General features: G+C 47.6%; 108 protein-coding genes, 1 rRNA gene, 1 pseudogene, 3 riboswitches and 1 other annotated feature (1 of these 114 cut by a window edge). Of the genes and pseudogenes, 29 read left to right on the top strand and 81 right to left on the bottom strand.

The genetic code is table 11. The features are described 5' to 3' along the window. The 4 genes from BLU03_RS09635 to leuS form a co-directional block, all read right to left on the bottom strand. Positions 1 to 264 (bottom strand): 16S ribosomal RNA (locus BLU03_RS09635); the annotation flags it as partial. Between the two features lie 455 nt (positions 265 to 719). Continuing rightward, a complete protein-coding gene (locus tag BLU03_RS09630) occupies positions 720 to 1,055 on the bottom strand; it encodes a rhodanese-like domain-containing protein (RefSeq protein ID WP_076571088.1) in 336 nt (111 codons plus the stop codon). Positions 1,056 to 1,068: 13 nt separating this feature from the next. Beyond that, on the bottom strand, positions 1,069 to 1,383 hold the full coding sequence (locus BLU03_RS09625) for a rhodanese-like domain-containing protein (RefSeq protein WP_076571086.1): 315 nt from the start codon (positions 1,381 to 1,383) through the stop codon (positions 1,069 to 1,071). Between the two features lie 103 nt (positions 1,384 to 1,486). Next, positions 1,487 to 3,901 carry a leucine--tRNA ligase gene (leuS, locus tag BLU03_RS09620; protein ID WP_008587405.1) on the bottom strand — a complete coding sequence of 805 codons (2,415 nt, stop codon included), beginning with the start codon at positions 3,899 to 3,901 and terminating at the stop codon, positions 1,487 to 1,489. Positions 3,902 to 4,024: 123 nt separating this feature from the next. After that, positions 4,025 to 4,223: a binding site (T-box leader), on the bottom strand. Between the two features lie 101 nt (positions 4,224 to 4,324). Here leuS and BLU03_RS13830 point away from each other — a divergent pair. After that, entirely contained in the window at positions 4,325 to 4,456 is a 132-nt protein-coding gene (locus tag BLU03_RS13830; protein ID WP_008587403.1) for a hypothetical protein, read from the top strand. A gap of 67 nt (positions 4,457 to 4,523) precedes the next feature. Continuing rightward, the gene (locus BLU03_RS09615) at positions 4,524 to 5,096 is read left to right on the top strand and encodes a class I SAM-dependent methyltransferase (RefSeq protein WP_008587401.1); all 573 of its coding nucleotides are present in this window, start codon (positions 4,524 to 4,526) and stop codon (positions 5,094 to 5,096) included. A gap of 9 nt (positions 5,097 to 5,105) precedes the next feature. On the opposite strand, the gene BLU03_RS09610 is transcribed toward BLU03_RS09615, so the two are convergent. Together BLU03_RS09610 and BLU03_RS09605 are read right to left on the bottom strand one after the other, a co-directional pair. Then, positions 5,106 to 6,170: a tetraprenyl-beta-curcumene synthase family protein gene (locus BLU03_RS09610; RefSeq protein ID WP_008587400.1), complete on the bottom strand. Its 1,065-nt coding sequence runs from the start codon at positions 6,168 to 6,170 to the stop codon at positions 5,106 to 5,108. Between the two features lie 15 nt (positions 6,171 to 6,185). Continuing rightward, positions 6,186 to 6,959, bottom strand: coding sequence for an alpha/beta hydrolase (locus tag BLU03_RS09605; protein WP_084193872.1), 774 nt, complete (start codon positions 6,957 to 6,959; stop codon positions 6,186 to 6,188). A 62-nt stretch (positions 6,960 to 7,021) separates the two neighbouring features. Between BLU03_RS09605 and BLU03_RS09600 the strand changes: the two genes are divergently transcribed. After that, positions 7,022 to 7,537 carry a gamma carbonic anhydrase gene (locus BLU03_RS09600; protein ID WP_076571081.1) on the top strand — a complete coding sequence of 172 codons (516 nt, stop codon included), beginning with the start codon at positions 7,022 to 7,024 and terminating at the stop codon, positions 7,535 to 7,537. A 103-nt stretch (positions 7,538 to 7,640) separates the two neighbouring features. Here the strand turns inward: BLU03_RS09600 and metK are convergent, their stop codons facing one another. Together metK and BLU03_RS09590 are read right to left on the bottom strand one after the other, a co-directional pair. After that, positions 7,641 to 8,843, bottom strand: a complete 1,203-nt coding sequence (metK, locus tag BLU03_RS09595) for a methionine adenosyltransferase (RefSeq protein WP_076571079.1) — start codon at positions 8,841 to 8,843, stop codon at positions 7,641 to 7,643. A 261-nt stretch (positions 8,844 to 9,104) separates the two neighbouring features. Next, positions 9,105 to 9,207: riboswitch (SAM riboswitch) on the bottom strand. Positions 9,208 to 9,253: 46 nt separating this feature from the next. Further along, complete coding sequence (locus BLU03_RS09590; protein ID WP_076571077.1) at positions 9,254 to 9,631, bottom strand: thiol-disulfide oxidoreductase DCC family protein; 378 nt, start codon at positions 9,629 to 9,631, stop codon at positions 9,254 to 9,256. Between the two features lie 150 nt (positions 9,632 to 9,781). On the opposite strand from BLU03_RS09590, the gene pckA reads away from it, so the two are divergent. Continuing rightward, the gene (pckA, locus tag BLU03_RS09585) at positions 9,782 to 11,371 is read left to right on the top strand and encodes a phosphoenolpyruvate carboxykinase (ATP) (protein ID WP_233129715.1); all 1,590 of its coding nucleotides are present in this window, start codon (positions 9,782 to 9,784) and stop codon (positions 11,369 to 11,371) included. Positions 11,372 to 11,508: 137 nt separating this feature from the next. On the opposite strand, the gene ytkD is transcribed toward pckA, so the two are convergent. From ytkD to BLU03_RS09545, 8 genes are all read right to left on the bottom strand, one after another. After that, positions 11,509 to 11,973, bottom strand: coding sequence for an RNA deprotection pyrophosphohydrolase (gene ytkD, locus BLU03_RS09580; RefSeq protein WP_076571074.1), 465 nt, complete (start codon positions 11,971 to 11,973; stop codon positions 11,509 to 11,511). 139 nt (positions 11,974 to 12,112) lie between these two features. Continuing rightward, positions 12,113 to 12,889: an IucA/IucC family C-terminal-domain containing protein gene (locus BLU03_RS09575; protein WP_093107424.1), complete on the bottom strand. Its 777-nt coding sequence runs from the start codon at positions 12,887 to 12,889 to the stop codon at positions 12,113 to 12,115. Between the two features lie 74 nt (positions 12,890 to 12,963). Next, a complete protein-coding gene (gene menC, locus BLU03_RS09570) occupies positions 12,964 to 14,040 on the bottom strand; it encodes an o-succinylbenzoate synthase (RefSeq protein ID WP_245698794.1) in 1,077 nt (358 codons plus the stop codon). Next, complete coding sequence (locus BLU03_RS09565; RefSeq protein WP_093107422.1) at positions 14,027 to 15,478, bottom strand: o-succinylbenzoate--CoA ligase; 1,452 nt, start codon at positions 15,476 to 15,478, stop codon at positions 14,027 to 14,029. The genes menC and BLU03_RS09565 overlap by 14 nt, the downstream gene beginning before the upstream one ends. 68 nt (positions 15,479 to 15,546) lie before the next feature. Then, positions 15,547 to 16,365, bottom strand: a complete 819-nt coding sequence (gene menB / locus BLU03_RS09560; protein ID WP_093107420.1) for a 1,4-dihydroxy-2-naphthoyl-CoA synthase — start codon at positions 16,363 to 16,365, stop codon at positions 15,547 to 15,549. A gap of 54 nt (positions 16,366 to 16,419) precedes the next feature. Then, entirely contained in the window at positions 16,420 to 17,211 is a 792-nt protein-coding gene (gene menH / locus BLU03_RS09555; RefSeq protein WP_008587373.1) for a 2-succinyl-6-hydroxy-2,4-cyclohexadiene-1-carboxylate synthase, read from the bottom strand. Continuing rightward, positions 17,192 to 18,937, bottom strand: a complete 1,746-nt coding sequence (gene menD / locus BLU03_RS09550; protein ID WP_008587371.1) for a 2-succinyl-5-enolpyruvyl-6-hydroxy-3-cyclohexene-1-carboxylic-acid synthase — start codon at positions 18,935 to 18,937, stop codon at positions 17,192 to 17,194. The genes menH and menD overlap by 20 nt, the downstream gene beginning before the upstream one ends. After that, on the bottom strand, positions 18,934 to 20,334 hold the full coding sequence (locus BLU03_RS09545) for an isochorismate synthase (RefSeq protein ID WP_076571063.1): 1,401 nt from the start codon (positions 20,332 to 20,334) through the stop codon (positions 18,934 to 18,936). The genes menD and BLU03_RS09545 overlap by 4 nt, the downstream gene beginning before the upstream one ends. Before the next feature lie 227 nt (positions 20,335 to 20,561). Here BLU03_RS09545 and BLU03_RS09540 point away from each other — a divergent pair, with 227 nt between their 5' ends. The 3 genes from BLU03_RS09540 to BLU03_RS09530 all read left to right on the top strand — a co-directional run bounded on the left by BLU03_RS09540 (position 20,562) and on the right by BLU03_RS09530 (position 22,414). Further along, a complete protein-coding gene (locus BLU03_RS09540) occupies positions 20,562 to 21,500 on the top strand; it encodes a 1,4-dihydroxy-2-naphthoate polyprenyltransferase (protein ID WP_076571060.1) in 939 nt (312 codons plus the stop codon). A gap of 143 nt (positions 21,501 to 21,643) precedes the next feature. Then, entirely contained in the window at positions 21,644 to 22,030 is a 387-nt protein-coding gene (locus BLU03_RS09535) for a PaaI family thioesterase (protein WP_093107418.1), read from the top strand. Positions 22,031 to 22,051: 21 nt separating this feature from the next. Continuing rightward, positions 22,052 to 22,414 (top strand): TraR/DksA C4-type zinc finger protein, encoded by a 363-nt coding sequence (locus BLU03_RS09530; RefSeq protein ID WP_008587364.1) that lies wholly within the window; start codon positions 22,052 to 22,054, stop codon positions 22,412 to 22,414. Between the two features lie 68 nt (positions 22,415 to 22,482). Here BLU03_RS09530 and BLU03_RS09525 read toward each other — a convergent pair whose 3' ends face one another. Together BLU03_RS09525 and BLU03_RS09520 are read right to left on the bottom strand one after the other, a co-directional pair. Beyond that, a complete protein-coding gene (locus BLU03_RS09525) occupies positions 22,483 to 23,544 on the bottom strand; it encodes a M20/M25/M40 family metallo-hydrolase (protein WP_093107416.1) in 1,062 nt (353 codons plus the stop codon). Between the two features lie 59 nt (positions 23,545 to 23,603). Then, the gene (locus BLU03_RS09520) at positions 23,604 to 24,158 is read right to left on the bottom strand and encodes a CGNR zinc finger domain-containing protein (protein WP_093107414.1); all 555 of its coding nucleotides are present in this window, start codon (positions 24,156 to 24,158) and stop codon (positions 23,604 to 23,606) included. A gap of 115 nt (positions 24,159 to 24,273) precedes the next feature. Here BLU03_RS09520 and trxA point away from each other — a divergent pair, with 115 nt between their 5' ends. Further along, positions 24,274 to 24,585: a thioredoxin gene (gene trxA / locus BLU03_RS09515; RefSeq protein ID WP_008587357.1), complete on the top strand. Its 312-nt coding sequence runs from the start codon at positions 24,274 to 24,276 to the stop codon at positions 24,583 to 24,585. 300 nt (positions 24,586 to 24,885) lie between these two features. Here trxA and BLU03_RS09510 read toward each other — a convergent pair whose 3' ends face one another. The 6 genes from BLU03_RS09510 to yugI form a co-directional block, all read right to left on the bottom strand. Then, positions 24,886 to 26,226 (bottom strand): glucose-6-phosphate isomerase, encoded by a 1,341-nt coding sequence (locus BLU03_RS09510; protein ID WP_093107412.1) that lies wholly within the window; start codon positions 26,224 to 26,226, stop codon positions 24,886 to 24,888. An 89-nt stretch (positions 26,227 to 26,315) separates the two neighbouring features. Next, positions 26,316 to 26,510: a helix-turn-helix transcriptional regulator gene (locus BLU03_RS09505; protein WP_093107410.1), complete on the bottom strand. Its 195-nt coding sequence runs from the start codon at positions 26,508 to 26,510 to the stop codon at positions 26,316 to 26,318. Between the two features lie 2 nt (positions 26,511 to 26,512). After that, complete coding sequence (locus tag BLU03_RS09500) at positions 26,513 to 26,815, bottom strand: hypothetical protein (protein ID WP_093107408.1); 303 nt, start codon at positions 26,813 to 26,815, stop codon at positions 26,513 to 26,515. Between the two features lie 489 nt (positions 26,816 to 27,304). After that, on the bottom strand, positions 27,305 to 27,841 hold the full coding sequence (locus BLU03_RS09495) for a hypothetical protein (RefSeq protein ID WP_076571044.1): 537 nt from the start codon (positions 27,839 to 27,841) through the stop codon (positions 27,305 to 27,307). An 83-nt stretch (positions 27,842 to 27,924) separates the two neighbouring features. Beyond that, positions 27,925 to 29,091, bottom strand: coding sequence for an iron-containing alcohol dehydrogenase (locus BLU03_RS09490; protein ID WP_093107406.1), 1,167 nt, complete (start codon positions 29,089 to 29,091; stop codon positions 27,925 to 27,927). 105 nt (positions 29,092 to 29,196) lie between these two features. After that, entirely contained in the window at positions 29,197 to 29,583 is a 387-nt protein-coding gene (gene yugI, locus BLU03_RS09485; protein ID WP_008587344.1) for a S1 domain-containing post-transcriptional regulator GSP13, read from the bottom strand. A gap of 324 nt (positions 29,584 to 29,907) precedes the next feature. On the opposite strand from yugI, the gene BLU03_RS09480 reads away from it, so the two are divergent. After that, positions 29,908 to 31,083: a MalY/PatB family protein gene (locus BLU03_RS09480; protein ID WP_093107404.1), complete on the top strand. Its 1,176-nt coding sequence runs from the start codon at positions 29,908 to 29,910 to the stop codon at positions 31,081 to 31,083. A 52-nt stretch (positions 31,084 to 31,135) separates the two neighbouring features. Here BLU03_RS09480 and BLU03_RS09475 read toward each other — a convergent pair whose 3' ends face one another. Next, positions 31,136 to 31,324 (bottom strand): hypothetical protein, encoded by a 189-nt coding sequence (locus BLU03_RS09475; RefSeq protein WP_008587340.1) that lies wholly within the window; start codon positions 31,322 to 31,324, stop codon positions 31,136 to 31,138. 104 nt (positions 31,325 to 31,428) lie between these two features. On the opposite strand from BLU03_RS09475, the gene BLU03_RS09470 reads away from it, so the two are divergent. From BLU03_RS09470 to BLU03_RS09460, 3 genes are all read left to right on the top strand, one after another. After that, complete coding sequence (locus BLU03_RS09470; RefSeq protein ID WP_093107402.1) at positions 31,429 to 31,809, top strand: kinase-associated lipoprotein B; 381 nt, start codon at positions 31,429 to 31,431, stop codon at positions 31,807 to 31,809. Positions 31,810 to 31,917: 108 nt separating this feature from the next. Then, entirely contained in the window at positions 31,918 to 32,628 is a 711-nt protein-coding gene (gene deoD, locus BLU03_RS09465; RefSeq protein ID WP_076571036.1) for a purine-nucleoside phosphorylase, read from the top strand. Between the two features lie 93 nt (positions 32,629 to 32,721). Beyond that, positions 32,722 to 33,198 (top strand): divergent PAP2 family protein, encoded by a 477-nt coding sequence (locus BLU03_RS09460; RefSeq protein ID WP_076571033.1) that lies wholly within the window; start codon positions 32,722 to 32,724, stop codon positions 33,196 to 33,198. Positions 33,199 to 33,271: 73 nt separating this feature from the next. Here the strand turns inward: BLU03_RS09460 and BLU03_RS09455 are convergent, their stop codons facing one another. Continuing rightward, the gene (locus BLU03_RS09455) at positions 33,272 to 33,589 is read right to left on the bottom strand and encodes a YuiB family protein (protein ID WP_076571031.1); all 318 of its coding nucleotides are present in this window, start codon (positions 33,587 to 33,589) and stop codon (positions 33,272 to 33,274) included. A gap of 124 nt (positions 33,590 to 33,713) precedes the next feature. Next, complete coding sequence (locus tag BLU03_RS09450) at positions 33,714 to 34,934, bottom strand: NAD(P)/FAD-dependent oxidoreductase (RefSeq protein ID WP_008587331.1); 1,221 nt, start codon at positions 34,932 to 34,934, stop codon at positions 33,714 to 33,716. Positions 34,935 to 35,162: 228 nt separating this feature from the next. Here BLU03_RS09450 and BLU03_RS09445 point away from each other — a divergent pair, with 228 nt between their 5' ends. Continuing rightward, complete coding sequence (locus BLU03_RS09445; protein WP_093107400.1) at positions 35,163 to 36,149, top strand: NAD(P)/FAD-dependent oxidoreductase; 987 nt, start codon at positions 35,163 to 35,165, stop codon at positions 36,147 to 36,149. Positions 36,150 to 36,280: 131 nt separating this feature from the next. Continuing rightward, the gene (locus tag BLU03_RS09440; protein WP_076571029.1) at positions 36,281 to 37,036 is read left to right on the top strand and encodes an SDR family NAD(P)-dependent oxidoreductase; all 756 of its coding nucleotides are present in this window, start codon (positions 36,281 to 36,283) and stop codon (positions 37,034 to 37,036) included. A 106-nt stretch (positions 37,037 to 37,142) separates the two neighbouring features. Here BLU03_RS09440 and rpsN read toward each other — a convergent pair whose 3' ends face one another. Beyond that, positions 37,143 to 37,412 (bottom strand): 30S ribosomal protein S14, encoded by a 270-nt coding sequence (gene rpsN / locus BLU03_RS09435; RefSeq protein ID WP_093107397.1) that lies wholly within the window; start codon positions 37,410 to 37,412, stop codon positions 37,143 to 37,145. Positions 37,413 to 37,616: 204 nt separating this feature from the next. On the opposite strand from rpsN, the gene BLU03_RS09430 reads away from it, so the two are divergent. The 4 genes from BLU03_RS09430 to BLU03_RS09415 all read left to right on the top strand — a co-directional run bounded on the left by BLU03_RS09430 (position 37,617) and on the right by BLU03_RS09415 (position 41,438). Beyond that, positions 37,617 to 38,291 (top strand): response regulator transcription factor, encoded by a 675-nt coding sequence (locus BLU03_RS09430; RefSeq protein ID WP_093107395.1) that lies wholly within the window; start codon positions 37,617 to 37,619, stop codon positions 38,289 to 38,291. Next, positions 38,291 to 39,661 carry a sensor histidine kinase gene (locus tag BLU03_RS09425; RefSeq protein WP_093107393.1) on the top strand — a complete coding sequence of 457 codons (1,371 nt, stop codon included), beginning with the start codon at positions 38,291 to 38,293 and terminating at the stop codon, positions 39,659 to 39,661. Before BLU03_RS09430 ends, BLU03_RS09425 begins: the two co-directional genes overlap by 1 nt. 92 nt (positions 39,662 to 39,753) lie before the next feature. Next, entirely contained in the window at positions 39,754 to 40,770 is a 1,017-nt protein-coding gene (locus BLU03_RS09420) for an ABC transporter permease (protein ID WP_093107391.1), read from the top strand. A gap of 2 nt (positions 40,771 to 40,772) precedes the next feature. Next, on the top strand, positions 40,773 to 41,438 hold the full coding sequence (locus BLU03_RS09415; RefSeq protein ID WP_093107389.1) for an ABC transporter ATP-binding protein: 666 nt from the start codon (positions 40,773 to 40,775) through the stop codon (positions 41,436 to 41,438). A 120-nt stretch (positions 41,439 to 41,558) separates the two neighbouring features. Here BLU03_RS09415 and BLU03_RS09410 read toward each other — a convergent pair whose 3' ends face one another. Together BLU03_RS09410 and BLU03_RS09405 are read right to left on the bottom strand one after the other, a co-directional pair. Beyond that, a complete protein-coding gene (locus BLU03_RS09410) occupies positions 41,559 to 41,840 on the bottom strand; it encodes a hypothetical protein (RefSeq protein WP_093107387.1) in 282 nt (93 codons plus the stop codon). Between the two features lie 218 nt (positions 41,841 to 42,058). Then, positions 42,059 to 43,843: a DUF2339 domain-containing protein gene (locus tag BLU03_RS09405; protein ID WP_176765456.1), complete on the bottom strand. Its 1,785-nt coding sequence runs from the start codon at positions 43,841 to 43,843 to the stop codon at positions 42,059 to 42,061. Positions 43,844 to 44,134: 291 nt separating this feature from the next. Here BLU03_RS09405 and BLU03_RS09400 point away from each other — a divergent pair, with 291 nt between their 5' ends. Together BLU03_RS09400 and BLU03_RS09395 are read left to right on the top strand one after the other, a co-directional pair. Continuing rightward, positions 44,135 to 45,307 (top strand): iron-containing alcohol dehydrogenase, encoded by a 1,173-nt coding sequence (locus BLU03_RS09400; protein ID WP_008587311.1) that lies wholly within the window; start codon positions 44,135 to 44,137, stop codon positions 45,305 to 45,307. A 164-nt stretch (positions 45,308 to 45,471) separates the two neighbouring features. After that, entirely contained in the window at positions 45,472 to 45,885 is a 414-nt protein-coding gene (locus BLU03_RS09395; RefSeq protein ID WP_093107384.1) for a cupin domain-containing protein, read from the top strand. A gap of 92 nt (positions 45,886 to 45,977) precedes the next feature. On the opposite strand, the gene BLU03_RS09390 is transcribed toward BLU03_RS09395, so the two are convergent. The 8 genes from BLU03_RS09390 to BLU03_RS09355 all read right to left on the bottom strand — a co-directional run bounded on the left by BLU03_RS09390 (position 45,978) and on the right by BLU03_RS09355 (position 55,247). Next, entirely contained in the window at positions 45,978 to 47,309 is a 1,332-nt protein-coding gene (locus tag BLU03_RS09390; RefSeq protein ID WP_093107383.1) for an Ltp family lipoprotein, read from the bottom strand. A 349-nt stretch (positions 47,310 to 47,658) separates the two neighbouring features. Next, positions 47,659 to 48,795 (bottom strand): glycerate kinase, encoded by a 1,137-nt coding sequence (locus BLU03_RS09385; RefSeq protein ID WP_093107381.1) that lies wholly within the window; start codon positions 48,793 to 48,795, stop codon positions 47,659 to 47,661. 39 nt (positions 48,796 to 48,834) lie between these two features. Next, on the bottom strand, positions 48,835 to 50,094 hold the full coding sequence (locus BLU03_RS09380; RefSeq protein WP_093107379.1) for a GntP family permease: 1,260 nt from the start codon (positions 50,092 to 50,094) through the stop codon (positions 48,835 to 48,837). A gap of 94 nt (positions 50,095 to 50,188) precedes the next feature. Continuing rightward, positions 50,189 to 51,298, bottom strand: a complete 1,110-nt coding sequence (locus BLU03_RS09375; protein ID WP_093107377.1) for a CdaR family transcriptional regulator — start codon at positions 51,296 to 51,298, stop codon at positions 50,189 to 50,191. 265 nt (positions 51,299 to 51,563) lie between these two features. Beyond that, positions 51,564 to 52,556 (bottom strand): C40 family peptidase, encoded by a 993-nt coding sequence (locus BLU03_RS09370; protein ID WP_093107375.1) that lies wholly within the window; start codon positions 52,554 to 52,556, stop codon positions 51,564 to 51,566. Positions 52,557 to 52,575: 19 nt separating this feature from the next. Then, positions 52,576 to 53,640 carry a dipeptide epimerase gene (locus tag BLU03_RS09365; protein ID WP_093107373.1) on the bottom strand — a complete coding sequence of 355 codons (1,065 nt, stop codon included), beginning with the start codon at positions 53,638 to 53,640 and terminating at the stop codon, positions 52,576 to 52,578. Between the two features lie 12 nt (positions 53,641 to 53,652). Then, positions 53,653 to 54,816 (bottom strand): DUF819 family protein, encoded by a 1,164-nt coding sequence (locus BLU03_RS09360; RefSeq protein WP_076570996.1) that lies wholly within the window; start codon positions 54,814 to 54,816, stop codon positions 53,653 to 53,655. 113 nt (positions 54,817 to 54,929) lie between these two features. After that, positions 54,930 to 55,247: a DUF3870 domain-containing protein gene (locus BLU03_RS09355; protein WP_093107371.1), complete on the bottom strand. Its 318-nt coding sequence runs from the start codon at positions 55,245 to 55,247 to the stop codon at positions 54,930 to 54,932. 511 nt (positions 55,248 to 55,758) lie between these two features. Here BLU03_RS09355 and BLU03_RS09350 point away from each other — a divergent pair. Then, positions 55,759 to 56,100, top strand: a complete 342-nt coding sequence (locus tag BLU03_RS09350; RefSeq protein ID WP_093107369.1) for a hypothetical protein — start codon at positions 55,759 to 55,761, stop codon at positions 56,098 to 56,100. Continuing rightward, positions 56,087 to 56,560: a hypothetical protein gene (locus tag BLU03_RS09345; RefSeq protein WP_093107367.1), complete on the top strand. Its 474-nt coding sequence runs from the start codon at positions 56,087 to 56,089 to the stop codon at positions 56,558 to 56,560. Before BLU03_RS09350 ends, BLU03_RS09345 begins: the two co-directional genes overlap by 14 nt. 448 nt (positions 56,561 to 57,008) lie before the next feature. Here BLU03_RS09345 and BLU03_RS09340 read toward each other — a convergent pair whose 3' ends face one another. The 3 genes from BLU03_RS09340 to BLU03_RS09330 are packed head-to-tail and all read right to left on the bottom strand — an operon-like array spanning position 57,009 to position 57,988. After that, positions 57,009 to 57,371: a HesB/IscA family protein gene (locus tag BLU03_RS09340; RefSeq protein ID WP_008587281.1), complete on the bottom strand. Its 363-nt coding sequence runs from the start codon at positions 57,369 to 57,371 to the stop codon at positions 57,009 to 57,011. A gap of 58 nt (positions 57,372 to 57,429) precedes the next feature. Continuing rightward, positions 57,430 to 57,666: a YuzB family protein gene (locus BLU03_RS09335; RefSeq protein WP_008587279.1), complete on the bottom strand. Its 237-nt coding sequence runs from the start codon at positions 57,664 to 57,666 to the stop codon at positions 57,430 to 57,432. A gap of 1 nt (position 57,667) precedes the next feature. Further along, positions 57,668 to 57,988 (bottom strand): YuzD family protein, encoded by a 321-nt coding sequence (locus BLU03_RS09330; RefSeq protein WP_093107365.1) that lies wholly within the window; start codon positions 57,986 to 57,988, stop codon positions 57,668 to 57,670. Between the two features lie 144 nt (positions 57,989 to 58,132). Here BLU03_RS09330 and BLU03_RS09325 point away from each other — a divergent pair, with 144 nt between their 5' ends. Continuing rightward, positions 58,133 to 58,372, top strand: coding sequence for a NifU family protein (locus tag BLU03_RS09325; protein WP_040608998.1), 240 nt, complete (start codon positions 58,133 to 58,135; stop codon positions 58,370 to 58,372). A 49-nt stretch (positions 58,373 to 58,421) separates the two neighbouring features. On the opposite strand, the gene BLU03_RS09320 is transcribed toward BLU03_RS09325, so the two are convergent. After that, complete coding sequence (locus tag BLU03_RS09320; protein ID WP_093107363.1) at positions 58,422 to 59,381, bottom strand: 2-hydroxyacid dehydrogenase; 960 nt, start codon at positions 59,379 to 59,381, stop codon at positions 58,422 to 58,424. 125 nt (positions 59,382 to 59,506) lie between these two features. Between BLU03_RS09320 and BLU03_RS09315 the strand changes: the two genes are divergently transcribed. Beyond that, on the top strand, positions 59,507 to 60,007 hold the full coding sequence (locus BLU03_RS09315) for a phosphatidylglycerophosphatase A family protein (RefSeq protein WP_008587271.1): 501 nt from the start codon (positions 59,507 to 59,509) through the stop codon (positions 60,005 to 60,007). A 6-nt stretch (positions 60,008 to 60,013) separates the two neighbouring features. Here the strand turns inward: BLU03_RS09315 and BLU03_RS09310 are convergent, their stop codons facing one another. The 9 genes from BLU03_RS09310 to BLU03_RS09270 form a co-directional block, all read right to left on the bottom strand. Next, complete coding sequence (locus BLU03_RS09310) at positions 60,014 to 60,781, bottom strand: TIGR01457 family HAD-type hydrolase (protein ID WP_093107361.1); 768 nt, start codon at positions 60,779 to 60,781, stop codon at positions 60,014 to 60,016. 5 nt (positions 60,782 to 60,786) lie between these two features. Next, positions 60,787 to 61,224: a DUF86 domain-containing protein gene (locus tag BLU03_RS09305; RefSeq protein WP_008587265.1), complete on the bottom strand. Its 438-nt coding sequence runs from the start codon at positions 61,222 to 61,224 to the stop codon at positions 60,787 to 60,789. 67 nt (positions 61,225 to 61,291) lie between these two features. Beyond that, complete coding sequence (locus tag BLU03_RS09300) at positions 61,292 to 61,567, bottom strand: YutD family protein (protein ID WP_008587262.1); 276 nt, start codon at positions 61,565 to 61,567, stop codon at positions 61,292 to 61,294. Between the two features lie 126 nt (positions 61,568 to 61,693). Further along, positions 61,694 to 61,789 carry a methionine/alanine import family NSS transporter small subunit gene (locus tag BLU03_RS09295; RefSeq protein WP_008587259.1) on the bottom strand — a complete coding sequence of 32 codons (96 nt, stop codon included), beginning with the start codon at positions 61,787 to 61,789 and terminating at the stop codon, positions 61,694 to 61,696. 5 nt (positions 61,790 to 61,794) lie between these two features. Continuing rightward, the gene (locus tag BLU03_RS09290; RefSeq protein WP_076570980.1) at positions 61,795 to 63,321 is read right to left on the bottom strand and encodes a sodium-dependent transporter; all 1,527 of its coding nucleotides are present in this window, start codon (positions 63,319 to 63,321) and stop codon (positions 61,795 to 61,797) included. A gap of 181 nt (positions 63,322 to 63,502) precedes the next feature. Continuing rightward, positions 63,503 to 65,047, bottom strand: coding sequence for a Na+/H+ antiporter NhaC family protein (locus BLU03_RS09285; protein WP_093107359.1), 1,545 nt, complete (start codon positions 65,045 to 65,047; stop codon positions 63,503 to 63,505). A 134-nt stretch (positions 65,048 to 65,181) separates the two neighbouring features. Then, positions 65,182 to 65,358: riboswitch (Lysine riboswitch) on the bottom strand. A 158-nt stretch (positions 65,359 to 65,516) separates the two neighbouring features. Then, positions 65,517 to 66,920, bottom strand: a complete 1,404-nt coding sequence (locus tag BLU03_RS09280; protein WP_093107357.1) for a bifunctional metallophosphatase/5'-nucleotidase — start codon at positions 66,918 to 66,920, stop codon at positions 65,517 to 65,519. Positions 66,921 to 66,935: 15 nt separating this feature from the next. Beyond that, on the bottom strand, positions 66,936 to 67,751 hold the full coding sequence (locus BLU03_RS09275; protein ID WP_008587249.1) for a sulfite exporter TauE/SafE family protein: 816 nt from the start codon (positions 67,749 to 67,751) through the stop codon (positions 66,936 to 66,938). 166 nt (positions 67,752 to 67,917) lie between these two features. Further along, positions 67,918 to 69,558, bottom strand: a complete 1,641-nt coding sequence (locus tag BLU03_RS09270) for a DUF2207 domain-containing protein (protein WP_093107355.1) — start codon at positions 69,556 to 69,558, stop codon at positions 67,918 to 67,920. A gap of 242 nt (positions 69,559 to 69,800) precedes the next feature. On the opposite strand from BLU03_RS09270, the gene BLU03_RS09265 reads away from it, so the two are divergent. Next, positions 69,801 to 70,991, top strand: a complete 1,191-nt coding sequence (locus tag BLU03_RS09265; protein WP_093107353.1) for a S8 family peptidase — start codon at positions 69,801 to 69,803, stop codon at positions 70,989 to 70,991. A 61-nt stretch (positions 70,992 to 71,052) separates the two neighbouring features. Here the strand turns inward: BLU03_RS09265 and BLU03_RS13825 are convergent, their stop codons facing one another. The 4 genes from BLU03_RS13825 to BLU03_RS09250 form a co-directional block, all read right to left on the bottom strand. Continuing rightward, complete coding sequence (locus tag BLU03_RS13825) at positions 71,053 to 71,181, bottom strand: hypothetical protein (protein WP_281241180.1); 129 nt, start codon at positions 71,179 to 71,181, stop codon at positions 71,053 to 71,055. Next, the gene (locus BLU03_RS09260; protein WP_176765455.1) at positions 71,178 to 72,464 is read right to left on the bottom strand and encodes a helix-turn-helix domain-containing protein; all 1,287 of its coding nucleotides are present in this window, start codon (positions 72,462 to 72,464) and stop codon (positions 71,178 to 71,180) included. The genes BLU03_RS13825 and BLU03_RS09260 overlap by 4 nt, the downstream gene beginning before the upstream one ends. Positions 72,465 to 72,561: 97 nt before the next feature. Next, positions 72,562 to 73,578, bottom strand: coding sequence for an ABC transporter permease subunit (locus tag BLU03_RS09255; RefSeq protein ID WP_093107349.1), 1,017 nt, complete (start codon positions 73,576 to 73,578; stop codon positions 72,562 to 72,564). Continuing rightward, positions 73,575 to 74,447, bottom strand: a complete 873-nt coding sequence (locus tag BLU03_RS09250; protein ID WP_176765454.1) for an ABC transporter permease subunit — start codon at positions 74,445 to 74,447, stop codon at positions 73,575 to 73,577. Before BLU03_RS09250 ends, BLU03_RS09255 begins: the two co-directional genes overlap by 4 nt. Positions 74,448 to 74,635: 188 nt before the next feature. On the opposite strand from BLU03_RS09250, the gene BLU03_RS09245 reads away from it, so the two are divergent. Further along, positions 74,636 to 75,370, top strand: coding sequence for a MerR family transcriptional regulator (locus tag BLU03_RS09245; protein ID WP_093107345.1), 735 nt, complete (start codon positions 74,636 to 74,638; stop codon positions 75,368 to 75,370). Positions 75,371 to 75,501: 131 nt separating this feature from the next. Next, positions 75,502 to 76,167, top strand: coding sequence for a YesK family protein (locus tag BLU03_RS09240; protein ID WP_076570966.1), 666 nt, complete (start codon positions 75,502 to 75,504; stop codon positions 76,165 to 76,167). Between the two features lie 33 nt (positions 76,168 to 76,200). Here the strand turns inward: BLU03_RS09240 and BLU03_RS13700 are convergent, their stop codons facing one another. The 10 genes from BLU03_RS13700 to sufC all read right to left on the bottom strand — a co-directional run bounded on the left by BLU03_RS13700 (position 76,201) and on the right by sufC (position 84,267). After that, the gene (locus BLU03_RS13700; RefSeq protein ID WP_159435676.1) at positions 76,201 to 76,377 is read right to left on the bottom strand and encodes a hypothetical protein; all 177 of its coding nucleotides are present in this window, start codon (positions 76,375 to 76,377) and stop codon (positions 76,201 to 76,203) included. Between the two features lie 274 nt (positions 76,378 to 76,651). Beyond that, entirely contained in the window at positions 76,652 to 77,020 is a 369-nt protein-coding gene (locus BLU03_RS09235) for a hypothetical protein (RefSeq protein WP_245698791.1), read from the bottom strand. Positions 77,021 to 77,104: 84 nt separating this feature from the next. Next, a complete protein-coding gene (locus tag BLU03_RS09230; RefSeq protein ID WP_040609035.1) occupies positions 77,105 to 77,515 on the bottom strand; it encodes a hypothetical protein in 411 nt (136 codons plus the stop codon). Beyond that, positions 77,499 to 77,723, bottom strand: a complete 225-nt coding sequence (locus BLU03_RS09225; RefSeq protein ID WP_076570963.1) for a helix-turn-helix transcriptional regulator — start codon at positions 77,721 to 77,723, stop codon at positions 77,499 to 77,501. Before BLU03_RS09225 ends, BLU03_RS09230 begins: the two co-directional genes overlap by 17 nt. A gap of 195 nt (positions 77,724 to 77,918) precedes the next feature. Beyond that, positions 77,919 to 78,947: a DUF2332 domain-containing protein gene (locus tag BLU03_RS09220; protein WP_093107341.1), complete on the bottom strand. Its 1,029-nt coding sequence runs from the start codon at positions 78,945 to 78,947 to the stop codon at positions 77,919 to 77,921. A gap of 125 nt (positions 78,948 to 79,072) precedes the next feature. Continuing rightward, positions 79,073 to 80,470 (bottom strand): Fe-S cluster assembly protein SufB, encoded by a 1,398-nt coding sequence (sufB, locus tag BLU03_RS09215; RefSeq protein WP_093107339.1) that lies wholly within the window; start codon positions 80,468 to 80,470, stop codon positions 79,073 to 79,075. Positions 80,471 to 80,502: 32 nt separating this feature from the next. After that, positions 80,503 to 80,946, bottom strand: coding sequence for a Fe-S cluster assembly sulfur transfer protein SufU (gene sufU / locus BLU03_RS09210; protein ID WP_008587219.1), 444 nt, complete (start codon positions 80,944 to 80,946; stop codon positions 80,503 to 80,505). Continuing rightward, positions 80,936 to 82,156, bottom strand: a complete 1,221-nt coding sequence (locus BLU03_RS09205) for a cysteine desulfurase (protein ID WP_093107337.1) — start codon at positions 82,154 to 82,156, stop codon at positions 80,936 to 80,938. Before BLU03_RS09205 ends, sufU begins: the two co-directional genes overlap by 11 nt. Then, the gene (sufD, locus tag BLU03_RS09200; protein ID WP_008587214.1) at positions 82,156 to 83,463 is read right to left on the bottom strand and encodes a Fe-S cluster assembly protein SufD; all 1,308 of its coding nucleotides are present in this window, start codon (positions 83,461 to 83,463) and stop codon (positions 82,156 to 82,158) included. The genes BLU03_RS09205 and sufD overlap by 1 nt, the downstream gene beginning before the upstream one ends. Before the next feature lie 21 nt (positions 83,464 to 83,484). Then, positions 83,485 to 84,267 carry a Fe-S cluster assembly ATPase SufC gene (sufC, locus tag BLU03_RS09195; protein WP_093107335.1) on the bottom strand — a complete coding sequence of 261 codons (783 nt, stop codon included), beginning with the start codon at positions 84,265 to 84,267 and terminating at the stop codon, positions 83,485 to 83,487. Between the two features lie 858 nt (positions 84,268 to 85,125). On the opposite strand from sufC, the gene BLU03_RS09190 reads away from it, so the two are divergent. Beyond that, a complete protein-coding gene (locus BLU03_RS09190) occupies positions 85,126 to 85,401 on the top strand; it encodes a hypothetical protein (RefSeq protein ID WP_008587207.1) in 276 nt (91 codons plus the stop codon). Positions 85,402 to 85,451: 50 nt separating this feature from the next. Here BLU03_RS09190 and BLU03_RS09185 read toward each other — a convergent pair whose 3' ends face one another. The 3 genes from BLU03_RS09185 to BLU03_RS09175 are packed head-to-tail and all read right to left on the bottom strand — an operon-like array spanning position 85,452 to position 88,025. Further along, a complete protein-coding gene (locus tag BLU03_RS09185) occupies positions 85,452 to 86,309 on the bottom strand; it encodes a MetQ/NlpA family ABC transporter substrate-binding protein (RefSeq protein WP_008587205.1) in 858 nt (285 codons plus the stop codon). Between the two features lie 29 nt (positions 86,310 to 86,338). Next, entirely contained in the window at positions 86,339 to 87,007 is a 669-nt protein-coding gene (locus tag BLU03_RS09180; RefSeq protein ID WP_093107333.1) for a methionine ABC transporter permease, read from the bottom strand. After that, positions 87,000 to 88,025 carry a methionine ABC transporter ATP-binding protein gene (locus tag BLU03_RS09175; RefSeq protein ID WP_093107331.1) on the bottom strand — a complete coding sequence of 342 codons (1,026 nt, stop codon included), beginning with the start codon at positions 88,023 to 88,025 and terminating at the stop codon, positions 87,000 to 87,002. Before BLU03_RS09175 ends, BLU03_RS09180 begins: the two co-directional genes overlap by 8 nt. A gap of 110 nt (positions 88,026 to 88,135) precedes the next feature. Then, positions 88,136 to 88,246, bottom strand: a riboswitch (SAM riboswitch). A 137-nt stretch (positions 88,247 to 88,383) separates the two neighbouring features. Between BLU03_RS09175 and BLU03_RS09170 the strand changes: the two genes are divergently transcribed. Then, positions 88,384 to 88,800 (top strand): TlpA family protein disulfide reductase, encoded by a 417-nt coding sequence (locus BLU03_RS09170; RefSeq protein ID WP_093107329.1) that lies wholly within the window; start codon positions 88,384 to 88,386, stop codon positions 88,798 to 88,800. A 216-nt stretch (positions 88,801 to 89,016) separates the two neighbouring features. On the opposite strand, the gene BLU03_RS09165 is transcribed toward BLU03_RS09170, so the two are convergent. From BLU03_RS09165 to ilvD, 13 genes and pseudogenes are all read right to left on the bottom strand, one after another. Next, positions 89,017 to 89,322 (bottom strand): thioredoxin family protein, encoded by a 306-nt coding sequence (locus tag BLU03_RS09165; RefSeq protein WP_008587198.1) that lies wholly within the window; start codon positions 89,320 to 89,322, stop codon positions 89,017 to 89,019. A gap of 10 nt (positions 89,323 to 89,332) precedes the next feature. After that, on the bottom strand, positions 89,333 to 89,677 hold the full coding sequence (locus BLU03_RS09160; protein WP_008587195.1) for a toprim domain-containing protein: 345 nt from the start codon (positions 89,675 to 89,677) through the stop codon (positions 89,333 to 89,335). Between the two features lie 64 nt (positions 89,678 to 89,741). Further along, entirely contained in the window at positions 89,742 to 90,128 is a 387-nt protein-coding gene (gene gcvH / locus BLU03_RS09155; protein WP_008587193.1) for a glycine cleavage system protein GcvH, read from the bottom strand. Between the two features lie 21 nt (positions 90,129 to 90,149). Then, positions 90,150 to 90,503 (bottom strand): arsenate reductase family protein, encoded by a 354-nt coding sequence (locus BLU03_RS09150; RefSeq protein ID WP_076570952.1) that lies wholly within the window; start codon positions 90,501 to 90,503, stop codon positions 90,150 to 90,152. 108 nt (positions 90,504 to 90,611) lie between these two features. After that, positions 90,612 to 92,393 (bottom strand): acyl-CoA dehydrogenase family protein, encoded by a 1,782-nt coding sequence (locus tag BLU03_RS09145; RefSeq protein WP_008587188.1) that lies wholly within the window; start codon positions 92,391 to 92,393, stop codon positions 90,612 to 90,614. Between the two features lie 12 nt (positions 92,394 to 92,405). Then, on the bottom strand, positions 92,406 to 93,584 hold the full coding sequence (locus BLU03_RS09140) for an acetyl-CoA C-acetyltransferase (RefSeq protein ID WP_008587186.1): 1,179 nt from the start codon (positions 93,582 to 93,584) through the stop codon (positions 92,406 to 92,408). Positions 93,585 to 93,598: 14 nt separating this feature from the next. Further along, a pseudogene (locus BLU03_RS09135) lies at positions 93,599 to 95,999 on the bottom strand (3-hydroxyacyl-CoA dehydrogenase NAD-binding domain-containing protein). A gap of 168 nt (positions 96,000 to 96,167) precedes the next feature. Then, positions 96,168 to 96,959, bottom strand: coding sequence for an STAS domain-containing protein (locus tag BLU03_RS09130; protein ID WP_076570946.1), 792 nt, complete (start codon positions 96,957 to 96,959; stop codon positions 96,168 to 96,170). Next, entirely contained in the window at positions 96,956 to 97,591 is a 636-nt protein-coding gene (locus BLU03_RS09125) for a cobalamin B12-binding domain-containing protein (RefSeq protein WP_076570944.1), read from the bottom strand. The genes BLU03_RS09130 and BLU03_RS09125 overlap by 4 nt, the downstream gene beginning before the upstream one ends. Positions 97,592 to 97,598: 7 nt before the next feature. After that, positions 97,599 to 97,967, bottom strand: a complete 369-nt coding sequence (locus BLU03_RS09120) for a hypothetical protein (RefSeq protein WP_076570942.1) — start codon at positions 97,965 to 97,967, stop codon at positions 97,599 to 97,601. Beyond that, positions 97,964 to 98,269: an antibiotic biosynthesis monooxygenase family protein gene (locus BLU03_RS09115; RefSeq protein ID WP_076570940.1), complete on the bottom strand. Its 306-nt coding sequence runs from the start codon at positions 98,267 to 98,269 to the stop codon at positions 97,964 to 97,966. The genes BLU03_RS09120 and BLU03_RS09115 overlap by 4 nt, the downstream gene beginning before the upstream one ends. 137 nt (positions 98,270 to 98,406) lie before the next feature. Then, positions 98,407 to 99,219, bottom strand: coding sequence for a VLRF1 family aeRF1-type release factor (locus BLU03_RS09110; RefSeq protein WP_093107327.1), 813 nt, complete (start codon positions 99,217 to 99,219; stop codon positions 98,407 to 98,409). A gap of 397 nt (positions 99,220 to 99,616) precedes the next feature. Further along, on the bottom strand, positions 99,617 to 101,218 hold the 3' portion of the coding sequence (gene ilvD, locus BLU03_RS09105; protein ID WP_093107325.1) for a dihydroxy-acid dehydratase. 93 nt of this gene lie beyond the right edge of the window; the window shows 1,602 of its 1,695 coding nt (coding positions 94–1,695); the start codon falls outside the window, past its right edge; its stop codon occupies positions 99,617 to 99,619.

The following is a 101,218-nucleotide window of genomic DNA, read 5'->3' as shown; positions in this document are numbered from 1 at the left end:
GCCGCGGGCCCATCTGTAAGCGATAGCAAGAAGCCATCCTTTTACCATCGGTTCAGGAGAACCGTTGGGTTATCCGGCATTAGCCCCGGTTTCCCGGGGTTATTCCGGTCTTACAGGCAGGTTGCCCACGTGTTACTCACCCGTCCGCCGCTCGTTCCACGAGCGTCCGCCCCGAAGGGCTTCTGCTCGCTTCCCGCGCTCGACTTGCATGTATTAGGCACGCCGCCAGCGTTCGTCCTGAGCCAGGATCAAACTCTCCATAAAAGAGATTGATTAGCTCAATCATAATTCGTTCAAAAAATTGACGCATGGCATAAACATTGTTCAGTTTTCAAAGATCTACTTATTAATGTGAAGCAAAACTATTGTACCACTTTCAGTTACAGAAAGTCAACAATTAATTCACTCTGTTTTTTCTGCCTTTCAAAGCAGCAAAAACAATATTACACTCTACAGCTTCGAAGGTCAATGACTTTTTGAAATTTAATTTGTATTTTTTACCGATAATGATTTTGCGCTAATGAATATACCGGCAACACCCCGCATACACAGGGTATTACTGACCCGGATAAAGCATGTGAATGTTCACGGGTTCCTCTTTTCCTTGCCCTGCGCTTCATTACTTTCGGATACCATCATCCTCTTTTTCTCACGATACAAAAAGCACAAAAACCGAACGTCAGGTTTCGGTTTTTGTGCTTTTTCCTTTTTCACTTCTCTCAGGAAGCTTTCACATAATATACAGACTGATCTCTTTTCTTTCTCAACAGTCTGGCGGCTTTTACCGCTCCCCGTTCGTCATCTGTGACGAGAAGAATTTCTTTCGGGCAGTCGAATCTTTCCTTCAGTTCTCTCGGCAGATAACTGAGAGGGATGTTCTCTGCTCCCGGATAAGGAGAGCGGTGTGCAGAAATATAGTCTCTTATATCAATCACACAATAATCATTGTCGCTGATTTCATTATCATTTAAGGTCTGCAGCCCGTTCCTTCCTTTTGTACGCGTGGTAATAAACAAAAGCAGAGCGATAGCTGCTGTCCCACCCCAATAAATCATCTTTTCACCTTCTTTATTTTTTGCTGACGTCTCCGGGCCATCCCAGCATACCGCCTTCGAGATTGGTAACGGTTGTGAATCCGTTCTCTTTAAGAAATTCGGACGCTTTCATACTTCTTCTTCCGGAACGGCAGACGACTACGTGATTGTCCTCTTTATCCAGTTCGGTGTATCTATCCTGCAGATCTCCTAAACGGACGTGTTTAGCTCCCGGAATCATACCTTCTTCGACTTCTTCGTCTTCCCGCACATCTATAACTGTTATATTTTCTCCGTTTTTCAACTTCTGTTCGAGTGTTTCACCGTTCATTTCAGGAATAGTACTCATGTTGACCATCCTCCTTTTTTAGGTTTTGCAATTGTAATTCTATTAAATCTTCATTAGAAGTCAAGAAAAAAGCCTGCCCCCGGGCAAAGGGACAGGCGCATAATTAATCAGCTACAATATTAACCAGTTTTCCGGGTACGGCAATAACTTTTCTTACTGTTTTCCCTTCAAGCCACGGCTTGACTTCTTCATGTTCCAGGGCGGATTTTTCAAGATCTTCTTTAGAAGCTTCCTTGTTCACCATCATTTTGGCGCGGACTTTCCCCATCACCTGGACGACAATCTCAACTTCTTCCTCTATGAGTTTTTCAGGGTCGAACGTCGGCCATGGTTCGTACGCAATCGTTCCCTCGTGACCAAGATTCGACCACATTTCTTCACTGACGTGAGGCGCCACAGTGGAAAGCAGTTTAACGAATCCTTCCATAAAGGTTTTAGGGATCTCGTCTGCTTTATAAGCGTCATTAATGAACACCATCATTTGGGAAATACCCGTATTAAAACGCAGATCTTCGAAGTTCTCCGTCACTTTCATCACTGTTTCATGATACGTTTTTTCCAGAGCTTCTTTATCTGCATCTTCTTTTATGGCAGGGTTCAACTTCCCTTCAGGAGAAACGATTCTCCACACACGGTCAAGGAAACGCCGCGCTCCTTCAAGTCCGTTTTCAGACCACGCGATAGACGCCTCCAGCGGCCCCATAAACATCTCATAAAGACGAAGAGTATCCGCTCCGTGAGTATGAATGATATCGTCCGGGTTAACTACGTTCCCTTTCGATTTACTCATTTTTTCGTTGCCTTCACCAAGAATCATACCCTGGTTGAACAGCTGCTGGAAAGGTTCCTTCGTCGGTACTACTCCTGCATCGTAAAGCACTTTGTGCCAGAAACGTGCGTAGAGCAGATGCAGAACGGCATGTTCTGCGCCGCCGATGTAGATATCTACAGGGAGCCATTTTTTCAGCTTCTCGTAATCCGCGAACGTTTCGTCATTATCGGAATCGATAAACCGCAGGTAGTACCAGCAGCTGCCGGCCCACTGAGGCATCGTATTCGTTTCTCTCTTCCCTTTCATTCCCGTTTCAGGGTCCGTAACGTTCACCCAGTCACTGATATTCGCAAGCGGCGATTCTCCCGTACCGGACGGTTTGATCTCCGTCGTCTTCGGCAGTTCAATCGGAAGGTCTTCTTCTGGTACTGCGGTTACAGACCCGTCTTCCCAGTGGATAACAGGTATCGGTTCTCCCCAGTAACGCTGACGGCTGAACAGCCAGTCACGGAGACGGTAAGTCGTCTGTTTTTGGCCTTTGCCGTTTTCTTCAAGCCACTGGATCGCTTTATCTATTGCTTCCTCTTTATAAAGTCCATTCAGAAAATCGGAATTGATGTGGGGGCCTTCACCCGTATAAGCTTCCTCTTCCACATCTCCTCCTTCGACGACCGGAATGATTTCAAGATCGAATTTACGCGCGAATTCGTAGTCCCGTTCATCATGAGCCGGAACTGCCATGATTGCACCGCTCCCGTAGCTCATAAGGACATAATCGGCTACCCAGATCGGAAGTTTCTTTCCATTAACCGGGTTGACAGCATAAGCGCCCGTAAAAACGCCAGATTTTCCTTTGGCAAGATCCGTTCTTTCAAGATCGCTCTTATTCATTGCTTCGTTAACGTATTTCTGGACCGCTTCTTTCTGTTCTTCGGCGGTTATATTTTCAATGTAAGGATGTTCCGGGGCAAACACAGCATATGTAGCACCGAAAAGAGTGTCCGGCCGGGTGGTGAACGCTTTGAAAGATTCATTGAAACCTTCGATATCGAATTCCACTTCCGCACCTTCGGATTTCCCGATCCAGTTACGCTGCATATCCTTAATGCTCTCCGGCCAGTCCAGTTCTTCAAGATCATCCAGCAGTCTGTCCGCATAAGCAGTGATTTTGAGCATCCATTGTTTCATCGGCCGGCGTTCCACCGGATGGTCGCCCCGCTCACTCTTTCCATCGATCACTTCTTCATTGGCAAGAACCGTGCCGAGAGCCGGGCACCAGTTTACAGGAACTTCATCTATATAAGCGAGTCCCCTTTCGTACAATTTAAGGAAAATCCACTGCGTCCATTTATAATAGTCGGGATCCGTCGTGTTAATTTCCCTGTCCCAGTCGTAGGAGAAACCGAGTTCCTGGATCTGTCGACGGAACGTTTCGATGTTGTGCGCAGTGAATTCTTCCGGATCATTCCCGGTATCGAGAGCGTGCTGCTCAGCCGGTAGCCCGAAAGCGTCCCATCCCATCGGGTGAAGTACTTCATACCCCTGCATCCGCTTCATTCTCGAGAGGATATCCGTAGCTGTATACCCCTCCGGGTGCCCGACGTGAAGACCTGATCCGGACGGATAAGGGAACATATCCAGAGCATAGAACTTCTCTTTGTCTGTATCCGTTTCGGATTTGAACACCTTATTCTCGAGCCAGTAGGTCTGCCATTTCTTCTCTATGTTCTTATGATTAAAAGCCATTTACCTTCCTCCTGTTCAACTATGTACTGTGTCATTACTATATGGAATCATCAAACCTGAAACCTCAGATCGAGTTTTCTTCTATTTGTTCAAAACCAGAAAAAAAGCCTCCCCTCCCAATAATTATGGGACGAGAGGCTGTATCCCGCGGTACCACCCACATTAGCGAATTTTTCGCTCACTCGGTTCCGATAACGGTGGATAAGCCGGGATACGTGCTTTTAAGTACAGGGGCGAGTTCACAACGAATCAAAAACAGCTTTCACCGGCCGCTGTCTCTCTGTATTTTTTCGATTGCTACTATTCCCCTTATCACGCAGCCTCAATTATAACCGTATCTTAATGAATACAGCCCTCTTTGTCAACTGTTTCCTGTGTTTCAGAAACTCCTGCAGCGGGAAGGACTAAATATGAGGTGATAAAATGAAAAATTTAATCAGAAAAGCGGTATCCTACGCAAAACGCAATCCGGAAAAAACGAAAAGATACGCTCGCAAAGCTTATAATACAGTGTCCAAACGTGGATCTTCCAAAGGTAAAACATCGTCGAAATAAAAAGGCGATGTTTTTCTTTTTGATATGATACAATGATTTCTCCATTTTATTTTAAAGGAGGAGCATTATGAATCTCGACAGAGTCCTCCCCTTTTCACACGAACTGATGAAGAAAGCAGTAACCGAAGGGGATATAGCCATTGATGCTACTTGCGGAAACGGCCACGACACTCTTTTTCTGGCCAGTCTCACAAAAGAGTCCGGCCATGTGTACGGCTTTGATATCCAGAAGGACGCAATAGAAGCTACAGCTGCCAGACTGAAAGAGAATAACTCGGTTCATCAGGTGACTTTAAATGAAGCGTCTCACGCAGAAGCGCTGAAATACATACCGGAGGAGCGTCATCCGAATATCAGAGGGGCCATCTTTAACCTGGGGTTTCTGCCGGGAAGCGATAAAACCGTCGTTACTACCCCCGAGCACACCATTGAAGCCATCGATAATATCCTTTCAGTTATGGAAAAAGGCGGTCTCGTAGTCCTCGTCGTCTACCACGGTCATGAAGGTGGAAAAAAAGAGAAAGAAAAAGTGATGGAATACGCCGGAAATCTTGATCAGCGTTCGGTTCACGTACTCAAGTACGAATTTCTCAATCAGAAAAACAATGCACCTTTCATTGTAGCATTAGAAAAAGCCTGACCTTTGTGGTCAGGCTTTCAGTTTATGGTAAGCTTTAACATTCAGGTAGAAAAACCAGCTTCTTGTCCCGCTCTTATTCAGGAGGTATGGCACCATCGAAGAAGAGCCGGGAAGCTCCTTAACTTTCTCGTCGGCCAGATACATGCTCACGACACCTTCGCGGAGCATCTGATGAAAGTCGGCATCCGGAAGCTCCGCTATTTTACGGTCTGTCTCCTCCATGAATTCTCCTATACGTTTTTTCAGCGCTTCGTTGGAAGGGTAATATGTACAGAAGTTCATCTCACCATCCGCTTCGTCTTCTGCCTGGTCAATGTAGTAATCAAGCAGTATGTGCATCCCCTGCATGTAAGGGAAGTAACAGTTTCTGACACGCCGGACCAGCTCTCTGTTCACCCGTTTCCCCGCAGCATAGGCGACGAGCGTATATACTCCCATGGTAGAAGCGGTGCTGGCTGAAAAATCATACCACTGCATATCCGGTACCCTGGACATATTTCTCTGATGCCACTGTTGCATGCGCCCCACTCTCTCTTCTTCCTTCACGTGTTTATGCACCTGGAACTCTCCGTATAACGCACTGAGATCCGCCACGTCCAGCTGAACGAGGTGATAGAACGGAAAACGGCTCAGTACACCCTGGCAGGTGGAAACGAGTTCACTCAGGTATCCCCCGTCTTCCTTCTCTTCTCTGAATGCATAATAATCACGGTGTTCATAATCGGGATGAACCGCATCTTCCAGCGCAAAGTGGAGACTTTCGAAGTCTTTCGGGTCCAGGGATTCGCTCTGGTCACATAAATTATCCAGGTAATCACAGATGGTCTGGTATGCCACTACGAAAGTGACGGTTTCTTTCCACTGCGCTCCGGATAGCAGGGAGAAAAGCCCGCCTCCCTCACAGTGAAAAGCTTTTTTCTCTATACTGTCTGTTGCCTGAAATCTCAGTTCGGGATCCGGAATATCCGCCGCCCTCTCTTTCCAGGCCTCCAATTGACGGTAAACCTCCGGAAATATAAATCTGTACCCCTGATACATCAGGGCTATCGGTTGCTTCGGTGCCTGCTTTGCCAAAACTGGATCCTCCTCTTAACGGTGTATTTCTATAAAACTTAAAGCGTAACGGTAAACTTCTTCCCACTCCGGCTCATTGAACAGTTCATGATAAAGGCCCGGCCATTCTTTGTAAGCCTTCTCCGTCAAATTCTGTGCATCGAACCAGCGCTTCGTGTCTTCAGAGTTCACCATCTTGTCCTCTCCTGCCTGCATGAGGAGGAGGGGCACGTCGCTGAACGGTTTGTCGCGAGCGACTTTGATAGCTCTTTGAAATTCTTTGTACCATCTTACAGATACTTTCTGCAAAATTTTGTCGTCCTTCCTGTCCTGCTCCCACACATTTTCATTTCTCGTAACTGTTTCGGGACGGTAGGGATATGATACGAGCAGAGATGGTGAAAGCCTGTCCATCACCTTGGCCATCGCCTCAAGCGGTTTACTTGCTCCATTCTTTATGCCGAGTGCCGGAGAGGATAAAATCACACCCTGAACCGGTAGCGATTTTTCCTGCAGCGCCCGGATAACGGCAAGCCCTCCCATGCTGTGACCAAGGAGAAAAACAGGGACCTCCACTTCCTTCGCATACTCCACCCATCCTTCAATGGTATCCAGATACTGCCGGAAACTGCGGATATGGCCCCGATTGTCTATGTCGTCTCCCTGACCGGGGAGGTCTCCGACGACCACCGAGTATCCATCTGTCTGGAATTTCTCAGCCAGTGTCCTGTAGCGTCCCCCGTGCTCAAAAGCCCCGTGTACGACAACGATTACGGCTTTTGGCGTAACAGATATGTATTCTTTCAGCATCACTTGTACCTCCGTTTTCCTCTGATATACTTACTATAATATACAGTATAAGGAGGATGAAGATGATTTGCGAATATAAAGGTTACTATCCCGAAATTGCCGACACGGCTTACGTGGCTGAAGACACTGTCATAACCGGGGATGTGTCGATCGGGGAATATGCGAGTATCTGGTTCAAAACCGTAATCAGGGGCGACGTCGCTCCTGTCAGAATCGGAAATAATACAAATGTACAGGATCTCAGTCTCCTCCACCAGAGCCCGGGCATGCCGCTTACGCTGGAGGACGGAGTCACCATCGGGCATCAGGTTACGCTTCATTCCGCTACCATCAAAAAGAATGCCTTAGTCGGAATGGGATCGATTGTACTCGACGGCGCCGTCATCGGTGAAGAAGCTTTTCTCGGTGCCGGAAGTCTCGTTCCTCCGGGTAAAACGATACCTCCCCGCACTCTTGCCGTGGGACGCCCGGCTAAAGTAGTGAGAGATTTGACCGAGAAAGACTTCAAAGAACTGGATCGTATACGTAAGAGCTACGTGGAAAAAGGACAGTATTATAAAAACAGCGGAGAGAAATGATTCTTTGTTCTGGCCTCGGCCGTGTATTTTTCTTCTATTCTAATTTAACGGAATAAACAAAAATCCGAACGCTTTCGTTCGGATTTTTGTACGTGCGGCCTATCTATTCTTCTTTTATTTTAGCTCTCAGCAAATCCACTTTATCGACGTTTTCCCAGGGGAAATGATCCGCCGGGCGGCCGAAGTGACCGTACGCGGCCGTCTGTCGATAAATAGGACGTTTCAAATCGAGCATGCGGATAATCCCTGCCGGACGTAGATCGAAAAGTTCCCGCACAGCTTTCACGAGCCTGGCTTCCGTGACTTCCCCGGTACCGTCCGTATCGATGGAAATCGAGACCGGTTCGGCTACCCCGATGGCGTATGCGAGCTGGACTTCACACGTCTTCGCAAGACCGGCGGCAACAATATTTTTTGCAACGTAGCGGGCGGCGTAAGCAGCGGAGCGGTCCACTTTAGTGGAGTCCTTGCCGCTGAAGGCCCCTCCTCCGTGTCTGGCATAGCCGCCGTAAGTGTCAACGATGATTTTGCGTCCTGTCAACCCGGCGTCACCCTGAGGCCCGCCGATAACGAAACGGCCTGTAGGGTTAAGGATGTACTTCGTCTGGTCATCCATGAACTTCTCCGGGACGACCGGCACAATTACGTGCTTCATCAAATCTTCCTTAATCTGCCCAAGCGTAATCTCTTCGGCATGCTGCGTAGAGATGACCACCGTATCGACCCGGAGCGGGTTGTTGTTCTCGTCATATTCCACAGTCACCTGTGTCTTACCGTCCGGACGCAGGTAGGAGAGGGTCCCGTCTTTCCGCACGTCCGCCAGACGCTTGGACAACTGGTGAGCAAGCGAGATCGGCAAAGGCATCAGTTCATCCGTTTCATCTGTTGCGTATCCGAACATAAGACCCTGATCCCCGGCACCGATTGCGTCGATTTCCTCTTCGCTCATCTGTCCTTCTCTCGATTCCAGAGATTCATCCACTCCGCCCGCGATATCCGGGGACTGTTCATCAATAGCTGTAAGGACGGCACAGGTATCGGCATCGAATCCGAACTTCGCCCTCGTGTACCCGATATCTTTAATTGTCTGCCTTACGACCTGCGGGATATCCACATATGTCGTCGTACTGATTTCCCCGGAGACAAGTACAAGTCCTGTGGTAACCATTGTCTCACAGGCCACCCGGGCATTCGGGTCTTCCTTCAGTATTTCATCAAGAATTGCATCGGAAATTTGGTCACATATCTTATCGGGATGCCCTTCCGTAACCGATTCAGATGTGAACAACCGGCGATTTGCTGCCATGTTACATGATTCCTCCTTAAACTCTGATTACGGCACTCTTACCAGCATCATACTTTAATATACTGCATTCTGTTTCCGAATTCCGGCCCCTGTTTTCACGGGTTGAAAACCGGAATCAGTTACATTCCTTCATTAACCATGCATGGAAAACAGGAAGGTCCTTCAGGAAACGTTTATACTATTAAGAGAAATTTTGATTTCCTTCATTAAAAAAGAAAAACCTTTCCTTCATCGTATGAGGAAAGGGATGATTTCCTTCCGCTCTTATCGTCCAAGAGAGTACTCTTGCGTCAGGTTAGCACCATATCAAAAGAAGGTTGCCGGGTTTCCTCGGGCCTGTCCCTCCACCGACTCTGGATAAGAGAGTTACCGTTCGCATTTTATCATACCAAATCAGCTATGATTGTCAATTAGATGGAGCAGCTTCCGTCTTTACAATCGTGGATTCCCACTCTGTATCTGTTATTAGCGATAAATCGGTAAACCGGAACTCCGACCGCCCTCGCAGTCCGAAACTCCATCAGCTTTCCGGCGAAGCGAAGCAGCGGCGACTCCTTACATATATAGGTGATCGCGTCATACCCTACATGTTCGTTGCGCGAAGGATCATATAAATGTAATTGTTCACGAATTTGTCCTTCTTTTTCAGCGGGAAGAGAAGTATACTCGGTAAGCTTCTGCAGCGACAGCCAGAGCAGTCGATTTTCCCGGTCCAGGAGGCTCACCCACTTTTTCGTTTTAAGGCACAAAGGACATGCGGCATCGTACAGAACGATCGATTTCTTCAACCTTTTCACCTTCCTTTTCTCCAGATTATACAGCAGCTGCAGATGATTTTAAAAAAATGAATTGCAGTATGGACTATTAACGACAATGTGTTATACTATTTACAAATAATCGCTTACATGCGGAATTTCAGGGAAAGGCGGGTTTTTAAAATGATTCATGCCAGAAGCGACCGTTCAAGCATCGAGGAGCTGCTTGAGGAAGAAGGAACACAAGTACAGCTTTCTGTTCCGGACCTTACGAAAAACATACTCAACAGGAATGAAGGAACACTGACCGATACCGGAGCTGTAAAGGCAGAAACCGGAGCATATACAGGACGGTCCCCGAACGATAAATTCATTGTAAAAGACGATGAAACTGCCGAAAAGGTCGACTGGGGCAAAGTGAACCAGCCGATGCAGGAAGAAACATTCCTTCACCTTTACCACAAAGTGATCGGATATCTGAAAGACCTCCCTGAACGTTTCGTATTCCAGGGTTACGCAGGCGCCGATGAAGACTACCGTCTGCCAATCCGTGTGATTACAGAATACGCCTGGCACAATATGTTCGCAAGGCAGATGTTCATAAGACCCGGGAGTGAAGAGGAACCTCTTCACGAAAATGCGTTCACAGTGCTCTCTGCACCGGGGCTGAAAGCCGACCCGGAGACAGACGGAACCAATTCCGAAGTGTTCGTAACGGTATCATTCAAACATAGAATAGTACTGATCGGCGGCACGCAGTATGCCGGAGAGATCAAGAAGTCGATCTTCTCCGTGATGAACTATCTCCTGCCGAAACAGGACGTATTGCCGATGCACTGCTCCGCTAACGTGAACGCGGAGGGAGAAACCGCTCTCTTCTTCGGACTCTCCGGTACAGGAAAAACGACTCTTTCCGCCGACCCTTCCCGTTACCTTATCGGTGACGATGAACACGGCTGGTCCGATAGGGGCGTGTTCAATATGGAAGGCGGCTGTTATGCCAAAACTAAAGACCTTTCTATTGAAACGGAACCTGATATTTACAGAGCCATCAGATTCGGCGCGGTACTCGAAAACGTAGCTGTAAACCCGGGTACGGGGAAACCGGATTTCACCGACACTTCCCTGACGGAAAACACGCGTGTCGCTTATCCGCTTGATCATATCGACAATGCTCTTGAGGAAAGTAAATCCGGACATCCCGATAAAATAATCTTTTTGACAGCTGATGCTACCGGAGTTCTTCCGCCTATCAGCAAACTTACGAAAGAACAGGCGATGTATCACTTCCTGAGCGGGTATACGAGTAAACTCGCAGGGACAGAGCGGGGCGTCACCACGCCCGAAGCTACGTTTTCCGCCTGCTTCGGCGCACCGTTCCTCCCGTTACCGCCTTCCGTCTACGCGAAGATGCTGGGTGAGAAAATCGACGAGTTCAACACAGACGTCTACCTCGTCAACACCGGCTGGACCGGCGGAGCTTACGGGACAGGTAAGAGAATGAAACTGTCCTATACGAGACGTATGGTGGATGCTGCATTGAACGGAGAATTCAAAAACACGGAAATGTACCAGGACCCTGTCTTCGGCCTTAACATTCCTCTTCACTGTGACGGTGTTCCGGAGGAAGTCATGATTCCGCGTAATGCCTGGGAAGACAAAAGTGATTACGATACGCAGGCAGAGAGCCTGGCTGCCAAGTTCCATGAGAACTTCAAGAAATTCGCTTATGCTGACGAAACGATTGCAGCAGCCGGACCGGTCAAACGTTAATACTGTCATACAGACAACAAGCATGCAGAGAAACGCTCCATTTCTCTGCATGCTTATTTTTATCGGTCTTCTAACAAAAAAGCTGCCGAGAATTTCTCGACAGCCCGGGGAGTCCCCTGGTAGTTACACATCTTACGCTACACCGTTCCAATTCTTTCCAGGCAGCACGGGAGCACTTTATCTTTCATCATAAAACTGTACTCTTTCTGTCTCGGCAAAGCTTCCGGAAGCTGCTCGAGCAGTACCGGACCGTTCGTTTCGAAATAATGGGCTTCTTCCCGCAACTGTAAAACCTCTGCAAAATAAACGTTTTTGATGATCGTGCCACCTTTACCTTTGACGAAGTATTGACCGACGTAACGCAGCTGATCGACGATGCCTCCCGTTTCTTCTTTCACTTCCCTGACAGCAGCTTCCGAGGCGGTCTCCTCCTCTTCCACTTTCCCACCGGGGAACTCCAGACCACGTTCCTTGTGTTCGGTCAGCAGCCATTTTCCACGGTATTGGCAAATCACCCATACGTGCTTCGGTTCGCTTGAAAAAGGGTGGTCCTTAAAAGATAATTTCACAGGATTATTATAATAATCATAGAACTCTTGCATATGGTATCAACTGCCTTTTCCAAAACACTCTTTTTACTCTAATTAAATCGTACCATATGAAGGGAAAATTACAAATGTTTCATTTCTTCTTTTTTCCACCGGCCGTACCGGAAATCATTGCAGCATCTTCCGGAAGAAACTATTTCTTCATGTTCTCCATCTGTTTCAGATGGGGACATACTTTACAGAACGTACTGTCTTCGTGAAGCCGGTAGGAGAGGCAGCAGCATTTCCTTTCCCTAGCCCCTGAAGGCAATACGGGCTGAGACTCGAAGTAAGTGAAAGGGTTTTTCTGTTCACCGAACGGTTCTCCGTCCAGTTCATCGATGATATATCGAAAGTCTTTCCTTTTCTCTGCCAGTTCCTCTCCTTCATACCATTCAGGAAGTTTGCGTTCATAAAACCAGTACAGATAAATGGCTGTATTTTCCCATAATACTTTCTTTGAAATACGCGTAGTCTTATGAATGTGGAAAAGAACGGGCTGAAGGAAATCTCTGAATAAATGCCTCATATTTTCAACTATCCACTCTTCCCTGTCTTCTCCCGGGACGGATACCGTTTTATTCTTGAGATGGAATTTAGGGAACCATTTCGGGTTCTCATCGATCCGGATGTACTCCACATTCCCGGGGGAAACGTCAGGGAATTTATCAAACACCGTCATCATTACAATCGGCACCGTAACAGCGTAATATCCGAACCTTTTCCCGAGCAGGGAACCGGTAGTAAGAAACGACTGTGAATCAAGATACAGATGCAGGTCATTCAAAACATGTTCGATTCCTTCGCGGGATAACAAATCGGTTGCACGAACCGTTTCCAAAACCGGTTCCTGCAAATGTTGATCCGTAAAAAAGCGAAAATGCTCATTCAAAAACTGTTCTTCTTCTCTCGTAATCATTTCTTCACTCATATTCCTCACCTCTTCTATTCACTTACAAGTGTAGAAATTACTTACAGGTGTGTCAATGATTTTGATAATCATTTTCAGTATCGTTGAAACCATCTGTCTTTCGTAACACTTTCCATATACCCGAAATCCGGTTCGACTCCTATCCCGGGACCTTCGGGCACGCGTATGAAACCACCCTCAAGGCTTATGGGATCTTTTATAATATCTTTCTCAAAATATCGGTCGGATCCGGATAAGTCACCGGGCAGAGTGAAATTGGGCAGGGAAGCCAGCGCAAGACTATGGGCTTTCCCGATGCCGGTCTCCACCATACCTCCGCACCAGAGAGGCATGTCTTCGTTTACTGCCCGGTCATGAATTTGCAGGGCTTCGGACCATCCGCCCACCCGGCTCAGTTTTACGTTGAGTATCCGGCAGGCCTTGAATTCCATCGCCTGGACAGCATCTTCAAAGCTCCGGATCGACTCATCGAGACATATCGGCGTGTTCATTTTCTTCTGTAAATGACGATGCTTCCGGAAGTCTCCGGATCGAAACGGCTGTTCAATCATCAGAAGCTTGAATTCATCAAGAGGAAGCAGTTCGTCCGGGGACTCGTACGCACCATTCCCGTCAATCATAAGCGGAAACGAGGCGTCCTCTTCCCTCAGCGCCTGCAGCTGCTCTTTTTCCCGCCCCCGCTCGACTTTCACCTTTGCCCGTTGGAACCCTGCCTGCTTCAGAGTACGGAGCTCTTTTTTCGGGTCACCGGAGAGACTGATCACTCCCCCGGCGGCAACTTCCTTTCTCGTCCCCCCGATATACTCGGATAAACTCCTGCCTTCTCTTTTGGCTTTCAGATCGAACAGGGCCTGCTCGATACCGGCTTTCGCCATAGGGTGCCCCTGTACGGTCCTGAATATCCTGGTGGCGTCCTTCCCATTCAGGGAAGGGAGCAGGAAATCTTTCGCTATATGCCAGGCTGTCGTTACGGTCTCTTCCGTATAGAAGGGGCTCGGAAAAGCGGCAATTTCGCCATACCCTCTTTCCCCCTTGTCATCTTCCACTTCCACGATAATCACTTCACGCGAACCGATCGCTCCGTGTGCCGTAGTGAAAGGGGCTTTCATGGGTACCTCCACCCTGTGAAGGACGGCTTTATTCAATTTCATCGCACTCCCCCGCTTTCACCATTTCCGTAAGCTTATACTTCAGCACTTTATTCGAAGCGTTTCGAGGGAGCTCGGCCACCCGGTATACATATGCCGGATGCTTATAACGCGCCAGGTGTCTTTCGCAGTATTGCAGTATCTCATCCCTTTTTATATCTTTCCCGGTGAGAAAAGCCGCGGGAACCTCACCCCATTTCTCATCTTTCATGCCGGTGACAGCCGCCCCCGACACTCCGGGCACCTGCACGAGTACGTTCTCGATCTCTGCCGGATAAATATTCTCCCCGCCCGAGATGATCATTTCTTTTTTACGCCCGGCAAGATACAGGAAGCCTTCTTCGTCGAAGTAACCCATGTCTCCGGTGGCGAACAGGAGTCCTTCCTCCCGATCGCGTTTATAATACCCTCCGGACACCATCGGCCCCGCCACAAGAATCTCGCCGATCTCCCCCTCCGCTGCATTGATGTGAAGAGAAGCTGTAGCTAGGGCTTTCCCTGCAGAACCGAGCTTCCTTGTGGCATCAGCCGGAGCGAGCGTTGCAATCTGAGAAGTAGTTTCCGTCATCCCGTACGTCTGAAATACCGGAATCCCGAGCGAGGCCGCCCGGTTCAGCAATTTCTCTGTAGCAGGACCTCCGCCAAGCAGGAAACAGCGAAAAGAACCGGGGATATCGTCACGGTCGAACACTTCCACAAGCTCCTCGAGCATCACGGAAACACCGGAGACCATCGTGGCCCCTCTTTGTTTAATGCTCTCCACTACTTCCTGCGCATCAAAACGGGCATGGTGCTCTATGGTCATTCCGTAAATGACACCTTTCATCAGAGTGGAAAATCCGCTTACGTGGAACATCGGTAAATTCAAAATCCACTTATCCCCCCGTTCCATTCCGAGGTTCAGGGCGGAGCTGATGGCGCTGTGCCAGTGATTACCGTAGGTGTGAAGGACGGCTTTCGGAGCCCCGGTCGTCCCCGAAGTGTACATTAATGTGAAAACATCCTCCAGATCGATCCGCTCTTTCATCTCCGGCATCGTGTAATCGCCGGTGAGAGTGTGAAATGGCAGAGGCGATACATCCCCGGCGGTCAGCGCTTCCACTTTCTCTTCCTGAGCCGCCTCATAAATGATCGCCTTCACATCTCCATCGTGAATCTGATAATCCAGTTCCCTGATCGTGAGCCGGGTGTTCAAAAGAACAGCTCTTGCTCCCAGATAGCTGAGAGCAAATACCGACTCGATAAAGGAGACGCGGTTCGAAGAAAGAATCGCTATGTGGTCTTTTTCCTTCACTCCATGAAAAGAAAGAGCTGCCGCTTTACGTTTACACCTTTCCTCAAGCTCTGCAAATGTAATGCAGGAACCGTCCGGGAAGTCGACGGCAGGGTACTCCGGCTGCAGAAAAGCCTGTTTACTGAGCCAATGCGGCATCGTCGTCATACAACTCGCTCCTCTCAATAAATTCATACGCACAAAAGAGCGCCTGCAACAGACGCTCTTTCCTTTACTTATGGGAAACGCGGGAATTGATCGAAGTCAGGCTTGCGTTTTTCCTTGAACGCATCGCGTCCTTCTTTCGCTTCCTCGGTCGTATAGTACAATAGCGTTGCGTCTCCGCCCATTTGCTGAAGTCCGGCAAGACCGTCGGTGTCAGCATTGAAAGAGGCTTTGAGGAAACGAAGGGCTGTCGGAGATTTCTCAAGCATCTCTTTACACCACTGGAGCGTTTCTTCTTCCAGCTGTTCAAGCGGGACGACCGTATTTACGAGGCCCATTTTTTCTGCTTCCTCGGCCGAGTACTGACGGCACAGATACCAGATTTCGCGGGCTTTCTTATGACCGACGATGCGAGCCAGAAGTCCTGCCCCGTATCCTGCGTCAAAGCTTCCCACTTTCGGTCCTGTCTGACCGAAAACTGCGTTGTCAGCGGCAATCGTCAAGTCACATACGACATGCAGTACGTGCCCTCCACCGATTGCGTATCCCGACACCATAGCTACCACCGGTTTTGGAATGACACGGATCAGACGCTGAAGATCCAGTACGTTCAGACGAGGCACTTCATCGGTTCCGACATATCCGCCGTGGCCGCGTACGCTCTGGTCACCACCTGCACAGAAAGCGGCGCCTCCGGCTCCTGCAAGTACGATAACTCCCACGTTCGAATTGTCACGGGCCCGTGTGAATGCGTCAATCAGTTCCCGGACGGTAAGCGGGGTGAACGCGTTCCTCACTTCCGGACGGTTAATGGTGATTTTTGCGATTCCACCATATGTTTCATACAGAATTTCTTCATATTCATGTTCCTGAACCCAATTCACAGACATGAAAAGTCCTCCTTTTATTATGTAAATTGTATAGAATGTATTACCCAATTGGCATTATATCACGAATGAACGGGTGATTTCAGAGAAAATCTCCGGTTTTTCCAGGTGAGGGATGTGTCCGGCCCCTTCTATTACGCAGAGCTGTGCATCCGGGAAGCGACCGGCCATTCTTTCGTTGATTGCCACATACTTCTTATCTTCTCCTCCGGCAATAAGACATACCGGAAACATAAGAAAAGAGAGGGAGTCCCACATGGAAGGCTGAACTCCGGTGCCCATCCCTTCCAGAGAATGGACAAGTCCGTCGATATCGTTATCGAGACGTTCCTCTCTCAGCTTCTGCTGCCGGTGTCCGGGCAGGGAAGCTATCGTTTCGAAGAGAGGGAGGGATTCCCATTTATCGGTAAAGCCCTCGATTCCGCTGTTTTGCAAAAGCGCTATCACTTTTTTATCTTTACGGATGCGTTCTTCCCTTTCTTCCCGGGAGGAAAGTCCGGGAGAAGCACTTTCAAGAATCAGCCGGTCTATAAGATGAGGGAAGCGTTCCGCAAAACATAAAGCGGTTCTCCCTCCCATGGAATAGCCGAGCAGAGAGACCCTGGTCACTTCCAGTCTTTGAAAAATCATTTCCAGATCATGCACAGCCTTCTCCATGGAGACAGGACCGAGATCCCCCGTTTTTCCATGTCCCGGCAAATCGATCAGTACTAACCGGAACTCAGGAAAAAACTTTCTTACTTCTTTCCATATGGACGTGCTGCCCGTAAAACCGTGTAGAAAGCAGAGGACCGGTCCTGTTCCTTCATCTTCCACCCAGTAGGAACGCTCACGGACGGTGATGTACATATTCCTGCACCTTCCCGGCTATCTGTCTGTCGAGACTGCTCCACTTATTCCGGTGATTGGCAACGTGATCTTCCCGTGACACTGCGGCTTCCACGACTGAAAGACCTTTCTCGGCCTGAGCTTCCTGCACTGCCGCTATGAAGCCTTCCCTTTCTTCCACCCGCCGGTGAGAGCCGCCGTACATCCGGGTTGCCTCCTCAAGATTTATATCAAGCGGCGTACCGAAAAGCGCTTCATAATGTTCCGTCTGCCCGGCCTGAGGAAGATAGGAAAAGATTCCCCCGCCGTTGTTGTTGAACACTACAATCGTCAAATCGAGGTCATACTGTTTCACAGCGAGAAGCCCGTTCATATCATGGAAGAAGGAAACATCACCCGTCAGCAGGGTCACGGCACGACCGGAGGCAGCTGTGCCGGCCGCCGCCGATGTCACCCCGTCGATTCCGTTAGCTCCGCGGTTCGCAAGGATGGAGACGTTTGTATCCAAAGCGGGGAAAAACGTGTCGACATCCCTGATCGGCATACTGTTTCCGACGAACAAAACGGAATTTTTCCGGAGAAGAGGGGCCAGATCATGTACGGCATCCCCTTCGTACAATCCCTCCTCTTCTTTATGGAACATCGTCTCGGCTGCAAGTTCATCCAGACTTTTCAGAAACTCTCTCCAGCTATCTTCCGGTGTTTCGATGAAAGGAAGAATATCCTCACAGAACGCGATGGGGTCACTCCATATGAATTCACCCGCTACTCCGGATGGGTCGCGATACCCGGAGTCGCTGTCAACGACGAACATTTCTGTGTCCCCGGCACGCTGCACCCATTTCAAATACGCTTTTGAGACGGGCATCGCCCCGAATCTCACAACATAATCGGCTTCGAGCAGCAGGGCGTTGAACCTTTCCGAACGGAGGAGGGAATCATAATGCGTAATAATGTACTCTTCCGAAAACCCGGCAGTACGAAGCTGGGACAACGGATCGGCGAAGACAGGGACGTCCAGCGCTTTTGCGAGCTTTTCAATTGCCGGTACGAGCGAAGAGTCTGTCTGCGGGCCGCAGACGATTACTCCCTTACCGCGTTTTCGGAAGCGACCGGCAAGCCGTTGCAGTTCACCCTCCTCCACTCTCAATTTGCCCCGGGTGAACGGAGAGAAAGTCCGCTCTCCTCTCCACAGACCGGAGAGACTGAAATCAGGCATGAGCGGCTCTCTTAAAGGGAAGTTCAGCTGCACAGGACCTGGATGGTTTCTCAGAGATTCCTCTACAGACCGGGCCGCCTGTTTCCTGGCATACATTTCCATACCCGCTTCCGGAATCATCATGTCATGAAACCATTTCGTGTAGGACCCGTACATATTATTCTGGTCTATGGACTGCGGGGCACCTACATCCCTCAGTTCATGCGGACGGTCTGCCGTAAGCAGAATCAGCGGCACCCGGCTGTAGAAGGCTTCAATCACAGCCGGGTAATAGTTGGCAGCAGCTGTCCCGGAGGTACAAATAAGGGCTACAGGTTCCTGCTTCTCCTTTGCAAGTCCGACTGCAAAAAATCCAGCGGAACGTTCATCCAGCTGGATCCAGTGCTTCACACCTCCGGATTCGGCTGCCGTAATCGCGAGCGGTGTCGAACGCGACCCCGGTGATATTACGGCATGTTTCACTCCGGATAAAGTAAGTTGATCGATGAAATGGGTGATGTAACGTGAGAGATCCTCCGTATAACTCATTCTTCCCCTCCTAAAACTGCAAGCATCGGTTTCAGCTTCACTTTCGTCTCTTCATATTCTTCTTCCGGCTTCGAATCCTCTACTACGCCGCATCCGGCGAACAGAGAAGCTTTATCTCCCCGTATGAGAGCAGAACGGATAGCAACAGCGAATTCCCCATTCCTTCCGCCATCGATCCACCCGACCGGACTTGCATACCACCCGCGGTTCATCACTTCGTGGAGGCTGATATAGGTAACGGCTTCTTTTTGCGGGAGCCCCCCGAGAGCTGGAGTCGGATGAAGATCTTTCACTACATCAAGAAGGGAGTACCCTTCCTTCAGTTTCGCTTTCACCGGCGTATACAAGTGCTGCAGGTTTCTAAGTTTATATAATGACGGTGCTTCCGGAATCTCTACGTTTACGGAGTAATTCTCCACGGCACCCCGGATCATCTGAACGACATAGTCATGTTCCAGACGGTTCTTCTGGTCGTTGAGTAAAGCAAGACCGAGTGTCTCATCTTCCTCCTCGCTACTCCCGCGCTTCGTCGTGCCGGCCAGACAGGCCGAAAACAGCTCATCGTCCTCGACTTTCACCAGCCGCTCCGGTGTAGCCCCGACGAAATAGGAGCCGCCGTGTTCAAACGCGAACACGTAACTCGAGTTCTGCATGTCGGAAAGATCCTTCAGCACTTTCGTAATCGAGGCTTCGGAGTCGAACGTCAGGCGGACTTCCCGTGCCAGCACCACTTTCGAAAGAGTGCCTGCTTTCAGTTCAGCAGTGGCGTCGGCGATCGACTGCTTCCATTCTTTCGGACGCACCTCTTCGATTTTCTCAAGACGGACACCGGTTTCCGTGTCACCGGAAGAGTCGGAAGTCTGCAGTCTCTCCTTATCTTCTTCCATCCGGCATATAATCGTTTCGACGTCCTCCTCCGGCGAAACGAGATAATTCGTCGTCAGAAAAGAACCTTCCGCATCATTGGTCAAAAGGAACTCAGGAATCGTCATGCTGCTGTTCGGGAATTCCTGCCAGGGTTCTTCCCCGCCCGATTCAGGGCGGAAGCCGAATCCTCCGAGAGCTACCGTACCGGTTCCTTTCTTATTGTAAGGATTCCACTGCCGGACACTCTTTCGCCAGTCGAACAGCTCCTGCTCAGTCTCCTGAAAACGTCCTTCTCCTTCTTTCGATATCCGTACAGCGCTTCCGATACCGACAAGGGTGAAATCTTCTTCCGCACTTTTCCAGAAATGACGGTGCATATCCACCTGCTTTCCCTGTTCAAAAAAAGAAAAAGGGTCTAGCGGGTCTATTCTTTCTGTAATACTCATCAGGAGCGGCTCATCGTTCATCCGGGCCTCCTCATGCACATTGCGTAATTTATCCTCTGTTTGAAAAGTTTTCACTTGTAGCATTTTTCTCCTCCTATCCCGGGGGACAGCTTTCATATCTTTCTCTATTTTATTCTCTTTTTACTTAGGCTTCAAGAAATCTGTTGACAGCCGGTGGAAAAAAGAACTTTCGCAGCAGTTCATACACTATCCCCTCCCTCCATATGGCAGCGGGTTACAAAGATTGACACTACCTGCTGATTTGCCTAAACTTAGTATGTTATTACTAATGATTAAAGGAGAGAAGCTTCATGAGCACCGGAACCACAAATGACGTACGGGCTTCTCTGAATGAACGGAGCGGCTTCCATGTGTGGTGGCGTCTGCTGAGACCCCACACCCTGACTGCGTCTTTCGTTCCTGTATTTGTGGGAACGATGTTTGCCGTCATCCATAAAGAGGGCACGATCGCTCTCGGGCTGTTTGCAGCCATGCTGATCGCCTCTATACTCATTCAGGCTGCCACGAATATGTTCAATGAATACTATGACTACGTCCGCGGGCTTGACACGGAAGAGTCTGTCGGTATCGGAGGCACGATCGTACGCGATGGCATCCATCCCAAAACGGTATTATATCTCGCACTATCTTTCTTCGCCATCGCCGTACTTCTCGGTGTGTATATATGTATGCTCACCTCATGGTGGATCGCCCTTATAGGCTCTGCTTCCATGCTCGTCGGGTATTTGTATACCGGAGGCCCCCTCCCTATCGCTTATACCCCATTTGGTGAGCTGGTAGCCGGGTTTTTTATGGGTCCTGTCATCATAGGTATCGCTTATTACATCCAGACGGAAGTTGTCACCTGGGCCGTTTTCGGTATCTCCATTCCTGTTGCCATCTGCATTGGAGCGATTATGATGGCTAATAATATCCGGGACCGCGTCGGAGATGAAACGAACGGCAGACGTACACTCGCCATTCTCCTCGGACACGAGGGGGCAGTGACTTTTCTGGCAGCGAACTTTATCATCGTTTACCTGCTGACAATCATTTATATAATCACCGGATTATTGCCATGGTGGTCTCTTCTCACTCTTCTCAGTGCCGTTCACGCTCAAAAAGCGGTGAGAAGCTTCTCCGGGAAGAAGACACCGGTGGATATGATGCCGGCTATGAAAGGTACCGCCCAGACGAACACTTTCTACGGGGTGCTGCTCGGGCTGTCCTTACTCATTTCCCTGATTTAAAATAAGCAGAAAAAGAAGAGGGGGGGCACTACCGCACCCCCTCTTCTTCATATATAGTAATCAGTAAGGGTGCGCGGAAACACTGCTTTCACTCTTAAGTTTGAACGGAAAAATTACGGGAAAACTGGAAAGGAATGAGTGTCATGAAAGAAATGTTGAAAAACACTTTAATGGAAACGCTTGGAATAGAACTGATAGAAGCGGATAAGGAACAGGTGAAGATGTCGATGCCTGTGGATAACCGGACTCATCAGCCGATGGGTTTTCTTCACGGCGGCGCCAACGTTGCGCTGGCGGAATCGGCAGCAAGTATCGGAGGATTTCTGAACATCGACCCTGAACAGCAGCAGGTATTCGGCATCGAAATCAACGCTAACCACATCAGAAGTAAACGTGACGGAACGGTATATGCAAAGGCAGTACCGGTGCACCGGGGCGGTCGTACCATGGTGTGGTCGGTGGAGATCACCGACGAAGACGGTAATAACCTGTCCGTATCCCGCTGCACTCTCGGTGTCGTTCCTGCGTGAATCTATAAGGAGGATTATTTTATGCTATCCGAAGAACAACTGCAACACTTCAAACAGCGCCTTACCGAAATCAAAGAAGAAGCGGAAGAAGAAATGGAACGTCACCACGACGGATATGAAAACGGAGAATATTCGAAAGACAACACCGGTGATATCTCGTCTATCCAGGACCATCCGGCCGACTCCGGTACGGAAATGCACGAACAGTCCAAAGAGCAGACGCTTTTTGACACAGCACGCGAGCGTTACCTGGCTGCAGTGGACGGTCTTGAGAAGATTGAAAAAGGTACGTATGGAAAAAGCGAAATTTCCGGCAAAGACATTCCGGTGGAACGACTCGAAGCGATGCCTACTGCCCGTATCCGCGTGGATGAAGAAGAATGATTCATACGAAACAAAGACGAGACCCTGCATTCGGGTCTCGTCTTTGTTTTAATGAAAATCATCTGAATTCATACTAAGTCCAGCGGGTTAAGGCTCTCCTCGCCGTTCAAATTACTGATGAAGGTCACGAGAAGCTCAATGCACTCCTCTATATCTTCAAGACTGGCCGTTTCGACCGGCGAATGCATATATCTTAGCGGAAGGGAAACGAGACTTACAGGCACGCCTTTCCCGGTCAGCCTCATCCGATCGGCATCTGTACCGGTAGCTCGTGACGTAAGTTCATATTGAAGAGAAATATCCTTCTCTCCGGCAGCTTTTTCAAGCAATTGATTAATATTCCGGTTGATCGGTGCTCCTTTGGCGAGCACCGGGCCTTTCTCAAGCTCCACGTCCCCGTGTGTTTTTTTATCTACTCCCGGGTAATCGGTAGCGAACGTGACGTCGCAGGCGATAGCCATAGAAGGTTCCACTCCGGCTGCAGCGAAATAAGCTCCTCCCATATTCGTTTCTTCATTTACGGTGCTGGCTGCATATACTCCCACATTGATATTCGTCTGATGGAGTCTCCGCAACACTTCTCCCACGATATACTGGCCGGTTCTGTTATCAAGTCCCCGTCCGGTAACGTACCTGTCCATCATCACTTCCGGTGTCCGTCTATAAACGGCAAGATCCCCGATCTGTACATATTCAGTGACTTCCTCTCTTGATTTCGCCCCGCAGTCAATGAACAGATCGCTCAGGTCAAAATCTCCCTTGATGCCACCGTGATGCTGAGCGTTGACTCCGATCACGCCTGAGAGACGGCCGTGTGTGCCCAGGATATCCACTTTCATTCCTATGGCCGCTTTCGGGTTCACGCCGCCCATTTTATCGATATATACGTATCCGTCCTCATCGATTCTGTTTACTACAAGCGCTATTTCATCACAGTGACCGGCAAGCATCACTTTCATTTCGGCTTCCGGGTTCTTGACGGCGATCACGTTACCCGCATGATCCGTGCGGATTTCATCCGCGTAAGGTTTCATCGCCTCCATCCATTTTTTCTGAATCGGCATTTCATAGCTTGAAGGAGAGGCTGTGTTCAGCAGCTCCATAAGAAAGTCCGTATTTTTTTCACTCATATCATCGTCCCCTTTATTCTGTATTTCCGTTCTGTACTATGAATTCTCTGTACTTCGGATTATTCCTTTTTCTTTGCATAGTGCTTTCGCGCTTTTGTACGGTTGCCGCATATTTCCATGGAGCACCATTTCCTTCTCCCGCTGTAATCTACGAATAATGCATAACAGGCCGGGGAATGACATTTTTTTATTTTGGAAAAAATGTTGCCCTGGTATGCTTCGAGCATTTTATAAGAGAGGAGGGATAGAAGTCCACGGCTGCCGCCGCAACTCGGGACCGGATTTAAATGCTTATCAAAGTAGAGAGGTGCCTGCTTCACGTTCCCGGTCAGAGACGAGATGAATTCCGTATGTTTCCCTTCCAACACATACTCCCTGCCCCTGTTACGGAAATCGCGGATCGCACCATCATCAAAAGTTTCTTCCTTCAGCTTCCTGAATTGTTCAGAATTGAGCAGTTCCCGGCTGTACATCAACTCCAGCCACTTATCGGTCCCGGATTCCTGCATGAGAAGGTCCGTCACCTGGCTGTTTGCCCCATTGATCGTATTCAGGAAGTTCACGAAAAGATGATCACTGATATAAGAATATCCTGTTTCCGTTATCACAGTCATATACATTCTCCTTAAACTGAATGGTTGACTTTTATCCTATCATATTTTAAAGTGTAATTCTAACCATTTAGTTTGATTTTAACGGTTAGAAATAATAGCACGAAGGAGAGATATCATGGCTGTTAAAGATGTTACAGATTCCACATTCACCGAAGAGACGAAAGAAGGTCTCGTCGTAGCTGAATTCGGAGCTCCGTGGTGCGGTCCCTGCAAAATGATTGCTCCTGTACTTGAGGAGATCGATGAAGAGGATAATCAGATCAGCGTCGTACAATTGAACGTTGATGAAAATCCGGAAACTGCTCAGAAACACAGCGTGATGAGCATTCCTACCCTTCTTTTCCTTAAAGACGGGGAAGTTGTAGACCAGGCCGTCGGTTTCCAACCGAAAGAAGAAATCATGGCTACAGCACAAAAACACGTGTAATAGACGAATGTGAAGACTCCCCGCAGGAAGAAGCGGGGAGTTTTTTTGTTGTTTTATAGAAACGCGCCTTTTTTTCATGGAAATGCCGGTTTTCCTTCCCTTCACACGCTGAAAATCGTCCTGAAGGTAACGATTATCCCGTAATCGTTACCTTCGGCGCCGTTTTTTTCTCCCCAACGGCAGGAAAAGTGGTTTTGCCTTACCTTCAGTCCCCCCCTTGCCTTCTGAAGGGCACGAAAACAATAAACAAACACAAAAACCGGGCCCCTGGGGTCCGGTTTCATAAGTGCCATGCTATTTTTACAGACGTTTCTCCAGTTCTTCTTTCTCTTTTTCGAAGCCGGGTTTACCGAGGAGGGCAAACATATTCTTCTTATACGCTTCCACTCCCGGCTGATCGAACGGATTCACTCCGAGGATATAGCCGCTGATGGCACAGGCTTTCTCAAAGAAATATACGAGATAACCGAATGTGTAGGCATCCATCTCAGGCACATGGACGATCAGGTTCGGAACATCTCCGTCCGTATGCGCAAGCATCGTTCCCTGGTACGCTTTCTCGTTCACTTCGGAAATCGTTTTACCGGCGAGGTAGTTCAGCCCGTCCAGATCATTCTCTTCCGCTTCGAGCGTATAATCGGACTTCGGCTTCTCCACATGAAGAACCGTTTCGAACAGATCTTTGCGGCCGTCCTGTATGAACTGACCGAGAGAGTGAAGATCTGTCGAGAAGTTTGCCGATGCAGGGAAAATACCTTTCTGGTCCTTCCCTTCACTTTCTCCGAACAACTGCTTCCACCATTCGGAGAAGTACTGCAGTCCCGGTTCATAGTTCACGAGCATTTCAATCGATTTACCTTTATTGTAGAAAATATTGCGAACCGCTGCATACTGATACGCCGGGTTATCCTCAAGCGAAGAACCGGAAAGTTCGTGCTGAGCTTTGCGGGCGCCTTTCATTATTTCCTGTATCGGAATACCGGAAGCAGCAATCGGCAGCAGGCCTACTGCTGTCAGAACGGAGTACCGTCCTCCGACATCATCCGGAACGACGAAACTTTCATATCCCTGTTCATCCGCCAGTGTTTTGAGCGCACCTTTTTTCTTATCAGTGGTGGCATAAATCCGTTTCGTCGCTTCTTCTTTGCCGTATTTCTCTTCAAGGAACTTACGGAAAATACGGAAGGCGATCGCCGGTTCCGTCGTCGTACCACTTTTCGAAATAACGTTGATGGATACGTCTTTATTCCTGATCAGTTCAAGCAGATCGTTAATGTAGGAAGAACTTATATTGTTACCTACGAAAAACACCTGGGGTGTGCTGCGGTCTTCGAGCTCATTGAAGAAACTGTGCTGCAGCATTTCAATCGCAGCCCGCGCTCCGAGGTAAGATCCTCCGATACCGATAACGAGCAATACGTCCGAATCGCCTTTAATCTTCTCCGCTGATTTCTCGATACGCCCGAATTCCTCCTGATCATAGTTTTCAGGCAGGTCCAGCCACCCGAGAAAATCACTTCCGGCCCCTGTTCCTTCGTGCAGGGCACGATGGGCGAGAGAAACAGCATCCTGCATATAGCCTACCTCATGTTCGTTCATAAACTTCAGTGCTTTATCATAATCAAAACGTACGTGCGTCATCCAAACTCCTCCCGATCCTTGTTGTATTTTCATTCATTAACTTTACAGAATCACCAAATGTAAATCAAGTAAACACGGGGGAAGACCGCCTACATCTTGGGGACGAACAGGTCATCCACAGTGGAGTCCAGTATAGAGGCAATATCAAATGCCAGCTGCAGGGTGGGATCATATTTATTGTTCTCGATTGCATTTATCGTCTGTCTGGAAACTTTACAGGCCCTGGCCAGTTCCTCCTGCGACAGTTTCGCCGTTTTTCTGAGTTCTTTGATCTGATTTTCCATAGTTAATTCCCATACTTATTTCTGTAAAATAGCAGCGTTCCCATATAAATGACTATAATTATAGTGAGGAACATGAGCGGTGAGATTCCTTCCCCGTAACTGGCGGGGTTCCCACGGACCGTCTGAAAAATCACATTGCCAATATCCAGAATCAGCGTTCCGAAGATCACTCCAAACGTATACGATTGAGCCTTACGATTGATGAATTTCTTCCTTTCGTCCCCTCTTGCGAAAAAAGTTACACTCAAAATGTATACAGCACATGCAAGCAAAACGAACGCATATACGACTTTGACCCAGTCCATCCAATACCTCCTGTTATAATGTAAAATGTTTTTGACATTTTCATTGTAGCATCGTTGCCTATTATGTCAAATACTTTTTACAAAAATGAGTGTAGTCGGTCCAGATCCTTATTCTGTGGAAAGGGTTACCTCATCTTTTAACCGAAAAAAACGGCACAACCCATTCGTAATGTGTGAATCCCGATTTTTCCTTCCCTTCGCGCTTTGACAATGGGACTGAAGGTAACGTTTCTTCCGTAATCGTGACCTTCACTACTATTTTCCTCTCCCCAACGGCAGGAAAAGCATCTAATCCTTCCCTTCGGCCTCTCTTACCTCTTCTGAAAGGAAGGATACCAGGATTCGAGTGGTACAAAAACAAAAAACCGAACCCGATGGGTCCGGTTTTGAGTGTGCTGGTGAAATGTAACGTACCCTGAAGCCAGGAATAATCTTATGTGATATGTACATTATCCCCTCCAGCATTTTAATTTGAGAAAATTTCTGTCTCTATTGCCTCGTTCGCGGCCAAATGAAGTAACTGATGGAAATTGCATTATCGACCAGCACTACTATCCCCCATGTCTGCAGCGTTCTCCACAGCACCCCGGTGTTACTGCTGTCTCTGATGTAGAAAATCATGATCAGTAAAAGTGCCCCACCAATAATGTACGCCAGGATATGTTGAAGCGAACCTTTCAAACTGTGTTTAGCGAAATCCATACCAATTTTCCGCTCAGGCCTTGGACCACTACGTTTCACGTAATACAAAAAGCGATCATCTGCCCACTGAATCATAGATTTTCCGTAGACGAGAGAAATGGCCAGGTAGATCGGCGCTATACTATGAGCCACAGTTATTTCTGCTTCCCTGTATATATCTATGCTGGTGAATACAATAAGAACAAGATCCACAATTGGAGTCATCGCCAGCAGAAAAAGACCCGCTTTTCTTTGACTGAATACATATCTTGTAACTAAGCCCGCAATGATGAAAATCCAAAACGCAATTTCACACGCTACAATCACCCACGCAATAAAGTTCACGTTACGTCCCTCCTCCTCTCTAATTATATAGAAAAAAGAGACTGAATCACACATGATTCAGTCTCCCATTTCTTACCTGTTATTTATTTGGAAAGCTCGAGAACGCGGTAGACGTCGTTTTCCTGAAGTTCGGAGAAGTTACCGAATGGTCCGCGTTTCATAGCACGGTCCACGATTGTATCGAATTTTTCGTCAGAAATGTCGTAATCGGCAAGCGTTTCCGGTGCGCCGAGAGAACTCCAGAATTTTCTAAGGGCTTTGATGCCCTCAAGGCCGACTTCTTTGTCCGTTTTGCCTTCCGTTTCGATACCGAACACTTTTTCACCAAGACGGGCGAAACGCTTCGTCTGAACGTCGATATTGTATTCCATCCAGTTCGGGAACAGGATAGCGAGACCGCCGGCATGCGGAATATCATAAACGGCCGAAACGGCATGCTCAATGTTGTGGGAGGCCCAGTCTCCTTTGTAACCCATCTGCATCATTCCGTTAAGGGCAAGCGTTCCGGCATACATAATCGTCTCGCGGTGCTCATAACTCGAGAGGTCTTCGAGTAGTTTCGGAGCGGTATCCTTCACAGCACGCATGACCCCTTCGATCATCTCATCCTGGACAGGAGACTGCGTTTCCTCGTGGAAATACTGTTCCATCAAGTGAGTCATCATATCAACGATGCCGTAGACGGTCTGATCTTTCGGAACCGTCACGGTGTTTTGGGGATCGAGAATAGAAAATTTCGGATTCGTATAAGGCGGATGTCCCCACCCGTATTTTTCATTTGTCTCCCAGTTCGTGATGACCGATCCGGCATTCATTTCACTGGCCGTCGCCGCCATTGTAAGTACGGTGCCGAACGGGAGAGCATCTACTGGAGCCGCTTTTTTCGTAACGAGGTCCCAGGCATCTCCTTCATATTTCGCAGCCGCGGCAATCGTCTTGACTGCATCAATGACACTGCCTCCGCCGACAGCGAGAATGAAATCTATATCGTGTTCACGGCACAACTCGACGCCTTCACGCACCGTTGTCAGTTTCGGATTCGGTTCCACACCGGACAGTTCCGTAACGGCAGCCCCCTCATTATTCAGCTGCTCCATTACGTCATCATATACACCGTTCTTCTTTATACTGCCTCCACCGTAGACGAGAAGTACGTTTTTCGTACCTGCAGGCAAATGGTCCGGGAGTGTTTTTACCTGATCTTTACCGAAGATCAGTTTGGTCGGATTGTAAAAAACAAATGATTTCATACTGAAAATTCCTCCTTATTTCGTTCCCGTTAAGTATGAAGAAATTTCGTTCACATCTCAAAAGATATGTTTGACCAAATAAAAAAGTCCGGGAAATCCCCGGACTTAGTTACGATATTTTTCGCGATCGTCGGACTGTTTAATCCAGTCTTCAAGCTTGTCTTTCAAAGTGTTGAACCCGGACTGGTCTTCTTTTGGAGCGGAAGACGCCTGTTGACGATTGTTCTGTTTAGGAGCACGCTTTGGAGCTTCCTGAGTAGCACGGATAGAAAGTGAATATTTGTTCTTCGCTTCATCAATATTCAAAATCTTAACCTGTACTTCGTCTCCTTCTGAAAGGTGTTCGTTAACATCTTTAACGAAACCGTGTGTCACTTCCGAAATGTGTACGAGACCCTGAACCTTATCATCAAGTGCAACGAACGCACCATACGGTTGGATTCCGGTTACTTTACCTTCTACGACTTGACCTTCTTGAAAATTCTCTGCCATACTATACAACTCCTGATTTATTTATTCGTTTCTTTACACAATTAGTTATTATAGCACAAGTGTTGTTATTATTCAAAAATAACTTTCCTGAAATTTTTACCGAAAATATGTTTAATCTCCGTGTCTCCCGGCTATATTATATAATGTAAGACTTTCTCGTATTCCCCCTGTGTAAGCAAAGCGGTATTATACCGCTTTGCTTTTTTTTTACTTCTGAGAAACGTGCCTTTCCTTATTTTTCTCCATAAACGTTCCCCTTTAGTTAACAAACCCCTGCGTTTTCCGTTAAGATGTATGTATACATTAATGAATGAGGTGAGGAATATGGCCAATTTTGATGAAGTAATTGATAGAAAGGGTACGCGTTCCGTGAAGTGGGACTTTGCTGAGAGTCTGTTCGAGAATAAAGAGATTCTCCCAATGTGGGTCGCAGATATGGACTTCCAGGTCCCGGATGCGGTAACGACTGCGTTGCAAGACAGAGTAGCCCACGGAATTTTCGGCTACACTCTCCCGGATGAAGAAGTAAAACAGACAATCCAGAACTGGGTGAAAAACCATTACAAATACGACATCGATAAAGACTGGATCACTTACAGCCCCGGCGTAGTTCCTAGCCTACATATGCTCGTGCAGGCACTGTCCGAAGTCGGCGACGATATACTGATCCAGACTCCTGTGTACCCTCCGTTTTACAACGTTGTAAAAACACATGGACGGCACATTGTCGAAAATGAGCTGAACTTCGACGGGAGCCGTTACACCATCGATTTTGAGGATTTCGAACAGAAAATCAAAGACAACAATGTTCCGCTGTTCATTCTATGCAGCCCTCATAACCCGGTGGGACGCGTATGGACGGAATCAGAATTGAAACAGATGGCCGACATATGTGTGAAACATAACGTTACCATTCTATCGGATGAGATCCACTCCGACCTGCTGCTCGGCGACAACAGCCATACGTCTATCGCCTCACTAAGCGATGAAATAGATGATGTCACCGTCACCTGCTACTCCCCGACCAAAACTTTCAACCTGGCCGGTCTGCAGGCATCTTATGTCGTGACGAAGGATGAGAAGAAACGCGAAAGACTGAATCGCCAGTTCCAGAGTCAGGGAGTCAACATGTTGAACACTCTCGGTCTCACCGCTCTTGAAGCTGCCTATCAACATGGAGAGGAATGGCTTGAAAATCTTCAGAAAACCCTTACTGAAAACTCAGAATACGCACGCGACCGCTTCCATACAGAGACGGATACCATTACAGTGATCGAACCGGAAGGCACATATCTGCTGTGGCTCGACTGCCGGAAGCTCGGTCTCGATCCCGACGAACTGAAAAAATTCATGAATGAAGAGGCGAAAGTCGGTCTCAACGATGGAGCTTCTTTCGGCAAAGAAGGTGAAGGATTCATGCGCATGAATATCGCTGCTCCGCGTCAGACCGTAGAAGAAGGCGTAGACAGAATCATTAAAGCCGTAAACTCGAAAGCGTAAAAAAACGCGTGAACCCCGGGGTGGTTGAACCTCAAGGGGTCACGCGCTTTTTCTATTTATTTTCTTCCCGCTCATAATAATGAGGATCGTCCTTCAGATGCTCCGGCACGTGGTCTTCTTCCCGTTTCGAAGCTTTCACGAAAATATAGACAGTTACAATTGCAGCCACCATGAACAATACCAGCATAATCATTGACGGAATGTATTCTGTTTTATCCTGTGGAAAATATAGAAAATCCATAGTGTCGTACCACGCTCCCTGCGTTCATTGTAACAAAGAACGGTCGGGTTCAGCAGTAAATATGTTATTATTCTCATAGAAATGTCATAGGAGGTGTCCAAATTATGGATGAAGTAAAAATCGATGATACGGTAAAAGCGTTTTATAAAACAGGGACGTACATAGGAAAAGTCAAAGAAGACCGCGGTTCCAAATTTCTTGTCGAGGTCCTTGGCGTACACACACACCCGGCCCAGGGCGACCTGCACAATCCGGGCCAGACCGAAGATGTGTTTTTCCATCAGCGAAAAGCCTTGGCCCACCATGAAAAAGCTAACGTCGACAAACAGGCAGTTCATCCTTACGACGATGAAATCCCTGATTACATGAAATCCCTGGAAGATTCCGTACAAAAATACAAAGAGAAACTGGAGCGACGGGATACAGAGTTCAATCAGAAAGCGCTGACCCGTCTTCAGGATCTAGAAAAGCAGTACTTCAAGTAAAAGCACTTTAGAAACGGGAAGAAGTCCACCCCTGTCAAACCGGGCATTTGTCTTAATGAAACCGTTATGATAATTTAGATAAGAAAGACGGTCAAAGGAGGAGCTATAATGACAACACATATTGGAGCTAATAAAGGTGATATCGCCGATAAAGTACTTCTTCCGGGAGACCCGCTCCGTGCCAAGTTTATTGCGGAGAATTTCCTTGAAGATGCAGTATGTTACAACGAAGTACGCGGGATGTACGGCTATACCGGTACGTATAAAGGAGAGAGAGTCTCCGTTCAGGGAACAGGGATGGGGGTTCCGTCCATTTCCATCTATGTGAACGAACTCATGGATGCTTATGATGTGCAGAAGCTTGTAAGAGTCGGTTCCTGCGGAGCTATCCAGGAAGATGTGAATGTCCGCGATGTCATCCTTGCGAATACGTCCTCTACCGATTCAAGCATGAACCGTGCCACTTTCGGAGAAGTCGATTTCGCCCCGAGCGCCGACTTCACCCTTCTCAAAAACGCCTACGATGCCGGAGTGAAAAAGGATCTTAACCTTCACGTCGGAAATGTGTTTACGAGTGATCAGTTCTACCGCGACAACGCAAAAGAGTTCAACCAGAAACTCGCTGACTATAACGTGCTGGCCATCGAAATGGAAACGAGTGCCCTTTATACGCTGGCGGCAAAATACAATCGTCAGGCACTCACCGTCCTCACCGTAAGTGATCACATCCTTACCGGAGAAGAGACGACTTCCGAAGAACGTCAGACCACTTTCACCGACATGATGGAAATCGCACTCGACGCTGTAATCCAGGATTAATCAGACAAGCCTCCTCATTGCGGGAGGCTTTTACTTTAACGTATAATATGCAATACATAATAAAGGTTTCATGCAGAAAGGCTGAAGATCGCTATGGATATCCTCCAGAACTTCCCTCTCTGGGCGGCAATTCTCGCTATTTTTCTCGCTCAGGGTATCAAAATTCCGATTTCATTTATAGCTTCACGAAAAATCGACGGCAAACTCGCCTTCTCCACGGGCGGCATGCCGTCCAGTCACTCCGCTGCCGTCACCGCACTTGCGACCGGTGTCGGAATCGAGCAGGGTTTCGACTCCGCCATCTTTTCCGTAGCCACCGTCTTCGCCATTATCGTGATGTTCGATTCCACCGGTGTTCGCAGGCAGTCCGGAGAGCAGGCGATTATGCTCAACATTCTTCTGAACGATTTCCAGCGGTTCGTCGAACAGGCGAGAGGCTGGGGAACGAAGGAAGGATTCGAAAAACGCGAAGAAATCAAGGAAATGCTCGGGCATCAGCCTGTGGAAGTGTTCGTAGGGGGAGTGTTCGGAGTTTTCCTCACGTTTTTTGTCCATTATCTTATATTTTAAGGAGGAAGGCGCCGGGCCTTCCTTTTTTTTATAATTTTTCATTAAAATAAGCATCCGAATAGCATTCAGATGCTTAAAACATTTGATAACCGTTTTTACGTAGCAGACGGATGACGATTCCTGCTGCAAGGGTGCCGAGGAACCCGCTCAGTAAGATGATGATATCAAAAACGCTTAAAGCGAGAATCGAGGACCATACATCACTGAGGGCGCCTACAGGTTCCCGGAAATAACGGTTTAAAGGAAAATCATCCACAATCAGAAGTACGATCAGCGGAAAAACGAAAAGCATGAACCATGACATCCGCAATACCATGTTCAATAAAAATGATATACCGAAAAACAACACGAAAAATAATAATATGGAAACCGCAAACTGTACAATATCCAATACTCTTCCCCCTACTCTCACTCCGATACAAGCTATATTGTAGTATTCCTGTCAGAAAAGCGCAAGCACCCGGTCCGTCACTTAAAAAAACAAAGGCCCGTTCCCGGACCTTTGTTCCTCTTTTTTATTTAAAGAAGTTGAGTTTCCCTTTTTTAAGAACGAGTGCGGCTCCGCCGACTTTCCACAAGTAGCGGTTATCGATGATTTTCTTCATGGCAGTGGCTGTCCACCCAAAAATCTTCTTATCATCGAAAATGACACCGATCGCGTCTTTGTTACCGAGAGAAGCTACCGTACCCTGAATGTTCGGCTCGAACGGTTCCAGGTTGTGGTTACCTTCCACGATACGTTTCAGGTTCCCGGCTGTATGTTCCGCTTCCTGAATAGCGATCTGTGCTGTCGGTGGATACGGGCGTTCTGTCTCTTCGTTCATGATGAGAGCACAGTCCCCGACGATGAACACATCATCGTAACCGTTCGGACGAAGGTCTTCACGTACCGGCGTACGGCCGCGGTTCGATTCGAATCCGGCTTCTTCCACAAGGCTGTTTCCGCGAACACCGGCAGCCCATACGACTGTGTTGGTAGGGATCTCTTCGATTTCATCACCCTGTTCGTAAACAAGCTTGTCCGCTGTAACTTCTTTGATCATCGCGCCGAGCTTGAACTCTACGCCGCGAGCTTCAAGGGAGTTCATTGCGTACTCTACGAGCTCCGGATCGAAACCGGGAAGTGCTGTCGGAGCAGCTTCGACGTTGATGATACGTACGTTTTCACGCGGTACGTCATACTCTTTACACAGTTCCGGAACACGGTTGGCAAGTTCACCTACGAACTCGATGCCCGTAAACCCTGCCCCGCCTACAACGAGGTTCAAACGTTCCTGTTTCTTATCTTTTTCATTATTGTATTTCGCAAAGTTATATTCGATATGTTGACGAATCAGACGGGCTTTATTGATACTTGAGATGGTAAAGGCGTTTTCAAGAAGTCCCTTGATTCCGAACGTCGCAGCCTCAAATCCGAGACCGATTACGAGATAATCATAGGAGATTTCCCCGTTCAGAAGGCTCACCTTTTTGTTATCGGGATCGATACCTGTTACAGTATCCTGCACGAAGTTGATCTTGTTCGTGTCGATAACATTGTCCACTTCCATTCTCGTACGATCATGATGCAGCGTCCCGGCTGCGTTTTCATGCAGCCACGTAGATTGATAATGGTAGCTGTGCATATTGACGAGGGTCATGTTTGCACTGTCGGCACTGACTTTCTTCTGAAGCTTGGAGGCAGTCATCATGCCACCGTAACCAGCGCCCAAAATAACAATATTTGGTCTGTTCATTCCAATCACATCCATTTTATATATTTGTGACACATTTCACACAGTTAGGCGAAAAAGTCGAAAGATTACTGCGAAAGTAACGCTTTCATAAATGTCTCAGCTATCATCTTAGCTTTTTTTGTTTTGTTTTTCAACCTTTTGCTTGCGAATCTTTCTATAATTATCTATTGTAATAATTGTGCTAAACTATAAATAAGAGATTTTTTGTATATACAGGAGGTTCCCTATATGAGTGAAAAAGTTCATGATATTACAATCATCGGTGGTGGACCTGTCGGCCTGTTTACTGCTTTTTACGGAGGTATGCGCCAGGCATCCGTCAACATAATCGAAAGCCTGCCCCATCTCGGCGGTCAGCTTACCGCCCTTTATCCGGAGAAATTCATCTACGATGTCGCCGGATTCCCGAAAGTAAGAGCACAGGAACTCGTGGACAGCCTCACTGAACAGGCGATGGCGTTCGATCCCGATGTTACACTGGAAGAAGCGGTGCAGACAGTAGAGCGTCAGGAAGACGGATCTTTCAAACTTACCACAAACAAAGATGTCCATTACACGAAAACGATTATCATCACTGCAGGGAACGGAGCTTTTGAACCCCGCAAACTGAAAATCAAGGATACGGAGCGTTTCGAGGAGACGAACCTCCACTATCACGTCAATAATATGGAACGTTTCCGCGATCACAATGTGATGATCTGCGGCGGCGGCGATTCGGCTGTAGACTGGTCTCTCATGCTGGAGCCGATTGCCAATGAAGTGACACTCGTACACCGCAGAGCCAACTTCCGGGCTCACGAGCACAGCGTAGAACAGCTGGAGAATTCAAGCGTCCGCACGCTCACCCCTTTCACTCCCGAAAAGCTCGTCGGAGACGAAACGATCGACCAGGTCGTACTGAAAGAAGTGAAGGGTGAGAAAGAAGAATCCATCAACATCGACGATCTTATCGTCAACTACGGATTCATCAGCTCTCTCGGTCCTATCAAGGAATGGGAACTGGATATCGACAAGAACAGTATCGTCGTCAATCAGAAGATGGAAACAAACATTGAAGGCATATACGCTGCCGGAGATATCTGTACGTATCCCGGGAAAGTGAAACTGATCGCTTCAGGCTTCGGCGAAGGGCCGACAGCCGTCAACAACGCCAAGAATTTCATCGACCCGAGCGCCCGGGTACAGCCGAAACATTCCACAAGTATGTTCGGCTGAGTCCGTCCCAGCCTGTTCATTGAACTCAATGAACAGGCTTTTTTATGTAGTGGGCCTTTTCCATAAAAGTGCTTTCGTTTCCCAAGACTGTCCCCAGTGATAAAATATAACTGTAAAAGGAGGAATTTCACATGAGTAAACTTAACGGAAAAACAGCTATTATCACAGGCGGAGCCGGAGGTATCGGCTTCGGTATCGCCAAAGCATTCGCCAAAGAGAAAGCGAACGTCGTACTCGTTGACGTTAATGAAGAAACCGGCCAGAAAGCCGCAGAACATCTGAAGAACAGTGGTGCGGACAGTCTGTTCATCCACGCAGATCTGACCGACCATGCCGCCCTGTCTTCCATCGTCGATAAAACGGTGGAAACATTCGGAGGTCTGGATGTCCTTGTGAACAATGCGCACGCATCAAAAATGGCTTCTTTCCTTGAAACGACGAAAGAAGATATGGATCTGTCTTTCAATACAGGATTCTACCCTACCTTCTATCTTATGCAGGCAGCCATACCTCATTTGAAGAAAACGGAAGGGTCGATCATCAACTTCGCCTCGGGCGCAGGAATCAATGGAGACGCCAATCAATTATCTTACGCCGCTGCAAAAGAAGCGATCCGCGGCATGACGCGCGTAGCTGCGAATGAGCTCGGGCAATTCGGAATAAATGTCAACCTCATCTCCCCTATAGCCAATTCCGAAGGTGTCCAGGAGTGGGCAGCAAACAATCCTGAATACTATAAAAAAGTGCTCGGAAACATTCCGATGCAGCGCTTCGGTGATCCGGAAGAAGATATCGGAAAAGCGGCCGTCTTCCTCGCATCGGATGACTCCAACTACATGACGGGACAGACGCTTATGCTCGACGGAGGTTCCACTAAGCTGAGGTAAACCGTCATCACTTATAAAGGCACAAAACTAAAAAGCCGCAACAACGCCGGACCTCTGCCTCCGGTTGTTATTGCGGCTTTTACTTTTAGCACAATATCACAAAGGGTTACCAGCTGGCTTTACTTACCCCCGGTATCTGTCCCTTGTGTGCATAATCCCTGAAAGCGATCCTGGACATTTTGAATTTCCTCATATAACCGCGCGGACGCCCCGTCACTTCACATCTGCCGGTGAGACGGGTCGGAGATGAGTCACGTGGAAGCTTCCGAAGTGCTTCGTAATCCCCTTTTTCTTTCAGTTCTTTACGTAAGTCGGCGTACTGCATGACCATCCGCTGACGCTTTTGTTCTTTCGCGATCTTCGACTTTTTAGCCATTCTATATGAACCTCCCTGTAAATATAACTTTGTATTTAATTAATAATAATAAATAATGTAACGTAAATCGTAATCATTACGATTTACGTTACTTTTTGAATATATCATCTGCCTGGAATTTATTCAAATTCAGTGCCTGTTCACCTTCCGTTCACCTTCTTTTGTTATTCTAAAAGAAGGAATGTACAGGAAAGGATGAAACGCATGACTTCTATACTAATTACAGATGATGACCCCTATATCAGAAAACTCGTCTCCCGGACACTTGAATCATCAGGATACGAGACATACAGAGCTTCCAATGCAGACGAAGCTGTATCCGTGCTGGATAAGTCAGGTATCGATCTGGCTGTCGTCGATGTCATGATGCCCGGCACGGACGGATACGCCTTAACGAAAATAGTCACGGAAGAGTATGGTCTTCCCGTCATACTTCTCACGGCTAAAGGCGAATTGCACGACAAAGAACAGGGATACCGGGCCGGGACGGACGATTACATCGTGAAGCCGTTTGAACCGAAAGAACTGCTATTCCGGATCGAAGCCGTTCTCAGAAGATACGACAAGCCGAATGTCCAGTCGTTAGCTGCGGGAGAACTCGTCATCGACCGGAATAATTACGACGTCCGGATCGGTACCAGTCACCTCATGCTTCCGCTGAAGGAATTCGACCTTCTCGCTCTCCTCGCCTCCACTCCCAACCGTGTGCTCAGCAGAGACCATCTGATTGAACAGGTGTGGGGTCTTGAATTCGAGGGAGATGAGCGTACGCTTAACGTCCACATAAAAAGATTAAGAGAGCGTCTCGCACCGCTTACCCACAGTGTTACCATACAGACGGTACGCGGCGTCGGGTACAGGCTTGAGGTGAACGGGTAGTGAGATCCCTATATACAAAATTTCTACTGTACACTCTAATCATTATGAGCGCCAGTTTTCTCATCGGTTTTCTTCTGGCGAATGCTTACTATCAGAACAACCTGAAGCCTGAAACCGACAGAAAGAACATGCAAATCGCAAAACAGATAGCTTCTTACGCCGAGTCGGCCGACAATCCGGAGGCCTACCTGTCCACTACGGCCGCTACCGGTTATCAGCTGTTTCTGAAGGGACCGGAGAAGTCCAGTTTTTTCGGAAATCCTTTTGATGGAAAAGATCTTCCGGAAGAAGACGTCCAGCGCGTCATCGATGGAAAAACGTATCACGGCATGAGGGATTTTTCGGGAGGAATTTTCGTAACCGGATTTTTCGCGAACGAACTGCGGAACTCTGTCGGTGTGCCTGTAACGATAGAAGGTGAGCCTCATGCACTGTTCCTGCGTCCGGATATTAAACTTCTTTTTAACGAAGTTCACATTCTCTTCGGTCAGATGACAGCTGTCATCATCATTTTGAGTCTTCTGGCGATGCTTCTTTTCTCCGGGATTCTCGTCCACCCGATCCGCAAGCTTTCCCGGACGACCGACGTCATTAAAAAAGGGGACTTCACTGTGCATCCGGACATTCACCGGAAAGATGAAATCGGAACGCTCGCACGAAACTTCTCTTCCATGATCGATCGGCTCGGGGAAGTCGATCGGCTCCGGCGTAACTTCGTCTCAAACGTCAGCCACGATATTCAGACGCCCCTGCTGAACATACGCGGGTACAGTCACCTGCTGGAAAACCCCAAATTATCCGAAGAGGAGAAAACGGAATATATCAATATTATTCAGGATGAAACAGAGCGACTGTCTACATTATCGAGGCAGCTCCTCCTTCTTTCCTCCATCGAAGACAGCGGAAAGCTTATCGAACGGCAAAGTTTCGATATCAAACGCCAGCTGGAAGAGACTCTCCGGCGCTACCACTGGAGAATCAGCTCGGAAGGACTGGCGTTGACGTACTCTTTTGATGAAGTGACATACAGCGGGAATGCGGAACTTCTCCAGGCGGTATGGGACAATCTCATTACCAACGCCATCAAATACTCAAAACCCGATTCTTCCATCCACGTGTCATTACAGAATATGGATAAAGAAATCACGGTATCCGTCCGGGATGAAGGGATAGGGATGAGTGAAGCGGAAATAAGCCGTGCGTTCGACCGCTTCTACCGGGCGGATGAAGCACGGTCACGCACGACAGACGGCACCGGACTCGGCCTTTCCATAGTCAAAGAAGTCACCGAAATTCACGGAGGAACGGCGAGCGTCTCGAGCATTCCTGGAGAAGGCACGGTATTCACAATTACTCTTCCTCAGCTGTAACACCCCGTTAACCTTTCGTTCACCTTGCTGATTTACCATAGTCAGTAGAAGGAACGAAAGGTTTTTATTATACAGAAAGGGTTGAAGAACAGATGAATATGGCATTAAAAGAAATGAAAAAAAATAAAACGAGGTTTCTTATCATAGGAGCCGTAGTTTTCCTGATCAGCCTGCTGACTTTTCTATTATCCGGACTCGCGAACGGTCTTTCGGAGGACAATATGGCGTCCATCCGGAATCTGCCCGAGGGGAATTTTCATTTAACGGAGGATGCAGAAGGTTCGTACACCCGTTCCAATCTGGATGAAGCCACTGTACAGAGTGCCACCGGTCAGAACAATTACGCTTTTTCCGTGCAGATGGGAGGGCTGGAGAAATCGGAACGCAAGTACTCGCTCGCTTTCTTCAATTCCACCTCGGCCTCCCCATTCCCGCAGCCCGATAAAGGAGAGGTTGTACTCGATTCGTCTGTTAAAGAAGAAGGGGTCTCTGTGGGTGATACGCTCACACACCCACAGACGGGCGAAGAACTGGAAGTGACCGGGTTCGCGGATAATGAACGATTCAGCCACTCCCCGGCCGCTTTCGTAAATCAGGAAGAGTTTTCTTCTATGTTCCGTATCGAAGATTTCCAAGTTCTTTATACAGAGAATGAAAAAGATATAAGCGGACTGGAGACGTTTTCGAAGAGCGAATTCCTGTCCTCTATCCCGAGTTATCAGGCGGAACAGATGACTCTGTCGATGATTCTCTGGTTTCTCGTCCTGATCAGCGGCATGTTATTTGCGATCTTTTTCTATATGATGAACGTACAGAAAACGGGCATGTTCGGTATTCTGAAAGCGATCGGTGTTCGTACGAGACGCCTGTTTTATATGATGTGGGTCCAGATGCTGACGATTACAAGCCTGGCTGTACTGCTCTCCGGCCTCGCAGGTCAGACCGCAGGAGTTCTCCTGCCGGAAGCGATGCCTTATGATCTTCCTATTTCGACGACTCTGGCTCTTGCAGTCGTATTTCTCGTCGTCGGTTTTATCGGTTCCACATTTTCCGGATTGCGCATTCGTCAAATTAAACCGCTGGAAGCGATCCAGCAGGGAGAGGGGTAACTATGGAAACATTTCATTTAAAGAATATCAGAAAAACATTCAAAAACGGAGAAGTCGAAGAGGAAGTACTGAAAGGCGTGAACCTCTCCCTGCGCCCGGGAGAAATCACTGCTTTGACCGGGGCTTCCGGTTCAGGGAAAAGTACGCTGCTCACCATAGCCGCAGGTCTGCAGGAAACTTCCGAGGGTGAAATCAGTTTTAAAGGAAAAAACCTGGCTGATGTGAAGGAGGAAAAGTTACGTAAAGTGCGGGCAGAGGAATTCGGATTCATTTTCCAGTCGTCCCATTTAGTCCCTTTCCTTACCGTGGAGGAACAACTCTTCATGATGCTTGAGGTGGCCGGGAAAAAGAAAGAGGAAGAAGAAGTAACAGCTATTCTGAGTAAGGTAGGGCTTTCTCATCGCAGGAAGGCCTACCCTTCTTCCCTGTCCGGAGGAGAAAAACAGCGTGCCGCCATCGCCCGCTCCGTTATCCACCGCCCTTCCGTTCTGTTCGCCGACGAACCGACGGCAAGTCTCGATTCGAAAAAGTCGGAAGAAGTGATGCAGCTGCTCGAAGACATGACGAAAGAGCGTGGCATGGCCACCCTCCTCGTCACCCACGAAACGGAGATGCTTTCTTACGCAGACCGGGTCGTTCATATGGAAGACGGGAAGATATTAGTGTGATATAAGAACAGTCCAGGTACTAGAGCTCAACTTGAACTATATACCCGATTAGCGGGACACTTGTTATAAGTGTCCCGCTAATCGGGGTGTAGTTTAGTAAACCACCGGCATTTTTTTGAATTAAGCGGACGCCATTTGAGACATCAATAACCCAGTACCAAAAACGAATAAATTTACTGCTCCTATAATAAATGAAATAACCGCTAAATAATTTTTTTCTCCATCTTTAAAACAAGCCATTATACCTAATACGAACGTAGCCAAAATCATGACACCCATTACTACAATACCTAAACGGAAATTCACCGGGATAAAATCGTATATAAGTAAATAAAAAAAGGGCATGGTAAAGAGACTACTAATAAAAGAACCATAACTATAAAAAGTTAACTTTTTATTCAACCTAAAACCACCTTTATGAGTTTGATTACATTTAACAAAGAAGGGCGAACACATAAAAGTAAAATAAATTTAGACAGGTTGACTCATTCTTGAAACGACGATCACTGTATAAAGGAGAAATGAGCCACTCCCACCTCTTTACTGACAAAAACAGCGACAAGGTCAGTTATATTCTTAAAGAATCTTGATTTACTAATAACTCATCTGTCTAACTTATTTCAACGTTTTTTGCTGCTATTTTGTTTATTCGAACGATAGAAAAACCTTGATACCAGCACTCCCACAACACCAAGCCCTATAAACAGCAGACCGCGTACGATAGCATCGATATAGGAAATATCGACCAGAAAGGCTTTTCCGAGCGTAATGAAAATCCATATCATCGCGAAAACACGGAGCGGTCTCTTGTCTTTTAAAATTCCCGCTGTCAACGCAGCCACTGCGAATAGGATCCAGCTTATTGATACCCCTATGTCCCGGTAGTCATAAAAGCTCTCCTCTCCAATCTGGAAGGCTACCTGCGTCAAGGTAAGAAGTGCAAAACCTAGCCCTGCTCCAGCAAATACGTAAATGCACGTACGCCGGACGATACCCGTCATCACTTTATTACCCGTATAGGAACGGAACAGCAAATAAGCGAGCCCTGCTACGATGGCGGCGGTGATCCCCTCAAATACCGGTACGTCCACTGCGGATTCAATATACTCGAGATTGCTGAGTGTTAAGGAGGCACCGATGATAAAGAAGATGGATGCTAGAACGGTTTGCACCCGGCTGTTGATGCCGAAGCCGAGACGATAAAGAGCGATCGCTTCCACAAGGTATAGAATCGCGTACCCTTCGTAATCGAAAATACGGAATATCTCGAACGTACCAAGCACCACTGCGAACAGTGTATATAAGTGAAAAAGCATACCCCGGTTGTTTCGGCTCCGGTAAGCAATCCCTCCGTAAAGAAGAGTGCCTGTGACGAGAAAAGCGTCGAGTACGGAAACAATCAGAGTCACCCACCCGTATTCATATATAGAAGCAGGAGAAAGAGGAGTTACAAACAGCCAGATCAGTGCAGCTATAAACGTAAGAGACAGAAGCACCCCCTTCGCCCTGGATAGAGCATCCGAATAGAACAGGAGTGCGGAAAGGCCTATGTGTATCGCTACGACGGTGTAGGCGAATATCTCATACTGATCAATAGGGCCGATACTGTTCACTTGTGAATCTGCCAGCGCAGATGCTATCACATAAACGAAAAACGTAACGGAAGGAAGCAGCGTTCCCGCGTACAACAGAACCATATACCTCCATTTCCATGCATATAAACCGAGCGTCACAACGAGCAGCATTTCATAAAAAAAGAATACGAAAAAGTTCCCCTCTTCTCCTCCAACGAGAAATGGCACGAAAAAACCGGCTATAGTCAAAAAGACGGCGAGAGCCTGGGATTTGTATATATGTGACAGGTATAATCCCGTAAAAATACCGAAAACGTACAGAACAAAAGCGATCGGCGTTTGAACCAGCCCGTACAGAACGGTACCTGCAAAGGTGGAAAATATCCATATACCTGCTCCGCCACCGATCAGACTTACCCCGAGTCCTCTCCGCTCTTTCTTCGTCTGGTACACCCCGGTAATGGCGAGTACTACGGAAGATACAAAGCCGATAAGTACCCGGACCGGTTCCGTAATCCAGTTGTTCTCGACGGCAGACTGGAAGGCCCATACCACACCGATCAGCAGGACAACGATGAACACACGCGGCAGCCACACCTGCCCGATCCATGCTTCCCAGTCTCTCTTTGCAGGCTTCGTTTCCCCCAAACCTTTTTCCGTTTCTTCGGACGAGTAGGAATCATGCTTTTCCGGTTGAGAAAAAAACGGTTGTTTTATCCCCTTTTTCTCTTCCGGTTCTCTGTCTTTAAGCATAGATTTTATTTCTTCCATTTCTCTTTCCAGCTTATCCAGACGCTCCTCCAGACGACGGTCCGATTCATTTTTATTCATCCCCGGTTTCCCCTCCTTCTGCTTATGCGTGAACTCCTGCATTTACCTTCTACATATATCATTCGTCTAAAATCCCGGTAAACCTTTTATAATATTTATGTTTAATGTAGTGAACACGGGGAACACTCCCCAAGCGACAGTAATCGTTCCCTTAAATAACCATAACTAGAATTTTTTTGTTTAATGAAGTTCAGAGAGGGAACACTGCTCAAGCGTTGCCGTTTCATTAATACGGCAACTGTCATCAGGAAGAGACTAATCAACGAAGCCAACTGAAGGAGGCTATTATTTATGAGTCGTTTTACGATTCCGCGCGATATTTATTTTGAAGAGAACGCACTGGAAGTACTGGAATCCTTTGAAGGGAAGAAAGCCGCACTGGTCATCGGCGGCGGTTCCGTAAAACAAAACGGAAACCTTACGAAGATCCAGGAACACCTGGCAGCTGCGAATATAGAAACAGAAGTATTTGAAGGCTACGATACAGAACCGACATTCGAAGCGGTGAAAAAAGGTGCAAAAGACTTTGATCAGTTCCAGCCGGACTGGATTATCGGTATCGGCGGCGGATCTGCGATGGACTCCGCCAAAGCGATCTGGCTTTTCCACGAATATCCGGATCTCTCTTTTGAAGATGCTGTAAAACCGTTCGAACTGCCGCGTCTTCGCCAGAAAGCGAAATTCGCCGGCATTCCGACGACAAGCGGAAGTGGTTCCGAAGTATCCAACCTGTCCGTCGTCGCCGATGAAACGACGAACGTGAAATATCCGCTGGCAGACTTTGAACTGACACCGGATGTCGCTATCATCGACCCTGTCATGGTTGAGGAACTTCCTAAGCATATCGCTGCTTATACAGGCATGGACGCCTTCACCCATACGATTGAAGCGTACGTAGCGAAACCACGCACGCTGTATACAGATATCCTTTCCCTCGGGGGAGCTGAAGTGATTAAAGATAACCTGCTCGCTTCCTACAAAGGGGATCAGGAAGCTGCAAAACAGATGCACACCATTCAGGCGATGGCAGGAATGGCTTTTGCGAACGCCGTACTCGGTAACGTGCACAGCCTGGCCCACAAAAGTGGTCCGACATTCGGCATTCCGCACGGCTATGCTAACGCGATCTATCTTCCTTACGTCATCCAGTTCAACCGTGAAGTAGTGGAAGATCGTTTCGCCGAAGTTGCCCGCCGTCTTAACCTGAAAGGGAACAGTGATGCTGAACTGACCGATTCTCTTGTAGAATACATCTATCAGCTCAACAAAGACCTCGGTCTTGCAACGACTCTTCAGGACTTCGGTGTACCCGAAGAAGACTTCAACAAGCACCTGGACACGATGGCCGAGAACGCTCTCGAAGATCCATGCACAGGCACCAACCCGCGCGAAACATCTTTCGAACAGATGAAAGAACTATTCAAAGCTTCTTACTACGGCAAAGAAGCTCTCGTAAAAGCATAAGTTTCAGCACGGTTTTATAACAGAGTTCCATGGGGGGGTTCCTCCCCGTGGACTCTGTTTTTAATAACTGCAGAATGCATTAAGCTCTGTGCTCCACGTTTAATTTCTGTAAGAAACAGGTACATAGTAAGAAGCTCATATTACTACTTCAGGAGGGATAGACGATGGAATTGAAAGATTACGGCGCGGAGCCGTTTGTAACGAACATTGAAGAAGCAACTAAAGAGAACACGAACTACCGCACAGCTTTATGGACCGGAAAGAATCTTCAGGTCACTTTGATGAGTATCGATGTGGGAGAAGATATCGGTCTTGAAGTCCATCACGAACTGGACCAGTTTCTCCGGGTGGAAGAAGGAGAAGGTCTTGCACAGATGGGAGACAGTGAGAATAACCTGGATTTCGAAAAGAAAGTAGGCGACGATGATGTAGTACTCGTTCCGGCAGGAAAATGGCACAACATAACAAACAAAGGCGACAAGCCGCTCAAAATCTACTCTATTTATGCGCCTCCGGAACACGACCACGGAACCGTACACAAGACGAGAGCCGAAGGAATGGAAGATCACGACCATTAATTTCGACCTCAAAAAATGCTTTCCATATCACTAATGGAAAGCATTTTTTATTTTCACCCTATTGTTTCAATTATAACTACGTATTAACGAATCTATAAACCGACCTGATCGGCTGCGTATTCCGCCTGTTCCCGCGTAAAACCGCCTCCATACTCCGAAGACAGCTGATCAATCAGTCCGGATCTGGAGAAAGACATCGTATCCAGGTAACTCTCCGCACTTTTCACTGCCTGTTCGTTCCAGTCCACGTCCAGCTGATTCACCGCAAACTCAGCATCTTCGCGTGGATAGCCGCTCCCGTATTCAGAAGACAGCTGGTCAATCAGACCTTTTTTCGAGAAAGCACTGAACTCCAAATAACTTTCCGCCTGGGCCACCGCGTTCTGCTGAGATTTCGTCATAGAACCATCTGAACTGCCGTCCTCATCAGAGGACTCATCCGTAGTACTTTCGTTTCCTCCGAAATCCATCTGTTCGACTGCGTGTTGAGCCTGCTCTTCGGTAAATTGGGCTCCTGCATCCGAAGAAAGCTGCTGTTTCAATCCGCTTTCCGAAAACGAACTGTACTCCAAATAGCTCTCTGCACTTCTGACTGCCTGCTCGTTCCAGTCCACATCCAGCTGATTCACCGCAAACTCGGCGTCCTCCAATGGGTAACCGCCTCCATATTCAGAAGACAGCTGGTCAATCAGTCCCTGTTTGGAAAAAGCCGTGAACTCCAGATAATTCTCCGCTTCCTGCAGGGCATTCTTTTGTGAAGTGGTTATTTCACCTTCTGCTCCCCCACTTTCTTCGGACGGCTCTTCAGAAGGTTCTCCTTCTACAGGTTCCTCGGAAGGCTCTTCTTCCACAGCTTCCTCTTTACCGAAATCAATTTGACCGATGGCGTATTGTGCCTCTTCCTCCGTGAACCCTTCTCCAGCATCCGATGTGAGCTGCTCTTTCAACTCCTGTTCGGAAAAAGTGCTCACACTCATATAATTCTCGGCGCTTTTTAGTGCCTGTTCATTCCAGTCCACATCTAACTGATGCACCGCATATTCAGCATCTTCCCGTGGATAGTCACCTCCGGCTTTGGAAGCCAGCTGATTAACGAGCCCCTTTTGGGAGAAAGGTGAGGCTTTCAGATAGCTCTCGGCTTCCTGAACTGCATTTTCCCGGGACGTTGTTACTGCCTCATTTTCATCTTCTTTCTCCGCAGATGTGTCGTCGCTTTTTGTTTCACTTGTTTCTTTTACTTCCTTATCTTTCGTACTTGCTTCTACCTCATCATCATTATCACTTTCTTCACTGTTCGAAGCGTTTTCTGTCTGTTCCGGTTCGACTTCCCCTCCAAGGTTTCCCATGACCAGCACTACTGCGAGTAAAATCGTCCAGAACCAGAATCGTTTATACACCGGTTTTGCCGGTTCGATACCTGCCATAATGACCCCTCCCGTATGTGTGGAATACCTTTAGTGCTGACCGACCCTCGCCTTCTGCAACATTCCGAGTGTCATCGTCGTCCCGGGGTACCGACAAAATACGGAAAACTTCTTCTCTCGTCACTCGCCCCGGAAGAGTTAAGTATGGATGAATGATGAGAGCTACTGAACAATGACTTCTTTAAATAAACTTTACCACGACCTGCATTGAATTAGGCATAAATTCCTAATGTTTTTATAACACGAACAAATTTTTGTTAACCTTTGTTTTTTTGAAAGGTGGGAGTCTTCCCAAAACAAAAAAGGGAAGACAAAAGTCCTCCCAGGGTAATCCAATAATATGATATTGCTATCGCTGCAGTTTCATCAGTCTGGCCACATTTTCTGCGGTTTGCGTCACGTTCTGAAAGGAGACCCTCTTCAACTCTTCCAGATCGGCGGGTCCGGCAACTGTGCTGAACACGGCGTCGATTCCTGCATCAAACACTGTTTCGTACCCTTCTTCGACACTGCCGCATAAGGCGATTACAGGTAACGGAGGAGTATTTTCCTTCGCCATTTTCGCTACGTACACGGGCGTTTTTCCAAACACCGTCTGGTGGTTGATGCCGCCTTCTCCCGTGATGACAATATCAGCGTCCTCCATATGCTTTTTCAACTGGGTTACGTCTGCCACAATCGCAGCCCCTTTTTCAAGTGAACAGGGGAAATATCCAAGAAAGGCAGCCCCCATCCCCCCAGCTGCACCGGCGCCTGGGGTGTGAACGATGTCCCGCTCCACCTGCCCCCCGGCGACAGTTGCAAAATTCGCAAGGGCACGGTCGAGTAGAGCAATGTCTTCCCGGGACGCTCCTTTTTGCGGACCGTATATGGCTGAGGCACCATCGTCCCCGATTAAAGGGTTATCGACATCACAGGCGATACGGAAGTGGGACTGTTTGATTCTCGGATCCATCCCGCTCGTATCTATTTGTGCCAGGTGGGAGAGAGAAGCTCCGCCCGGCGCCAATTCCTCCCCGTTTTCATCTGTGAAGGAAACGCCCAGTGCCTGAAGCATCCCTGCACCCGCATCATTCGTCGCACTTCCGCCGAGTCCGATAATAAAAGATCGTACGCCCTGCCGGAGAGCGTGACTGATCAACTGCCCTGTACCGAAAGTGGAAGTGATCGTCGGGTCCCTCGTCTCGGCTGTCGTGTGCTGAATACCGGAAGCGGCCGCCATCTCGATCACTGCCGTGCTGCCATCTCCGGAAATGCCATAAGGAGCTTCCAAGAAGTTTCCGAAAGGATCGGACACGTTGGCGGTAACTACTTCTCCTCCGGAAGCATCCACTAACGCACGCATCGTCCCTTCTCCTCCGTCGGCCATGGGGCACACAATAATTTCTGCATCCAGCACGCGTCCGAGCCCCTCTTTGGCAGCCTCCCCCACCTGTCGCGAGGTAAGGGTCTCTTTATAAGAATCAGAAGCGATAACGATTTTCATCTTTCATCCTCCTCATAGTTGCTGTTATAGCTGTACCCGTTAAAATAATTGAAACACCCCGAAAATCAGTGTAGATACGACAGCGAGCGTCAAACCTACGACAGTCTCATAAGGTATCAGCTTCACGCGTTCCTGGATACTCATCAGTACACTGCCGGCGGTGGCGTGGAAGAAGCTTCCGTGAGGCATATGGTCGATTACTGTCGCCCCGGCGTGGATCATCGCTGCACCTGCCAGGCCGCTGACGCCCATTTCAAGCAGTGTCCCGCTGAAGACTTCTGCTGCAACAATGGATCCTGCCGTCGTGGAAGCGGTCGCTCCCCCCATGAAAATTCCGGAAACAGGAGCTAATGCGTAGCTCGGCAGCCCTAAATATTCGATGGTATCTATCAGCAGATACTGCAGTGTGGAATTCGAAATAATCCCCGCGATGGCTCCGGTACCGAGAAGGAGTACGGCGACTGCTGACATTTTGCTGAGGCCGGTAATGATAAACGAATTGATCGACCTCCATTTGCCCATAGCGATCGCCCCGACCAGCCCTCCTGCGGGAAGCGCGATCATAGGGTCGACTTCAATACCGGCAATTGGCCTGAGAACGAGTAAGGAAATTGCAATTAATGGCGCGATCAGGGCGAGTGTGACCGGAGGAAGCCTCTTATCCTCTCCTTCTTCCAGATCTCTCTCAGCGACGAAACTACCTTTTTGTACAAGGCGCTGCGCCATAATATATGTAACGAAAATACCGAAGACGGCAGGTACGATTCCTGCAGCCATTACAGAAGTCAATGGAACGTTGAAAGCTTCCGAAACGGCAATGGTATTCGGGTTCGGGGACATAATATTCCCTGCTTTTCCCCCGCCCACCATAGCAAGTAATATGGCCGTTTTGGACAAACCCGCTTTGTAGGCAATCGCCAATGCAATCGACGCCACCGTGATTACCGCTATATCCACGAACACACCCGCGGCGGTCAGCGCCATCGTCGCTAAAATAAGGGAGAGGAGAGCTTTCTTCTCACCGAGTTTCTCCACAACAGCATTCGCGATGGAGTTTGCCGCTCCCGACTCGATCAGAACACCGGCCAGAACCCCGGCTGCAAGGATCCGCAGCACGGCAGGGATGATCCCTTCTGCTCCTTCCACCATCAGCTCCACTGTCTGCGTGAGACCGGCCCCGCCGACAATTCCTCCAACCAGAGCTCCGGTGATAAGCGCATACACGGGCGGTACTCTTCTTAAAATCATTACGATGGCTAAAACCAGACCACCGATTGCTCCAACAGTTGTTACAGGCACTTTAAACACTCCTCACTTAAAAACTCCCCTCTCATTGTAAGCGCCTTCCGAAAAGAAATCATCAGTCGTTTGCACAAATTAAACCGCTACCATTTTACTGTATTAAGTCCTCCTGTTCTTTGAAGCTGTGTAAAAGGACACGGGTTGCATATAAATAAAACAAATCCCTCACGTTCCGTGGCTCCCTGCCGGTGATATTTAGGATGTTTGCAAAACGATACTGAAGTGTATTTCGATGTATGTATAATTCGTCAGCCGTTTTTGCAGATTTTCCGTCACATTCTACATACGTCTTTAAAGTGGCGATCAGTACTTCCGGGAGCGGTTCATCGGATTGATGTACCGAAAACCCGTCGTTTTGGTACAAGTCATAAAGCAGCACCTCCAGGGACAGCTGCCCGTAAAATATAACATCATCTTTCATTGATGTTGCTGCAGCAGTCTTCCTCGTCATCTGGCTTCTTTGATAGGAACGGGCAACTTCCGACGCGTCAGAAGCCGGAGTCCCTACATAACTGGACGGCAGATGTAAAAAGCGGATCCATTCTTTTAACTTCATTTCGTACTCCTCTGCCAGAGCAATCGTTTTTATGATCACGATTCTATCTTCGAGCACAGTGGCCAGTTCCTGCGGCCTTAGATGTGTCTTGATTTTTCGTTCCAGCTGATCCAGGTGATCCCTGCTGTTTCTGTCAGAGGGGGGGAAAACACAGATGACTATCCGCGGAATATCAAGGTCGATCCCCAGCATATCCGCTTTCCGTTTAAATTCCCGGTCATTGGCATGGGTGTCTTCCAGCCACTGATACAGAAATTCCCTGCGAATCCGTTCGTCGTATTGAACCTGGTCAAGAAGGTATCTCTGTTCTATAATCATTTCCGCTGTCATTTTTACGAGTTCTCCGTATTTCCTCACTTCCCCGGGCGGCCCGGTTATCCCGATAGTTCCGATTGTGCGGTTCTCATAATAAATAGACAAATTGATTCCCTGGTCGACGCCGTTCCACTTTTCCACTTCCTTCGGATGAATCTCCAAATGGTCTGCCGGATTTTTTCTATACTTCACGGCTTCATGTATGGTCCCTCTTCTCTTCGTATCACCAGACCCTAAAATTATCCCCTTTTCATCCATGACATTGATATTATAAGAAAGAATAGCCATGGTTCTGTCTACAATCATCTGTGCAATTTCATTCGATATCAATTGACGTCCCTCTCCTCGCGTAATTGCTATGATGCTTTCTATTATGCAGGCGACGGTGTCCCGTCCTCAACCTCTCTTTACATATTTCATTAAAACGGGTTCCTGAACCATAGCACGCATTTTTAATGTGAATAAAGCTGTTCTCATAAAAAGAAGCCTGAAGGAAAATTAATTTCCTCAAGGCTTCTTTAAAGCTTCAACGTTTTGGATCATCGTAAGCAACACGTAATTTATTCCCGCAAAAGTGCCGGAGGGTTACGTTACATTAATCCAGATATCTTCTCGCACCTGCAAATTCGACGGCGTAGTCCGATTCGAACACGTCGATGATCTCTACCGTACTGGCCGAATTAGGGGAGTGGATCATCTCCCCGTCTCCGATATACATACCGACGTGGTGGACATATCCTTCTCCTTCGTCATAAGCGAAAAACAGCAGATCTCCTTTCTGCAGATCCTCTTTTGCTACAGGAGTCCCGTTTTCCGCCTGTACGGAAGAGTCTCGCGGTATTGAGATTCCATGGGATTTGAAGATGGTGTGCGTGAAGCCTGAACAGTCAAACCCGAAACCGGAAGCACCTGCCCACAAGTACGGCAGCCCCAGGAATTGTTCCCCCGTTTCCACAAGGTCCTCACCGTCCGCTTCAGGGATTTCTTCCTCACTGTTATAAACGGAAGCATCCTCTTCGTTCATCCATTTCATTCCATCACTCGGAGTAGCCACCAGCATGGAATCTCCAGCCTGGGTTACGACAGGAAGTTTCGTATTGAAACTGATTTCTTTGAATTCCTTTCCTCTGTTTTTATCGTCATAAAGATGAGCAGTAGGCGATGTGACGAGTGCAAACGGCTTCTTATCTTTTAAAGTGCTGTACCTTTTCTCATCCGCCAGTTGCTCTTTCGGCATCCAGGCCGGGTAGCCGAGTTCATTTTTCGGTGTCGGCTGACCGTGGACGGCAACTTTCACCCAATCCCCTTTTTCTTCAAGGATGGTGACTTTCTGTCCATAAAGAGCCTGCGTCTGCAGTTTACCGACAAGTCCCAGTTTCTGTTCATACGTCATGCTCTCCGTCCATTCCCACATATCGACCGGGTTACTGATTGCCGGAGCATCAACATCCCTTGTCTCAGCAGGTTCACTCCACAACGTAGCTACGGAGACATCAACGTACTTCTCTTTATTCTCTGCCTGGACAGCAGAAGTGAAAACGAAACTGAACAGCAATACAGCCGTTATCCATAAAAGTTTATTTTTCATCAATAACCACCTCCAAAGATTAATAAAAACCGAGCCCGGGGCGTTCGTTCAACGTCACTTCTCTTCCTTCGTAGCTCATCCCCCCTTTCAAACCTTCATCATTCATCCAGGCCGGGGCATCTAAGTCGTACATCGTTATGTTCGGGTGGGCCATAGCAAGGTGAACAGCCGCCGTTCCCGAAACAGTCGATTCCATCATGCTTCCGATCATGCAGGGTACGCCTGCACTCTCGCAGATGTCAGCGATTTGCCCTGCTCTTCTCAATCCCCCGGCTTTCATCAGTTTAATGTTCACGTAGTCGGTACAATCCATTTCCACAAGCCTGAGTACCTCTCTCGGAGAAAAAGCGCTCTCGTCGGCCATGATCGGCACGTGGGCGTGTTCACGCACATATTTCAGAGCTTTCAGATCATGAGACGGAACAGGCTGTTCGACGAGTTCCACGTTGATGTCTTCCTGTTCTATCCGTTTCAGAAAGTGGACGGCCTGTTTGCCCGTCCACCCCTGGTTGGCATCAAGACGAAGGCGAACGTTTTCTCCCACCGCTTCTTTCACATGCAGCAGACGGTTAAAATCTTCTTTTTCATCCATGCCCACTTTCAATTTAAGGACATCGAATCCTTCCCGGACTCTTGCGATCGCTTGCTGTTTCATGAGAGCCGGGTCGTCTACACTGACGGTCATATCCGTCTCAAGCACTCCTCTTTCCCCGCCCAGCATTTTATATATGGGGAGGTTGTTATACTTTCCGAAAGCATCATGGAGAGCTATATCCACAGCCGCTTTCGCGCTCGAATTATGGATGCAGCTTTTTTCCAATTTAATGAGCTGATGGTTCAGTTTTTGTATATCCTCATTCATCAGGGAATCCCGGACAGGTCCTTCCACGGCCGCTCTCATCCCTTCCAGAGAGTCCCCCGTCACCTGGAGGGAAGCCGTCGCCGACCCGTACCCTTCGATCCCCTCTTCCGTTTTCACGAAGACATCCATCACTTCAATGTTTTCCACGGTACGGACGGCTGTTTTGAACGGCCGCTTTAAAGAAACAGTTCTGTTTTCGCATACGATATCAGTTATTTTCATATAGCTCCTCCCCTACAACATCGAAAGCACTTCGGCAACGAGCAGTCCGCCATACGTTCCGAGGAACGACCCACCGAGAGCCATCAGGACCCCGACCGGTATAAGCGATCTGTGGTAAGCTCCTGCAAGAAGTGGTGCGGACGCCATACCGCCGATATTCGCAAGACTCGAAACACCGAGTGTAAACAGGTCCAGTTTGAAAATTTTAGCGGCAAGCAACATAATGATCGCGTGCACAGCGAGAATCACGAAACCGGAAATGATATACACCGGTGCCTGTCCCAGTTGGGAGAAATCGGCACGAGAAGCGATTAAAGCGATAACGATATAAAGGAAGACGTTTGCGATATCCATCGAACCCGGAACTTTCGCAAGCTTCGTCATAGCGAGAAGCACACCGATAATGGAAACGATGAGGATCGTCCACGTCGTCGTGTTAACGACAGTACCGAAAGAAGGGAGCACTCCGCCGATCTCGGCAGCTATTGCGGAAACGAATATGGCTATGGACAAAAGCCCGAGCATGTGGACGAAAGTAATGTTCTTCGCATCCTTCTCTTTATCCTCCTCCACGAGGTCAGCGGTGATTTCATCGAGATGTTCGGTATTGGACTTAGCCCATTTGTTGAAAAGGGCCGCGAATGGAACGAGCCAGAACATGATCATGACCCAGGAGGAATAGTTGACAGTATCCATAATAAGGGCGTAACCAAAAATATTCTCCGGCACTTCGAGGATCCCCTGAATGATAACCATGTTGGCGGAGCCGCCCGTCCAGCTTCCGGCAAGAGCTCCCAGGGCCTGCCACGTATTTTCAGCATATAACCCCTGGAACAGCAGGTACGTGACGACGAATCCGAGCATAATACTGAAAGCAGCCGTAAAGTAACCGATCAGCATCTTCGGACCAAGTTTTTTCAATTTACGCAAGTCACAGTTAATGAGCATCAGGAATATAAGCATCGGCAGCAGAATGTCCCGGACATTACCATATGTACTGTCAATAGTCTCTGTAGAACCGATGACGCCTGTCGTCTTCAGAATCGCACCTCCGAAGTAAATAAGCACGATACCCGGCACGTATTTGAAAAATTTACTTTTTGATGATTCAAGAAAAGCGACCAGTCCGGCCAGGCCTATGATGACTCCCAGATAAAGAAATCCACTTTCGATCATAATGATTCTCCCCCTTGATTAATATTATGTATAAAAACAAAAAACCAGCCGGCAAGAATACGCTTCTTGTCGACTGGATTTTATCTACGATCAGTGAGATAAAGCAATCGGTATCATATATTCATAATGTCATAGTACTTCAACTGCGCCTGCTTGAAAGCTACACTCAATGCTTTCTTAGAGGACCCGAAGTACCGCGCCGTAATCTCCTGTTCGACTGTCTCCCCGTCCGTCATCTTTTTTCCGACGAACAGACTGTGGACAAAGTGGACGGTAATGTCCAGCATGGCCGTACACTCGACATCGACGATTTCATTACTGTTCATATCCACGACAAATCCGACAAAAAAGGAATCATATTTTTTCGTAATGGCATTATTCCCGGGTGATTTGGATTCACCCACTATGTAGCACGTCTGTGATTCATACATTAAGCTTCCTCCGAATCTCCGGCATCTTTTGTAAGGATAGCCCGCCCGGGTAAAGGCAAACCGCCGTCACAAAATGCAGATTCAATCGGTGTTTATTAAAATAGTACCATTTATATAAAGCGCTTTCAATACTTTTTGAATTTTCTACATATTTTAGGTGATGTGATTCTTTTGACAAAACTTTTTACGATCTCATTATTTCTCTAGGAAGTATAGAATATATATCGATATTTTTTAAAATATAAAGTTTAAAATATAAAATGAATAATTTTGAAAACCATATTGCAAATTAACAAGGATTAATAAACAAAGTCATAATAAATTTAATCGTCAACTTGATTTTTCAAAATATTAATTATATTCTGAATTATAAACTTTCATTTAGTATTTATATGCTATAATTATAACTACAGTAGTGTTTGGAACACCGTTTCATAACTTAATAACCTCAATTTATATTTTGCTTGATTCAGTTTTTATTTAAATATACTTTTTTGAGGAGGTATTACAGATGAAGAATCCGGAAGATTTAGCGCAGGATTATCTTAGTCGGTTAATAGCAGCTCCCTTGTCGCAAAAAAATGTTATTACACAAGAAATAGTTTACGAGATTAATCATTTAAATTTTCAAAGCGACAATTCTATAATTCCTGAAAAAGAAAAATTAAAAATTCCTGAAATTATGGAAGCTTATACAGACATTAATATTTCCACCCATAATATTCTTGATAATAATACAGAATTACTAAATTTAATTAAAAATAATAATTTAATTGAAAATAATACAGAAATACTAGATTTAATTAAAATCATTAAAAAAGAAATAAAGGAACATCCCAATGAGTACCTTTGAAGTGATCAGTGCTATGATTAGTGTTCTTTCATTTGTATTGGCACTATTTGCTGTTATTTATACTCGCCTCTCTATAAGCATTAGTAAATCTAATGTTTTACGTAATATCAATGATTCAATTTTAAAGGCTTCTGATAGCATATCCCAAATGACTCATAATATGGCCCCATTGATAGCTAGTCGTATCGATAAAACCTTAACGGAGGGTCAAAAAAAAAGTTGGGAACATTACAGTGTTTCTTTCGATATTAAAACGTCAGACTATTTAAACTCATATGAAGTAGCTTGCCTGATGTACCTCGGAAAAAAGGTTAATAAAAAGGACTTTGAAAAACTTTACAAACAGGACATTATAAACCTTTTTGAAAGAGATATTTTTAAGGAAAAATTAAACGATGGTAACGAACATTATGGAAACCTTAAAAAAACTTATTCCCAAATGAAGGAGTTAGATATTTAATTAATCTTCGGGCTAATTCTTTACACATATATTATTATCTTAGTACTTACTCTAGTTAGAGGCTCAAAATCCCAGTTACAATACAAAGTATTTAAAAAGGAAACGGACTTTTACAATTGAATCGTTAATTGAAGCATTGCCGTATATTTACCAGGGGGCTTTTATTACTTCCTGAGCCACATAGTGCTCTCTTCAAGTGGACCTTTGCTATCACAAATTTTTCTTCTTCTTAAAACTCCATTCCCTGTTTTTTGCATCCTGACTACTCAGAAACTACTGAAAAGGCTTGAATTTTTCTCAGTAAATCGAACGAAATATAGTTCTTCATAGAACTAAAAAATACACCTCCCTAACGAATGTTCCGTTCGCTAAGAAGGCGTATTATGTGAAGACACGAAAGAGGGTCGTTTCCCTCAAACGAATATAAAACGAGCTTTGAACTCGGCAATCAACAGTTCGGGTCCGGCGTGCCTGCGTTTGTCGCTGTCTTGAAAGATGATCCACAGCCGCACGATACGATAGCGTTCGGATTATCGATGGTGAACCCGCCGCCCATCATGTTCTGTTTGAAATCGATCTTCGTCCCTTCAATAATTGCAGCATCCTGATTATTGATGATGACCTGAAGGCCGTCGTGTTCTTCTACTATATCAAGTTCTTCATTCATTGTTTCTTCAAAACCGAGCTTATAGGAAAGACCGCTGCATCCTCCGCCCTGGACACCGAAGCGTAAGTATTTATCCTGAGAGTCTTCTTCCTGCAGCATTTCGTTCACTCTGTAAATCGCAGCTTCCGTAATATTCAGAACCATTCGGAACCTCTCCTTTCTACTATCAGTATATAGGCTGATCGGTAAATGTTCAATCCATTCATATCAGCTCTTCTTCCTCAAGGTATTCATAAATCTTCTCAAGCAGTTCATCCGGGGAATTCGCAAATATCCGCTGTCCTTCGACGAGAGCGTAATTTTTGATGGCACACATCCCGCAGTGATTCAGACAGCCCCATTCCTGAACATCCAGATCCGGGTCCTTCTCCAGCTTCTCTTTCACTTCCTGGGAACCGTCGGCGAGGTTCGTTACACAAAATTCTATAAGAGGATTCAATTTATCCCTCCTGTGCCGAAAGACCGTGCTTTTCCAGATGCTGATAGACGGATTTGAGACGCGGGTCTCCTTCTCCGGCTATTTCTCCTTCGACCAGCACCAGTGGATAAAAAAGCTCGTCTTCCATAATCTTTTCGATGTACTCATCTTCTTCTGCAGTAAATATATCAATGTATTGGTAAGTGATTTCTTCATTTCCATACTTGCGACCGATGGCTGCCTGGAGCCACTCATATGTCTCTTTCGACCCCGGCGCATTCACGCAGCTCGCACAGCGCTGATCCGCCCCGTACACAGTGATAGTTACATTCTCCTTATTCACCGGCCTCTCCTCCTTATCGGTTACTTTCATTTTACAAAACTATTGAGAAAAGATAAAATGATAATAGTTCTCATCTTCCAAAGCTATGGATGCTACATTTGTGATATAGTATAGATAACATCATCACGAAAGGGGAAAGTTGATATGCAACAACAAGTGGATATGAACGAACAAGTCCAGGAAGTCCTGAATAAACTGCGCCCATTTCTGTTACGTGACGGAGGGGACGTGGAACTTGTAGACGTAGAAGACGGCATCGTCCGCCTGCGCCTTATGGGAGCGTGCGGTAACTGCCCAAGTTCAACGATTACATTGAAAGCCGGAATCGAACGGGCTCTCAGCCAGGAAGTTCCGGGCATCTACGAAGTAGAGCAGGTATTCTGATTATACATTACGTAAAAAGAGAAGGGGCTCCCCTTCTCTTTTTTTATGTTCACGTGACCGGGGTGAGAGGACTCTCCCCCGCAGTGACACGCGTGACGTTGTCGAGACAGAGCTGCATCATGCGATACCTCGTCTCTGTTGTTGACGAACCGATGTGAGGGGTGGCCGTCACGTTTTTCAACCCGAGAAGCGGGTGATTCGCAGAAATCGGCTCCTCTTCGAACACATCAAGGCCGCATCCCCTGATTTCCCCGTTCTCAAGAGCGTGCTGCAGAGCTTTTTCATCCACCGTTTTCCCGCGGGAGGTATTGATGAAATAAGCGGTGTCTTTCATGGTACGGAACGCTTCATCATTGAACATATGATGGGTTTCCTCCGTGTACGGAGTCATACAGACGACGTAGTCGGACGTTTGAAGCAGTTCATCGAGAGAAACGTACCGGGCCCCTGTCTGCTCTTCCGCCTCGGGCTTACGGGAACGGTTGTGATAGAGTACGTCCATCGAAAAACCTCCGGCTCTTTTAGCCACTGCTTCTCCGATGCGTCCCATTCCGACGATACCGACGGTTTTATGGTGGATATCCGTGCCGGCCAGCTGCAGCGGAGACCATTGTTTCCACCTGTCTTCTTTTATGTAATGCTCGGCTTCGCTGATTCTTCTTGCCGTATTCATCAGAAGAGCAAACGTAAGATCAGCTGTCGTTTCGGTTAAAACATCAGGCGTATTCGTCACGGTCACCCCGTTCTTCCGCGCTGATTCCACATCAATGTTGTCAAAACCGACGGCCAGATTGGCTACGATTTTGGCGGACGTGTTCCGGAAAAAGTCATCATCCAATTTCTCGCTCAGCATCGGAACAAGAGCATCAATGTCTCCTCTTTTCGCTTTCAGCTTCTCCTCCGGGATCGGCTGGTCGATGTCGTACATATCAATGTCGAGTCGGTCACGATAAGGAGCAACGACTTCTTCCGGTAATGGTCTCGTAATCAATACTTTCGGCTTTCGCATGTATAAGTCCCCCATTCTTGGTACAGACACCCGGTCTGTCTCTTTGTTATACTTTATTCACGGGTTTGTTCCTATATAAACCAGGGAAAGAGAAAATTGTACTGAGTCGTTAGGAGGAAGTTATTATGAGTGATAAAATTACCAAACTGGAACAGACGGCACGGGCGTGGCTGAAAGAACGCGGTGTATCAATCGATGACATTGCGGATCTCGTCTATTATCTTCAGGCGAAATATCACGAAGGTCTGACGATGGAAGACTGCCGGGAAAACGTCCAGAAAGTCCTTCATAAAAGAGAAGTACAGAATGCCATTATCACCGGTATTCAAATGGACAAGCTCGCAGAAGAGAATAAGCTCGAAGAACCGCTTCAGAGTACAATCGAAACCGACGAAAGTCTGTACGGCATCGATGAAATCATCGCTTTTTCCATCGTGAACGTCTATGGTTCCATCGGGTTCACCAACTATGGCTACATCGACAAACAGAAACCCGGCATTCTGAAAGAACTGGACGATAAATCGTCCGGCAAATGCCACACTTTCCTCGATGACATCGTAGGGGCTATCGCAGCAGCTGCTTCCAGCAGGCTGGCCCACAGTGCTGCAGGTGATAACGACGAATAAAGGGCCTCAGGAAAACGTCCACTCATCCAGTTTCTTCACTTTATAAGTGGGCTGACTCGCGACCTCGTTCAAGTCTTCGAACGAGGTCGCTCCTGTTTCTACCATCAGTGTGTCCACTCCCGCATGGATGCCGGTTGATATATCCGTTTCATAGTTATCCCCAACAAGCAGCGCCTCTTCTTTACTCACACCGAGCACTTCCAGCGCCTCTTCCACAATCAACGCTTCCGGTTTCCCGACATACACGGGGCTGATTCCGGTAGTGAGAGCAATCGCTTCCGTTATCGCTCCGTTCCCGGGGAGCATTCCCTCTTCTGTCGGAATCGCCCTGTCTTTATTCGTACTTACAAACACCGCTCCGTTCTGGATATTCAGCGCAGCCTTCCTCAATTTATCGTACGACAACTCGCGGTCAATACCGACGACGACCACGTCAGCGTTCTCCTCGGTAAGCGTCGCGCCTCCTGCAAGCAGGGCTGACTCGAGCCCTTCTTCTCCGATCATGAAGACGTCCGGTTCAGGAAACGTGCGCTGTATGTAAGCGGCGGCCGCCATGCTGGACGTGTATACCTGCTCCGGAAGGGCGTGTATCCCCATCCCGTTCAGTTTATCCGCCACCTGCAAAGGCTGTCTCGAGGAGTTGTTGGTAAGGAATACGTAGGGGATGCCCTGTTTTCGGCACTCTTCGACGAAAAAGGGCGCTTCCTTTATCGCTTCGTTCCCCCGATACATCGTACCGTCCAGGTCGATCAGCAGTCCTTTGTACTTTTTCATTGCTGTCACTCCTTCGTAAACGCCGAAACACTTCCCAGTTCGGCATTCAAATAGTGACGGATACGCTCCGGAAACTGTCTTAAAGACCCGAGGCATTCGTTCCACTCGCTTAACAGACGTTCATGGGAAACGGTCGTATACTCACGCACGACTGCCTTTCTCATATCGATGATCCTCTTGTACTGATTCTCCTCTTCATAAGGTAGAACTTTTTCGTCCATAAGAATATCGATAATATCATGGTAGCTGCCCGGATCGCGCATGATGAAGCCGTCGATCATTTTATTCCCCACATCAATCATCACTTCCACACTCATGTGGGTAGCTCTTTCCAGAGCGAGCCGTTCGGTAGTGGTCTCCATCCCTGCCTGCTGCAGTTCAGGGATCAGTTCTTCCACGTAGATGAGGAGATTATCAATCTCTTCACGATTCACAAAATACATTCCCGTTCACACCTTTCCCGGTTTTTCATAAGAAATAAGAGGAGCATGTATCCTCCTCCGTTTCTGTTTACTTATCAATCCGTTTCAGCACAAAATAGGCACAACCGAAATTACAGTACTCGTACAAATAATCTTCGAGCGTACTTATCTTCGTATCGAACGTCGCTTTCTGGTTCTGATCATCATAGAATCCTTTCAGCCTGAGCTGACCATATCCCCAGTCACCTACGATGAAATCGTATTTCCCGAGTATCTCGCTTGCTCTTTGTTCAATAGACTCTTCTTCCACCGCATTGCGGTGATCCTCTAAAATTTCATATTGTTTACCTAACAATTCCAACATGTTATCACCTCTTACACTGTTGCCAGTATACCATAATTCCACACTCCGAAGAAAAAGGTAACGACCACCTCCCGGGTATTTCCCATATAAAAAAACAGCCTGCACCAAGTGCAGACCGTCTGTAACTTATGAATTTTTGGATTTACGTACAGCGTTCGTGATACTTAGAGCGAGTCCGCCCCAAATGATCGTGATGGTGAGAATAAACATAACGATAGCCATCAGAGTTACCCCTCCTTGTGATTAGGTTTAGTCGGATCTTCGAACGCCGTACCCTGAGGCCATTTCTTCATGGAGAAGGCAATACCGATGAGGATAGCTGCCAGCGCCACTACCCACCCGAAATAGATAAGAAAGTCCGTCGGATAACCGGCATATGGTTCTGCAAGTTCGTTCGTGAAGTTCTGAATCATCTGGAAACCGAGTACAATTGGTGTGAGGACGCCGAGACAGAAGCGCCACCAGCCGGCGAGCATCACGTCGGAACTCGAGTTCGCATGTTCCTGAAGAGCTTTCAGTTCTTTTGCGAACCACGCGACGGCCACTACCTCGACAAGACCCGCGAGAGCGACACCGTAACTGTTGATAAAGTGATCGACGGTATCGAGTATGTTCAGACCGCCTTTCGTTGCGTACAACAGCGAAAGGATAGCTGCAATTCCACCGCCGAAGATAACCGATTTCTGTCGGGAAATATTGAATTTCTCAGACACAGCAGCAACGTAAGTTTCCGAAATAGAAATCAGAGAGGAGAATCCTGCCAGAACGAGAGAGGCGAAGAACAGGACACCGAACAGTCCCGGTATGCCCGGAATCTGACTGATGATTTCAGGGAACACCATGAAAGCAAGTCCTATCCCTCCGACCCCTTTCTCGGCTGCCAGGCCTGCCACAGTCGTGTCGTACTGGAAAGCCATGAATCCGACTGCGGAAAACACCCCGATTCCTGCAAGAATTTCAAAAGATGAGTTCGCAAAACCGGTAATGAATGCGTTGTTCGTAATATCGGACTTTCTCGGCAGATAGGAGGCATACGTTACCATAATTGCAAAAGCGATGGATAAACTGAAGAAAATCTGCCCGTAAGCAGCAATCCATACTTCTGCATCCAGTATTCGGCTCCAATCCGGTTCGAAAAAGCTGTTCAGACCGTTCATTGCGCCGGGAAGCGTTACAGCCCGAACGACGATGATAAGAAACAGAACGACGAGAGCCGGGATGAATATCTTGTTGGCGACTTCAATCCCTTTTTTGACTCCCCGAGACAGTGTTCCGAGCACTATAGCCCATACGATAACGAGAGGGATGAGTACTTTAGGTACGAGACCGCCAAGCTGACCGGGGTCTACCAGATTAAGGAAATCTCCCACGAAGAAAGCCGTCGGATCACTCCCCCATGTCAGACCGATCGAATAATAGGCATACATTAATGCCCAGGCTATGATGACTGCATAATACGTCGAAATAACAAACGCGACAAGTACCTGCCACCAGCCGATCCATTCCATCTTTTTGTTGATGGTAGCAAAGGATTTCGGAGCGGATCCTCTGTACCGGTGACCGATAGTGTACTCCATAATCAACAGCGGAATCCCGGCAGTGAGTAGCGCGAATAGATAAGGAACGATGAATGCACCGCCACCACTTTCATAAGCTGTAGCCGGAAAACGCCAGATGTTACCAAGGCCGATAGCCGACCCCATCGCTGCAAGCAGGAACCCTACCCGGGTGCCCCATTGTGAGCGATTTTCCATAGAAAAGACCTCCCTTTAGACTTCACCTGTCCCCCATGGTGAAAATTTAAAAAATTCGGACAAATGAGATTATTCTGTAATCTTGTATAAAGTATAATGGGAAATTTCAACTATGTCAAAAGAAACTTTAGACAATCCAACATAAACAAAAAGACCGACACACGTCGGTCTTTAGGGGCATTCAGCTATTCGTTTCAGGTTTGAACAGGAAACCGGCTGCAACCACTACTAAAAGAGTCGCAAGCAGCGGTACCAGCACACTTCCCAGCAGCGCAAAAAGGAAATATCCCGTCGAAGCGGCGACCGCTGCAATAATAGCGTAAGGAAGCTGGGTCAGCACGTGATCGATGTGATGGGATCCGGCTCCCGTTGAAGAAAGAATCGTCGTATCAGAAATCGGGGAACAGTGATCCCCGAACACGGAACCTGCCAAAACAGCGGACAGTGCCGGTACGATGAAGGACGGATCCGTAACTGCAGCGATTTCCCCTGCAATCGGAAGCATAATCCCGAATGTACCCCAGGACGTCCCAGTTGCGAGAGCCATAAACCCTGCCGTAAAGAAAATAAGCAGGGGAAGATAGGCGACATTCAGGTTCGATGCCTGCACGAGCCCGGCAAGATACTCACCCGTACTGAGCTGATCGATCACTGAGCCGATCATCCATGCCAGTACAAGAATATAGATGGCCGGAAGCATCGCTTTGATTCCTTCCAGGAGCACTTTCCGGAGTGGAGACTTGCCGGAAGGGAGACCGGTGTACATCAGAATCGCTACGACAGCCGCTGTCAGTCCTCCGTAAAACAGGGAGAAATTGACGTTCGTGTTGGCGAACGTACTCAAAATATCCGCAGAGCCTTCACTGGCCCGGACGCCGGTGAATATCATGAGACCTACTGTCATCACAACGAGGACGGCAATCGGCACGAGCAGGTGTCTGATGTGTCCATTATCATGAGGATGGAACTCTTCATTAAGATCCCCGGGTATATCCGTATGCTTCGGATCGGTCAATTCCCCCGTCTCCTCCGCTCTTCGTTCGTGCTTTTTCATGGAACCGAGGTCCAGCTTCAGCATTATAGTGAGGAAGACGAGAAGCAGCGCGGCAAAAACGTAGAAGTTATAAGGAATCATCTGGATGAATGCTTCGAACGCCCCTATATCCGTTATTTCATTCGCAGCGAGAATCGTACCGATTGTACCGATGATATAGGCGCCCCAGCTCGATATAGGAGAAATCACCGTCACCGGAGCCGAAGTGGAATCGATATAATAAGCGAGTTTGGCTCTCGACACTTTCTGTCTGTCGGTAACCGGCCGGGCTACCTGACCGACGGCAAGAGCGTTAAAGTAATCATCAATGAAAATGATGATACCGAGCACTGCCGGCACTAAAGAAGCACTCCGCTTCGTCTTCACGCGGGAAATCGCCCACTTCCCGAACGCCCTGCTTCCGCCGGAGGCAGTCATGAACGCGGTCATGACGCCGAGCAGCAGCAGAAAAGAGAGCAGGTACAGGTTCCCGATATTCAGTGCCCCGTCCGTATAGAAAATCGTATAGAATTCCTGCCACAGAAGACTGAGAGCCCCTGTTACGTCGAACCCGGTAAGCATAAACGCTCCGATGAGAATTCCGAGACCGAGAGACAGCAGAACCTGCCGGGTCGCTATGACCAGAATAAGCATAAGAACGGCCGGTATAAGAGAATAGATTGTTCCTTCCATAAAGTCGTACCTCCAAAATTTTTTTGGCATGGATCGACTACATGAACATAGGAGTAATCGAAGTTTTTTTGCATATAAAAAAACAATGACAGAAAATAATCCATCATTGCTTCAGCAATATGATTATCCTCCATGCGATCAGTAGCGCACCATGCATGTAACATGCATGACAGTACATCTTTTATTCAAACATGTACCAGCATGGAAGGTATGACGATCCATCCATACTTCGGCAGGGCATCCTTTCCCAGGGGCTCTTCGCTGTCACGCTCGTTCCCGATACTGATATGTCCTGCACCTCTACCTCATCGTGGCGATAAGGTCACGCGTATTCAATTCGGATTAAATTCTATCAGCTTCCCTTCCCTATTGCAAGGGGACTTAAGCTTCAAAAAAAGAATTGCCGTCTCCAGCAATTCTTTTAAACCGGCTTATTACTAAAAAATGGACGACGACGCCCTCGATACCGTTACCGGGAAGAATACTCTCCGGACTGCACAACTTCAAGCAGCAGATCGCGGAGCATTTCCGGCAGGTAATACGTTTTCGTCGCACTGTGACTGATTTCCGGGAAAAACTTCCCGAAACTGAACGTATCCGCTGTAGCCAAGCTGTACCAGCGGTCCCGTTCGATCGGCTGACCGTCGAACCATACTTTACGCACGTGTTCTCCTCCGCCCGGGGAAGTGGCCGTTTCGATTTCAATACCTTCAAAAATCATTTTACCGATCACTTCTCCGCGGAACCCGAGCCCTTTCAGCGGAAATTCCGTCACCTGTTTCGTGTAGGCGGAGCGGACGACTTCGACGATCTCCTTCCCGCTCAAATGGACCTTGCATGGGTTCATCGGGTGGGGACAGATCCGGTGCAGATCCGCGTACGTCACGGCTCCCTCATCCAGTCCTTCAAGAATGACACCGGCATTCAGCATAGCTATATCTGCCTCTGTCCAGCTGCGCAGTTCCTTCGTCAGTTCTCTCATCAGCGGTGTCTCATGGAACCAGTCCGCTGTCAGAGGAGTTTTCAGTTCCGCCACGGTCGAATAAAGACGCCGGTGCGCTTTTTCTTTTAAATTCTCGAGCCTTTCTCTCACTTCCGCACTTTCTTCAAGCGTATCGGATGCGACCGTGTACGCTTCCTTATTCACCAGTTTCTGCTTCGAATGATCCCAGTCTATAAAAATTTCACCGAGATGTGTCCCGTGCTTCCCAGCAGCCGTAAGCAGGACGCCATTGTGCTTCTCCCCTTCCGGAAGAAGGTGATGAGTATGACCTCCGATGATTACGTCAAGTCCGGGATAATCGGCAGCCATCTGCCGGTCCGTGTGGTAACCGAGGTGGGAAAGAAGAATGACGATATCACTCTGTTCCTTCACTTCCTCCATATACCTGTCCATCATTCTCTCCGGTGCCTCCACTTTCCACCCGAGCAGCTGATAGAATACACGGAAAGGAGCAGTGAGCCCGATGATGCCGAGTTTCACACCGCTCGCAGTCTCCCTGATGACGTAAGGCTTCAGCCAGTCCGGGTCTTCTTTTGACATAGGGAAAGCATTCGCACAGGCTACCGGAAAGTCCGCTTCGTCGTACAGATGGTAAAGTTCCTGTTCCGCAAGGGTGATGCCTTCGTTGTTGCCGAAGTTCACTACATCATATTCGCTTGCATTCAGTAATTCCACGTTCCCTTTGCCTTTCAGTCCTTCTGCCACGGGGTGGAAGCGGTCTACGTGGTCCCCGTTGTCGAATACAAAAGAAGCTTCTTCTCTGTTTCTATGCTCCCGCCGTTTCTCTTCGATATAACCGGCGAGTTTCGGCCATTTTTCGAAATAACTGTGCAGATCGCTCGTATAGTAAATAAATATTTTCTCTATCATAATCTCTTCTCCTTATCATAATCCCTGAGAAATCAGACGGATACCTACGACAATCAGAAGAATGCGCAGCACCCATTCTATACTTTTCGCATTCATTTTACGATTCACGTACGCCCCGACCGTGCCGCCGAGATACGCTCCCGGAATAAAGAACAGCGTCCGATACCAGTCCACGTGACCGAGACCGATATGCGTCACGGAACTCGGGATTACGGCAAAAAATATCATGAACATCGAGGTGGCTGTGGCAATATGCGGAGGCAGCTGGAACAGCAGAATCATCGCCGGCACCATGAGCGACCCGCCTCCGATACCGAGCAGTCCGGATAACGTCCCGACCACGAAAGCGAGGACAAGACCGAGAGTAATCGGAACCGTATAGTGATACTCCTCCCCGGCTACAGTCCGGACTCCTTTCATCCCCTTCTTGAAGAGAGGCGTGGAGCCCTGGCGCCTCGGCAGGAAGAAAAGAAGGGATACGAAAATCATAACTCCTCCAAAAATGAGGGAAAATACATCCGCATTGAGAAAACCGTTAATGTACGCCCCGAATATGCCGCCCGGGATACTTCCGATAAGAAACAGAGCCCCTAGTTTAAAATCGACCCTCTTATGCCGAATATAGGAAAGGGCTGAAGACATCCCGGTGAAAATCATGACAATGAGAGATATCGCCACAATCTTTTGAGGAGTAACCCACGAAAAAGCTTCGAAGAAATCGGACAGGAACAGCAGGGACGGTATTAGAATCACTCCGCCGCCAAGACCGGCTATACTTCCGATGAAAGCGGTAAGGAACCCGATAATCAATGAAATAATCACAAAAATCATAAATATGTACCCTCTTTATCTTTTATATTCAACTATACCCTTATTAGAACGATGATAACACAGGTTTTCAGTGAATGGAAAAAAGCACGGGCCCCTGAAGAGGCTCGTGCTTAAATTGAAAATTTAACGGTTTATAAGTGTACGTGTTGAGAATCGAATCGGCGTATCAGAAAGCACCTGAACCACCGCCACCCCCGCCTACTCCGGCACGACCACCGGTTCCGGCGCCTGTAGTCGCAGCCGAAACGGAGGCAGTCTGATCGGCCTGTCGGAAACTCTGATCAAGCGTACCTGCAAGTATCATAAACATGGCGAGGTCGTTCGCAGTTACGGCACTGGCGGGCAGATCGATGTCCGATTTTCTTTTTCCCGCGCCCACCTGATACAGATAGGCGGATATCTGATCTTTTTCTTCCCACTGCTTCCATTCTTCCCCTGTTTTAAGCGGTTCGAGCTCCTGTTTGAGCCGCTGCCCTTCAAACGTAAGGGGACGATAGAGTAAAGAGAAAATGAGAAAGTAAAAGAATAACGCAATCGCGACTGCCATCCAGATGAACACCTCATAGACAGGAAACAGAATCGTAAAAGGCAGTATGGCCAGCCCCGCCACTCCGGCCGTCCAGCGGGCTTTCGTATTATCCTCATACAGATCGTACTGCTTCACTTCCTGTTTCACTGCTTCGCTCCACAGACGGAAGTTCTCCTGATAGGATTCAATGTGGTCCTCATCCTCCAGATATTCTTCCAGGTCTTCCACCTTGAACGTCCCATCCTCTCCCACTTCATCGAACAGCCAGTTCATCAGAAGCATCTCATGGGGGTAATCGGTTTCCCGGTTCACTGCCCGGAATTCCTCCTCCGGCCCTTCCTCGACGTTTCCTTTTCTCACAAGCTCAAGCAGGGCAGGGGTCATCATAGGAATCGTCACCTGTCCATAGTTGCTGAACATAAGCATAGCGGGCAGGCTCATTGAAGTCTCCGGAAATTTGCCGGTGCCGCTTCTCTTACGTTCCGCTTCCCGCAGCGTTTCTTTCCTTCTCCGGAAACCGGTGAGGAACAGAACGAATGCCAGAAGGAAAAAAGCTCCGGTTATATAAGGACCGAGCCCGCTCCACAATTCGTAACGTTCCTGCCGGGCGATCATCTTCTCATTCAATTCCGCTTCCTCATCAAGGATTTCCGCCAGCATGGCTTCATCACTGGTCAGCTCCGCCTGCGGAAAAAGGGTGGCGTCATAAGCGACGCGTATGTCTCCGTTCTTCCCCTCCGGCACCTTCCCCATATCGAAAACCACTGTGCCGTCGGAACCGCTGTCCGCGGTATGATAAGCGGCATCATAACCATAAGCCGCTTTTGCTTCGGAAGGCTCCGGTGGTACAACCGTAATCGTCATGTTTTCATAATCCGATTCGTTACTACCGTCGAAAAACGGCCAGTAGAACTGGGCAACATCCGAATACACGTCCACCCCGCCCTCGATAACGTAAGTAAGGCGGACCGATACCGTTTCATCTTCACCGGAACGATGAACTTTATACAATTCATCTTCCTGTTCCACTTTGAGTTCTTTCCCCTGTTCAAAAGCCTTCACATCTTCGATCACTGCATTATCTTTAGCTATGAGCGTTCTCGAAATACCATTGAACTCTCCTTCGAATTGATACGTGTGCCGCTCTTCGACGTGAACCGTTCCGTCTTCTTGCAGCTCTGCCGTGATAGCAGTTTTTTCAATGTCATATTCCACCGCGAATGCATGCAGAGGAAAAGCAAGCATAAATAAGCTCAGCATGAGTATGATTTTTTTCATAGTTTCCCCTCGCTCTCTTCTAGTTTTACGGTTAAGGAAAGCTCAAGGTTTCATTAACGTGAAAAAGGAAAACTTTCTCGGGAATAGTCGAATTTTCGTCATTTCATTGGTTGGGAAAATTACTCTTATAGAAGTCTGTGAGCGCTCTTTATTCCTCTTTGTTTCCCAACCCCTGATTTGCAGGTATACAGGGAATTTTTAAGAATACTTACAGTATATCTTTAAAAAGGAGGAATAGTTTCATGAAATTAAGAAAACTCGCCACTTTGTCCCTTGCAGCCACGTTAGCGGTAGTACCCTTGTCAGGTCAGGCCTTTGCTTCTGTGCAAAGCGATGACACGAACAAAGTCGAAATCCAGAAAGACAAAGGGAAACCAGAAAAAGGTGAAATCGTCGTAACGCTGAAGCCTGGAAAGTCTTTATCTGAAAAGGCGATGAACAACATGGGCGCAAAAACAGTTGATGATCACAGTGGTGTCGTCGACTCGAAACTGAAAGTGCTGGAGGTCGGAAATGTCGATGCTGTACTTAAAGCACTGAGTCATAACCCGAATGTCGAGTTCGCCGAGCCGAACTATACGTTAGAGGCTACAGCTGCACCGAGCGACCCACTTTACAGTTATCAGTACGGGCCTGAAAATACGAACACTCCTGAAGCCTGGAACACAACCTCGGGATCTGCCTCTCAGGAAATCGCCGTCATCGATACAGGAGTCGATTATACACACCCGGACCTGGACGATAAAACGATTCGCGGGTACGACTTCGTCCAAAACGACCATGACCCTGATGACCAAAACGGTCACGGTACGCACGTAGCAGGTACAGCAGCTGCGGAGACGAATAATGGTACAGGTGTAGCAGGAATGGCACCCGACACTAACATTCTGGCGGTAAGAGCACTGGATGCTAATGGCAGCGGATCTTTGAATGACATCGCTGATGCGATCCGTTACTCTGCAGATGCAGGAGCGGAAGTCATTAACCTGTCGCTCGGTTGTGACTGCAGTACGAAAACCCTCAAAGACGCAGTGGATTATGCTTGGAACAAAGGCGCGGTAGTTGTCGCAGCAGCCGGTAATGACGGTGTTTCCACAACTTTCGAACCTGCTTCCTACGAAAATGCGCTGGCAGTCGGAGCAGTCGATTCAAATAATAACGTAGCTTCCTTTTCGAACTACGGTGCATGGGTGGATGTAACAGCACCGGGAGTGGATATAGTATCTACAGTTCTCAATGACGGATACAGCAGCTATTCCGGAACGTCCATGGCCTCCCCACACGTAGCAGGACTTGCCGGACTACTGGCGGCCCAGGGCGATTCCAACGCAGAAATCCGGTCGGCGATCGAACAGTCAGCGGACCCTATTAACGGGACCGGCACATATTTTGAGCACGGACTGATAGATTCCCTGGATGCCGTAAACTACTAATAACCAGAACGTAAGAAGCCCCCGGTCGGGTTGTCCCGACCGGGGGCTTCTATCTTTACACTTATACGAGTGTCACATCAGGCTTAGGATGTTTTTCTTCCGCTTTTATTTCCGACTCCGCAGAACCTCCTGCGATTACGGATACCGTCAGTGAAAGACCTACAACTGTTACCAGCAAAAGCTTTTTCATAAAATGATTCCTCCCAGGTTGTGATTATTTTTAATAGTACGAAGGGATACTTCGTAATAGTGGTTCGCTTTTTTATATTTATAAAACTTCTTCAGGTGTTTCCCTAAGATATAAGTGTATTTGATAATGGAGTCCGGATGTTCCTTTTCAATGAAAAAAGGGAGGGCTTCTTCCTCTATAAATGATATCAGGTCCTCCCCCAGGGAAGGCTCAATCAGATTCCTGTAAATATGCAGATGATAGTAATACTCCCATGAATATTTCCCGGAATGTTCATCAAGAATACGCAGTCCTTCATCAATCCACCTCTCAGATTCCCGTATGTATCCGGCATTGTAATTCTCAATGACGATACAGTGAATCGTATTCAGTGTATCATTCGCATTATCGTTCCTTTTCTTCTCATGATCTATGCTGGAGATAAAGTATTCCATCGCTTTCGGATAGTTATTTTGCAGAGAATACAGATACCCCAGATTATGGCTCACAAGACCTTTGATATATAGGTTATTAAGCAGCCGGGCTAACTTATCCGCCAGCAAAAAATGCTCCTCTGCTTTCTCATACTCCTGAATTCTTTCGTGAGATATTCCAAGAAGCACGTGACATTCTGCTGCTCTTTCATAGTGATAGTTGCGATTGTAGTACTTTAAAGCTCTGTTGATATGAAAGATGCAACTCGTCGTTTTTCTTAATCTGCTGTTAACCAGACCGAAAAAATAATGATAATCCGTCAAATCCCACTCTTCCACCAAAAGTGTCGGTAAAGCGGTGGCGGCTTTCTTCATGATCTCCAGGGCTTCCTGGAAGTCATTGATGCTGTAGTGATAAAGAGCCTTGAAACGGTAATAATAAAAAATGTCACGCACATGCAACGTATCTTCATAACCCGCAAGCTCATCAATGGCTTCCTCAGCTTTTCCGGTACTGCCTTCCATCAAATGATACTTTATTCTGAAGGTAGCGAATTTTATGTACAGTTCGATATCTTTTTCGGTAATTACACCGGAAAGCTCTTCATACATAGAAGACGCACGCTCTTTCTCTTTCTCAATCATGACCCGGTACCATTCATCCAGATAATCGGACGTGCTTGAATCAATCTTTTCAGGGGCAGGCATGCCAAGCTTATCAAACAATAACGAAATCACTTCTTTATCAGGGACGTTGTCATTGTTTTCTATCTTAGACAAATAAGAAACCGAAATGATTCCCTCAGCGAGATCCGCCAGAGTCATGCTTTTCCTCTTGCGGAGGAAGCGAAGTTTTGTCCCTATCTCCATTTTCACCATCTCCAATTGGAAGTCACGGAGACTTTACACACATCTTACCTTTATTGAACAATTTTTACAATAGTTGAATAATTCTAAATCCTGCGCTTTACCTCCTTAACGTTTTCCCTGTACCTTTTATCATCGTGAAATCATCCCGGCCGCCAACCGACTGCAGATCACTTTCTTCTTCACTTTTGGAAACCTTCCCGTCTTCTGCTAAAACTTTTCTCAGGGCACGACTCATCCCCGTCAAAGCAAGAACGAACAACACGAGAAAAATCAGCGGGATACCTACCAGCCAGTATACGTTCGTTTGCAGTGTACGAAAATACATACCTACCATGGAAGCCCACTCATAAGTGACGGGTACCGGACGCCCGGCCCCTAATCCGAATTCCACTTTCGTTCCACCGAAAAAGAGTTCAAATACACCGAGGTGGCTTATAACGAGAACAGCCTGGACGTTCTGTCTCATGAACAGCGTAACCAGCCGTTCTTTCAGATGAGGAAGCAGATGAGAACGGAACAGATGAAACGGTCCTGCTCCGAGAGACCTGCTCGTCGTGATGTACTCCTTCTTCAAAATGGCGCTCGTCTCATTCGCTATGTAAATGGCGGCAGGAGGTGTCAATAAAATACCGATAACCAGCACCTCTGTGCCTAACCGGAACCCGAGCGTCGTAGGGAATCCGGACATAGGCTCCAATAATAACGGTCTGAGAAAGTTATAGGCAATGACGGAAGCCGGTATGAAATATAAAGCAGAAAGCGTATTTTCGATGATTTTCGACTTTCCTTTCCGTTTGAACCCAAGAGGGATGCCAATCAGGAAAGCAAGGGCGAAACTGAGAGCTCCTATAGAAAACACGCCCAGAATCGTATACTTGGCTCCTTTAAGAATGTAATAAACGATATGATTGCCATTCATATCCGTACCCAGAATCGAGTGTTCGAAGGGGGCAAAAGGAGGACCGACCATCTCCCCCTGTCCGTTTTCGAGGAAGGGAGTGTGACGCACATATGAATCGAAAAAATTCGCGTGAATCAGGCTGCCTGCCAGCATAACTATTATAAATCCGAATCCCCATAGGAATAACGGCTGTTTGCCCAACCTTTTCATCATAGGGAGACCTCCTGCCTGGTGAAGAAATACAGGGCCAATTCAAAGATTTTCAGAAAAAGATAAACAGGCCCAAAGAATAATAGAGCTGTAACAAAAAACACGGGAGGCTGCGAATAAGTAAGCAGGAAAGACGTCATCCCGAAATTCTCGAAAAGATATTCGACGATGAGCAGGTTGCTGACCATAATACTGATCAGGAACTTCGCCTGGTAAGACAGACGCACCAGCATATTCCTCAAAATATGGGTAAGCAGTATGAATGTTTTCGGTAATCCTTTACTTACAGCCATTTCATAGTATGGCTTTTCTTTCTCTTCCTCCACAAGACTGAGCATCGACTGAAAAAAGTAAATGGTCGGAAGAATCGACAGGATCAGGGCCGGTGCCAGCACGGCTTCTTCTTCTCCTGCACCTGCAATTTTTATGTAAGTAGATCCTGTTTCTACATACAGCCATACGAGAAACATCTGGGAAGCAACAACGAATACGATGTCCGGAATACTTTGCAGGATGGAAGTAAAAGACAAGCACAGCTGATAGAGTCTCTTTGGTGCGCGCCACAAAAGAAGCGTACCGAGGAGAGCCAGGGAGAAAGAAACGACGAGAGCTATTCCCAATACTGTCAAAGAACTCGCAAAAGCCTTGAATATAATCGGAAACAGACTTCTTTCCTCCCCGGACCCGGGGTTGATATAGACCAGCGCCTCCGGGTTCGTCAATTGACCGAGAATCCCGCCGATTTGTTCGAGTCCAGGCCAGACAAACCCCTCCACCGATATGAATAAAGGAGAGATACTTATGAGGAAGACGCCCAGTATTAAAAAGAAAGGTTTCATACATTCATGTAACAAATATGACTTCCACGCCAAAGACCTCACCTGCCCGTCCATTCGTTGAAACTATTCATGCTTTACCGCCTTGTTACCTGAATTACTTATGTATCGATAAAAATTCTAAATTTTGTAACTATTTTAACAGAGATGATTAACTTTTCACAGTTAATTGTTGTTGACCCTACCGCTACGGGATACTTTATAGTTATCAGTGAAAGGAGGGCGTGATGATGAAAGTAAAAGAAATGGCAGAGTTATCGGGTGTCAGCGTTCGCACGTTGCACCACTACAATGACATCGGATTACTGGTCCCAGAGGAGGTTACAGAAGCCGGCTACCGGATATATTCCGATAAAAATCTGGAAGTCCTCCAGCAAATTCTGTTTTTCAAAGAGCTCGGCTTACCATTGGAAAAAATCAAAGAGATTATGCACAATCCATCATTCGATCGGCGGGAAGCATTACTCATGCAACGCGACACGCTTTATAGTAAAAGAGAGCGGCTTGACGAAGTGATCAGAACGATCGAAAAAACAATACAAGAGTTGAAAGGAGAGATACAGATGTCAAACCGGGAAAAATTCACAGGTTTTGACTTTGGTCATAATCCCTACGAGGAAGAAGCGAGAGAAAGATGGGGGGATCAGGTAGTCGATGAATCCGAGGAAAAGGTTAAGAAAATGACCGGGTATGACCAGGAGAAATTCAATGAAATCTTTCGTGAATTGGCCCTTATCCGTGGTGTATCACCTGAATCCGAGATAGCTCAGGAAAAAATCGATATATGGTATCACTATTTAAATGAAGTGGGGAATTACTCTCCGCACGCTTTCGAAGGACTCGGTCATATGTACGTAAATGATGAACGCTTCACTGAAAACATAGACCAGTTCGGAGAGGGTTTGGCTGAATTCATGTATAATGCTATGAGCGTTTATGCAGAAAGGAAGAAGAATTAATACTGTATGGTAGTGCAGTAAATTCCACACCCTGAATAGTGTACGCTATCGGGGTGATCTATATTCCATGTTAAAATCATGGTACAAGAAAAAAGGTTGCATTCCGTTAAAGACTTTCGGGCGGTGAAAATGTGTATTCAATATTGGCTGTCGGGTTATTTTTGGGTTTACTGATTTTCAGTTTCTTCTTTATCATTGCGAAATTTAATAATCGGTACTACTTGGCTCCACTAATGACATTCATCACAGCTTTTATTATTGTTCTCTACAGTTATTTCTTTATAAGAGGATTTGAAGGGATGGGGTATATATTTTTGGCAATGGGGATTCTGGTGGTCAGTATACTCGGTGCGATAGCAATACCTTCCCTGACTAAATCAGCCAGACAGACGAGATTCACGCGTGGCGATAAAATTGGTCTGTTTGTAATACCCGTCATCTTCTTCACCATCGTACTCGTTCCTGGTTTAAACGAAAGCGATTATTGGATTATTGAACAGGGACAGATGACCGTCCAGAATAACACGGAAAATCACTATAGTGTTTCCACAATTTCAGAAGGAAATAAAGAAATTTTCGTAAGGCTTGGCGAAAAATATGCAGGTCAGAAAATAGAAGTCGAGGAGATCAATCAAACGAATGGCACGGAAGTTATTTTAAATATGACTCAGAATCAAAGTGATCTTCACAAGTCTCCTTTTATTTATATCGGACTCGATGAAATTGAGGAGCCGTTAAACGTACGTACGACTGCGGGAGAGAAAATTCACTCATCTACTGAGAAAACCAGTGAATAGGACCAAAAGACTATTTTTCATTGCAACACCCCCTTATAATTGTTTGTTTTTCTTACGTCCATTCAAGGTTACCATGATAAAATGTCCGACCGTTCCGCCGATCATGAGCCCTCCCCACAAACTCCAGTCCAAGTCGGTCTTCCAAAGGCTTACTAGCAGGAATCCGATTGTGAAACCCATCAAAATGCCGGCCAGAGTTTTCAATTTCACAGATACCCCTCCTTAATCTACTGACATGACTCTCTTTAAAAATTGTCTTATGTCTTAAATCCTGGAAATGGCTTATTTATTTTTCGTCCAACTTTCTTTCAAGTACCTTAACCCGCGTTTCCAAAGATTCTATTCTGTCTTTTTGTTCCGAAAACTCATTCATCTTCGGTTTCAGCGCACCGGTGATTTGTTTTACTCCCCAATATATTATCGCAACGGGAAGGGCAAGAATTACTAAACAAATGACAATAAAAACTAAAACGTCGATAGTAAATCAACTCCTGTCTGTGTTACCTTGCAGAGACGTACTGCTGCTTAGGCGACGTTTATACATCCAGTAATAGACGAGATAGCTGGAAACAGCAACAAGCAAATAAAGCAGTTCAGGTTTAATGCTCCCGAATAAGTTCCACCCTCCGTTATTCAATTGCAGGAATTCGAAAACGGAACTTAAAAAGAAAACCATTACGAGTAAAATCCAACTGCTTACAATAGCTTTCTGTTTAATAATCTTCAAGCGTTCACTATCTCTCGTATTGACCCCGCCAAATTCATCCGTACCGGTAAACCATCCGGAAGCGAAGAAAATAACCAAACCTGCGAATACAATGATTCCGAAACTGACTAATTCCAAAATGATCACCTCATTGAAAACAACGTTCTTTCCAATTTATGTTAGACAAAACCCGGCGATTTGTCAAAATCCTTTTGGAAACGTTTCAATGCTTCAATCTTCCTGTTTCTTCCGTAAATAATAAAGATAAAAGTAAGGTACTACGAAACATATAAAAACTATCGCTCCTATGAGGATTCCCGTATTTAAATCCGCAGTAAGAGTAACTGCAACACCGAGACCGATTGCAATAACACTAATTACCGCTATCGAAGTAAGAAATCCTTTCTTAGGGGACTTTTTATCTGATTCATGATCCACGCTTATACTCATAGATAAATAAGCAGAGACTATGCCTGTGAGAATTAGCACAAACCACAGCGGGTTACCGGTCATCCCTTCCATACCTTTCGTAACCAGATCGTACCCTAATATGCCTATGATTCCAGCGGTCTGAACGATAAATAAAATTCGCGTGTTCTCCAAATTCTTCCGTTTCAAACGTTCGTCATTTATTTTTTGTATCATCGGTCCGCTCCTCCTTATCTATCCAGAACAGTTCATCCAGAGACTTGTGTACCGCGTCGCAAATGGCAAGACACAGTTTCAACGTAGGGTTGTACTTTCCTTTTTCTATTAAACTGATCGTTTGCCGGGTAACGCCTGTTTGTTCGGCTAACTGCGCCTGGGTCATATCCATTTGCACGCGGGCTATTTTTACGTTATTTTTCACTTATGTAAGACCCCCTTCACCCAATATAGTAACATATAGATTACATTATTCAATATATACATTACATAAAATATAAAAACCGACGCTTACCTAATATAAAAATAAGCGCCTTTGCAGGATGGATACACCTGTGAAATTATTGGGAGGTATATCAAAGATATTGTGCGCCCCACGCCATTCGGTATTCTGTATTTTCTAAAGATAGATCTTCCAGTCGAACCATCGGCCGTGCCCGTCCGTATCGCCCAGCGTATACGTTGTCGCTTCTCCTTTGAGTACGTGATCGACGTGTAAACGGCGATCCAGCATATTGTTATAAATATGGAAGACCTGTCTCTGTTCACTGATTTCTTTTACGTATTCTTCCAGTCTGTTCTTTTCCTCTTCCGGGAGCTGGTTGGCTACATGAGTGTGAAAAATGCAGAGAGTGGAATCATCAGACATGGTCGACGCAATCTCAGGAAGGAGGGAGACACCATCTCCTTCTAAAAGAGTGAGCGGATGCTGCTGCAGTTTTCGGGCGGCACGTAAAAAGTTGCGTCGTCTGTCGGCGTGTTCGGGCCAGATGAGCGCCTCCAGCCATAATTTCTCTTCTGTTACGGTCACATCCACAATGTTCAGATCCACCCCTGTCCGTTCTGCAACCGGAGGAACATCGTTCAGCAAGTGTTCCGGCATTATCCCCTCCCGCACTTTCGATTCCAAATGTACAGCAGAATCTTTTTTCCCGTACGTTTCTCCGGTGCCGTAGCTGTAGGCATACTGATCCCACAGCAACTGAAGCCCGGCACTCGTTCCTATTTCTATAAGCGACAGAGGTTTCTGTGTTTGTTCGTATATGTAAGAAAAGACAGGAAACAGGTAGGCACAGCGTCTCACTTCGTTCGTCTGTACGATGTTATTCTTCAGAATCTCTTTTATTTCTCCCTCATTTTCCAGACAGAAGTCTTTGAACACCTGGAACAGAGAATAATCTCTCCTCGGATATTCCACGAGGCTCGGGTAATAGTCTTTCAGTTCGTGGTCTGCTCCTTTCAGCAGCAGGTAATGTACGCCCCCGAACAACAGGTTCGGTACCGGCTGGCCTTTCTCCGCCTCCGCACACAGTTCCAGTATGTCTTCGTCTTCTGCAATTTTCAGGCTCAGCTCCTGATAAAGCGGACTGGAACCTTCGCATTCTTTTTCGGCAAAATTCCTGAACGTGTCGGCCAAGAAGTTCTTCATCTGCTCACTCCTTTTTTTCAGGCAAATTACTTCCCCTTCCATCTTACACTAATTTACATTTTATATAAAAATACTGAAATAAAAACCCCTGCACGAATGAAATCGTGACAGGGGTTTTGCAGATATTAACCGATAGAACCTTCCATCTCGAATTTGATAAGACGGTTCATTTCTACCGCATATTCCATTGGAAGTTCTTTCGTAAATGGCTCGATGAAGCCCATTACGATCATTTCTGTCGCTTCCTCTTCGGAAAGGCCGCGACTCATGAGATAGAACAACTGCTCTTCGGAGACTTTCGAAACTTTCGCTTCGTGCTCGAGAGAGATGTTTTCGTTCATGATTTCATTATAAGGAATCGTATCGGATGTGGATTCATTATCCATGATCAGTGTGTCGCACTCGATGTTCGAGCGGGCACCTTCCGCTTTTTTACCGAATTGGACGATTCCGCGGTACGTTACCTTACCACCGTTTTTGGAGATGGATTTGGAAACGATACTTGAAGAAGTATTCGGTGCCAGGTGGTGCATTTTCGCACCGGCATCCTGGTGCTGACCTGCGCCGGCAAGAGCGATGGATAGTGTGTTACCGCGAGCTCCTTCACCGGTAAGAAGAACAGATGGATACTTCATCGTAAGTTTGGAACCGAGGTTCCCGTCTACCCATTCCATCGATGCGTTCTCTTCAGCTACAGCACGTTTCGTTACCAGGTTATAGACGTTGTTCGCCCAGTTCTGGATCGTCGTATAACGGCAGTAGGCATCTTTCTTAACGAAGATTTCAACGACCGCACTGTGGAGAGAGCTTGAGGAGTACGTCGGTGCAGTACAACCTTCCACGTAGTGTACGGAAGATCCTTCATCCGCAATGATCAGTGTACGTTCGAACTGCCCCATGTTCTCGGAGTTGATACGGAAATAGGCCTGCAGTGGTGTGTCCACTTTCGTGTTCTTCGGTACATAGATGAAGGAACCGCCGGACCATACCGCAGAGTTCAACGCTGCGAATTTGTTATCGGAGTTCGGAATCGATTTTGCGAAATACTGACGGAACAGATCTTCGTTCTCTTTAAGCGCTGTATCCGAGTCTTTGAAAATGACTCCGAGGTTCTCCAGGTCTTCCTGCATGTTGTGATACACAACTTCGGATTCATACTGTGCGGAAACACCTGCGAGGTATTTCTGCTCTGCTTCCGGAATACCGAGACGATCAAATGTGTCCTTGATCTCCTGTGGGACTTCATCCCAGTTACGTTCCGTATTCTCAGAAGGCTTCACGTAATACGTAATATCGTCGAAGTTAAGTTCGGACAAGTCACCGCCCCACTGAGGCATCGGTTTCTTGTAGAATATTTCAAGAGACTTCAGGCGATAGTTAAGCATCCACTCCGGCTCTTCCTTACGTGCGGAAATATCTTTTACGACCTGCTCAGTAAGACCTTTTTCGGTTCTGTAAACAGATACGTCTTTATCGTGAAAGCCATATTTATAGTCTTCCATTTCTGGAGCTTTCTTAGCCATGATATTACCTCCTTGTATATTGATTCATCCGTTTAAGCTTCTTCGGACTCCTCTACTCCCTGCTCCATCGCTTTCCAGGAGAGGGTGGCGCATTTGATACGGGCCGGAAACTGGGATACTCCCTGTAGCGCCTCGATATCTTCCAGTGCGAATTGTTCCGGGTCGACGTCTTCTCCCTGCATCATAGCGGAGAAAAGCTTCGACATTTCAAGAGCTTCTTCGACTGTTTTCCCTTTTACTGCCTCTGTCATCATGGAAGCGGAGGAAAGGCTGATGGAACAGCCTTCTCCGTCGAATTTGGCTTCGTTCACCACTCCGTCTTCAAGCTGAAGCTGAAGCTGGATTCTGTCTCCGCATGTAGGGTTATTCATATCGATAGCCATGTGCTCGCCTTCGATAGACCCTTTATTGCGGGGATTTTTGTAGTGATCCATGATAACCTGGCGATAAAGTGTATCTAAGTTATTAAATGACATCGCCAAAATACTCCTTTGTTTTCTGTAGTCCTTCGACAAAGCGGTCAATTTCGTCCGTCGTGTTATACAAATAGAAACTGGCTCTGGCTGTTGCATTTACACCGAGCCACTTCATGAGCGGCTGGGCACAGTGGTGTCCGGCTCTTACGGCTATCCCTTCCGTATCAAGAACGGTAGCCAGATCGTGCGGGTGAACGCCCTCGACGTTGAAAGTGACAAGTCCTGCCCGTTCTCTCGGACCATAGACAGTCACTCCGTCCATGTCGTCCATCTTCTGAAGCGCATAGCTGATGAGCTCCTCTTCGTGCTTCTCGATTTCTTCCATACCGACGCTTTCGAGATAATCGATTGCAGCACCGAGTCCTATCGCTCCGGCTATGATCGGCGTACCTCCTTCGAACTTCCACGGAAGTTCCTTCCACGTGGAATCGTACAGGCTGACGAAATCGATCATTTCTCCGCCGAATTCTACCGGTTCCATGTTATCGAGCAAATCTTTCTTACCATACAATACCCCTATTCCCGTCGGTCCACACATCTTGTGGGCCGAGAAGGCATAGAAATCACAGTCCAGATCCTGCACATCGATTTTGATGTGAGGTGCACTCTGAGCACCGTCCACGACTATTACTGCATTCTTCTCGTGAGCCGCCGCTGCGATTTCTTTGATCGGGTTGATGGTACCGAGAACGTTTGAAACATGGGAGACAGCGACTATTTTGGTTCTGTCGCTGATCGTATCCCTCACATCGCTCATGGAAAGCGTGCCGTCCTCCTGCATCGGAATGTATTTAAGTGTTGCGTTTTTGCGCTTTGCAAGCTGCTGCCATGGTATCAGGTTACTGTGGTGTTCCATTTCCGTAATGACAATCTCATCACCAGGAGCCACATTATCCACACCGTAGCTCTGGGCTACCGTGTTGATTCCCGTTGTTGTACCACGATTGAAAACAATTTCTTTCGTATTGGATGCATTTATGAAAGAGCGTACTTTCTCGCGTGCTCCTTCATATTCATCCGTAGCGACAGCCCCAAGTGTGTGCACTCCGCGGTGAACGTTCGAGTTGTACCGCTTGTAATAGTCATCGATTTTATCAATGACAGATTGTGGTGTCTGGGACGTCGCCGACGAATCGAGGTATACAAGAGGATGACCGTTTACCTCCTGATGAAGAATCGGAAATGCCTCACGTACCGCCAATACATCCATTAATTCACTTTCCTTTCGATTACCTGACGCAACTGATTTTTCACAGCCTCTACCGGAAGCTGGTTGACGACCGGTGCCAGGAATCCGTGAATGATCAGGCGCTCCGCTTCTCTCTTCGGAATACCGCGGCTCATCATGTAATAAAGCTGAACCGGGTCCACACGTCCGACAGAAGCTGCGTGACCTGCTGTTACATCGTCTTCATCGATAAGAAGAATCGGGTTAGCATCCCCACGGGCATCCTTACTGAGCATAAGAACACGGGACTCCTGTTCCGCATTCGCTTTCGTTGCACCGTGGTCGATTTTGCCGATGCCGTTGAAGATACCGGAAGACTTGTCCTTCATAACTCCGTGCTGAAGAATGAAGCCGTCCGATTCTTTACCGAAGTGACGGATATTCGTCGTAAAGTTCTGCTTTTGCTCTCCACGTCCGACGACAACCATCTTCGCATCGCCTTCCGAGTTATCACCGACGAGATGCGTGATATTCTCGGCCGCGGTGTTCCCTTCGTTCATCTGACCGATCGCCCATTCGATACGGGCATCTCTGCCTGCAATACCGCGGCGGTTCGAGTAGACGGTCGTACCTGCTGCGAAGTTGTCGACAGCACCGAAGGAAACTTTCGCGTTATCTTTTGCGATGACTTCCGTAATGATATTAGCTGACGTCTGAGCTTCCGTGTTATTGGAAATGTAGTTTTCCACGTAAGTGACGGAACTGTTCTCTTCTGCTACGACGAGGATGTGGTTGATAAGAGATGCACGCTCATCCTCCTGCCAGAAGATTGCCTGAAGCGGCTCTTCGATATTCACGTTTTTCGGAACGTAAAGGAAGATACCGCTGTTCATAAGAGCTGCATGCAGAGCACTGAGACGGTGTTCATCTACAGCTACCGCTTCTGTCATGTAATACTCTTTCACGAGTTCTGAATGATCGCGGAGTGCAGTGAAAATGTCCGTGAAAATCACGCCTTTGTCCTGCAGTTCCTGGTTAAGAGAAGAGTATGCAGCCGTGTGGTTGCGCTGAATGAGAAGGTTCTCCGTTTCTTTCTCCTGATCGAGGAAATTCTGGATTTCCGGTGGAAGATTTTCGAGCGAGTCGATGTTCGTTCCTTCCACGTCATGAGAGAAATCGGTGAAGTTCCATTTCTCTATATTAGTTTTATCAGGCTTCGGCATCGGAAGATTCTCCGATTTTTCAAGAGCCGCCAGACGAAGCTCTTTCATCCATGCCGGTTCGTTATGCTTGTTCGAATATTCTGTGACGTATTGCTTGTCGTATGGCATTGATACTTCTACAGCCATGAGATCCCTCCTAACCTTCGATTATTTAGAGCCGATTGTTTCGTCTTCGATTCCAAGTTCTTCCTTGATCCAGTCGTACCCTTCTTCCTCGAGACGCTGAGCAAGTTCAGGTCCGCCGGTTTTCACAATGCGTCCCTGCATCATTACGTGCACTTTATCAGGAGTGATGTAGTTGAGAAGACGCTGATAGTGAGTGATGATCAGGCAGCCGAAGGAGTCGTTACGCATCTCGTTGATGCCTTTTGCTACGACTTTAAGAGCGTCGATATCGAGACCGGAGTCGATTTCATCCAGAATGGCGATAGACGGCTCGATGTTCATAAGCTGAAGGATTTCGTTACGTTTCTTCTCTCCGCCGGAGAAACCTTCGTTAAGGTAACGCTGAGCCATATTCTTATCGATGTCGAGTGTATCCATCTTCGCATCCATCTGTTTGATGAATTTCATCAGGGAAATCTCGTCGCCTTCTTCACGGCGGGAGTTGATCGCCGAACGAAGGAAGTCGGAGTTCGTCACACCGCTGATTTCACTTGGGTACTGCATAGCAAGGAACAGACCCGCCTGGGCACGTTCGTCCACTTCCATCTCGAGAACGTTTTCCCCGTCGAGCAGAATTTCACCTTGGGTAACTTCGTATTTAGGGTGACCCATCACTGCTGAAGCCAGCGTGGATTTACCGGTTCCGTTCGGTCCCATTACCGCGTGGAATTCTCCACCTTTTAGAGTTAAATTTAGACCTTTCAGAATTTCCAAACCTTCAATTTCAACATGAAGATCTTTGATTTCGAGTGTTGAGCCTGCCATGTATAATACCTCCTGTGTATTGTGATCAATTATTGGGTGTATGGTCGGTTGATTTAAAACCATTCTCAATTTATTCTCATTATAATCTTAAATCATTTCAAAGCTGATATCAACTTTTTTCGTCCTTTCCATTTCCCGTTTGCACCATCTCCTATTATAACAAAAACTTACGGAATAGCTAAAGTTATCTATTACATTAATCTTTTGATATTCAATTTGGAGACAGGGGCGTCTGCTGAGATGAAGTGTGCGAGAGTGCCATGCGTGCCTGCAGGAAAAAACCGCCCGGAGAGAAGATTGATCCTTCTCTCCGGGCGGTTCCTTTATACTTATATATTATCTGTGCAGCTGTCTTTCCATTTCCGAGTGTATTTTCTTGCTTTCTTCATACTCCCGGCTCCGTTTCTTCTCTACATGAATCTGGGTTTCCAACTTTCTGCCGTATTCCGCAAAGCAAATGTCGTGTGCCTGGAACATTCCTTTTTCCATTTCACTCGTATAAGTTAAACCCAAACAGTCGCTGATAATTAATCAATCCTTTCAGAGTTTTTACAACTATAAGAATAGCACAAAGAAGAAATCAGACAAAAGCGCAAATCTTATGATTATTCAGCATTTTCGTATAGATATACTCTCTGAGAATAAATCAGGAAAGGCATGCCTATAATTCGTCCTTTTCTCTTCTTTATACTCTTCTGTTGTTATATGGGGGTGATTCCCCGCACTCGGAAAATTAAACACATTTTTTTGAATATCCTTCTCCTATTCCGGATGCCGGGAACCTCAGAAGTTCTGAAACTTCGCGCCTCCTTCTTCCGTATATGCGTTATACGCAATTTACAACGGGAGGGAACGTACATGGTATTTGGCTTTTCCGGAATCATCATACTGGTCATCATCTATTTCTCAATTAAAATCAGTAATTTAGAAAATCGGGTGGAAGGGCTGCATTATAAACTTGATACAATCAAAGCACAGACAAACGTTTCCGGCTACCCGGTCGATGAAGAACTGCTGGAATTACTCGGGCAGGGAGAGGAAATAAAAGCTGTCAAAAAAGCACGGCAGGCTTTCGGACTTTCTCTCGTCGAAGGAAAGCGCTATGTAGATAATTTGAAAACGGACAATAGCTGAAGCAAAAAAAGGAAGCACTCCCCACTCAAGTCAGGGGAAGTGCTTCCTTTTCATTTTTCGCTGTCACTGCCGTCTACAGGCACGACCGCACCATCATACTGCTCTTTCATGAAGGACTGGATTTCATCGGAGCGAAGTACTTCCACCAGGGTGTTCAATGCTTCGCTGTCCTTATCTTCACTTTTCGCTGCGATTACGTTTACGTAAGGAGAGTCGGAACCTTCGAGAAGAAGGGCGTCTTCACTCGGGTTAAGGTCCGCCTGGATCGCGTAGTTCGTGTTGATGGCGACAAGCGCATTCTCTTCTCTCTCGTAGTTTTCAGGTAGAAGGGCTGCATCGATCCCTGCGTCGAACTCAAGATTTTTAGGGTTCTCGACGACGTCTTCCAGTTTAGCGTTCACCGGATCCACGTCCGGGTCGATTTTCACCAGGCCTTCTTTCTCAAGAAGGGAAAGGATACGTCCATGGTCTGCGACAGAGCGGCTCATAAGCACCGTCGTTCCATCCTCCACATCTTCGATACTTTCGATTCCTTTGGAGTAGATACCCATCGGCTCGATGTGGATACCTCCAAGGTTGGCGAAATCATAGCCGTTCTCTTCCATTTGCGTATTCAGGTAAGGAATATGCTGAAAATAGTTTGCGTCGATCTCCCCTTCAGACAGATCACGGTTCGGGAGGACGTAATCCTGATATTCTTCGATATTCAGCGTAATGCCCTTTTCTTCCATAAGCGGCTGTGCTTCTTTCAACACTTCTGCGTGCGGAACACTGGTGGCGCCGACGGATATTTCGGATGTTTCTTTATCCGATCCTTCCGAATCACCGGAATCTGAGCTGTCCGATCCACATGCTGCGAGCAGGGAAACAAGGGCTATAGTGGCTAACGTGAGTAGAAACTTTTTCATGGTACTCTCTCCTTTTTTAAAACGTAGTTTTATCTTTTGTCCAGTTTTCTGGAAGCGAAGTCTCCGATGAACTGGAAAACGAATACGATAATGACGATAAGCACGGTACATACGAATACGACATCAAAACTGTTCCTCTGGAACCCGTAAAAGTAAGCGAAGTCCCCGAGACCTCCGGCGCCGATCACTCCCGCTACAGCTGTATAGCTGATCAGAGCGATGGCCGTTACTGTAAGTCCGGATATCAAAGCCGGAGTCGATTCCGGCAGAAGAACTTTGAAAATGATTGTACGGTATTTGGCTCCCATCGCTTTGGCCGCTTCGATTACACCTTTATCCACTTCTTTAAGTGCTATTTCAACGAGACGGGCATAGAAAGGCGCACCTCCGATAATGAGTGCCGGCAGTGCTGCTGAAGGCCCGCGTATCGTCCCGACGAGAAAATCGGTGAACGGGAACAGAAGCAGGATGAGAATAATGAACGGGATAGCCCGGAACACGTTGACGAAAGTTGCGGTGATCCAGTTCGCTATTTTATTCTGCCAGATGCCTCCCGGGCCTGTTAAATAAAGCAGCAGACCGAGAAGCAGGCCGAATATGAACGTTCCGAGAACGGAGAAGAACGTCATAAACAGCGTCTCGTTCGTCGCGGTAATCATGTCGTCAACCTGAACGTTAGGAAACAATTGTTCAAACATCAAGGGCCACCTCCACTTCTACAGACGTTTCTCTTACATACGTCAGAGCCCGTTCAATTTCTTCTTTTTCTCCTTCGAGATGCACGATCAATGTACCATATGCACCCTTCTGGGTCTGGGTGATCTTCCCGTGGAGCACGTTCACATCCACCTGGAACTTCCGGGACACTTCACTGATCAGTGCCTGGTGCGTACGTTCTCCGACGAAGTGAAGCTGGGCCACTTCCCCGAGAGGGTATTCCTCTTTAATAAGAGAAAGAGAAGATTCCCGGTCAGGGTCTCCCATCACCTGGTCGACGAAACGTTTCGTCACTTTCTGTTTCGGTCTTAAAAATACGTCCAGTACGTCGCCTTCTTCCACAATTTTTCCGTCTTCCATTACAGCCACACGGTGGCAGATTTTACGGATGACGTGCATTTCGTGAGTAATGAGCACGATGGTAAGTCCGAGTTTCGCATTGATATCGACGAGCAGATCAAGAATGGAGTCGGTCGTTTCCGGATCGAGAGCGGAGGTCGCCTCATCACATAAAAGGACTTTCGGGCGATTTGCGAGTGCTCTGGCGATACCGACACGCTGTTTCTGACCCCCGCTCAACTGGGAAGGGTACGAGGTCCCGCGGCCGCCGAGACCAACGAGCTCCACCAGTTCGTCCACACGTTCCTTTCTTTCCTCCTTCGGTACTCCCGCAATTTCGAGTGGAAAAGCGATATTATCTTCCACTGTACGGGACCACAGCAGGTTGAAGTGCTGGAAGATCATTCCCATGTCCTGGCGGGCCAGACGGAGATCCCCTTTCGACAGTGAAGAAATCTCTCGGTCATCTATGTTGATCGTTCCGCCGCTCGGGTCTTCGAGACGGTTCAGCAGGCGGATGAACGTACTTTTCCCGGCACCGCTGTACCCGATGACGCCGAAAATTTCACCGGAGTCGATCGTCGCCTCTAGGTCGTTGACCGCATGTACGTCCTGATCCTTCGTTCGGAACACTTTTGACAGACCTTTAATCGAAATCATTGTTTTCCCTCCCGCGTCTGTAAGAGTCGCTGTCTCTTACGGTTTTAGCAAATAAAAAAACCCTCTGCCTGAAAGAACAGAAAGGTTGGTATTTAAAAATCAATTCTGTTCTCTCATCTATCAGAGCCGATTGCTCTGTAGGATTTGGCACCATTTTAAACAGAATGTTTAACGGTTGCCGGGCTTCATAGGGCCAGTCCCTCCACCTCTCTTGATAAGAGAATTTCGTTTATTCAATTTATAGAGCGATACGGAAGATTTTAGCACTGTACCGGACTGGTGTCAATAAACTTCAATAAAAAGCGTGTATATGTTACGATTTTTGCAAACTTCTTATTAAAGAAAGGATCCGATACCCATGAAAGCTCCCGTATTCACATTACCATACCTTACCGAAGAAGGCACTTATACACTCCCTGAAAATCCGGGGAAAGTCACCATTCTTACTTTCTGGGCCTCCTGGTGCCCGGATTCCGGTGCAGATATGCCGAAAAAAGAGCAGCTTTTCGATTCGCTCCATACGGACGATGTGGAAATGATTACCATCAACGTCGCCGGCCGGGAAGGAAAAAGGGAAGATGCCGTAAAGTATAAAGAGAAATTTTTGACACAGCCGACGCTTGAAGATAATGGAACGAAAGTGTATGACCTCTACGGCTGCACCGGTGTTCCTACCACCGTCATCATCTCATCCGAAGGGGAAATCGTTCATCAGTTCGGCGACGACGCTTCCTTTATGGACATTATGAAAGCCGTCGGAGAAACGGTGGAATAGTGGAGATTTCTTTTGCGTGACTTTCGGACGCCATATCCGGCCCCGAAGGTCACGTTTCTCTCTGTTTCCTTCCCTTCAGCACATCCTTCCCTCTCTGAAGGGAACGATTCGGCGTAAATCGTTCCTTTCAGGCCCCCGTGGCGCTTCCGAAAGGAACGATTCTCCCGTCCGCGTTCACAAAAGCACCAGCTCCCGGGATGATGAGCTGGTGCTTCGCTATATTTTCTCTTTTTCTTTCATCAGATTGAAAATTTTCGTCACCGATTCGAACGCATACACTTTCTCTTCCACTTTCCCGTCTTTCCATACGAGCAGACAGGGTACGCTTGATACCTGTTTCTCCTGCATGAAGTCCGGGAAGAGGCTCGCGTTCATTTCATAGAAGACATCTTCTTCTCTCATCTTCTCGATGATATCAAGCATTTCCCTTGCCAGGTGGCACGTTCCGCAAAAGGGACTGTAAATGAATACGTACCCTCTTCCTACTTCCGGCAGTGTTTCCCTTACATTCACTTCTTTCATTGTTGCCTCCTTACATCATGTAGACAGGTTTGATCCGGAACCGGTACCCCGCAAGCATCCGTGCGAGTTCCGGTTCCGGCGTAGCAGCTACTTCCCGGTACGTTTTGCTTGTGTACAGATGTACAGCGTGAGGAAGTTCTTCCCTGAACTGTTCCCGGAGTCTGTAGCCCGAGTAGTCTTCATCGACGAGTATATAAACGTTGCGGTGATCCAGATCGTACTCATAAATCAGCTCATCCAGACGCTCCAGGCCGAGTGTTCCATACGTGCAGATGATTTCAAGAGGCTGCGCCAGCATCTTCTTAATATGCTTTTTGTCCGTAATCCCCTCAACGATTAAAATAGGTTCATTCATCCCGCTTACCCCTTTATACAGAAACAGACCATGCGGATCCATGGTCTGTCGAAGTTAATAAGTTCTATTCATCTTCGGAAATCATAGCTTCGTACTCATCCGCACTCATCAGATCATCCAGTCCGGACTTCCCGGAAGGCTCGACTACGATCATCCACGCTTTATCGTAAGGAGATTCGTTTACTAGTTCCGGGCTGTCCTCGAGTTCATCGTTCACTTCAACGACTTTCCCGCTGACGGGAGCATAAAGTTCGGATACCGTCTTCACGGATTCCACACTTCCGAACGGCTCATCCACTTCCACTTCATCACCGACTTCCGGAAGCTCGGCGAACACGACGTCACCGAGTTCGGACTGGGCGAACTCTGTAATACCGATGCGAAGGTTATCCCCTTCTTCTTTTACCCATTCATGTTCTTTTGAATAACGAAATTCTTTTGGCAGTTCCATTATTGACCCCTCCTTCAAAAATTACAGCCAGTTGGCTTCGTACTCCGCTTCTTTGAACCCTGCGGTCACGCGACTTCCATCCGTAGCTAGCGGCCGCTTGATCAGCATGCCGTCGGAAGCCAGTATCTCCGCCTGTTCTTCAAGCGTCATGTCCCCTACTTTGTCTTTCAGTCCAAGCTCACGGTACTTCTTCCCGCTGGAATTGAAGAAACGTTTCGAAGGAAGATCGCTGTTTTTCATCATCTGCAGCAGCATTTCCTTCGAAGGTGGAGTTTCCACGAGATTCACAGCTTTATAATCCACATCGTTCTCATCAAGCCATCTTTTCGCGTTACGGCACGTGCCGCACTTCGGATACCAGTAAAAGGTAAGCATGACTTCTCCCCCATTCCTAACAAAACAATATCACATTTATCCTACCACAACCGCTCTTTGTTGAAAAACAAAAGGCTGTCCCCCGGCAGAGGACAGCCTTTTTCGAAATTACACGAAGTATTTTCCGGCTTTTTCAAGACCGACGGAAATTTCACGTTTTTTCTTGATAACATTCACCGGGTTATGACGCGTCAGCTTCCGGAGAGCTCCGAGCATCATGCGGAGATCGTCGCCCTCTTCCGCTGCGATAAGTGTTTCTTTCGCGTGCGCTTCGATACGATTGAACGCTTCCTGAACGTACACTTCCGTATATAGAAGTTTCTGGCTGTGTTTTTCGGCTCCGTCTTTGTCGACAGCTTTCTTCGTACGGAGAATGGCAGATTCCATATTGAAAATTTCACCCGTAATGTCTGCCAGGTTCACAAGTACTTCCTGTTCCTGATCCAGTTTCTCTCCATATTTCTGAGCAGCAAGTCCGGAAGCCAGCAGAGCGATCTTCTTCGCATTCTTCAGCAGGTAGAATTCCTGTTCAAGCGGAGCGTCTCCCGGTTCTTCAGGCATCATCGTCATGATTTCTTCCTGAAGTTTCTTAGCTTTTTCAAAAATCGGCAGTTCGCCTTTCATCGCTTTTTTGACGAGGTTGCCGGGAACGATCATACGGTTGATTTCGTTCGTTCCTTCGAAAATACGGTTGATACGGGAATCCCGGTACATACGTTCCACTTCGTATTCCTGCATGAAACCGTATCCGCCGTGGATCTGTACCGCTTCGTCCACTGCGAAGTCAAGCAGTTCCGAACCGAACACCTTCGTAAGAGAACATTCGATGGCGTACTCGGCGATGACGTTGGCGACAGCTTTTCCGTCATTCAGTTCTTCCTCGGAAAGCCGTCCCATACTTTGTTCAAACAGCCCGACGGTACGGTAGACGGCGCTTTCGTTCGCGTACGTGTTCGCTGCGACGGACGCCACTTTTTCCTTGATAAGCGGGAAGCTCATAATCGGAGTATCGAACTGTTTCCGTTCCTGAGCGTAGTTGACGGAAAGTTCGATGGCTCTCTTCGCACTTCCGACACTTCCGATCGCCAGCTTGTAACGGCCGACGTTCAGGATATTGAAAGCGATGATGTGCCCTCTGCCGATTTCACCGAGAACGTTCTCGACAGGCACTTCGGCGTCTTCAAGGATAAGGGTACGGGTGGAGGACCCTTTGATCCCCATCTTCTTCTCCTCAGGACCAGTGGATACGCCCGGGTGCTCTCTTTCTACGATGAAAGCCGTGAATTTCTCTCCGTCAATTTTTGCGTAGACGATGAATACGTCCGCGAACGCGGAGTTCGTAATCCACTGCTTCTCTCCGTTCAGTACGTAGTGAGTACCGGCCTCATTCAGTTTGGCTGTCGTTTTGGCTCCCCGGGCATCAGACCCTGAACCCGGTTCAGTCAGGGCATACGCAGCCAGCAGTTCACCTGTCGCCAGTTTCGGCAGATATTTCTTCTTCTGATCACTGTTTCCGAAGAAGACGATCGGCAGAGAACCGATTCCGACGTGTGCTCCGTGGGTCAAAGAGAAACCACCGGCGCGGGCAAATTTCTCCGTAATAAGGGAAGAACTGATCTTGTCCAGCTGTACCCCGCCATACTCTTCCGGTACGTCCGCACCGAGCAATCCGAGTTCTCCCGCTTTCTTCATAAGCTCGAGGGAGTGTTCGAATTCGTGGTTCTCGATTTTATCCACTTTCGGAAGAACGTCTCCCGTGATGAAGTCTTCCGTCGTTTTGGCAATCATTTTATGTTCTTCGGTAAAATCTTCCGGGGTGATGATATCTTCCGCTTCCACATCTTCCACCAGAAAACTTCCGCCTTTGATCATATCTTTAACATCACTCATATTTATTCCTCCTCAGGATAATAGTTCGAATACTCCGGCAGCGCCCATTCCGCCGCCGATACACATCGTTACAACGCCGTATTTTTCGTTGCGGCGTTTCATCTCATGAATAAGTGACAGCGTCAGCTTCGTTCCTGTACAGCCGAGCGGGTGTCCAAGAGCGATCGCTCCTCCATTCACGTTCACTTTCTCCTCATCAAGTCCGAGTTCACGGATGACCCGAAGTGACTGGGAAGCAAAGGCTTCGTTCAGTTCGAACAGACCGATGTCTTCCAGGGAAAGGCCTGCCATTTTCAAAGCTTTCGGCACCGCTTCAATCGGTCCTACTCCCATAATCTCCGGTTCCACACCGGCCACTGCGAAAGAGTGGAACTTGGCGAGCGGCTGCAGGCCTTCCTTCTCGGCTTTCTCCCGGTCCATGACGAGCACCGAAGCTGCTCCGTCGCTCATCTGGGACGAATTTCCTGCTGTAACCGATCCCTTTACGTGGAAAGCAGGCTTCAGTTTGGCAAGTGTTTCTGTCGTCGTACCGTGACGTACCCCTTCATCCCGCTCGAGCGTACGCGTCACTTTCCTGGTCGTGTTATCCGGCCCCGGGACATTTTCGGTCACTTCGACAGGAACGATTTCCTCGTCGAACTTCCCTTCTTCCAGAGCTTTAGCCGCTCTCTCGTGACTTCTGGCCGCAAAAGCATCCTGATCTTCCCGGGAGATGTTGAAGCGGTTCGCCACTTCCTCTGCCGTGTGTCCCATCGACATATAGTACTCAGGAGCGTTCTCCACAAGCTCCACGTTCGGCTTGATGACGTGTCCTCCCATAGGGATCAGACTCATCGATTCCGCGCCTCCGGCAATCGCAGCTTCCGAATGTCCGAGCATAATCTTCTCGGCGGCATTGGCTATACTCTGAAGTCCGGATGAACAGTATCGGTTGATTGTAATCGCCGGAACGGAGTGGTGCAGACCCGCAAGAGCCCCGATACTCCGTGCCATATTCATCCCCTGCTCGGCCTCAGGCATCGCGCACCCGATGATGACATCATCAATAGGACCGTCGTAGTTATTTGCTCTTCTTAGCGTTTCCCTGATTGTCAGCGCCGCAAGATCGTCCGGGCGACTGCTTGCAAGCGTGCCTTTCTTCGCTTTACCGACCGGCGTACGTGCACCGGCCACAATTACTGCTTCTCTCACAACTTTCTCCCCCTTTAGTTACGAAGTGGTTTCCCTTTAAGTAACATGTGCTGCATTCTCTGCTGTGTTTTCGCTTCACCGATCAGACTGAGGAAAGCTTCCCTTTCGAGATCCAGAAGATACTGCTCATCCACTTTCGATCCTTCCTTCACACGTCCTCCGGCCAATACGAATGCAAGTTTTTCCGCGATTTTCAGATCGTGATCCGAAGCGAAGCCGCCGTAGTGCATTTCTTTCGCACCAAGAAGCATCGTCGCAAACCCTGATTCCCCGGTTACCGGAACAGGTTTACGTTTCGGTGCCTGGTATCCGGCCCGGGCAAGCCCGAGTACTTTCTGCTTCGCATCGTGAAGCAGGTGGTCCTGATTGAAAGAGATCGCATCCATCTGATCGAGGAATCCGTTTTGACGTGCTTCCTCGGCGGAAGTCGACGTTTTAGCGGTAGCGATTTTCTGGAATACGCTATTGGAAACCTTTTGAAGGTCAAAGTCTACACTTTCCGGCATATTGTTCAGATGCTTCAGATAAAGTTCTTTGTTTCCGCCTCCGCCCGGGATGAGTCCGACACCCGGTTCCACGAGTCCCATATACGTCTCACTCGAAGCCTGGATCGCAGCAGCCGGCAGGCATACTTCCGCTCCTCCGCCGAGCGCCATTCCGAATGGAGCGGCAACGACAGGCTTGTCGGAGTACTTGATGCGCATCATCGCCTGCTGGAACTGTTTGACGACGAGTTCGATTTCGAAGAAGTTCTGGTCCTGTGCTTCCATAAGCATCATGCCGAGGTTCGCACCGACGCAGAAATTATTTCCCTGGTTTCCGATGACGAGTCCTTCGAAGTCCTCATCGACGATATCGACCGCTTTATTGATCATCTGGATGACGTCCATACCGATGGCATTGCTTTGGGAGTGGAATTCAAGTCCGGCGACTCCGTCTCCGAGATCGATGACGCTCGCTCCGGCATTTTTCGCAAGTACTTCCTTCGTTTCCTTCAGCAGGCGCAGATTAATATCTTTGGCGTTGAATCCCTGTTGCTTATAATCACCTTTATGATAATAGTAAACGTTTCCATTTTCTTTTTTTATAAAAAGATTCATTTCCGTTCTTCAGCATGTCGTCTATCCACTCGGGAACGGTTTCTCCTTCTTCCTTCATCCGTTCCACGGACTTTTGTACCCCGATGGCATCCCACATCTCAAACGGACCGAGGTCCCAGCCGAATCCCCAGCGCATCGCTTCGTCGATGGAGACGATATCATCCGCAATTTCTCCTGTAAGTTCTGCGGAGTAGAGGAGGACGGGTTTTACGATAGACCAGACAAAATCTCCCGCCTGATCTCCTTTAGCTTTGACGAGAGAGGCCAGTTTCCGTTTCGGTCCCTTTTCCTGTCCCGCAGCTTCGACAGCTTTCGTTTTCAGCTTCCCGCGTTTTTCATACTCCATCGTCTCCGGGTTCAGCTGAAGGATTTCGGAGCCTTCTTTGCTCTTCTTCTTCAGAAAGAATCCCTGGCCGGCTTTTTGACCGATCCATCCCTTTTCATTCATGTCCTGCATAAATTCCGGTACTTTGAAAACCTCTTTCTCCTGACCCTTGACCTGATCGTGGACGTTATTTGCCACGTGGATGAATGTATCGAGCCCTACAACGTCAAGCGTCCGGAATGTAGCGCTTTTCGGCCGCCCGATCATCGGTCCGGTCACGGAATCCACTTCTCCGACGCTCAGGTTCTGCTCCAGCATCTCTCTTACCGTCACTAACAGGCCGTATGTTCCGATGCGGTTGGCGATAAAATTCGGAGTATCTTTCGCCTCTACGACCCCTTTTCCTAGTGTATCCTCCCCGAACTTCTTCATGAATTCAAGGACGTCCTTATCCGTGCTCGAAGTCGGAATCACCTCGAGCAGTTTCAGATAGCGGGGCGGATTGAAAAAGTGAGTGCCGAGGAAGTGTTTCTTCATATCCTCGCTGCAGTCTTCGGACATAGCTTCAATGGAGATTCCGGACGTATTGGAACTTACGATGGAACCTGCTTTTCTGTATTTATCCACTTCCCGGAATACGGATTTCTTTATATCGAGGTTCTCAACAACCACTTCGATGATCCAGTCCACTTCCGAGAGTTTGTCCATATCATCCGTCATGTTACCTGCTTCTATAAGGTGGAGATTCTCTTTTGATGTTAGTGGTGCGGGCTTCTGCTTTTTGAGCCCTTCCTTCCCGGACATCGCTACCCGGTTTCTTACCTGTCTGTCTTCCATAGTAAGACCCTGTTTCTTTTCTTTATCCGTTACATCTTTCGGTGCGATATCGAGCATAAGCACCGGTATACCGACGTTAGCCAAATGTGCGGCTATTCCCGCTCCCATCACTCCGGAACCGAGAACTGCGGCACGCCTGATTTTTCGAGTCATTACAAATCCCCCTTGCGTTCTTTGAATGAATACTCATTCATTTTTAGTTCAAAAAAATAGGATACGTTTTCTTCTTTTACTATAAATTACTTTCAGACTTTTCGCAATCATTATTTATCAATTTCCACAATTATCCTATTCCGTAGAGAAAAAGCAAAAGAAGAGCGGTTACGTCTCCTTCTGCTTATCTTTTTCTGCTTCCCGGCGGGATCTCTTATAGGAAATCACCTGTTCCAGTGACTGCCTGAACCGGACGCCTTCCGGGAGGGACCATTTGAAAATATTCGGCACGTGTCCGGGTTTAAGCCCGATGACGAAAAGTTCGACCCCCATATGACTGAGGGCTTTTAATACGGAAGCCAGGTAATTGAAACCTTCTCTTTCGATATTGCCGACTGCCGTGAAATCAAACAGAAGTTCCTCCGCTTCACTTTCACGCACGGCCTCGAGAAGATTATGTTCGACGCTCATTATTTTATCGTAACTCAAATCGCCGAATAACGGCACGAGAGCCGTTTCCTTATTTAATGAAATGAAGGGGGCTGAAAGTTTATTGTTCTGTTCAATCACCTGCTCCGCCCGCTCCTTTTCTTCAATCAGTTCTGTTTTCGTCTTTAACAGCTCACTCTGCAGCGTTTTGAGACTCGCAGCCACTTTGTCCACCTGCGAATCTTTCGGTATCAGAAGAAGTTCTGCTTTCTCTTCGTCCGTCCACGTAATATAAACATCCGCTAAAATTACGTCGCTGTTCTCTTTGATGACGTTCATTTCAATAACCGTTTTCCTGCGATGAAAATTAACCCACTCCCGTGCCTTATCATACGTTCCTTCATCGACTATTTTGGTGAGATTATCCGGCAGACCGAACAGCCCTTCCGCTTCCTGTGAATAAGCGATTATATTCCAGGCTGCGTCTATCTCATAATAAGGGAGCGGGAAAGTAGCTTCCACCCGTTTCATTGCCTGCGTCCCTCCTTCCCGTTCTGCAGCCATTCTCTTACGGCGGTCAGGGAACTCATTGTGTGCACGCGTTTCACATTCCATTCACTCATACCGTGATTCTTAACAATACGGCCACCGATAAGTATGACGGAATCGGGCATGCGCTTTTTCAGAATATCGATTATGTTGTGCATCTCGGGCACTCTATAGGAAAGAGCGGCAGAAATGCATATGACATCCGGGCGGAATTTTTCTATCTGCTGCAGAACGTGATCGTCAGGTACACCTGTCCCGAGGAACCTGGACTCCCAGCCTTCTTCGCGGAAGATGTCCGCTGCCATTTTCAGACCCAGATGGTGCTCTTCTTCTTCCACGTTGAAAAAAATAGCCTTCTTTCCGTTCGAGGCGCCTTTCCGCGGCGATATCAATGTCATTATGTAATCACAGGTCGCCGTGGCCAGATGCTCATCCGCTACCGAAATACGGTTCGTCTGCCACAGTTCTCCTACGTAGTACATCGCCGGTGTTATGATTTCCTCATGCACCTCCAGTAAAGAACGTTCGTCCACCCACTTCCGTACCAGCTGCAGTGCTTCCTGTTCTTCGCCTTCCAGCAGGTAGCCGGTCAATTGTTTGTAAACCTCTTCCATTCGTTATTCACCCCGTGTCCGTTATACGTTTCAAATGTGCTATCGACGATTCCAGCAGGCGGATGTAATAATCACGTTCGTCCCCGTACATTTCCACTTCCTGAAGATACTGCTCTATCATTTCATAATTCTCGATAATAAGCTTCGTACCGACACCCCGGGAGACGAGTACGTCATTGAGCCAGACGGTGTAATCGCTGAAAAATGACTCATCTTTCCTTTCATAGGCAAGCTCCAGGTGGTTCAGATGATGATCATTATCCTCTCTCGTGTGCTTCCTGCCTTTCTCTCCGTACTTCTCCTCGAGCCAGGGGTATCTGTTGTAAAATTCCTCGGTCACTTTATCCGTAATGTACTGTTTCGCTTTCTTTTTCATGTGGCAACAACCTCATATTTATAAACTTTCGGAACGTAGCCCTGAAGCTCCTGATCCGGATAGTTCTTTTCAAGTTCGTGGATCTTCCGGAACTGTTCACTGCGGGCCCAGGTCAGATACGACTGTTTATTTTCCCATTCCATATGTACTGTAAGCTCTCCAGGTCGATGTTCGTTCTGCAGAAGCTGAAACGAAAGAAATCCCGGTTGCTCATCGACCAGCCGGGAACGGGTCCGATAGATGGAAATCAGGTCGTCCGCCTTGTGATCAGGAACCGTCACTTTAGAATCGACAACATACATTCTTCCACTCTCCTCTATCATTACATTGCCCCTTATTTTACCACATACTCCTGCAAATTTCTTTCTCAAAACCTGCCGGGTGTCCACATAAAAAACCTGTGATCTTACGAAAAGATCACAGGATGACTTGTATTATTCTATTCTTCGTATACTATCTGGTTGATCACTTTCATCTCTTCATGATCAAGCAGGTTTTTGTTTACGATTTTGTCTACTTCTTTGTTCATGTTATCACGCAGGTCATCGACTTCTTCTTTGTCGCCTACCATGATAATCTGCTCCCAGCCGTGCTCTTTCGCCTGTTTGTCCAGTTTAGGAGCAATACTCTTATACCAGCGGTAACGGTTGGCTTCGAACCGTTCGTTGTACTGATCGGACTTGGACTGCTTCGCTCCGCCGCTTCCTGTGGAGGCACCGGATGCGTGACCGCCCTGGTGAAGTCTCCAGTCTTCCGTATTCAGATCAAGCTCATAAACTTTCGTGTCTTTCAGCTGAGCAAGCTCTGCATCGATCAGTTTAATGTTTTCTTTCTGTGTAAGGATAATACCTGTTTTCGGGAATTGCTTGTACATTTCCTTCAGCTGATCAACGACCGGCTGTTCTTCCCAGTAAAACGCTGTTTCTACAGGCATCTGGAATCGCTCTGCGAACCACACTGTTTCATCGGCGGAAGCGATGATTACAACGCTTTTACCGAAGTGCTGCTCGTTTTCATCGATATAGTTCTGAACTTTTTCTTTCACTGCCCAGTAGTTACGCTTCTCATCAGAATCTCCGTCTTCCTGAAGATAATGTTCGAAGTTATTCAAACCGTTTTTCAGGTGAATCTTCCATTCGCCGCCCTGCTGATCCGGGTCGGCCGGGTCTGTATTTAAATACATAGTAAATACCTTCTCAGGTTTCATTAAATGTACGTTTTCCAGTTTATTTATTTCTTTTTTCAAATCCAAAGCACTTCACTCCTTAATTACTTGTTTAATTTCTATGTTTCCTAAATAAAAGAGCGTTAAACATATTATATAAAAAAGTGAAAACTTCTCTCCGGATGCGCTCAAATCGGGCTCAGGAAGGCAATGAATGAGAGGAAGCACTGCGTTCCCCCGCTTTTCCTTCCTTTCACGCACTGAATTTCAAGGTGAAAGTAACGATTATGCCTTAATCATTACCTTCATAGCTCCTGTTTCCTCCCTATGGTCAGGAAAACGGTTCTCTCGTTACCTTCAGCAGAGTCCCCGATCTCTGAAGGTAACGAAAACGGAATCATCGGGGCCGGAAAGCATAAAAACCGGACCTCAGGGGTCCGGTTTTCGGCGTGTGGCATTCAGTTATTCTCCGGAATCAGCCGGTTCATTCATCAGGATCGTCTGTAACTGCTCCTTTGGAAGCGGAAGACACGAGCCTCGAATATTTGGCGAGCACCCCGCGCCTGAATTTCGGTTCCGGGCGCTTCCAGCGGCTCTTCCGTTTTTCCTGTTCCCCATCGCTGACTTTCATGTTGATTTCCTGCGTATCACTGTCAATATTCACAATGTCCCCGTTTTCGAGAAGACCGATGGGACCGCCGACGTAGGCTTCAGGAGAAATGTGCCCGATAACGAATCCGTGACTACCTCCTGAGAAACGGCCATCGGTGAGCAGTGCCACTTTACCGCCGAGCCCCTGGCCGACGAGCATTGCTGTAATGGAAAGCATTTCGGGCATGCCCGGTCCGCCTTTAGGACCGACATTTCTTATAACGACAACGTCCCCTTCCTTCACGTCCCCTCCGGAAATCGCTGATGTCGCTTCCGCTTCACTGTCATACACTTTGGCAGTGCCTTCGAAGTTCGTGACCTTCAGCCCTGACATCTTCGCCACCGCTCCGTCCGGGGCAAGATTTCCTTTCATCAGTACGAGGGAACCTTCGGCTTTGATCGGATTGTCGAGAGGACGGATCACCTTCTGCCCGTCCTTAAGAGGATCGACATTTTCCAGATTCTCGGCCAGTGTCTGTCCCGTAACCGTCAGACAGTCCCCGTGCAGGTAGCCGTTATCATGGAGAAGCTTCATTACGGCCGGAACCCCGCCGGCTTCGTAAAGGTCCTGCATTACGTAAGTACCGCTCGGCTTCATGTCAGCAAGAAAAGGTACGTTGCGGCGGATCCGTTCGAAATCATCAAGAGAGATGTCGACCTCCGCTGCGTGGGCCATCGCTGTCAGATGAAGGAACGCGTTGGTCGAACCGCCGAGTGCCATGACTACAGTTATCGCGTTCTCGAACGCCTTTTTCGTCATGATATCTTTAGGGTAAATGTCTTTTTTAAGCAGCTCTACGACGAGTTCCCCTGCCTGACGGCATTCTTCCTCTTTATAATCATTGATCGCAGGAGTGGAGGAAGAGCCCGGAATGCTCATACCGAGAGCTTCCACGGCTGCCGCCATCGTATTAGCCGTATACATGCCTCCGCACGCTCCTGCTCCCGGGCAGGCGTTACATTCCACGCGGTGCAGTTCCTCGGAATCGATTTCTCCACTCTGATATTTACCGACCGCTTCGAACGAAGAAACGAGATCGATGTCTTTCCCGTCAAGTTTCCCGGGCTGTATCGTGCCTCCGTATATGTAGACCGACGGAAGATTGAGGCGGCTGAGAGCAATCAGGCATCCGGGTGTCGTCTTGTCACACCCGCCGATGGCCACTACGCCGTCCAGACGCTCAGCGTTCGTCACCGTTTCAATGGAATCCGCGATAATTTCACGGCTCGGCAGGGAATAATGCATTCCCTCGTGTCCCATGGAGATACCGTCCGATACGGTGATCGTGTTGAAAATCATCGGCGCGCCTCCGTTACCGCCGGCGCCACTTTTCGCTTTCCGGGCCAGTTCATCGATATGTACGTTACACGGCGTGACTTCACTCCACGTACTGGCGATCCCGATCATCGGTTTTTTGAAATCTTCGTCTTCGAA

It is taken from the genome of Salimicrobium album, from assembly GCF_900107115.1.
Taxonomy (GTDB): Bacteria; Bacillota; Bacilli; order Bacillales; family Halobacillaceae; genus Salimicrobium; species Salimicrobium album.
Note: the sequence above shows the minus strand (reverse complement) of the source record. Positions and strands in the feature narration are given on the sequence as shown.

What these genes read in the sequence shown, in the direction of transcription:
- BLU03_RS09630 (WP_076571088.1), bottom strand. Translation starts at nt 1,055, where the DNA reads ATGATTTATTGGGGTGGGACAGCAGCTATCGCTCTGCTTTTGTTTATT.
- BLU03_RS09625 (WP_076571086.1), bottom strand. Translation starts at nt 1,383, where the DNA reads ATGAGTACTATTCCTGAAATGAACGGTGAAACACTCGAACAGAAGTTG.
- leuS (WP_008587405.1), bottom strand. Translation starts at nt 3,901, where the DNA reads ATGGCTTTTAATCATAAGAACATAGAGAAGAAATGGCAGACCTACTGG.
- BLU03_RS13830 (WP_008587403.1), top strand. Translation starts at nt 4,325, where the DNA reads ATGAAAAATTTAATCAGAAAAGCGGTATCCTACGCAAAACGCAATCCG.
- BLU03_RS09615 (WP_008587401.1), top strand. Translation starts at nt 4,524, where the DNA reads ATGAATCTCGACAGAGTCCTCCCCTTTTCACACGAACTGATGAAGAAA.
- BLU03_RS09605 (WP_084193872.1), bottom strand. Translation starts at nt 6,959, where the DNA reads ATGCTGAAAGAATACATATCTGTTACGCCAAAAGCCGTAATCGTTGTC.
- BLU03_RS09600 (WP_076571081.1), top strand. Translation starts at nt 7,022, where the DNA reads ATGATTTGCGAATATAAAGGTTACTATCCCGAAATTGCCGACACGGCT.
- metK (WP_076571079.1), bottom strand. Translation starts at nt 8,843, where the DNA reads ATGGCAGCAAATCGCCGGTTGTTCACATCTGAATCGGTTACGGAAGGG.
- pckA (WP_233129715.1), top strand. Translation starts at nt 9,782, where the DNA reads ATGATTCATGCCAGAAGCGACCGTTCAAGCATCGAGGAGCTGCTTGAG.
- ytkD (WP_076571074.1), bottom strand. Translation starts at nt 11,973, where the DNA reads ATGCAAGAGTTCTATGATTATTATAATAATCCTGTGAAATTATCTTTT.
- BLU03_RS09575 (WP_093107424.1), bottom strand. Translation starts at nt 12,889, where the DNA reads ATGAGTGAAGAAATGATTACGAGAGAAGAAGAACAGTTTTTGAATGAG.
- menC (WP_245698794.1), bottom strand. Translation starts at nt 14,040, where the DNA reads ATGAAATTGAATAAAGCCGTCCTTCACAGGGTGGAGGTACCCATGAAA.
- BLU03_RS09565 (WP_093107422.1), bottom strand. Translation starts at nt 15,478, where the DNA reads ATGACGACGATGCCGCATTGGCTCAGTAAACAGGCTTTTCTGCAGCCG.
- menB (WP_093107420.1), bottom strand. Translation starts at nt 16,365, where the DNA reads ATGTCTGTGAATTGGGTTCAGGAACATGAATATGAAGAAATTCTGTAT.
- menH (WP_008587373.1), bottom strand. Translation starts at nt 17,211, where the DNA reads ATGTACATCACCGTCCGTGAGCGTTCCTACTGGGTGGAAGATGAAGGA.
- menD (WP_008587371.1), bottom strand. Translation starts at nt 18,937, where the DNA reads ATGAGTTATACGGAGGATCTCTCACGTTACATCACCCATTTCATCGAT.
- BLU03_RS09545 (WP_076571063.1), bottom strand. Translation starts at nt 20,334, where the DNA reads ATGCTACAAGTGAAAACTTTTCAAACAGAGGATAAATTACGCAATGTG.
- BLU03_RS09540 (WP_076571060.1), top strand. Translation starts at nt 20,562, where the DNA reads ATGAGCACCGGAACCACAAATGACGTACGGGCTTCTCTGAATGAACGG.
- BLU03_RS09535 (WP_093107418.1), top strand. Translation starts at nt 21,644, where the DNA reads ATGAAAGAAATGTTGAAAAACACTTTAATGGAAACGCTTGGAATAGAA.
- BLU03_RS09530 (WP_008587364.1), top strand. Translation starts at nt 22,052, where the DNA reads ATGCTATCCGAAGAACAACTGCAACACTTCAAACAGCGCCTTACCGAA.
- BLU03_RS09525 (WP_093107416.1), bottom strand. Translation starts at nt 23,544, where the DNA reads ATGAGTGAAAAAAATACGGACTTTCTTATGGAGCTGCTGAACACAGCC.
- BLU03_RS09520 (WP_093107414.1), bottom strand. Translation starts at nt 24,158, where the DNA reads ATGACTGTGATAACGGAAACAGGATATTCTTATATCAGTGATCATCTT.
- trxA (WP_008587357.1), top strand. Translation starts at nt 24,274, where the DNA reads ATGGCTGTTAAAGATGTTACAGATTCCACATTCACCGAAGAGACGAAA.
- BLU03_RS09510 (WP_093107412.1), bottom strand. Translation starts at nt 26,226, where the DNA reads ATGACGCACGTACGTTTTGATTATGATAAAGCACTGAAGTTTATGAAC.
- BLU03_RS09505 (WP_093107410.1), bottom strand. Translation starts at nt 26,510, where the DNA reads ATGGAAAATCAGATCAAAGAACTCAGAAAAACGGCGAAACTGTCGCAG.
- BLU03_RS09500 (WP_093107408.1), bottom strand. Translation starts at nt 26,815, where the DNA reads ATGGACTGGGTCAAAGTCGTATATGCGTTCGTTTTGCTTGCATGTGCT.
- BLU03_RS09490 (WP_093107406.1), bottom strand. Translation starts at nt 29,091, where the DNA reads ATGAAATCATTTGTTTTTTACAATCCGACCAAACTGATCTTCGGTAAA.
- yugI (WP_008587344.1), bottom strand. Translation starts at nt 29,583, where the DNA reads ATGGCAGAGAATTTTCAAGAAGGTCAAGTCGTAGAAGGTAAAGTAACC.
- BLU03_RS09480 (WP_093107404.1), top strand. Translation starts at nt 29,908, where the DNA reads ATGGCCAATTTTGATGAAGTAATTGATAGAAAGGGTACGCGTTCCGTG.
- BLU03_RS09475 (WP_008587340.1), bottom strand. Translation starts at nt 31,324, where the DNA reads ATGGATTTTCTATATTTTCCACAGGATAAAACAGAATACATTCCGTCA.
- BLU03_RS09470 (WP_093107402.1), top strand. Translation starts at nt 31,429, where the DNA reads ATGGATGAAGTAAAAATCGATGATACGGTAAAAGCGTTTTATAAAACA.
- deoD (WP_076571036.1), top strand. Translation starts at nt 31,918, where the DNA reads ATGACAACACATATTGGAGCTAATAAAGGTGATATCGCCGATAAAGTA.
- BLU03_RS09460 (WP_076571033.1), top strand. Translation starts at nt 32,722, where the DNA reads ATGGATATCCTCCAGAACTTCCCTCTCTGGGCGGCAATTCTCGCTATT.
- BLU03_RS09450 (WP_008587331.1), bottom strand. Translation starts at nt 34,934, where the DNA reads ATGAACAGACCAAATATTGTTATTTTGGGCGCTGGTTACGGTGGCATG.
- BLU03_RS09445 (WP_093107400.1), top strand. Translation starts at nt 35,163, where the DNA reads ATGAGTGAAAAAGTTCATGATATTACAATCATCGGTGGTGGACCTGTC.
- BLU03_RS09440 (WP_076571029.1), top strand. Translation starts at nt 36,281, where the DNA reads ATGAGTAAACTTAACGGAAAAACAGCTATTATCACAGGCGGAGCCGGA.
- rpsN (WP_093107397.1), bottom strand. Translation starts at nt 37,412, where the DNA reads ATGGCTAAAAAGTCGAAGATCGCGAAAGAACAAAAGCGTCAGCGGATG.
- BLU03_RS09430 (WP_093107395.1), top strand. Translation starts at nt 37,617, where the DNA reads ATGACTTCTATACTAATTACAGATGATGACCCCTATATCAGAAAACTC.
- BLU03_RS09420 (WP_093107391.1), top strand. Translation starts at nt 39,754, where the DNA reads ATGAATATGGCATTAAAAGAAATGAAAAAAAATAAAACGAGGTTTCTT.
- BLU03_RS09415 (WP_093107389.1), top strand. Translation starts at nt 40,773, where the DNA reads ATGGAAACATTTCATTTAAAGAATATCAGAAAAACATTCAAAAACGGA.
- BLU03_RS09405 (WP_176765456.1), bottom strand. Translation starts at nt 43,843, where the DNA reads ATGAATAAAAATGAATCGGACCGTCGTCTGGAGGAGCGTCTGGATAAG.
- BLU03_RS09400 (WP_008587311.1), top strand. Translation starts at nt 44,135, where the DNA reads ATGAGTCGTTTTACGATTCCGCGCGATATTTATTTTGAAGAGAACGCA.
- BLU03_RS09395 (WP_093107384.1), top strand. Translation starts at nt 45,472, where the DNA reads ATGGAATTGAAAGATTACGGCGCGGAGCCGTTTGTAACGAACATTGAA.
- BLU03_RS09390 (WP_093107383.1), bottom strand. Translation starts at nt 47,309, where the DNA reads ATGGCAGGTATCGAACCGGCAAAACCGGTGTATAAACGATTCTGGTTC.
- BLU03_RS09385 (WP_093107381.1), bottom strand. Translation starts at nt 48,795, where the DNA reads ATGAAAATCGTTATCGCTTCTGATTCTTATAAAGAGACCCTTACCTCG.
- BLU03_RS09370 (WP_093107375.1), bottom strand. Translation starts at nt 52,556, where the DNA reads ATGAAAAATAAACTTTTATGGATAACGGCTGTATTGCTGTTCAGTTTC.
- BLU03_RS09365 (WP_093107373.1), bottom strand. Translation starts at nt 53,640, where the DNA reads ATGAAAATAACTGATATCGTATGCGAAAACAGAACTGTTTCTTTAAAG.
- BLU03_RS09360 (WP_076570996.1), bottom strand. Translation starts at nt 54,816, where the DNA reads ATGATCGAAAGTGGATTTCTTTATCTGGGAGTCATCATAGGCCTGGCC.
- BLU03_RS09355 (WP_093107371.1), bottom strand. Translation starts at nt 55,247, where the DNA reads ATGTATGAATCACAGACGTGCTACATAGTGGGTGAATCCAAATCACCC.
- BLU03_RS09350 (WP_093107369.1), top strand. Translation starts at nt 55,759, where the DNA reads ATGAAGAATCCGGAAGATTTAGCGCAGGATTATCTTAGTCGGTTAATA.
- BLU03_RS09345 (WP_093107367.1), top strand. Translation starts at nt 56,087, where the DNA reads ATGAGTACCTTTGAAGTGATCAGTGCTATGATTAGTGTTCTTTCATTT.
- BLU03_RS09340 (WP_008587281.1), bottom strand. Translation starts at nt 57,371, where the DNA reads ATGGTTCTGAATATTACGGAAGCTGCGATTTACAGAGTGAACGAAATG.
- BLU03_RS09325 (WP_040608998.1), top strand. Translation starts at nt 58,133, where the DNA reads ATGCAACAACAAGTGGATATGAACGAACAAGTCCAGGAAGTCCTGAAT.
- BLU03_RS09320 (WP_093107363.1), bottom strand. Translation starts at nt 59,381, where the DNA reads ATGCGAAAGCCGAAAGTATTGATTACGAGACCATTACCGGAAGAAGTC.
- BLU03_RS09315 (WP_008587271.1), top strand. Translation starts at nt 59,507, where the DNA reads ATGAGTGATAAAATTACCAAACTGGAACAGACGGCACGGGCGTGGCTG.
- BLU03_RS09310 (WP_093107361.1), bottom strand. Translation starts at nt 60,781, where the DNA reads ATGAAAAAGTACAAAGGACTGCTGATCGACCTGGACGGTACGATGTAT.
- BLU03_RS09305 (WP_008587265.1), bottom strand. Translation starts at nt 61,224, where the DNA reads ATGTATTTTGTGAATCGTGAAGAGATTGATAATCTCCTCATCTACGTG.
- BLU03_RS09300 (WP_008587262.1), bottom strand. Translation starts at nt 61,567, where the DNA reads ATGTTGGAATTGTTAGGTAAACAATATGAAATTTTAGAGGATCACCGC.
- BLU03_RS09295 (WP_008587259.1), bottom strand. Translation starts at nt 61,789, where the DNA reads ATGGCTATCGTTATGTTTATTCTCACCATCACGATCATTTGGGGCGGA.
- BLU03_RS09290 (WP_076570980.1), bottom strand. Translation starts at nt 63,321, where the DNA reads ATGGAAAATCGCTCACAATGGGGCACCCGGGTAGGGTTCCTGCTTGCA.
- BLU03_RS09285 (WP_093107359.1), bottom strand. Translation starts at nt 65,047, where the DNA reads ATGGAAGGAACAATCTATTCTCTTATACCGGCCGTTCTTATGCTTATT.
- BLU03_RS09280 (WP_093107357.1), bottom strand. Translation starts at nt 66,920, where the DNA reads ATGATAGAGAAAATATTTATTTACTATACGAGCGATCTGCACAGTTAT.
- BLU03_RS09275 (WP_008587249.1), bottom strand. Translation starts at nt 67,751, where the DNA reads ATGATTTTTGTGATTATTTCATTGATTATCGGGTTCCTTACCGCTTTC.
- BLU03_RS09270 (WP_093107355.1), bottom strand. Translation starts at nt 69,558, where the DNA reads ATGAAAAAAATCATACTCATGCTGAGCTTATTTATGCTTGCTTTTCCT.
- BLU03_RS09265 (WP_093107353.1), top strand. Translation starts at nt 69,801, where the DNA reads ATGAAATTAAGAAAACTCGCCACTTTGTCCCTTGCAGCCACGTTAGCG.
- BLU03_RS13825 (WP_281241180.1), bottom strand. Translation starts at nt 71,181, where the DNA reads ATGAAAAAGCTTTTGCTGGTAACAGTTGTAGGTCTTTCACTGACGGTA.
- BLU03_RS09260 (WP_176765455.1), bottom strand. Translation starts at nt 72,464, where the DNA reads ATGGAGATAGGGACAAAACTTCGCTTCCTCCGCAAGAGGAAAAGCATG.
- BLU03_RS09255 (WP_093107349.1), bottom strand. Translation starts at nt 73,578, where the DNA reads ATGATGAAAAGGTTGGGCAAACAGCCGTTATTCCTATGGGGATTCGGA.
- BLU03_RS09220 (WP_093107341.1), bottom strand. Translation starts at nt 78,947, where the DNA reads ATGAAGAACTTCTTGGCCGACACGTTCAGGAATTTTGCCGAAAAAGAA.
- sufB (WP_093107339.1), bottom strand. Translation starts at nt 80,470, where the DNA reads ATGGCTAAGAAAGCTCCAGAAATGGAAGACTATAAATATGGCTTTCAC.
- sufU (WP_008587219.1), bottom strand. Translation starts at nt 80,946, where the DNA reads ATGTCATTTAATAACTTAGATACACTTTATCGCCAGGTTATCATGGAT.
- BLU03_RS09205 (WP_093107337.1), bottom strand. Translation starts at nt 82,156, where the DNA reads ATGGATGTATTGGCGGTACGTGAGGCATTTCCGATTCTTCATCAGGAG.
- sufD (WP_008587214.1), bottom strand. Translation starts at nt 83,463, where the DNA reads ATGGCTGTAGAAGTATCAATGCCATACGACAAGCAATACGTCACAGAA.
- sufC (WP_093107335.1), bottom strand. Translation starts at nt 84,267, where the DNA reads ATGGCAGGCTCAACACTCGAAATCAAAGATCTTCATGTTGAAATTGAA.
- BLU03_RS09190 (WP_008587207.1), top strand. Translation starts at nt 85,126, where the DNA reads ATGGTATTTGGCTTTTCCGGAATCATCATACTGGTCATCATCTATTTC.
- BLU03_RS09185 (WP_008587205.1), bottom strand. Translation starts at nt 86,309, where the DNA reads ATGAAAAAGTTTCTACTCACGTTAGCCACTATAGCCCTTGTTTCCCTG.
- BLU03_RS09180 (WP_093107333.1), bottom strand. Translation starts at nt 87,007, where the DNA reads ATGTTTGAACAATTGTTTCCTAACGTTCAGGTTGACGACATGATTACC.
- BLU03_RS09175 (WP_093107331.1), bottom strand. Translation starts at nt 88,025, where the DNA reads ATGATTTCGATTAAAGGTCTGTCAAAAGTGTTCCGAACGAAGGATCAG.
- BLU03_RS09170 (WP_093107329.1), top strand. Translation starts at nt 88,384, where the DNA reads ATGAAAGCTCCCGTATTCACATTACCATACCTTACCGAAGAAGGCACT.
- BLU03_RS09165 (WP_008587198.1), bottom strand. Translation starts at nt 89,322, where the DNA reads ATGAAAGAAGTGAATGTAAGGGAAACACTGCCGGAAGTAGGAAGAGGG.
- BLU03_RS09160 (WP_008587195.1), bottom strand. Translation starts at nt 89,677, where the DNA reads ATGAATGAACCTATTTTAATCGTTGAGGGGATTACGGACAAAAAGCAT.
- gcvH (WP_008587193.1), bottom strand. Translation starts at nt 90,128, where the DNA reads ATGGAACTGCCAAAAGAATTTCGTTATTCAAAAGAACATGAATGGGTA.
- BLU03_RS09150 (WP_076570952.1), bottom strand. Translation starts at nt 90,503, where the DNA reads ATGCTTACCTTTTACTGGTATCCGAAGTGCGGCACGTGCCGTAACGCG.
- BLU03_RS09145 (WP_008587188.1), bottom strand. Translation starts at nt 92,393, where the DNA reads ATGAGTGATGTTAAAGATATGATCAAAGGCGGAAGTTTTCTGGTGGAA.
- BLU03_RS09130 (WP_076570946.1), bottom strand. Translation starts at nt 96,959, where the DNA reads ATGAAACGGGTGGAAGCTACTTTCCCGCTCCCTTATTATGAGATAGAC.
- BLU03_RS09125 (WP_076570944.1), bottom strand. Translation starts at nt 97,591, where the DNA reads ATGGAAGAGGTTTACAAACAATTGACCGGCTACCTGCTGGAAGGCGAA.
- BLU03_RS09120 (WP_076570942.1), bottom strand. Translation starts at nt 97,967, where the DNA reads ATGAAAAAGAAAGCGAAACAGTACATTACGGATAAAGTGACCGAGGAA.
- BLU03_RS09115 (WP_076570940.1), bottom strand. Translation starts at nt 98,269, where the DNA reads ATGTATGTTGTCGATTCTAAAGTGACGGTTCCTGATCACAAGGCGGAC.